The organism is Polaromonas sp. Polasp52 (assembly GCF_059491565.1).
In genome coordinates, this window is record NZ_CP168513.1 from 57,672 (window position 1) to 167,491 (window position 109,820).

The following is a 109,820-nucleotide window of genomic DNA, read 5'->3' on the forward strand; positions in this document are numbered from 1 at the left end:
TTTCGCCGGCGGCTTTTTTGGTGAAGGTGATGGCCAGGATTTCATGCGGCAAGACCTGCTGGCCGGGCGCGGCCGTGGCACCGTCCAGCAAGGCACGCACGATGCGCGAGACCAGCATCCAGGTCTTGCCGGCGCCGGCGCAGGCCTCGACCGCGACGCTGCGCCGCGGGTCGCAGGCAATCGCATAAAAAGCCTCGGCCGAGACCGGCTCGCCGTTGCATTCGTAGGCGGCGGTGTGGGCGACCAGGGTGTTGGCCGGTGGTGTCATGCGCCCTCCTCCCCGGCGGTAGCGTCCTCGTCCAGACTCCAGAAATCTTTGCGGCATAAACCACGCGCGGCGCAGTAGTCGCAGGCTTTGCCTTCACCCAGCGCCGGCAGGGCCGCGCCTCGTGCGATGCGGGCCATGTCGGTGAGGATGCTGTCTATCAGTTCGTCGCGCAGGCCGACGATCTCGGGTTGTTCGTAAGTTTTGGTCGGCTCTTTTTCGCCGAGGTTGACATAGGCCGCGGCCAGGGTGTCGTCGCTCATTAGCGCGGCGTAAAAGGCCAGCTGGGTGTCTTCCTGGCCGCCCTTGATGCGTTCGGCGGTGGTGGCGCGCGGCTCGGTCTTGTAGTCGATCAGCAGCGCGTGGCCGTCGGCCTGGCGGTCTATGCGGTCCAGCTTGCCGAGCAAGGTCAGCTCGCCCAGCGGCATTTCGCGCCAGACCTCGGCTTCGTCAAAGCTGGCGCCGCTAGCTTCGTGCCCGGCCAGCCATTCGAGGTAGCCTTCGCGCACGCCGGGCCAGGCGGCGGCAAAAGGCAGGAATTCGCTTTCAGTGAGTGCCAGTTCCTGGGCGGCGCGGTCCGCCGCCGCATCCATCATGCTGACGCGGACGGCCGGGTCGCCGGTGGGCTGCGCTTTCAGCGCTTCATGGAAATGCCGCAGCAGGCCGTGCAGCCAGTTGCCGAAGTCGCGCTTGCCGAGTTCGCTTTCCAGCTCCTCGGGCTCCTGCAGCTTGAGCTGGCGCAGGGCAAAAAAGCGGTAGGGGCAGCGGCGCAGGTCTTCATAGGCGCTGGCCGACAGCCGCGTGAGGGGCAAGGCCTCGCCGGTCGGGAAGGGGTGCGGTGTGGGCTGGATGTCCACGGCGCGCAGGCTGCGCGGGTCGGCGGCGGCTTGCGTTTCTTGGGGGGCGTCGTCCTGCGCCAGCAGCAGTTCCTGCACAAAACCGCTGGGGATCAGGTGTTCGCCGGCCTCGCTGCTGCGCCACAGCACGTCAACCCGCGGCGCCTGCAAGGCGTAATGCCAGGCCTGGCGGGCCGCGGCGGCCAGGGTCTCGCGCGAGGGCAGGCCCAGCAGCTCGCGCTGGGTGGGCGTCCAGGGGCCGGCGGGCTCGGGCGAGACCGGCAGGCGGATCTCGTCGCAGCCGGGCAGCACCACGGCGCGCATGGGCCGGCCCAGCAGCTGCGGCAGCGGCAGGATCACGACCTGCTCGGCCGCCGGATGCGGCGGCGCGAACTTGCCCCCTTCGAGTGCCTGGTTGGCCCATTGGGTGAAATCATGCAGGCGCATGACCGGCGAGGCCTGGAATTCAATCTCGGCGCCCTCGTACAAGCGCAGCACCTCGAGCACGGCCTGGCCGGCTTCGTCTTCGGCCAGCGCCTCCCACTGGCCGGCCGATTGCAGCGCGGCACGCAGGTCGCGCAGCCACACAGCCAGCGGGCGGGCGCGGGCCAGGGGCGCGCGCAACGCATTGGCCTGCAGGGCCAGCGGCTGGGTGGCCATAAAGGCCGGTGGCACGATGTCTTCGGCGGCAAATTCCGGCAGGTCGCGCCAGGCGCGCACGCCGACGCGGCGCAGCTCGGTTTCGGCGGCGGTCACCAGCATGGGCTCAAAGGCGGGCGCATTCTTGAGCCAGTCGAGCACGGCGTCTGTCGAAGCATCCCAGGGCAAGGCGCGCAGCAGGCTCATGAGGCCGGCGGCGGCGCGCGTGGTGGACAGCTTCCAGCCGGTTTCATCGCGCATGGCGATGCCGCGCTCGGCCAGCATGGCGCCCACGCGGCGCGTGAGCTGGCGGTCCTGCGCGATCAGCGCGACCGGGCTGTGGCCTTGCGCCAGGTGGGCCAGCACGCAGGCGGCGGCGCGGCCGGCTTCGTCTTCGGCGTCCTGGGCGGCATGCAAGGCGGGCGGCGGGCCGGCTTCCAGGGGAATGCACAAGGGAATGGACAGGGACAGCTTGCCGAAATGGGCTTTGAGCGCCTCGGTCAGCGGGTCGGCCTGGAAGCCTTCGAGCACGGCGAACAGCAGGGGCCGGGCCTGGAACAGGCGGTCGGTCGGGTAGGCCGAGGCCGCGGCCCAGGCCAGCGCAATGCGGCCCACGGCGGCTTCGAGCGCCAGCACCGGGGAATCCAGGCCCGCGCCCAGGGTCTGCGCCAGCCCTTCGCTCCAGGCGCGGCGCCTGGCCGTCATGACGGCGGCGGCCACGCCGGCCAGGCTCCAGGCGGCCTCGACCAGGCGGCTGGCCAGCGCATCCTGCTGGCTGCCCAGGCCGGCGCGCTCCAGCAGCGAGGCGGCGGTCAGCATGTCGACGGCCACGTCCATGCGCAAATCGTCGCCCGAGGGCGTGAACAGGCCCAGCGTGCCGCCCAGGCCGCCGGCCCAGTTCATGGTGGTTTCAAAGCGCGGGACAAAAAAGGTGTCGCCGGCCTGCGCGGCCCAGGCCTGGCGCGCCTGCTGGATCAGCTGCGCATAGGGCAGCAGCACGACGCATTCGGCCGGGTGCACGCCGCGCGCCTCGATGGCCGCGGCCAGCGCGGCCATGGCCTGGCGCCAGCACCGCGCATCAGGCGGGGCGGCGGTGTCGGCAAGGTCGGCGATGGAGGCTGGTGGCATGAGTAGGGTTTGCGACGGGCGACAGGGGGCAACTTGGGACGGGCCGCGGGCGGATTGAGCGGATGGCTATCAGGGTGATAGCCCCTGCCTGCCCGACCCGGCCACTTGCTTTCTGCCACAATGACTGCAACTTTAGCCCTACGTATCGTAACCATCCTAACCAAGACAAAGGAGCCGCCATGGCGAGCGAACTGATCAAACATACCACCGATGCCACCTTCGAAGCCGATGTGCTGCAATCCACCAAACCCGTGCTGGTGGATTACTGGGCCGAATGGTGCGGTCCGTGCAAGATGATCGCTCCCATCCTGGATGAAGTGGCGACCGGCTACGACGGCAAGCTGCAGATCGCCAAGATGAACGTGGACGAAAACCGCGACATCCCCGCCAAGTTCGGCATACGCGGCATCCCCACGCTGATGCTGTTCAAGGACGGCCAGCTGGCCGCCACCAAGGTCGGCGCCATGAGCAAGGCCCAATTGACCGCCTTCATCGACCAGCAACTGGCCTGAAGCTTCGCGCCGGAAAAGGAAGCACGGCGCCCCGCCGCTTCCTGACCGGCGCCCCTCCCCCCGGGCACCCGCCCCGCGCGCATGAAATTAGCCCCCGTTTCCCGCCTGAATTTCCTGTCATAATGTGCCTTATTCACCGGTACGGCCCGCGCCGCCCGGTTCGAGTTGCCGGTTTGTAAGCCACCTTCTGCGGCTTCTTTTCAAACCTCCCCCGTTTTCCATCAATGAACTCCGCAAGGAGTAATTCCATGCACTTAAACGAACTCAAGGCACTGCACGTGTCTGAAGTCCTCAAGCAGGCCGAAGCCCTTGAGATCGAAAACGTCGGCCGCATGCGCAAGCAGGAGCTGATGTTCGCCATCATCAAAAAACGTGCAAAAACCGGCGAGACCATCGTGGCCGACGGCGTGCTGGAAGTGCTGCCCGACGGTTTCGGCTTCCTGCGAGCCCCTGACTCAAGCTACACCGCGTCCACCGACGACATCTACATCAGCCCCAGCCAGATCCGCCGCTTCAACCTGCATACCGGCGACATGATCGAAGGCGAAGTGCGCACCCCCAAGGACGGCGAACGCTACTTCGCGCTGAACAAGCTCGACAAGGTCAACGACGGCCTGCCCGAAGACAACAAGCACAAGGTCATGTTCGAGAACTTGACCCCGCTGTTCCCGCGCGAGCAGTTCAAGCTCGAGCGCGACATCAAGGGCGAAGAAAACCTGACCAGCCGCATCATCGACATCGTCTCGCCCATCGGCAAAGGCCAGCGCGCGCTGCTGGTGGCGCCGCCCAAGTCCGGCAAGACCGTGATGATGCAGAACATCGCCCACGCCATCACCGCCAACTACCCCGAAGTGGTCATGATGGTGCTGCTGGTGGACGAACGCCCCGAGGAAGTGACCGAAATGCAGCGCAGCGTGCGCGGCGAGGTGATTTCTTCCACCTTCGACGAACCCGCCGCGCGCCACGTACATGTGGCCGAAATGGTGATCGAACGCGCCAAGCGCCTGGTCGAGCTCGGCAAGGACGTGGTCATCCTGCTGGACTCCATCACCCGCCTGGCCCGCGCCTACAACAACGTGCTGCCCTCCTCCGGCAAGGTGCTGACCGGCGGCGTCGACGCCAACGCGCTGCAGCGCCCCAAGCGCTTTTTCGGCGCGGCCCGCAATATTGAAGAAGGCGGCAGCCTGACCATCATCGGCACAGCCCTGGTCGACACCGGCAGCCGCATGGACGAGGTGATCTTTGAGGAATTCAAGGGCACCGGCAACTGCGAAATCCACCTGGATCGCCGCCTCTACGAAAAACGCGTGTTCCCGGCCATCCACCTCAACCGCAGCGGCACCCGCAAGGAAGAACTGCTGCTTGCACCCGAAATCCTCCAAAAATCGCGGATTTTGCGCCAATTCATGTACAACATGGATGAAATCGAGTCCATGGAGCTCATGCTCAAGAACATGAAGGCCACCAAGAACAACCACGAATTCTTCGACATGATGAGGCGAGGCGGCTAACGCCGCCTCGCCAAATATGGCCCCCACGGTCGCTCACTGCGTGTAGCTCCCTGCCCCCCGAGGGGGCGGCCCGGCAAAGCCGGTTCCGCGCGCTCATGCTGGCTTGAAGAATCCTCTGGGTGCGACCAGCGACGAAGATATCCCGCCAGTGGGGGCCGCGGGTCCGGCTTCGCCGGCCCCAGGCGCCGTCCCCTTGAGGGGAGAACAAGCTACACGCAGTAAGCTTGGACAGGGGTGCTATAATGTGTGGCTTAGCGGAAAGTGCCCAGGACTGGCTTGTGTGGCTCCCGCATCGAACAAGGAAAGATCATGAAAGAAGGCATTCACCCCAACTACCGCGAAGTTTGTTTCCTGGACCTGTCCAACAACTTCAAGTTCGTCACCCGCTCCTGCGTCAACACCAAAGAAATGGTGACCATGGAAGACGGCCGCGAACTGCCCCTGTACAAGCTCGATACGTCCAGCGAATCGCACCCCTTCTACACCGGCACGCAAAAATCCGTCGACAACATGGGCGGCCGCGTCGAGAAATTCCGCAACCGTTTCGGCAAAACCACCGCCGCCGCCAAAGAGGCCGCGCCCGAAGCTGCGAAGTAAGCTGCGAATCCTTTCGCCAGCCTGCAAAAAGCAGCCTGAATTTCAGGCTGCTTTTTTTTCGGCAAAATTTGCCGGCAGCCGCAAAACCTCGCGGCCCGGTTTGACGCAAAATCACCGATGGCCCGGGATGGCGGCCCGGCAGTCTTGCCGCCCCTCCCGCGCCCTCTCGTATTCCCCCGACTCCAACCGTTTTGAACAAACCTTCACCCGCCATCATTGCCCAGTCCGCCGTGCGCCGCCTGCCGCGGCTTGCGCTGCTGCTGTTCTGCGCGGCCTATGTGCTGCCGGGCTTCCTGGGGCGCGGGCCCTGGAAGAACGAGGACATCGCGGCCTTTGGCGTGATGCGCGAACTGGCCTCCACGGTGGCCAACTGGCTGCAGCCGCAGCTGCTGGGCCGGGCCACCGAATTTGACGCACTGGCGCCCTACTGGCTGGGCGCGATCGCGATCAAATGGCTGCCTTTCCTGGACCCGGCCCTGGCGGTGCGAGTGCCCTTTGTGGGGCTGCTGGTGCTGACCCTGCTGGCCACCTGGTACGCCGTTTATTACCTGGCGCGCAGCCCGCTGGCCCAGCCGGTCGCCTTCGCCTTTGGCGGCGAAGCCAGCCCGGTGGACTATGCCCGGGCCATCGCCGACGCCGGCCTGCTGGCGCTGATCGCCAGCCTGGGCCTGGCGCAGCTCTCCCACGAAACCACGCCGGCGCTGGCGCAGCTGGGCTTTACGGCGCTGGCTTTTTACGCCATGGCGGCCAGCCCTTACCGCCGAGCCACCAAAATCCTGGGGCCGGCCTTCGGCCTGCTGATCGGCCTGGCCGGGCTCACCCTGAGCGGTGCACCCACGCTGGCCCTGCTGCTGGGCGCGGGCGGCGCGCTGGTGGAATGGATGCACATGCACTGGGGCGCCGACCAGACGGACCCGGCAGCCAGGCAGCAGTCCTGGCACTGGGTGCTGCTGATCACCGGCATCACGCTGGGGGTCGCGCTGCTGGCCTACAGCCTGGACCTCTGGCGCTGGCGCATCCACCTGCCAGGCAGCGACGACACTTCCGCCTGGAAGGACTGGCGCAGCCTGGGGCGCCTGCTGCTGTGGTTCACCTGGCCGGCCTGGCCGCTGGCAATGTGGACGCTTTACCGCTGGCGCCGCCAGCTGGCCAGCCGCCACGTCGCCCTGCCGCTGTGGTTTGCCGCCATGGCTGTGGCCGCCACGCTGACCACCACGGCCTCGGACCGCAGCCTGCTGCTGAGCCTGCCGCCGCTGGCCGCGCTGGCCGCCTTCGCGCTGCCCACGCTCAAGCGCAGCGTGGCTTCGCTGATCGACTGGTTCACGCTGCTGTTTTTCACCGGCTGCGGCATCATCATCTGGGTGGTCTGGATCGCCATGCAGACCGGCGTGCCGCGCCAGCCCGCCGCCAACGTGGCCAAGCTTGCGCCCGGCTTCGAGCCCAGCTTTTCCTGGCTGGCCTTTGTGTTTGCGCTGGCCGCCACCCTGGCCTGGACCTGGCTCGTCAAATGGCGGGCCGGCGCGCAGCGCGCGGCCGTCTGGAAATCGCTGGTGCTGCCGGCCGGCGGCGCCACCTTGTGCTGGCTGCTGCTGATGACGCTGTGGCTGCCGCTGCTCGACTACGCGCGCAGCTTCGCGCCCATGTCGCGCCAGATCGCCAGCCTGGTGGACAAAAACGCCTGCGTCGAGATCTACGGCATAGGCAGCGCCCAGGCCGCCGCCCTGCAGTACCACGGCCGGCTTGAGCTGCGCCAGGCCGGCGCGCAGGCCAGCTGCCCCTACCTGATCGTCGACGTCGAAGCCCAGCCCACACTCAGCAGCAGGGTCAACCTGCCCGACTGGGCCTTCCAGGCCACGGTGCGCCGCCCCACGGACAAGACCGAAAACGTGCTGCTCTACAAGCGGGTCAGCCAGGACGGCCCGGCCAAACCACCCGCCCCGTCCCGCCGCACCAACGGCAAAGCCAAGCCTTGAGCGAGCTCAAGGTCATCAGCCGGCACGCGGGCACGGTGCTGGTCGGGCAGCTGGCCGTCATGGCCTTCGGCGTGGCCGACACCGTGATCGCGGGCCGCTACAGCGACGAGGCGCTGGCCGCGCTGTCGGTCGGCTCGGCCCTCTACGTCAGCGTGTATGTGGGGCTGATCGGCATCGTGCAGGCGCTGTTGCCCATCTGGTCCGAGATGCTGGGCGCGCGGCGCCATGAGGCGGTGGGTGCCTCGCTGCGGCAAAGCATGTACCTGTGCGGCTTCATCGTGGCGGTGGGCATGGCCGCCATGCTGTTTCCCGGCCCGCTGCTGCGCTGGGCCCAGGTGCCCGAGCTGATGCGGGACGAGGTGCAGCATTACCTCGCGGTGCTGGCTTTTGCCTTCGCGCCCTCGCTGCTGTTTCGCATCTACAGCACCTTCAACCAGTCGCTGGGCAAACCGCTGCTGGTCACCTGGCTGCAGGTCGGTGCCCTGCTGGTGAAGATTCCGCTGTCGATCTGGCTGGTGGCCGGCGGCGCCGGCGTGGAGCCCATGGGCGCCGTGGGCTGCGCCTGGGCCACGCTGGTCGTGAACTACCTGCTGCTGGCGCTGGCCCTGCTGATGCTGCGCACCCGGCCCATGTACCTCCCTTACCGCATCTGGGAGCGCATGGAGCGGCCCGACTGGTCGCAGATCGGCAACTTCGCGCGCCTGGGCATCCCGGGCGGCCTGGCCTACCTGGTGGAGGTGACCTCGTTCACGCTGATGGCCCTTTTTATCGCCCGCCTGGGCACGGTCGCCTCGGCCAGCCACCAGATCGCCTCCAGCGTGGCGGCGGTGCTGTACATGATGCCGCTGTCGATGGCAATTGCCTGCAGCGCGCGGGTGTCCTTCTGGATGGGCGCCGGCCGGCCGGACCATGCCAGGCGCGTGGTGCTGCTGGGGCTCAAGCTGACCGGGCTGGCGGCGCTCACGCTGGGGGGTTTTGTGGCCATGGCCGGGCCTTTGCTGGCGCGCTGGTATTCGGGCAGCCCGGAAATCATCGCGCTGGCTTCCTCGTTGCTGGTGTGGGTGGCCTTCTACCATGTGGCCGACGCGACCCAGGCCCTGACCGCGTTTTTGCTGCGCTGCTACCGCATCACCATCATGCCGCTGGCGCTGTACGGCGTGCTGCTGTGGGGCCTGGGTTTGCTGGGCGGCTACCGCCTGGCCTACGGGGGCATCGCGGGCCATGCGGCCACCCAGTCGGCCGCCAGCTTCTGGGCCGCCAGCACGGTGGCCATCGCGCTGGTGGCGGCCTGTTTCCTGGGTTTGCTGTGGCACGCCGTGAGGCGCAGCCTGCGGGTGGCGCCGGCCGCTCAGGCGGCCTGAGCCAGCTGCACCCGGCGCACACGCGCGGCCGGAAAGACGATCGAAAAACAGGAACCCTGCCCCGGCTCGCTTTCGATGTGCAGTTCGGCCCCATGGCGCTGCGCTACGTGCTTGACGATGGCCAGGCCCAGGCCGGTGCCGCCGGTCTCGCGTGAGCGGCTGCGGTCTATGCGGTAAAAGCGCTCGGTCAGCCGCGGCAGGTGTTCGGGCGCGATACCGGGGCCGGTGTCCCTGACCTTGAACTCGCCGCGGCCGTCTTCCAGCAGCGTCCAGCTCACGCGCACCAGGCCGCCCTCGGGCGTATAGCGCACCGCGTTGGTCACGAGGTTGGACATGGCGCTGTACAGCTCGGTCTGCACGCCGGCGATTTCCGAGACCGGGCCGGACTCGAACTCCAGGCGATGCCCCTGCGGCCCGATCACCGCCGACAAGGCCCTGGCCTCCTGCTCGCACTGGGCCAGCAGCGCGCCCAGCGTCATCCAGTCATTGGCGCCCGGGAAGGGGCTGCCTTCCAGGCGCGACAGGGTCAGCAAATCGCTGACCAGGGTCTGCATGCGCTGCGATTGCTGCGACATCAAGGCCAGGTAACGGGCACGCTCGGGCTCCTTGAGCGGCAGGGTCTGCAGGGTCTCGATAAAGCCGGACAGCACCGTCAGCGGCGTGCGGATCTCATGCGACACATTGGCCACAAAGTCACGGCGCATGGCTTCGGCCAGTTCCACGGCCGTGATGTCGCGCGACAGCAGCAGCTTGCGGTCCTTGCCGTAGGAATGCACATGGACCGACAGCTTCACGGGCCGCGCCGGCGTGCTGGCGCTGCCCGGGATGACCACGTCGTGCGTGAAGTTGCCGGTCGCCATATAGGCTTTGAAGGCCGGGTCGCGCACCAGGTTGGCGATGTGCTGCATCACGTCGCGCTGGGCGTCGAAGCCGAAATGCTGGCTGGCCATCTGGTTGCACCATTCGATGCGGCCCTGCGCGTCCAGCAGCACCACGCCGCTGGGCGAGGCCTGCATGGCCGCCAGGAACTCGTCGAGGCGGGCCTGGCTTTCCTGGTACTGCTGGTCGCGGTTCTTGAGCAGCCGGCGGGTCCGGTCGGCGACCTCGCCCCAGACGCCGGGCAGGCTGGGCGCGCTGCCGGCCATCACGGCGGGCGTGTCGTTGTTTTGCTCGGCACGCAGCCAGCGCAGCAGCCGGTTGATGAAGAAGCTGTCTATCACCAGCCAGACCATGGCCGCCACCGCCAGCCCTATGCCCAGGCCGAAACTCAGGCCATTGACGGTGCGCGCCCAAAAGCCCAAACCGCCGCCCACAAGCATGCAGGCGGCGAAAACAATCCACCGGTTGATCATGCGCTGGATTGTGCAGCAGCCACCGGGCTGTTGGCGGCTACCGCGGCCATCGCGGTCAGCCGGTAACCGGCGCCGCGCACGGTTTCCACCATGGTGCCCGCCGAGCCCAGGGCCTCGCGCAGGCGTTTGACGTGGACGTCGACGGTGCGCTCTTCAATGAAGACGTGGTCGCCCCAGACCTTGTCGAGCAGGGAGCTGCGGCTGTGCACGCGCTCGGCATGCTTCATCAGGTAATGCAGTAGCTTGAACTCGGTCGGGCCCAGCTTGAGCTCCTGGCCCAGGTAGGCAATGCGGTGCGTCGCGGCGTCCAGCACCAGCCCGCCCACGGTCACGCTGTCGTTCACCGACTCGGGCGCGCGGCGGCGCAGCACGGCGCGTATGCGCGCCAGCAGCTCCTGGGTGGAAAAAGGCTTGGTGATGTAGTCGTCGGCGCCGGCGTCCAGCCCGGCGACCTTGTCGGGTTCGTCGCCGCGCGCCGTCAGCATCAGGATGGGAATGCTTTTGGTGCGTGCCTGCTTGCGCCAGTGGCGCGCCAGCGCCAGGCCGCTTTGCCCCGGCAGCATCCAGTCCAGCAGGATGGCGTCGGGCAGCACGGCGTCGAGTTCGCGCTGGGCCGACACACTGTCTTCCGCCACCACGGGGTCAAAGCCGCCATGCCGCAGGTTGACGGCAATCAACTCGGCAATGGCCGGCTCGTCTTCAACTATCAGTATGCGTGGCAGGTGTTTCATTCCGTCTTTACTTTACTGCAGACTCGATCTGTTCCATAGGGGTGTGCCGCACGTCCGCACCCTTGACGATGTAAATGATGAATTCCGCGATGTTCTTGGCGTGGTCGCCCACGCGCTCTATGGCCTTGGCCACGAACAGCAGGTCCAGGCTGGGCGAAATCGTGCGCGGGTCTTCCATCATGTAAGTGATGAGCTTGCGCACAAAGCCGTCGAATTCCTGGTCGATCTGGTCGTCTTCCTTGAGGATGGAGACCGCCACCGAGGTGTCCAGCCGGGCAAAAGCGTCCAGCGCCTTGCGCAGCAGGCCGGAGGCAAGCTCCGCGGCGATGCGCAGGTCGGACGAAGGCAGGGCCCGGGCCGAGCCGCTCTCGATGATGGACTTGACCATGCGCGCGATCTTCTCGGCTTCGTCGCCGGCGCGCTCCAGGTTGGCCGTGGTCTTGGAAATCGCGATCAGCAGGCGCAGGTCGCGGGCCGTGGGCTGGCGCCGCGCGATGATGGACGACAGCTCGCGGTCGATGTCGATTTCCATCGCGTTGACGCGCGCTTCGGTTTCGATGACCTGGTTGGCGCTTTCGGCGCTGAACTGGGACAAGGCGTAGATCGCCAGGCGAATCTGCGATTCGACCAGGCCGCCGAGCTCCATGACACGCGAAGACACGCCGTTGAGTTCGCTGTCAAACTGGGTCGAGAGGTGTTTATCAGGCATGTTTTTCCCTTTGGTTTATTCGCCGCTGCGATCAGTACCGCGGCGCATGAGGCACTCAGAGCCAAGCCGGCGGGCGTCGCGGAACCGGCTTTGCCGGGCCGCAGGCGCCGTCCCCTTGAGGGGGATTCCGGCTACACGCAGTGAGCCGAGGCAGGGGGCTGGGTGGTTCATCCGAAACGGCCGGTGATGTAGTCTTCGGTTTCTTTGCGTTTCGGCTTGAAGAACAGGTCTTCCGTCGCACCGAATTCAACGAGGTCGCCCAGGTACATATAGGCCGTGTAATCGCTGCAGCGGGCAGCCTGCTGCATGTTGTGCGTCACGATGACCACCGTGTAATCGTTCTTCAGCTCGGCGATCAGCTCTTCCACCTTGGCGGTGGAGATAGGGTCCAGTGCCGAGCAGGGTTCGTCCAGCAGCAGCACTTCAGGCTTGATGGCAATGCCGCGGGCGATGCACAGGCGCTGCTGCTGGCCGCCCGAGAGGCTGGAGCCGCTCTGGTTGAGCTTGTCCTTGACTTCGGTCCACAGCGCGGCCTTGCGCAGCGCCCATTCCACGCGCTCGTCCATGTCGGAGGCGTTCAGGCTTTCGAACAGCTTCACGCCGAAAGCGATGTTGTCGTAGATCGACATCGGGAAAGGCGTCGGTTTCTGGAACACCATGCCGACCTTGGCGCGGATCAGGGCGACGTCCTGCTTGCTGGTCAGCAGGTTCTCGCCATCGAGTGCGATCGTGCCCTCGGCGCGCTGCTCGGGATAGAGTTCGAACATGCGATTGAAGGTGCGCAGCAGCGTCGACTTGCCGCAGCCCGAGGGCCCGATAAAGGCCGTGACCTTGTTCTCGGGGATGTCGAGGTTGATGCTCTTGAGGGCGTGGAACTTGCCGTAGTAGAAGTTCAGGTCCTTCACCGCAATCTTGGCGCGGGGCGCCTGGGTAGCAACTGTTGCAACCATTTGATTTCCCTTTAATTCTTGCTCCGCGTCAAAATGCGCGCGAAGATGTTAAGCGCCAACACGGCGACAGTGATCAGGAACACACCAGCCCAGGCGAGCTTCTGCAGGTTTGGATCGATGTTCATCGCGAACTTGAAAATCGTGACGGGCAGGCTGGCCATGGGAGACGTCAGGTCGGAGGACCAGAACTGGTTGTTCAAGGCCGTGAAAAGCAGTGGAGCGGTTTCACCGGCAATGCGGGCGACCGCCAGCAGCACGCCTGTCACCACACCGGCACGCGCCGCACGCAAGGTGATCGCCAGAATGACTTTCCACTTGGGCGTGCCCAGCGCGTAAGCCGCTTCCCGCAAACCAGGAGGCACCAGTTGCAACATGTTCTCGGTGGTGCGAATGACGACGGGGATGGTAATCAGCGACAAAGCCAGCGCACCGGCAAGGCCGGAGTAACTCTGGAACCGCGCGACCACAAGGGCATAGACGAACAGGCCGATCACAATCGATGGCGCCGACAGCAGGATGTCGTTCACAAACCGGACCACGGACGACAGCCAGCCGCGCGGGTTGTATTCCGCCAGGTAAATGCCGGCCATGATGCCGATCGGTGTCCCGATAAAGGTGGCAATGCCCACCATCACCAGCGAACCCGCGATGGCATTGAGCAAGCCGCCCTCATCGCCAGGTGCGGGCGTCATTTGCGTGAAGATGGACAGCGACAGCCCGCTCACGCCAAGGCGCAGCGTTTCCCAGAGAATCCAGACAAGCCAGAACACACCGAATGCCATCGCAGCAAATGACAGCGCCAGGGCGATCTTGTTAACGCGGTCGCGGGCCGCAAACCTGGCCTGGCGCGTTTCGGCCAGCGTCTTGGCGTCCAGCAGGGCTTTGCCAGTACTCATGATTTTTTCCCTTCACTTTTCTTCATGCGGCTAAGCAGCAGCTTGGACAGCGTGAGCACCACAAAGGTAATGAAAAACAGCACCAGTGCGAGGTACAAAAGCGCCGCCCTGTGCATGTCGCTGCTGGCCTCGGCGAACTCGTTTGCAAGGACGGACGTGATGCTGTTGGCCGCCTCGAACACCGATAGCGAGGCAAGCTGGTTGGCGTTGCCGATCACAAAAGTGACAGCCATCGTCTCGCCCAGCGCGCGGCCCAGACCCAGCATGATCCCGCCGATAACGCCGGCCTTGGTATAGGGCAGCACGACCTTGCCGACCACTTCCCAGGTCGTCGCACCCAGCCCATAGGCGGACTCTTTCAACAGCGGCGGCGTCACTTCGAACACGTCCCGCATCACCGAGGCGATGAAGGGAATGATCATGATCGCCAGGATGATGCCGGCAGACAGAATGCCGATGCCCACCGGCGGGCCGGAGACCAGGGCGCCCAGGTAAGGCACACCCTTGAGCATGCCCTGCAGCGGCTGCTGCACATAGGTGGCCAGAATCGGACCGAAAACCAGCAGGCCCCACATGCCGTAGACGATGGAAGGCACCGCCGCCAGCAGTTCGATGGCCGTGCCCAGCGGGCGCTTGAGCCAGGCCGGCGACAACTCGGTCAGGAACAGGGCGATCCCAAAACTCACCGGAACGGCGATCACCAGCGCAATGAGAGAGGTTGCCAGCGTCCCGTAGATCATCACCAGGCCGCCGTACTCGTTCTTGACCGGATCCCATACGCTGCTGGTCAGGAAGCCAAGCCCGTATTTGCTGATCGCCGGCCATGCGCCGATGAGCAGCGAGATCAGGATGCCAAACAGCAGACCCAGGGTCAGGAGCGCCGCTCCCTGGGCAGCCCAGCCGAAGAGCCGGTCTGCCAGCGGGCTTCTGCGCACTGGGTTGTTGGGGGGTGGTGTAGCCATATCGCGTCCGGACGATTTGACCGGGTGGTCAAAATCGGCCCGGCTCGCGGGAAGTGTAGAGGACACGTTGGAAAACCCCTATGTTCTGGACAATATGGGCAGCAATGGAATTGCCGTCTTATTTGTACGCAACGGCCTTGCCGGAGGTGTCCTTGATATCAGCCCAGGACTTTTCGATCAGCGTCTTGACGCTCGCAGGCATGGGCACATAGTCCAGGTCGGTTGCGGTCTTGTCGCCACCCTTGTAGACCCACTCGAAGAACTTCAGGGCGGCAGCGGCCTGGGCAGGCTTGTCCTGGCTCTTTTGCATCATGATGTAGGTGGCGGTCGTGATGGGCCACGAATCCTTGCCTGGCTTGTTGTTCAGGATCTGGTAGAAGGTCTTGGTCCAGTCGGCTCCGGCGGCTGCAGCCTTGAAGGTTTCGTCGTCGGGAGAGACGAAGCTGCCGCTCTGGTTTTGCATCTGCACATAGGTCATCTTGTTCTGCTTGACGTAGGCGTACTCGAGATAACCGATCGAGTTGGGCAGGCGGCCGACGAACGCGGCGACGCCTTCATTGCCCTTGCCACCTGCGCCCACCGGCCAGTTCACCGCGGTGCCTTCACCGACCTTGGCCTTCCATTCGGCGTTGACCTGGCTCAGGTAGTTGGTGAATGCAAAGCTGGTGCCGGAACCATCGGCGCGGCGAACCGGTGCGATGGCGGCGTCAGGCAGGGCCAGGCCGGGGTTCAGCGCCTTGATGGCCGCATCGTTCCAGTTGGTGATCTTGCCCAGGTAGATATCGCCCAGCAGCTGGCCGTTGAGCTTCATCTGGCCGGGGGCGATGCCCTTGATGTTGACCACGGGCACCACGCCACCAATCACGGTAGGGAACTGCACCAGGTTTTTGGCCTTGAGTTCTTCGTCCTTCAGGGGCGCATCCGAAGCACCGAAGTCCACGGTCTTGGCTTCGATCTGCTTGATGCCGGCGCCGGAGCCGACGGACTGGTAATTGATCTTGACGCCGGTGGCCTTGTTGTAGTCGGCAGCCCATTTGGAATACAGGGGAGCCGGGAAGCTGGCGCCGGCGCCGGTCACGTCCTGGGCGGTGGCCAGGGTTGCAAAAGAGGCGAAGGCGAGGCCCATCGCGGCCGTCAGGGATGCTTTGTAAGTCAGGTTCATCAGAATACCTCTGGTTGGGAATAGTTGGGAACAGTTAGAGCAGTTAGAAGCGGTCAGAAAACGGTTAGAAACAGTTAAAGCACAAGTCAGGGAACAGTCTGGGTGGATCCGGGCTGCACCAGGTGATGCGTCGACTGTAGGAATCTTGTGTGACAAGCTTGTGACAAATATGACAGTGCCCTGAGCCACCTCCACCCCTCTCGGTGTCACAAAACCTTTAAATTTCCGTCACGAATCTGTCACCGGCGGCTCCTACGCTTGGCCCTGTTCTTAATCAGGAGAAATTCCATGCTGAACCGCCGTTTTCTGGCCATTGCCGCCGCCGTCGCCGCCCTCACCGGCTGCGCCACCTCCTCTACCCCGGTTTCCGTGGCCGACACCATCGCTTCCCAGTCCCAACTGAGCACGCTCAACGACCTGGTGGCCAAGGCCGGCCTGACGGACACGCTCAAGGGTGCCGGCCCCTACACCGTGTTCGCCCCCACCAACGACGCCTTTGCCAAAGTGCCCGCCAAGACCATGGACGAACTGGCCAAGGACCCCGCCAAACTCAAGGCCGTGCTGAATTACCACCTGATCCCCGGCAAGCTCATGGCCGCCGACGTGAAGAACGGCAACAGCAAAACCGTCAACGGCGCCAATGTGGCCCTGTCCAAGGCCGGCGAATTCGTCATCGTCGAGGACGCCATGGTGCAGACCGCGGACATCTCCGCCACCAACGGCGTGGTGCATCTCGTGGACGCCGTCCTGATCCCGCCAGTCCGCAAATAACCCTTCCGCCAAGGCCGTGCGCCTTGCCTCGGCTTTTGCCCACTTCAGGCCCCTGTTTTCCCCGGAAAGCAGGGGCCTTCACAGTTTTGCCATACCTCGTCTGACATCTGACGGCGACAAACACCAGGAATTCACCATGCTCCCGCCCAATCCCCTCCTCCCCCGCCGCCGCCTGTTGCAGCACGCCGGCCTGCTGGCGGCCGGCGTTGCCGCGCCCGCATGGGCGCAGCCCGGAAAATCCGCATCGCGCAGCCTCACCGTGGCACAGGTGGTGGATTTTTCCCAGTCGCAACAGGATGTCTCCAAGGACTTCCTGATCGGCTCGCGCGCCGCCTGGCAAGACATCAATGCCAAAGGCGGCATTCGCGGGCGCCGCATCGAGCACCTGACGCTGGAAACCGACGGCACGCCGGCCGGCCTCAAGGTCGCACTCGATTCCGTCAGGGACAACCCCGCCTGCGTGGCCCTGTCCGGCAGCGTCGGTGACCTTGTCGCCGGCCAGCTCGTGGATCTCTCCCACAAGGGTGGGTTGCCGATGGCGCACGTGGCGCCCTGGCTGCAGAACTCCAGTGTCGAGATTGACGACAAGACCTTCCCGATCTTTGCGGCGCGCCAGGAACAGATGGCCTACGCGCTCAAAAGCCTCTCCACCATGGGCCTCAAGGAACTGGGCGCGATCTACGCCACGGCACAGGATTACAGCGCCTACCACGCCGACGTGGAACGCATCGCCGCAGCCCTGCAGCTCAAGTTGCTGCCGTTCAAGGGCGCGGGCGACCTGCGCGCCCTGGGCCAGAAGCTCACGCCGCGCACGCCCGCCGTGCTGCTGTTCGTGGGCGGAACGCCCGAACTGGCCGAATTCACGCAGGGCCTGGAAAAGCAGTCCCGCCAGCGCTACATCGTGGCCCTGGCGGACGTCAACCTGACGACCATGCTGCAGATGGGCGCGGCGCGCAACACCCCCGTAATCGCCACCCAGCCCGTGCCCCTGGTCAACGCCAGCCTGCCGATTGTCAGGAGCTACCGCGAAACCCTGGCGCGCCTGTTTGACGAGCCGCCCGCGGCCCTGAGCCTGGCCGGATTTATCGCCGCGCGCTACACCTATGAAGTGCTCAGCGAGGTGGACGGCCCGCTGAACCGCCAGAATGTGCTGGCCGCCTTCCAGCGCCGCGGTGCCATGAACATGGGCGGCTTCAGCGTGAGCTTCAACCCCCAGCGCCGCAGCAGCACCTACGTGACCCAGAGCATGATGACGGTCGACGGCCGGCTCATCGGTTAGGCCGAAATGCTCATGCGGGTCCCGCGCGATAGCTATGCACAGCCCTTAAACTCAGGCATGCAAAATGGAACGCTGCTCGCGGCTGTGGACCTGGGATCCAACAGCTTTCGCCTCGAAATCGGCCGCTTTGACCACGGCCGCATACACCGCACCGAATACATCAAGGAAACCGTCCGCCAGGGCAACGGGCTGGACGCCGACCGCAACCTGACGCCGGAAGCCATGCAGCGCGGCTGGGACTGCCTGGCGCGTTTCGGCGAACGGCTGGCGGGCTTCAAGAAACACCAGGTCCGCGCCGTCGCCACCCAGACCCTGCGCGAGGCGCGCAACCGGGAGGAGTTCCTCGCACGCGCCCACAAAATCCTGGGTTTTCCCATCGACGTCATCCCCGGCCGCGAGGAAGCCCGCCTGATTTACCAGGGCGTGGCGCATTTGCTGCCGCAATCCAACGAGCGCCGGCTGGTGGTCGACATTGGCGGCCGCTCCACCGAAATGATCCTTGGCAGGGGCCTGGATGCGCGCACCATGGAGTCCTACCGCGTCGGCAGCGTGGCTTGGTCCATGAAGTATTTCCCCGAGGGACAGTTCACCGCGCGCGCCTTCACGACTGCCGAGGTGGCCGCCAAGGCGGTGCTCGATGAGGCCGTCAATGCCTACCGCGCCGATACCTGGGACACGGCCTACGGCTCCTCGGGCACCATAGGCGCCGTCAGCGACGTGCTCACGGCCGCGGGCTGGCCCGCGGGCCAGGTCACGCGCGAGGGCCTCGATTGGCTGCTGGACCGCCTGCTCAAGGCGCAAAGCGCCGACCGCCTGAAACTCGACGGCATGAAGGACGACAGGCGCGCCGTCATAGGCGGCGGCGTCAGCGTGCTGCGCGCGGTCTTCGAGCTGCTGGGCATTTCGCACATGGAAGCCGCCCAGGGCGCCCTGCGCCACGGCGTGCTTTACGACCTGCTGGACCGCGAACACGACCTGACGGACCTGCGCTCCACCACGGTGCAGCGCCTGGCCAACAAATTCAGCGCCGACCCGGTGCAGGCCCAGCGCGTGAGCAAGGTGGCGCGCCACCTGTTCGCGATGGCCGGCGCCGGCCTGGCCCCAGCCGATTCCGCGCGTTTCCAGCGCAAGCTCGAATGGGCCGCGCAATTGCATGAAATCGGCAGCCAGATCTCGCACAGCGACTACCACAAGCACGGCGCCTATATCCTGGACAACGCCGACGCGCCGGGTTTTGCCCTGCCCGAGCTGCACCGCATCAGCCTGCTGGTGCTGGGCCACCGCGGCAAGCTGCGCAAGCTCGAAATCGACTTCGAGGACCGGGTGTTCATCCAGCAGTTGCTGTGCCTGCGCCTGGCCGTCATCCTGTGCCATGCGCGGCGCGACCCCGACCTCAAAGGCCTGCAGCTCGAATGCGGCGAGCAGCCCGGCCGGATTTTTGTGCTGAACTGCCGCACCGGCTGGGCGCAGGCCTTCCCGCAATCGGCCCACCTGCTGCAGGAAGAAGTGCTGGCCTGGCAGAAGACGCCGTGGACGCTGGTCGTCCCGAATCCCTGATCCATTCCTTGCCGCCCCGCCCTTCAAGCGCATGGGCACCACCCGGCGCGGCTTGACCGTTTTTGAATAAACCGTATAAACTGTATATACGGTTTATTCGACCGCACCCAAAAAGGATCAATCCATGGCTACCAGCAAAAAAGCAACTGCGAAACCCGCCGCACCGGCAAAGCCCAAGGCTCCCGTGAAACCCGCGGCCAAACCCGCCCCGAAAAAAGCGACCACCACCAAGGCGCCTGCCGGCAAAGGCACGGTCAAGAAAGCCATCGTGAAAAAGGCCGGCGCCAAGAAGCCTGCCGCCAAGCCCCAGGCAAGCGCCAAACCTGTGAAGGCCGCCAAGCCAGAGAAAACCAAAAAGCCAAAACTGGTGCGCGACAGCTTCACGATTCCCAAGGCCGAATACGTGGTGCTCGACGAGCTCAAGCAGCGCGCCGCCAGGCTGACCCGCCCCGCGAAGAAAAGCGAACTGCTGCGCGCCGGCATCAAGCTGCTGGCCGGCATCTCCGATGCTGCTTTCCTGACGGCGCTGGAGCAGGTCCCCGCGATCAAGACCGGCCGGCCTACGCTGGGCAGCTAAAACTGCACAGAGGCAAGCTCCGGCACTCGCAAGCGTGCCGGATTACCCAGCCAATCTACCAGTCAGATCCTTGCCCTTGAGGGGGAGTCCACCCATGAAGAGTCAGGCCTCAGCTCATCTTCAAGCATGGATGCTCAGCAACTTCATCAATGGTTCGTTCTTCAATCTTGCGCGACTTGCCCATGCCCAACTTTGTTCCAGTCGAATTCACAACACAATCAACTTTCCACGTGTTGTCCTCGAGCCGCATCAGGTAGCCAAAGAAGTCGACCATTTCTTCACCATTGGACTTCCAGCGCTTTTGGTAGAAGAGCCGCCCGACGCTTGCCCGTCCTTCGGCCCTCACAAAATCAAAGCCATCCAGGCTCGTGGAGTACTTTGATACCCGCTGCAACGCGGCGCCAGCCTCGCTCTCGGGAGTCCCGGTTTTGCGCAGATTCCCAAGGGTCTCATCAAGAGCAGCCTTTGATCTGAACTTTCTATAGGACGTGAGGTTTCCAGCCCGTTCCGCTTCGAGCATGCCTTTGTAGGCGGCCTCGGCTTGAACCACGAACTGGTTTGACTTTTGGGCCGTATTTGCAGCGGCTGCGGGCTGGCCAAACGCATTGCCCAGTGCACAGCCAAGGACTGCAAGCGTCAGAACCTGTCGAATATCGTTTTTCATGTCACTCCATTGAGGCCTAAGGTTAAAGACCAGTTTAACCATCACTTCGTTTCAGACGCAACTCGGCGTCGAGAAGATGAAGCAGGAGCTCTCAGCTTTCATTCCAGTTAACGTTTGACATGAGCGGTTGCCGCTAGCATGCGAAGCTTGCTTGTGAACGTCCCCTCGATAAAAGAGTCAGGCCGCAGCGGGCTACACATGGCGACTGGGAATCTGGTTTACGCCTGCGCTGCTGACGGCCAGCCGATTTGGGCAGCACGACGAAGACTGGATTGAACGACCAGGCGGTGGAACGGGGCGATGACAAAAATATAGAGACGGCCCAAGCGGTTGTGGCAATGGACCACGGTTGATAAAGTCAGGTGGCGTCTGCCTCCCGGCAAGGGCTGACCGGAGCAGAGGACAGAAAGCCTGAAGTCCAGGTGCTTGTCGTCTTCTCCAAAGACAATTTCGGTCGGACTTGTGCCGTAGATCTTGAAGATGCTAAGGCGGCCTGGCTTGCCCTGCGCGTCAAGTGACGCGAGTTGCCTCGCAGTTTTGAGGCCGACCCCGCCGACGACCGCATCCCGGACCGCCATGAGGGTGCCAACCCACGGTGCCTGATGGGAGAAGATGAACCTTGCCAACTGCTCGGGATTGGTCGACGCTCCGGGTGGAAGCTCGATTGAGTAGGCATCTGCGAGATTCGTCGATGCGTAGGCTCTGGTAACTGCCGACTCCGGAGGAAGCGATACAGGCCTTACGCGGTGCTGTTGGGTTGACATGTGTTCGAGCCAGTAGTTGGGTTCTGAGATCTAACGTTGAAGACGGCCGGCGGGCAATTCATGCCACACTCTTGACCAAGCCAAGACTGCGCAGATTCGCCTCCAACTCGGCGATGGTGCTCCAAGGCAAGATGGGGGAGTTTTCCCGCTCGTCGGGAGGATGAGACGGCAGTTCATCAGACCACCCGCCGCAGCCGACCAGCGGAAGCAAAGGCCGTTTGTGGAGCCACGCCAGATGCACCTCGGATTTGGTACCCGCGCGGCCACCGATGACGATGCAGGCATCGCCCGCAAGCGCCATCAGGAGGTTACGGGCATCTCCCATCCCGCAGGGCAATACAACCGTGGCGGGCCAATCCGGCGCGGGCATCTGGTCTGGCGGCACGATGCTGAGCACCAGGCCTTTTGCCTCAATGGCGCGCTCGGCAGCAACCCTGGTTGCGGGACTGCCGCATCCGCTCACAACCGTGATACCCAGTCTGGCCAGCGCCTCACCCGCCTCACCGGCGAGTTCATAGGCGCGGGAACCGGGCTCGGCGCTGCCGAGTACGCAAACCTGGGGTTTTCGACGAGAAATAGTCATGGGAGGATTGAGTCTACGGTGGTGCAGCTTTTGCGCACGCAAACGCCGGATAGGGCAAATGCGTCCGTTCGGAACGCCTTGTCATTCCGCATTTTGTTTCATCACTTTAATACTCGCTTTCACCAGTTTCTTTATCAACGCCTTTGGTATTGGCTCATCAACCGGGAAACTGACAATCGCCTTGGTCTTGGCATAGACACCAATTTCTTTGCTGTGGTCTTCGAGCACCGGTGGGCGCACATGGAGACGGACAAATGGCTTCTTATAGCTAAACCAGGCAAACATCCCGTTGTAGTCATAGCCTTCATAGTAGTAGCCCGGCATCTGAAAATAGCTGACCGTTTCTGAGCTGCCGGGAGAAGCGCTTTGAATAGCATCGCGCATGTCCTCCAGTTGGGGGCGTACCTCTTGCGGGCTGGCTTTGATGTACTCGTCAACGCCACCAGGTACGACGATCTTCGTTGCGCTGCTGGATTTCTTCGCCATAACTCGTCTCCACGTGTGGTTGTGCGGCATAACGTTTGACATGAGGGGCCGCTGGACGCAAGCAAAGCTCGCTGGAAGACGCCCGCTCGATGGAAGGATTAAACGCCGTTCTCACAGCTACGCCGACTTCTCAAGCTCGAGGTTGCCCTCGATGAACTTGAGCTTGAAGACCAGCCGGGAGATGCGCCATCTGTCCGGGAAGAGCTGCAACTGCAGTTCGTACGTTCCCACAAAGATGCGGGTCTTGAGGCCGATTGCATTGCCCCGGTGGTGGAAGGCCACGCCGTGGCATCTGACAAGCGCTTGATTACCACTGATCTCAGTTCGAAGGTTGCCAACCTGATGGTGAACGCGGTCGAGCGGTTTGAATCCGGCAGCCCACGCCTGAGCCACCTGGTTTGGAGTCATTTCGGTCGGCGTTCCACCGACCATGGAGGTCATGTCGAGCGTAAAGGGACTGGTAAAACAACTCTCCAGCACTGGCCAGTCTCGTTCATCGGTGGCAACGAACATCTGAACGACGGCGTCCTCGACCGCCAGGCGTGTAGCCAAGTCAGATGGAGAAAAAGTGAGAGACATTTAAAACCCCCGAATGAATGCGCCGTATCTTGCGACGCCTAATGTAAAAATGACCGGCTCACAACAACTCGCGGCAAAGCCGCCTCCTGGGGTTGTGGGTCCATGTCGATCAACTCGTTAGATCGTTCAGTCATTTTTTCTGCCGGCATGACGCATCCACCTCCGGAATTCCTGATTGAGCAGCAGCTATGGCGACATGGGCCGCAGAGAACAGGGCGACCGCGAGTGACCTGGAGATGTGCATACGAATCCAATGCGGGTGTGACATAACGACTGGAATCTTCTCTTGGGGCATAGAGGCTCGCGATAGAAACTACTGAGGTCTAACGTGATGTATGCCGCAAAACCTGCAGCATAACGTGGCGGTTGCGATCTAATTGATCGTCATCGTGCTTGATCTTGATTGCCACGGCGGCGACTCCTTGCAGGTGTCCTTTCGATGCCCAAAGTTGAAGGTACGCGGTTGCCGGATAACGCACGCTCATGGATGAATCACTTGTTTTCCAGCGCTTGCTCCAGGCGTTCCACGTACCGCTCAGCCCAACCCTGGAGCATCTCATCTTCCTCTTCGCTGTTGAATATACGAATGACCTCATTGAAGAGTTCATTGCGCAAAGCGCTGCTCTCATCGACGTAGAGCCCGACCACTTGAATGGCCTCAACCCGCGCCAGATCAAACTCCAGGGGTTCCCGGAGCACATCAAGAAGTAACCGGGAAACATCGTTCTGGTTCGCCTCAGAATCAAGCGCTCGAATGATTTCGCATTTGCGATGATTCAAGCCGGAATCCGGCAAATGGTCCGTAGCCCACGGCATGGCTCGATACTCGGCAACAAGGTCATTCATTTGTAAGGCCTCGCGATGAATGGGCTGGAATGCATTTCACTGCTTCGCCGCCTGGCTCTTGACCAGCGCCAGTGTTTGCGAACAAACCACGTCGCGATTCGGCGCGGCCTTGATGCTCGCATAAAAGGAGTCGCCCTCTTTGCGCCCTTGAAGAAAGACTTGCTCGATGTTGACTCCGAGGCTGGCGTAGAGTTGCTCTCCGCCCCTGGTATCAGCGTCAAACCGCGCCTTGTAGGCCTTGAGCGTCTCCGCGGATGCGCCGCAATGTTCGGCGACCTGGTAAGTCTTTCCGCTGGAAAGCCCTCCGGTCACGATCATCTCCTTGATTCCGGCGGGCGCGGGCTGCGCATGGATTCCGAACGAAAGACCGGCAAGAAACACACAAACAGCCAGACGCATCTCTATATCCCCCTGTGCTTAAAGGTCGTGAATGCCGCAAAGCCCGCAGCATAACCCAAGGAGCTGCCAGCTATTTCAGAGCACTTCGGGCGACTGCACCGTCACCACCACGGTCTGGTTGTGGCCTTCGCGGTCCCGGCTGCGCAGCCACCAGAGCGCGCCCTTCTTGACAGGGCAATCGGTGGCCTGCAGGCCCAGCAGATGGGCGATGGTTTCACCGAGTATGGGCTGGTGGCCCACCACCAGGATGGGCGACTTGGCCGAAGGCCACTGCACCAGTTCCAGCAGCTGCGCGGCCGTGGCGTCGGGCGCCAGTTCGTTCCTGATCTTGTACTTGCGGCCCAGCGCGAGCGCGGTCTGCTCGCAGCGGCGTGCCGGGCTCACAAAAATGCGCGCGCCCTCGGGCAGCTGGCGGTCCAGCCAGTTGGCCATGCGGGCCGCCTGCTTCTCGCCGCGGGCCGTGAGTGAGCGCTCCAGGTCGCTGCATCCTTGGGGATCACCTTCTGGCCAGTCTTCTGCCTCCGCATGACGCCACAAGATGAGGTCCATGTCATTTGTCCTGGTGTTGGGGAGCCGAATAGCGGGCCATCAGGGCCGCCTGCGCGCCATGCCGCGGCAGCTCGCCCTGCGAACTCACACGAAGGTAGCTGCCGTCGGGCTGCAAATCCCAGGCGTCGCGCCCGTCGTGCAGGTAGGCCACCAGGCATTCGTCGATGATGCGCTGGCGAATCACCGGGTCGGTCACCGGCCAGGCCAGCTCGACCCGGCGCAGCATGTTGCGGTTCATCCAGTCGGCACTGGATAGCAGCAGGGTCTCCTCTTCGGCGCAGCGGAAGTAGAAGACGCGCGAATGCTCCAGAAAGCGGCCAATGATGGAGCGCACGCGGATGTTGTCGGTCACGCCCGGCACCTGGGCCGGCAGCATGCAGGCGCCGCGCACGATCAGGTCGATCTTTACGCCGCAGCGCCCTGCCCTCACCAGCGCCAGCATCAGGTCTTCATCGGTCAGCGCATTCATCTTGGCCACCAGGCGCGTGTCCTTGCCCTGCAGGGCGGCCGCGCCCAGCGCATCGATTTTTTCGATCAGCTTGTGGTGCAGCTGGAAAGGCGCGAGCAACAGGTGGTGCAGCTTGGGCAGGCGGCTCTGGCTGGCCAGGTGCACAAACACGTTGTCGATGTCGGCCGTCATCAGCGGATCCGCCGTGAGGTAGCTGATGTCGGTATAAAGCCGCGCCGTGCGCGGGTTGTAGTTGCCGGTGGACAGGTGTGCGTATCGCGCCAGCTGCCGGCCTTCGCGGCGCGTGACCAGCAGCATCTTGGCATGGGTCTTCAGGCCCACCACGCCGTACACCACCTGCGCGCCTATGGATTCCAGCATTTCCGCCCAGTTGATGTTGGCCTCTTCGTCAAAGCGCGCCTTGAGCTCCACCACCACGGTGACTTCCTTGCCGCGCCGCACGGCCTCGCGCAGCAGCACCATCAGCTCCGAATCGGCGCCGGTGCGGTAAATCGTCTGCTTGATCGCCAGCACCTGCGGGTCGTTGACGGCCTCGCGCAGGAAGGCGAGCACGCCGTCAAAACTCTCGAAGGGCTGGTGGATGGACACGTCGCCTTCCTTGAGCCGCTCGAAAAAGGACTGGCCTGGCTGCAGCTGCGTCGGGTAGCAGGGGCGGTAGCTGGGGAACAGCAGCTTGGGATCGTTGACCAGGTCCACCAGCTGCGTGAGGCGCACCAGGTTCACCGGGCCGTGAACGCGGTACAGCGACGGCGCCGGCAGGTTGAACTGCTTGAGCAGGAAGTTGGCCAGGTATTCCGAGCAGCCGGCCGACACCTCCAGCCGCACGGCCTGGCCGTAGTGGCGCTGCTCCAGCCCCTGGCGCAAGGCGGTGCGCAGGTTTTTGACGTCGTCCTCGTCCACCGCGAGGTCCGAATGCCGGGTGACGCGGAACTGCGAAAACTGCCCGACTTCGCGGCCGGGAAACAGCTCGGCCAGGTGGGCGCGTATCACGCTGGAGAGCGAGACGAACAGCCTGTCTTCCTTGTGGTGGCCGCGCGAGGGCATGTGGATCAGCCGCGGCAGCACGCGCGGCACCTTGACGATGGCGATGTCGTTCTCGCGGCCGAAGGCGTCATGGCCGCCTAGCCGCACGATGAAGTTGAGCGACTTGTTGGCCACCTGCGGAAAGGGGTGGGACGGGTCCAGCCCGACCGGTATCAGCAGTGGCCGCACTTCCCGCTCGAAATACTCCTTGACCCAGCGCCGCTGGGCGGTGTTGCGCTCGCCGTGCGAGACGATGCGTATGCCCTGGCGCTCAAAGGCCGGCAGCAGGTCGTCGTTGTAAAGCGAATACTGGCGCGCCACCATGTCGTGCGCGGCGGACGACAAGGCCTTGAAGGACTGCACCGAATACGGCGCCTTTTGCTCATTGGCCTGGGCCGCCGTCAGGTGGGGCGCGGTGCGGACCTCAAAAAACTCGTCCAGGTTGGACGACACAATGCACAAAAACCTCAGCCGTTCCAGCAGCGGCACATCCGGGCGCTTGGCCCAGTCCAGCACCCGCTCATTAAAGGCGAGAATGCTGTGGTCGCGGTCCAGGAACTGGACAGGGGGCGCGGCGGCGGCCACCGAAGCGGGTGAAGTGGGCATCAACAAGGCATTTACGTGTCATTAGTAACAAGTCACAGTGTTGACGTGTTTCATGACAATGGCGTGACAGTACTTTTGACTGATGGTGCACCGGCCTGAAATGGCTGGCAAGTGCTGCCCATGACCTTGTTGTGTCCAGCGGCTACGAGGAAAGACTCAAAAAGCTGGGCCGCATGGCCCCAGCTGAAGTCCAGCGCGCGTTGGCGCGCTTCATGGCGCGGCACGGCCAGCGCACCGTAACAAGCCTGTTGCAAATCTTCATTCATGACACCACCGTGACAGCTTCCGTCGGCTTTGCCGAGCACTTCCAGCGGGCCGTCGACCGGATAAGCCGCCACCGGCGTGCCGGCGGCCATGGCTTCGAGCATCACCAAGCCGAAGGTTTCCGAGCGGCTCGGGAAAACAAAGACGTCGGCCGCGGCATAGACCTTGGCCAGTTCGTCGCGGGCCAGCACGCCCATCCAGCGGACCTGGGGGTAGCGCTGCTGGAGGGACTCTTCCAGCGGCCCCACGCCGCAGACCACCTTGGTGCCGGGGATGTCCAGCTTGAGGAAGGATTCGATGTTTTTTTCGTAGGACACCCGGCCCACAAACAGCGACACCGGGCGCAGCAGCGTGCCCATGGGCGGGTGCGGGCGCGGCTGCGGCTCAAAACCGAAAAGCACGGTGTCCACGCCATGCGTCCAGCCGCGCAGGTTTTTAAAGCCGCGCTGCTCCAGCATGCGCAGCACGCCCTGGGTGGGCACCATCACGCCCGACGAAGGCCTGTGGAAGTGGCGGAACAGCGCGTAACCCCAGGACAGCGGGATTTTGAGCGCCGCATGCAGTATCTCGGGAAATTTGGTGTGAAAGGCCGTGGTAAAGCGCAGGCCGCGCTTGAGGCAATAGCCGCGCGCCGCCCAGCCCAGCGGGCCTTCGGTGGCGATGTGGATGGCTTCGGGCTGGAAGGCGTCCAGCTTATCGGTCAGCCCGCGCTTGGGGCGCACCGCCAGGTCTATGCCGGCATAACCGGGGCAAGGCCGCGTCTTGAAGAGATTCGGGTGGATGACTTCCACCTGGTGGCCCAGTTCCGCGAGTTCGCGCACCAGCTCCACCAGCGTGGTGACGACGCCGTTGACCTGCGGCTGCCAGGCGTCGGTGACCAGGGCGATCCTCATGCGACCACCGTGGAGGCGGCGTGGCCGCGGCCCTGGGTCTCATGGGCCGGCGCCCAGTGCACCAGCTCCAGCGTGCCGTCGAAGTTTTCGACCAGCGCGGTGCGGCTTTCCACCCAGTCGCCGTCATTGCAGTAGAGCACGCCGTTGATCTCGCGCATCTCGGCGCGGTGGATGTGGCCGCAGACCACGCCCTGGTGGCCGCGCCGGCGCGCCTCGTTGGCCACCGCCACCTCGAAGTCGGTGACGTAATTGAGCGCGCTCTTGACCTTTTGTTTCAGGTAGGCCGACAGCGACCAGTAGGGCAGCCCCATGCGGGCGCGCAGGCCATTCAGATAGCGGTTGAGTTTGAGCGTGAATTCATACAGGTTGTCGCCCACATAGGCGAGCCATTTGGCGCACTGCACCACCGCATCGAAGTAGTCGCCGTGGATGATCCACAGCTGGCGGCCGTCGGCGGTGGTATGCACGGCTTCATCGATGACCTCGATGCCGCCGAACTGGTTGCCGATAAATTCACGCGCAAACTCATCGTGGTTGCCTGGTACATACACCACGCGGCAACCCTTGCGGGCGCGGCGCAGCAGTTTTTGCACCACGTCGTTGTGCGACTGCGGCCAGTACCAGCGGCGGCGCAGCTGCCAGCCGTCCACGATGTCGCCGACCAGGTACAAGTTGTCGCTGGGGTGGGCCTTGAGGAAGTCCAGCAGGGCCGCCGCCTGGCAGCCGGGCGTGCCCAGGTGGATGTCGGAAATGAAGATGGTGCGATAGCGCTTGCGCAGCGAATCGTCATCGTCGTGGTCGCCCTCCCCCCCGCCGAAGCCGTTGCCCAGCGCCCCCATGGCGTCAAACATGTTGCGCATCAGGCCTCCGCGGCGTTGCCCGGCACCGGTTTGCCGGAAAAATGCTTGAGGTAACGCGGCGGCAGGTCGGCGATGCGCATCATCATGGGCAGGTCGGCCGAGTTGAAATCCGGGTCCCAGGCCGGCGCACCCAGCACCTTGGCGCCCAGGCGCAAATAACCCTTGATCAGCGCGGGCGGCTCCACGTCCAGCGTGTCGTCGAGCTTTTCGACAGGCAGCGCCAGGCGCGGCGTGACGCGGTACTCGATGGGGGCCAGGTGCGTCTGGCGCACCTGGCGCCAGATGCTGGCGGCCGCGTGGCCGTTGGACACGCCGTTGTGCTGCATCGGGATGCTGGCGCAGCCAATCATGGTGTCGAGCTGGTTGCGCGACATGAATTCGGCCAGCGCACCCCACAGCGCCAGAATGACGCCGCCGTGGCGGTGGTCGGCATGCACGCAGCTGCGGCCCAGCTCGACCATGCGCTCGCGCAGCGCGCGCAGCCGCGTCAGGTCGAACTCGGTGTCGCTGTAAGTGCTGCCCACGCGCTTGGCCTGGGTGGGCGTGAGCACGCGGTAGGTGCCTATCACTTCCTGGCTGTCGGCGTCGCGCACCAGCAGGTGCTCGCAATAATCGTCAAACAGGTCCACGTCGTGGCCGGGCAGCGTCTTGGACAGCGTGGCGCCCATCTCGAGCGCAAAGACCTGGTACCTCAGGCGTTGCGCCTGCCGGACCTCGTCCTGGTGCCGGGCCCAGCTGACCGAGATTTTCCCCACGGAAGCCCTTTGAACAGGGGCTGGACCGACAGCATGACCGCTTTGATGAAGTGACCCCCGTGGCATTGCGACGGGCGACAATGCAAAAGTGGGATTGGGCAGTTCTTTCATGGCTAACTCCTTGTTCCTTGTTTCCTTGTGTCTCAACAACTTCGGCAAGCTCACTGACGCGCGGCATTTCTTCGCCGCCTGTAAAAAAGCCCCATAAAGGGGCTTGGACACTCAATCACCAGCGGACAGCGAAACCGCCTTGCCGGGTCGCCCCAGGCCGGCCATCAGCGCCGGCCGCGCATTCGACAAACCCTCCAGCCAGGGCCGGGTACCGGCCTTGAAGCGCAGGCCGCCGGGACTGTTAGCCAGGGCCTGGGCCGTGCAGCGCAAAATGCGCAGGCACTGCTTGTTCAGGTCCTGTATGCCGGCGCCCAGGCCGCGGGCGGCGCCTGCGTCCTGCCTGTCATGTGAAGGGAGTCCCAACGGGTGCTCAGTCATGCTGGTCATGACGTGATTCTGGGAGTGGGGGGTGACGCGTTCGTGTCAGTTCAATGGCAGTTGTGTGACACGGCGCAGCGGGCCTGCAGGCGTGGCTGGGAAGCCACAGGCCGGGAGAAGGCGGAGTAGAAATCCGCGGGGGAGACCGCGGCGCGCGAGTCCGCGCGCCGGGATAAGGCAAGGCGGCGGGACTTAAGGCTTGGCCACGCGCTCGCCGCGCTCATTGACGACCTGCTCGCCGTCTTCTTTGGCGAAGGCGCCACGCTGCGGCAAGGGCAGGATGTCCAGCACGGCTTCCGACGGCCGGCACAGGCGTGTGGCCAGCGGCGTGACGACGATGGGCCGGTTGATCAGCACCGGATGGGCCAGCATGGCATCCAGCAGCGCCTCATCGCCGAGCGCGCCCAGGCCCAGCTCCTGGTAGATGGATTCCTTTTGCCGTATCACGTCACTCACGGACACGGCCATCTGCGCAACCAGTTCCCGCAGTTTTTCGCGCGTGGGCGGCGTCTTGAGATATTCGATGATTTCGGGCTCTATGCCGGCATTGCGGATCAGCCCCAGCACATTACGCGAAGTGCCGCATTTGGGGTTGTGGTAAATCGTGACCTGGGGGACGGCTGGCATGCGGTTTCGCTCCTGGAAGTGGACGGGTTGAGAAAAGGGGATGAAAAGAGAGGGCTGAGAATACGGCAACTTGCCTCGATTCAATAATTCAATTATATTTGAATTATGGAATCTTTAATACAAAACCAGCCATCGACCGTTCTCGATGAAAGCGCCGCCGTCAAGGCGCTGGCCGCCCTGGCCCAGGCCCAGCGCCTGCGCGCTTTTCGCGCCCTGGTGGTCGCCGGCCCCGAGGGGCTGACGCCGGGCGCCATCGCCGAGCAGTTGGGCATCGCCGCCAGTGCGCTGTCTTTCCACCTCAAAGAACTGTCGCATTCGGGCCTGGCCAGCAGCGAGGCGCGCGGCCGCAACCTGATCTACCGCGCCAATTTCGGCCAGATGAACGCCCTGCTCGGCTATTTGACCGAGCACTGCTGCGAAGGCGGCGCCTGCGAAGTCGGCCCCAAGGCCGGTTGCGCCACCTGCTGATCCCTCCCCCTCACCCCTACCACCCCAGGAGAGCCCCATGAAACGCTTCCATGTACACGTCCACGTGAAGGACCTCGAAAAAAACATCGCCTTTTATTCAGCCATGTTCGACCAGCAACCCGCGCGCACCGAAGCCGACTACGCCAAGTGGATGCTCAGCGACCCGCCGGTCAACTTCGCGATCTCCACGCGCGGTGATGCGCCCGGCGTGGACCACCTGGGCATACAGGTCGACCAGGCCGAGGAACTCGAGGCACTCAAAGCCAACGCGACCCGGGCCGACATGACCCTGCTCGACGAAGGTCCCACCACCTGCTGCTACGCCCGCAGCGACAAATACTGGCTCACCGACCCGCAAGGCATTGCCTGGGAACAGTTCCACACGCTGGGCAGCATCCCGGTATTCAGCGAAGCCAAGCCGGCCGCCGCTTCGGCCTGCTGCGCCGCGGTTGAGAGCAAAACATCGGGCGCGGCTGCGGCGTGCTGTTAAAGCCTGCAGCGGCCGCCCAAGGCCAGGAGCCCCGCCTTACACACCAGCTTGTCGCTGAGTTCGTGGGCACAGCCGCCCTGCTCTGTGCCGTCATAGGCTCGGGCATCATGGCCGAGCGGCTTTCGGCCGGCAACATGGGCGTGGCCCTGCTGGCCAACACGCTGGCCACGGTGTTTGCGCTTTATGTGCTGATTGAATTGCTGGGCCCGGTCAGCGGCGCGCACTTCAACCCGCTGGTGACCTTGGTGCTCGGGCCCAAAACCGCGGCCTCCGGCAAGCGCACGCGAAGAACCCTTCTGTTTATCACCGGCCAGTTGCTGGGCGCGGTCGCGGGCGCCTGGTTGGCCCATGCGATGTTTGACATGAGCCTGCTGCAGCTCAGCGCCAAGATTCGCAGCGGAACCGGCCAGTGGCTGGCCGAAGCCGTCGCGACGGCCGGGCTGATCCTCGTCGTGCTGCGCGCGCCCGCGGCCAGGGCGCCGGCCATGGTCGCCTGCTACATAGGCGCGGCCTACTGGTTCACCGCGAGCACCTCGTTTGCCAACCCGGCGGCCGTGTTGGGCCGCATGCTCTCGGACAGCTTTGCCGGCATCGCACCGGCCAGCGCCCCCGGCTTTGTACTGGCCCAGGCAGCAGGTGCGTTGGCGGGCGTGGTGCTACATCGGGCGCTGGGCGGGTCGCAAGCAAGCGCCGGCAAAGGCTGAGGCCCACGGCCTTTCTTGCTACCCTTGCAGCCGTGAGTCGAACAAGCAGCCGCACCGCCACCATCGTCCAGCTGGGCATTGCCCAAACCCTGGCCTGGGCTTCCAGCTACTACCTGCCCGCCATCCTGGCCGTGCCCATGGCGCGCGAGCTGGGCGTCAGCACACCCACGGTGTTTGCCGCTTTCTCGGCCGCGCTGGTGGTCTCCGCCCTGCTGGGGCCGGCCGCGGGCAAAGCCATAGACCGCCATGGCGGCCGGCCGGTGCTGGCCGCCAACAGCCTGGTGTTTGCCGCCGGCCTCCTTGTGCTGGCACTGGCGCAGGGGCCGGTAGGCCTCATTGCCGGTTGGGTGATCCTGGGCGTGGCCATGGCCGCGGGCCTTTACGAAGCAGGATTTGCCGCGTTGGTGCACTTGTACGGCAAGGATGCACGCGGTGCCATTACCGGCATCACGCTGTTCGCCGGCTTTGCCAGCACCGTGGGCTGGCCGCTGTCGGCCTGGCTGGAGCTTGAGTGGGGCTGGCGCGCCACCTGCCTGGCCTGGGCCGTGTTGCACCTGCTGCTGGGCCTGCCGCTGAACTGGCGGCTGCCGGCCTCGCCTGTGAGAGCCATTGATGCCACACCACATGTGGACGCGACCCCGCCCGAAGCGGCTGCGCCCGCCGCATCCGGCAGTGGCACGCGCACGGCGGTGCTGCTGGCGCTGGTGTTTGCGGTGACCTGGTTCATCAGCACGGCCATGGCCTCGCATTTGCCGCGCCTGCTGCAGGCCCACGGCGTGCCGCTGGCCACCGCGCTGGTGTTTGCCGGCCTGGTCGGCCCCGCTCAGGTGGCCGGCCGGCTGCTGGAATACGGCCTGCTGCGCAACATCCACCCGCTGGTCTCGGCGCGCGTGGCCGGCAGCCTGCACACGCTGGGCGCGGCGGCTTTCCTGTTTTTCGGCGTGCCGGCCGGGGCGGTGTTTACGGTACTGCACGGCGCCGGCAACGGCGTGCTGACGATTGCCAAAGGCACGCTGCCGCTGGTGCTGTTCGGCGTGCGCGACTATGGCGCGCGCCAGGGCCTCTTGATGGTGCCGGCGCGCTTTGCGCAGGCGACGGCGCCCTGGCTGTTCGGCCTGGCGATTGACCGCTTCGGCGCGGGAGCGCTGTGGTTTTCAGCGGCGCTGGGACTGCTGGCTTTCGCGGCCTTGATGCGCTTGCACGATCCGTCCGCGACCGCCCCGCGCCAGGATTGAGCCGCGCGCAAGCGCGCTCAGCTGGAAGCTGGACAGTGTTTTTTGTGATTAAACACTGTTTAGCCAACTTCGCAAGGCGTTAAAGTGTTCCTTAATGATCAAACCCTCCAGAACCGGCAGCCCCGGCAAACCTGGCCGTGCGCGCACGGTGCAGGGTCCTTCCGTGGCCCGGGACGTCCGCCGGCAAGCCCTCACCGACGTGCGGCGCTCGCTGGTGCTCGATGCGGCGCGCGCCGTCTTCTTCGAGCATGGGCTCGAAGGCACCAGCATCCGTGAGATCGCCCAACGCGCGGGCTACACGCCGGGCGCGATCTACAGCTACTTCGCGAGCAAGGAAGAGGTTTACGCGGCCCTGCTCGGCGAATCGCTGGAGCGCCTGAACGAAAAGGTCCAGGCCGCGCGCGCGCAGTCCCATCGCGAAGCGGCGGCGGCGGGCCGTGCCACGGCGACAGCTTTTTTTGATTTCTACCGCGACAACCCGCGCGAGCTGGACCTCGGTTTTTACCTGTTCCAGGGCATGCAGCCGCGAGGACTGGCGCCCGAACTGGACGAGCGCCTGAAGCAGCGGCTGCGCGATGCGCTGCTGCCCACCCAGGAGGCGCTCGAAGCGCTCGGCATGCCGGCCGGCGAGGCGCTTGCCGAAATCACGGCCTTGTTCACGCACATGGTCGGGCTGCTGGTGCTCAGCCACACAGGGCACATACGCATGTTCCAACAGGCGTCCCGGGGCCTGTTTGAAAACTACCTGGAGCGTCTGGTCGCGCGTGCTGGCGGCTCATCTCGCGACACTGGATCAAAACAGCCCAAGGCTTGAACCCGCGAAGGGCTCAAGACTCGTTGGCCGGATCACTCAGTCCAGCCACTTCTGGAAAAACCGCGCCTGCCCCATGGCCGGGTCCAGCTGGTAACCCGCAAAGCCCACGCGCTCGTAAAGCTTGACCGCACCCAGGTTGCCCTGCAGCACTTCCAGCGTCAGCTTGCAGGCGCCGCGCTCGCGCGCGATCTCGTCCACCAGCGCCAGCATTTTTTCGGCGATGCGACGGCCGCGGTGGCCGGGCAGCACGGCCACGTCGTGGATGTTGACCAGCGGGCGGCAGGCAAACGTGGAAAAGCCCTCGATGCAGTTGACCAGGCCCACGGCCTTGTCGCCGTCAAACGCGAGCACGCTGAAAGCCTGCGGGCGGGCCGCGAGTTCCTTCACGAGGTGGGTTTTGGCGAAGTCGCCGAGCGGCTTGCCGCCGCCGGCCGGGTCCTGCGCATAGCTGTCCAGCAGTTGCACCAGGGCACGCGCGTGCGCCGGGTCCGCATAGTCGGCGCGGCAGACGCGCAGGGAAGGAGGAGAAAAAGAAGAGGCAGCGGCTTCGGTCATCCGGCGATTTTAGGGATACCGCTTTTTTGGGGAATGTGAAGCCCATAAAGCCTTATCGCGTTGCCGCCCATCACCGCAGCTTGGCTTTCCATGTCCAGGTCTTCCAGCAATTGCCGCGACACGGCCCACCAGAGCGCATAGGGAGCGGCCAGCTCCAGCACCGGCCAGTCGCTACCCCAGACGACGCGGTCCGTGCCAAAGCTTTGCAGCACATGCTCGGCCCAGCGCCGCACCGCGCCCGGCGCGGGGCGCGGGCCGGCTTCGGTCAGCAGGCCCGAGAGTTTGCACATGGCCGGCGTTTCTTTTGCGATGCGCGCGATGCCCTCGGCCCAGGGCTGCCACTGGCCCGCCGCGATATCGGGCTTGGCGCCGTGGTCTATCACCATGCGCAGCCCGGGGTGGCGGCTGGCCAGGGTCAGGATGTGCGGCAGGTGCACGGGCTTGACCAGCGCGTCGAACACCAGGCCGCAATCAGCCATGGCATGCAGGGCCGGGGCGAGCGCGGGCTGCAATATCCATTCAGGGTCGGCGATGTCCTGCAGCATGGGCCGCAAGCCCTTGAGCCGCGGGTGCCGCGCCAATGCCTCTATGCGGCGCGGCGCGTCGGCCGCCAGCATGTCGACCCAACCGACCACACCCAGTACCGCCGGGTTGGCGTCGGCCTGGTCCAGCAGGAATTGCGTTTCCGCCTCGGTGGGCGCGGCCTGCACCAGCACACCGCCGCGCACGCCGTGCGACCGCGACTGCGCCCGCCAGTCGGCCACGGCCACGTCGCGGTAAAGGGGCGCCAGCGCCGGCGTGAGCCAGCCGTAGTCGCCGCGCGCCAGTTCCCAGCAGTGAAAGTGCGCATCGATGATTTTCATGGTGTCGGTGCCTCCACGGGCAACAGGCCCTGGGCGCGCAGATCCGCCCAGAAGGCCGCGGGAATCGGGTGCTGCATCATGGCCACCGCATCGGCCCACTCGGCGACCCTGCGCGCGCCCAGCATCACGATGTCGATGGCCGGGTGGGCCAGCGGAAACTGCAGGGCCGCCGCGCGCAGCGGCACGCCGTGCGCCGCGCAAACCGACTCGATGCGGGCCGTGCGCTCCAGCCATTCGCGGGCGGCCGGCGCATAGTTGAAGCTGGCCGTGCCGCCGCGCGCGCCGGTCGCTAGGATGCCCGAATTGAACACGCCGCCCAGCGCGATGCGCACGCCGCGCGCCGCGCACTGCGGCAGCAGCGCCGGCAATGCGCTGTGGTCCAGCAGGCTGTAGCGCCCGGCCAGCATCAGCACGTCCAGCCCGGCTTCGCGCAGCACCTGCAGCACCACCGCCACATCATTGGTGCCCAGGCCGATGGCGCGTATCAGCCCTTCATGCTTCATCGCGCGCAGCGTGGGCAGGGTCTCATCCAGCAGCTGGCGCAGCACGGCGGGCGCGCGTTCGCCGTGCGAGGCCGCGTCCGGGTCGTGCACATAGACCACGTCCAGCCGCGGCAGGCCCAGGCGCTGCAGGCTGTCTTCCACGCTGCGGCGGATACCGGCGGCGCTGAAGTCCCACACCTGGTTGAAGGGCAGGATGTCCACATAACCGTGCTGGGCGCGCGCCGCGTTCGCGTCGGGCAACAACAGCCGGCCCACCTTGCTCGACAGCACATAGCTGTCCCGCGGGTGGCCGCGCAGCGCGTCGCCCAGCCGCCGCTCCGACAGGCCGTGGCCGTAGTGCGGCGCGGAGTCGAAAGTGCGGCAGCCGTCAGCCCAGGCCGCGTCGACCAGCGCCCTGGCCTCGGCATCGCTCACGGCGGCAAACAGGTTGCCCAGCGGCGCGCCGCCCAGGCCCAGCCGCAGGCCGCTTTCTTTGCAGGCGGAAAACACAGGGGCCATGTCCAAAGTCGTCATGTCAAAGCCGCATTCAGGGTTAATCCCAATAAAAGTTCAGTTATGTTATGACTAACATGTCAGTCATCGACAGCGGGAAATCCCGAGGTTTTCACAAAAACCGGGCTTCCCTGCCAAGACCGCTTGCTCCCATGCTCAAGAACATTCCACCGCTGCTCACTCCCGACGCCCTGCATGCCCTGGCCAGCATGGGCCATGGCGATGACCTGGCGATTGTGGATGCCAATTTCCCGGCCGCCCAGGTGGCCCGCCAAAGCGGCGCCCGGCTGGTAGCGCTGGCGGGCGTGACCGCGCCGCAGGCGCTGGCCGCCGTGCTGCGTTTGCTGCCGCTGGATGACTTCGTGCCCGAAGCCGCCTGGACCATGCAGGTGGTGGGCGACCCCGAGGCGGTTCCCGCGCCGGTGGCCGAATTTACCACCGTGCTGCACCAGGCCGGCGAGCGCCCGGCCGCCTCGCTGGAGCGTTTTGCGTTTTACGAACGCGCGCAGTCGGCCTTCCTGATCCTGCAGACCGGCGAGCAGCGCAAGTACGGCAACATCCTGCTGCGCAAGGGTGTCATCGCCAGCGACCACGGCTGATCCCATGAGCAGCGCGTCCCCCATCAGCCTTCGGGCCCAGGCCTACGAAAGTTTCCAGCAGCAGATCGTCGACGCCAACATACGGCCCGGGCAGTTCGTCTCGCAGCGCGAACTCATGCAGCTGCTGGGCATGCCGCTGGGCGCGGTGCGCGAGCTGATCCCGCGGCTGGAAGCCGAGGGCCTGGTCAAGACCGTGCCGCAGCGCGGCCTGCAGGTGGCCCATGTGGACCTCAAGCTGATCAACAACGCCTTCCAGCTGCGCGGCCTGCTCGAGCGCGAGGCCGCCAGCCGCTTCGTCACCACGGTGTCCGACGCCGACCTCGCCGCGATTGAGCAGGCGCACCTCAACATCGTGAAGCGCGCGCGCAAAAAGGCCATCGACGACGCGCTGCTCGAAGACGCCACCACGGTGGACTGGGGCCTGCACGACCTCATGATAGACACGCTGGGCAACGAGCTGATTTCCGAGGTCTACCGCATCAACAGCCTGCGGGTGCGCCTGATCAAGCTCGAAGCCTCCTCCCTTTCCCCGGATGTGCTGATTCCCGCGATGGAAGAGCACCTCTGGTTCATCGATGCCCTCAAGCGACGCGACCCACAAGCCGTGGTCGACCGCCTGAGCCATCACATCGAGAGCGCGCACAGACGCGTGCTCGGCCTGCCGCGGCCCGCAATGCCGTGGTCTCTGGAGATCCCTGAATGACGAGTTCCTTTCCCGCCGCCGAAAATTCCTTCCGCGGCATCTGGCCCGCCCTGCTGACGCCGCTGACGGCCGGCCTGGACATAGACCACGCCAAGTTCGCCGCCCATTGCAAGGCGCTGATCGCCAGCGGCTGCCCCGGCGTGACGGCTTTCGGCACCACGGGCGAAGGCCCGTCTTTTTCGCTGGCCGAACGCAAGGAGGCGATAGAGCAGCTCATCAAGAACGGCATTCCCGCCAAGCAGATCATGGTCTCGACCAGCTGCGCCGCCCTGCCCGAAACCCTGGAGCTCACGCGCCACGCCGTGAAAGCCGGCGTGCACGGCTGCCTGATGCTGCCGCCGTTTTTCCTCAAGGGCGTGTCGGACCAGGGCGTCATCGACAGCTACCGCTATGTCATCGACGGCATGGCCGGCACGCCCTTCAAGCTTTACCTGTACCACATCCCCCAGGTCACGGGCGTGCCGCTGTCGCACCACGTGATCGCCACGCTCAAGAAGCAATACCCGGACACCATCGTCGGCATCAAGGACAGCGCCTGCAGCACAGAACATTCGGTGGGCCTGGCCAATGCCTTCATGAAGGACATGACGGTTTACGTAGGTTTTGAACCCGACCTGCCCGAGATGGGCAAGCGCGGCAGCACCGGCGCCATCAGCGGCGTGGCCAACTTCATGCCGCGCCTGGTCAAGCGCCTGGTGACCGAACCCGCGGCGCCGGCAACGCCCGCCGAGCGCGAGCGCGTGATCAAGCTGATAGGCCTGCTGGACGGCTACTCGTTGATGCCCGCGCTCAAGGGCATCATGGCCATGCTGAGCGGCGATGCCGCCTGGCTGCGCGTGCGCGCGCCGCTGGTGGCCTTGACCGCCGACGAATACAAGGCGCTGGAAAAAACCATCAGCGCTTTCGGGATTGATACAAAATCCGAGTGACTGCCGAACGCCGACCCGGGGCCTGAGCCCAACAACGATTGACCTAAAAAAGGAGACAACCATGAAGACTTCCCTCTCGTCCACCCTTCGCCGCACCCTTTTGGCCGCGGCTTCCGCCACCTTGCTGATGGGCGCGCTGCTGCCTGCGGCCCAGGCCCAGAACAAGATGGTGCTGCGCGTATCCACCCCGGCCGTGCCCGACGACTGGCACGCCAAGATGTGGACGGTCTTCAAGGACAACCTCGAAAAAAGCGCGCCCGGCGAATTCGACGTGCAGATCAACCTGAACGCCTCGCTGTTCAAACAGGGCACGGAGCCGACCGCCATGGCGCGCGGCAACCTCGAGCTCTCCTCGATCTCGGCCTTCGACATCGCCAAGCTGGTGCCCGAGTTCTCCATCTTCACCGCCGGCTACATCGTGCGCGACCCGGACCACCAGCAAAAGGTGTTTTCCGGCCCCATAGGCACCGAGATGTTCAAGACCGTCTCGGAGAAGATGGAAGTGACGCCGCTGTCCACCGTCTACCTCGGCACGCGCCAGGTCAACCTGCGCGAGGCCCACAACGTCAAGGTGCCGGCCGACCTCAAGGGCATCAAGCTGCGCATGCCGGGCTCCAAGGAATGGCTGTTCCTCGGCGAAGCGCTGGGCGCCACGCCCACGCCGCTGGCTTTCGGCGAGGTCTACCTGGGCCTGAAGACCGGCACCATAGACGGCCAGGACAACCCCCTGCCCTCGGTGCGCGCCGCCAAGTTTTATGAAGTCACCAAACAGATCGTCATGACCAGCCACCTGGTGGACGGCATCTTCATCTCGATTTCCAACAAGGCCTGGAACGCCATGAGCCCGGCGCAAAAGACCAAGGTCAAGGCGGCGGCCCAAGCGGCGGCGGTCTACAACAACGAAAACCGCATCAAGGAAGAAGGCCAGCTGGTTGACTTCTTCAAGAAGGAAGGCCTGCAGGTCACCACACCGGACGTGGACGCCTTCCGAAAGACCGTGCAGACCACTTACCTGAACTCCGAATACGCCAAGGTCTGGCCCAAGGGCTTGCTTGAGCGCATCAACGCGACCAAATAAGTCCCGCGGCAAACACCACAACGCCCATGAAAAGCTGGCCCCAAAAGGCCGCCAATGTGATTGGCGGCGGACTCTTTCTGACCCTGTTCATCGTGTTCGTGATCCAGATCACGGCGCGTTTTTTCTTCGGCAAGCCCCTGGCCTGGACCGACGAGGCCGCCGTGATCCTTTATGTCTGGGTCATTCTGTGGGCCGCCGCCGTGGTCGTGCCTGAGCGTGAGCACGTGGTGTTCGACCTGCTGTGGAACAACGCGCCCTACCGTGTCCGCCAGGCCATGGCCATTGTCGGCAACCTGCTGGTCGGCGGCCTCGCGGCCTGGGGCATCCCGGGCTGCTGGGACTATGTGCACTTCATGGCTCGCGAGGGAACGCCCGTGCTGGGCGTGTCTTTCCAATGGGTTTTCATGCCTTTTGTGCTGCTGCTCGCCGCCCTGGCGGTGCGCTCGGCCTGGGCGATCTGGAACGCGATCCGTGGCAAGGGTCTTGAAGCGGAGTTGCGCATATGACAAGCGGTATCTGGATATTGGTTGGGGTGCTGGCGGGCGGCATGCTGCTGCGCATGCCCATCGGTTTTTCGATGATCGCGGCCGGCATTGGCTACCTCGTGGCCAAGGGCCAGGACGTGGGCCTGGTGGCCGAGCAGATCGGCAACGGCCTCTACAACAGCTATGTGCTGCTGGCCGTGCCGCTGTTTGTGTTCGCCGCCAACATCATGAACGCGGGCACGGTCAGTGAACGGATCTTCGATTTCTGCCGCATCCTGGTGGGCCGCATGCGCGGCGGGCTGGCACAGGTGGACATCCTGGTCAGCGTGATCTTCTCGGGCATGAGCGGCAGCGCGATCGCCGATGCCGCCGGCCCCGGCCTGGTCACGATTCGCCAGATGCTCAAGAAACCCGAGTACACGCGCGGCTTTGCCGGCGCCGTGGTGGTGGCCAGCGCCACGCTGGGGCCCATCATTCCGCCGTCCATCCCGATGGTGATTTACGCGCTGGTCTCGGGCGCCTCGGTGGGTGCGCTGTTTCTGGGTGGCGTGGTGCCGGGCTTTCTGATGGCCGGCCTCATGATGGGCGTGGTCGCGGTCATTGCCAAGAAGCGCAACATGCCGCGCGACGAGCCCGTGCCGCGCTCGGAATGGGCCGGTCTGATCTTCCGCGGCGCGCTGCCGCTGTCCATGCCCATCGTGCTGCTGGGCGGCATCTACTCGGGCATCTTCACGCCGACCGAAGCGGCCGCCGTGGCGGCGCTGCATGCGCTCATCCTCGCGGCCCTGGTGTTCCGGGCCCTGACCTGGCGCAGTTTCTGGGGCGTGGTGATGGAATCCACGCGCGCCAGCGCGGTGATCACCATGATCCTGGCCGGCTCCTTCATGCTCAACTACGCCTTCACCGCCGAGGGCGTGCCGCAGTCCATGGCCATGTGGGTCGACAGCATGCATTTCTCGCAGATCGGCTTTTTGCTGATGGTGAACGTCATGTTCCTGGTGCTGGGCTGCTTCCTTGACGTTTCGGTGCTGCTGCTGGTCTTTGTGCCCATGCTGCTGCCCGCGGCCAAGCTGCTGGGCGTGGACCTGGTGCACTTCGGCGTGCTGGTGGTGCTCAACATGATGATAGGCCTGATCCACCCGCCCTTCGGCATGCTGCTGTTCGTAACCAAGGCGCTGACCGGCATTCCCATCGGCGAGATGATGAAGGAAGGCTGGCCCTTCCTGGTCATGCTGCTGCTCCTGCTGCTGGCCATGACCTGCTTCCCGCAGATCGTGCTCTGGCTGCCGCAAACCATGGGCTATGGAGCGAAGTGATTCCCCCCCGAAGCGCCCGCGGCGCTCCGTGCAACGGCCAGAGGCCGAAGCTCTTCGTTGCCGTCCAAGCCTGCGCAGGCAGGCTTGGAGCCGCGGCCCTCAGCCCCTCGAGGGGGCGACTCCTGCGGCCCGGCAAAGCCGGTTCCGCGGCGTCTGCTTGCTTGCATCGCGCCAGGCGTGGGCTCCGCTTTTTCACCTGGACGCCGCGATATGAACGCTGATGTCGTCTGCGTCGCGAGCTGGAACGCCGACCTGATCTCCAAGGTGGCGCGGCCGATTGCCCGCGGCGAGACGCTGATGGCCGGCGACTTCAGCATCAGCCCGGGCGGCAAGGGCAGCAATGCCGCGGTGGCCGCCGCGCGCCAGGGCGCGCGCGTGGCGCTGCTGGCCCGCATAGGCGAGGACGACTTCGGCCGCATGGGCATGGATCTCTGGCATGCCGAAGGCATAGACACCTCGCATGTCGAGCAGGTAGCCGGCGAGCGCAGCGGCGTCGCGCAAATCCTGGTCTATGAAGACGGCGACAACAGCATTGCCGTCTACCCCGGCGCCGGCAGCGGCCTGGGCGCGCGCCATGCGCAGGCCGCGGCCGCGCTGCTGGCGGGCTGCCGCGTCGTGATGGCTTCCTGCGAAGTGCCGGCCGAGGCCGCGCTGCAGGCCTTTGCCCTGGCCCGCGCGGCCGGCGCCCTGACCGTGCTCAATCCCGCGCCCGCGCGGCCGCTGAGTGATGAGATGCTTGCGCTGGTCGACGTGCTCACGCCCAACGAGAGCGAACTCCTTTTATTGGCCGGCCAGGCACACGCCGGCTCGACCGACCAGGCCGCCGCGCGCCTGCTGGAGCGCGGCGCCCGCGCCGTGCTGGTCACGCTGGGCGCGGCCGGCTGCCGCCTCTACCAGGCCGGCCAGGCGCCGCATTCGATACCGGGCCGCCCAATGGCCGTGCGCGACACCATAGGCGCGGGCGACACCTTCACCGGCGCGCTCGCGGCCGCGCTGGCCCGCGGCGAAGCGCTGCCCGTAGCCATGCAATGGGCCAACGCGGCGGCCGCGCTCTCGGTGACGCGCCACGGCGCCATAGACGGCATTCCGCGGCTGGCCGATGTGGCCGCGCTGCTGGGCTGAAACCACCACGGCCTTTTTCACGGCCTTTTTGCCCGTCGCGCTGTAGGCCCAAGGCCGCTTTACCGGATATTTACGCGCCTCTTTCGGGCCGTATACCTGCGCCCATGGGCTAGCAGTGATAATTCCTGAGCGCTGTATGAACAGGCCTTCAGGGCTTGGCGAACAGCCTCATCAAACACAAAAAATGCCGCCTCCACCTGGTGGGCGGCGGGCACCCAAGGACAGCCGATGGACCCGAAAGCCGAAACGCCGCAGACCGGCGCCGCAACCCCTCCCCGCAAGCGCATCAGCCGCCGCGCGTCCATCATAGGCAGCGTGATCGCCGTGATCACCCTGGCCGGCATAGGCTGGCTGGCCTGGCATTTGACCCACCCCTCCGCCGACGCCACCGCCGGCGGGTTTGCCGGTGGCCGGCGCGGCGCGCCGGCCACCACGGTCGGCGTGGCCACCGCCGAACGCGCCAGCATCCCGATTGTTCTGGAAGCCCTGGGCACCGTCACGCCGCAGGCCAGCGTCAGGGTCACGCCCCAGGTCTCGGGCGTGATGCAGAAAGTGCTGTTCAAGGAAGGCCAGATGGTCAAGGCCGGCGAGCTGCTGGCCACCATAGACCCGCGCCAGTTTGAAATGGCGCTGATGCAGGCCACCGGCCAGCGCCAGCGCGACGAGGCCCAGCTCGACAGCGCGCGCGTGCAGCTGCAGCGCTACAGGACCCTGCTGGAGCAGGACTCCATCGCCCGCCAGGACGTCGACACCCAGGCCGCGCTGGTCAAGCAGCTCGAAGGCACGGTCGTCGTCGACAAGGCCAATGAGGGCACGGCACGGCTCAACCTCGGCTACACGCGCGTGGTCGCGCCGGTGAGCGGCCGCGTCGGCCTGCGTGCCGTGGACGTGGGCAATGTGGTGAGCAGCGGCGACGCCAACGGCATCGCGCTGATCACCCAGATCACGCCCATAGACGTCGTCTTCGCGATTCCGCAGGACCAGGTCGGCGAGCTGCAGCAAAACGCCGCCAGGGGCATCGCCATGCAGGTCACCGCGCTCGACAGGACGCGCGCCGTCACGCTGGACACCGGCAGTTTCGCCTCGCTCGACAACCAGGTCGACATCACCACCGGCACCGTGAAGGCCAAGGCCCGCTTTGCCAACAGCGAGTTCAAGCTCTACCCCAGCCAGTTCGTCAACGTGCGCCTGCAGGTGCGCACCATAGACAATGCCATCGTGGTGCCGGTGACGGCCGTGCGCATGGGCAGCAGCGGCGAGTATGTCTATGTGGTCAATGCCAAGGAGCGCACCGTCTCGCTCAGGCCCATCAAGCGCGGCCAGGCTACCGTCGACAAGGTCGTGATCGCCTCCGGCCTGGAGGTGGGCGAGCGCGTCATCACCGAAGGCGCGGACCGGCTCAAGGACGGCGCCTCCGTGGTCCTGCCCGGCGATCCTCCCGGCGGCGGGGGACGCGGCCCCGGGGGCGGCGGCGGCAAGCGCCAGCGCGGCGCGGCTTCCGCGCCGGGCGCCGGGGCTTCCGCGCCCGCGGCGGGTGCCTCGGCCCCGGTCGCGGCCGCCGCTGAAGGCCCGACCCCGGAACAGCGCAAACGCATGCTGGACCAGGTCAAGGACGACCCGGAAGCCCTGGAACGCCGCCAGCGCTTTCTCGCGGCCATAGACGCCGGCGACCCCGCCGCGCTCGAACGCTGGCGCAGCATGAGGGAAAAACGCCAGGGCGGCGAACGCTCGCGCAGTGAAAAATAGGGATCTCGCCGCATGAGTCCCTCACGCCCGTTTATCCTGCGCCCGGTCGCCACCTCGCTGCTGATGGTGGCCATCGTGCTGGCCGGCCTCGTGGGTTTCAAGTTCTTGCCGCTCTCGGCCCTGCCGCAGGTCGACTACCCGACCATCCAGGTGCAGACGCTTTACCCCGGCGCCAGCCCCGAGGTCATGGCCCAGACCGTGACCGCACCGCTGGAGCGCCAGTTCGGCCAGATGTCCGGGCTGCAGCGGCTGAGCTCCACCAGCGCGGCGGGCGTTTCCATCGTCACGCTGCAGTTCGGCCTGGGGCTGACGCTGGACGTGGCCGAGCAGGAAGTGCAGGCTGCCATCAACGCCGGCGGCTCGCTGCTGCCCGCCGACCTGCCCGCCCCGCCCGTGTACGCCAAGGTCAACCCGGCCGACGCGCCGGTGCTCACGCTGGCCATCACCTCCGACACGCTGCCGCTCACCGAGGTGCAGAACATCGTCAATACGCGGCTGGCGCTCAAGATCAGCCAGGTCAACGGCGTGGGCCTGGTATCGCTGAGCGGCGGGCAGCGCCCCGCCGTGCGCATACAGGCCGACACGCGCGCCCTGGCCTCCTACGGCCTGGGCCTGGATTCGCTGCGCACCGCCATCAGCGCCGCCAACGCCAACGGCGCCAAGGGCAGCATTGACGGGCCCACGCGCTCCTACTCCATCAATTCCAACGACCAACTGGTCGCCGCCAGCGACTACCAGCGCCTGGTCATCGCCTACCGCAATGGCGCGGCCATCCGCGTGTCGGACGTCGCGCAGGTGGTCGACAGCGCCGAGAACATCAAGCTCGGCGCATGGAGCGGCCTGAAGCCGGCCATCATTCTCAACGTGCAGCGCCAGCCCGGCGCCAATGTGATCGCCACGGTGGACGCCATCAAGGCGCGCCTGCCCGAGCTGCAGGCCGGCCTGCCCACCGCGCTCAATGTCGATGTGCTGAGCGACCGCACCACCGGCATACGCGCCTCGGTGCTGCATGTCGAAATCGAGCTCGTGCTGGCCGTGCTGCTGGTGGTACTGGTGATTTTTGCGTTTTTGCACAGCCTGCGCGCCACCGTGATCGCCAGCCTGGCCGTGCCCATCTCGCTGATCGGCACCTGCGGCGCCATGTACTTGCTGGGCTACAGCCTGAACAACCTGAGCCTGATGGCCTTGACCATCGCCACCGGCTTTGTGGTCGACGACGCCATCGTGATGATAGAAAACATCTCGCGCTACATCGAGGAGGGCGAGGCGCCCATGGCCGCGGCCCTCAAGGGCGCGACGCAGATCGGCTTCACCATCATCTCGCTGACGGTCTCGCTGATCGCCGTGCTGATCCCGCTGCTTTTCATGGGCGACGTGGTGGGCCGGCTGTTCCGCGAGTTCGCCGTCACGCTGGCCATCACCATCCTGATCTCCGCTGTGGTTTCGCTGACCCTGGTGCCCATGATGTCGGCACGCTGGCTCACGCGCCACCCCGAGGGCGAGCCGGAAGGCGGCAAATTCGGCCTGTATATGCAGCGCTTCTTCGACAAGGTCATCCACCACTACGACCGCTGGCTCACCTGGGTGCTCAAGCGCCAGGGCCTGACCCTGCTGGTGGCGCTGGCCACGCTGCTGCTCACGGTGCTGCTCTATGTGCTGATCCCCAAGGGCCTGTTCCCCACGCAGGACACCGGCCAGCTGCAGGCCCGCATCGAGACCGCGCAGTCGGTGTCCTATGCCCGCATGGCCGGGCTGCAGCAAGCGGCGGCCAAAGCCATCCTCGAAGACCCTGACGTTGAAACGCTGAGCTCCTTCATAGGCGTGGACGCGGCCAACAACACCATGCTGCACACCGGCCGCATGCTGATCAACCTCAAGTCCAGCCGCAGCGGCAGCCAGCAGGAGACCATGGACAGGCTCAAGGAGCGCGTCGGCCAGGTGGCCGGCGTGACGCTGTACCTGCAGCCGACGCAGGACTTGACGATTGACGCCGAGACCGGCCCCACGCAGTTCCGCGTCTCGCTCGAGGGCTCGGACAACGCCACGGTGGTGCTCTGGGCCAACAAGCTCGCCGAACGCATGCGCCAGCTGCCCGGCGTGCGCAACGTGGCCTCCGATGCCGGCTCCAGCGGCGCCTCGGCCTACATCAACGTGGACCGCGACACCGCCTCGCGCCTGGCGGTCACCACCTCGGCCATAGACGACGCGCTCTACAGCGCCTTCGGCCAGCGCATCGTCTCCACCATCTTCACCGAGACCAACCAGTACCGCGTGATCCTTGAAGCCATGCCGGACCCGCTGGCCACGCCCGCCTCGCTGGGCGCGCTGCGGCTCAAGACCGGCTCGGGCAGCACCACGCCGCTGTCGGCGATCGCCACCATACGCGAGCAGCCCGCGCCGCTGCAGATCACCCGCGTGGCCCAGTACCCGGCCACGACCCTGGGCTTTGACACCGCGCCCGGCACCTCCCTGGGCCGCGCCGTCGACGAGATCCGCCAGGCCGCCAAGGACGTGGGCCTGCCCGGCAGCGTGACCCTGAGCTTCCTGGGCGCGGCCGGCGCCTACCAGGCCTCGCTGTCCAACCAGCTGTGGCTGATCCTGGCCGCCGTGATTTGCGTTTACATCGTGTTGGGCGTGCTCTATGAAAGTTATATCCACCCGCTGACGATCCTCTCCACCCTGCCCTCGGCCGGCGTGGGCGCGCTGCTGGCCCTCATGCTCAGCGGCTCCGACCTGGGGGTCATAGGCATCATAGGCATCATCCTGCTGATAGGCATCGTGAAGAAAAACGCCATCATGATGATCGACTTCGCCATCGACGCCGAACGCAACGAAGGCAAGTCCCCCCAGGAAGCGATCCACCAGGCGGCCCTGCTGCGCTTCAGGCCCATCCTCATGACCACGCTGGCCGCGCTGTTTGCCGCCGTGCCGCTGATGCTGGGGTTTGGTGAGGGCGCCGAGCTGCGGCAGCCGCTGGGGTTGTCGATTTTTGGCGGGCTGATTGTCAGCCAGATGCTCACGCTGTTTACCACGCCCGTCATCTATCTGGGGTTTGACCGCCTGGGGCGGAGGTTTGGACGCAAGAAAGAGGTTCTTGCATGAGGGCCTTTCCCTCATTCTCCCGTTTTCAAGGTTTTTGTTCTTTGCAAAGGCCTGCTGGCCGGGGGTTGCCCGGCGGCAACTCACTTTTCTTTGCTTCGCCAAAGAAAAGTAAGCAAAAGAAAGGCGACCCTGGTTCCTGCGTCCCCTGCGCTTCGCTCCGGGGCAACCTGCGGTGCTCGGTCCAGACGGGGTCAAAAACAACTCGCTTCGCTCAAACAAGTTTTTGCCCTGATCCGTCTGGCCCTGCGCTCCTCGGCGCATCCACAAGGGGGTGGGGACAAAAATACCAAACAGCCGAATACCAATACCGAATACCTGAAGAAACAAGGACACGCCTTGGCGTGTCCTTGTTTGTCTTTGTCCCCGCTCCCGATTGCCCCGTCCTGGCTGGGCCGAGGAGCGCAGAGACAAGCGGATCAGGGCCGGCGTTGTCTGAGCGAAGCGAGTTTAGCCGGACCCCGCTTGGCTCGAGCACCGCAGGTTGCCCGAAGCGAAGCGTAGGGACCCAGACTGCGGGTCGCCTTTTCTTTGGTGACTTTCTTTTGGCGAAGCAAAAGAAAGTTACTTGCCGCCGGGCAACCCCCGGCCAGCAACACTCAGCAAAGAGAGCACCCGTTAGAACAAACAAAGGCTTGGATACGCTCAGCAAGGGCGGGGGAGGAGCCACCCCATGAACCTCTCCGAACCTTTTGTCCGCCGCCCGGTAGCAACAGTCCTATTAACCATAGGCCTGGCCCTCGCCGGCATAGGCGCCTTCTTCGTATTGCCGGTCTCCCCCCTGCCGCAGGTCGACTTCCCGGTGATCTCGGTCAGCGCCACCTTGCCGGGCGCCAGCCCCTCGACCATGGCCAGCAGTGTGGCCACGCCGCTGGAGCGGCGGCTGGGCATCATCGCGGGGGTCAATGAAATGACCTCCTCGAGCGGCAGCGGCTCGACGCGCATCAGCCTGCAGTTCGACCTCAACCGCAAAATCGATTCAGCCGCGCGCGAGGTGCAGGCCGCCATCAATGCCTCGCGGGCCGACCTGCCGGCCAGCCTGCGCAGCAACCCGACCTACCGCAAGGCCAACCCGGCCTCGGCGCCCGTCATCATCCTGGCGCTGACCTCCAAGACGCGTTCGCCGGGCCAGATCTATGACGAGGTCTCCAACCTGGTGCAGCAAAAAATCGCCCAGGTGCCGGGCGTGGGCGACGTGGAGCTCGGCGGCGGTTCGCTGCCCGCGGTGCGGGTGGAGCTCAACCCCTTCGCGCTGAACCGCTATGGCGTGGCCGCCGAAGACGTGCGCGCGGCGCTGCAGGCCTCCAACGCCAACCGGCCGCGCGGCGCCATCGAGGGCAACGGCCAACGCTTCCAGATTTACACCGGCGCCAACACCGCCAGCGGCGGGCGCCGCGCTGCCGACTACCAGGACCTGGTCGTGGCCTGGCGCAACAACGCGGCCATACGCCTGCGCGATGTGGCCGAGGTGCAGGACGGTGTGGAGAACACCAACACGCTGGGCCTGTTCAACGGCGAGCCGGCCGTGATCGTGCTGGTCACGCGCCAGCCGGCCGCCAACGTGATTGAAACCGTGGACGGCGTGCGCGACCTGCTGCCCGAGCTGCAGGCCCAGCTGCCGCAGGACGTGCGCCTGCAGGTCGCCTCCGACAGCACCAACTCGATACGCTCCTCGCTGCATGAAATCGAGCTCACGCTGATCATCTCCATCGTGCTGGTGGTGCTGGTCGTCAGCGCTTTTTTGCGCAGCGCGCGCGCCACCATCATCCCGGCGGTGGCGACCGTGGCCTCGCTGCTGGGCACCTTCGGCGTGATGTACCTGATGGGTTTTTCCCTCAACAACCTGAGCCTGATGGCGCTCACTGTCGCCACCGGCTTTGTGGTCGACGACGCCATCGTGGTGCTGGAGAACACCAGCCGCCACATCGAAGCCGGCATGGACCGATTCAAGGCCGCGTTGCTGGGCGCGCGCGAGGTGGGCTTTACCGTGCTGTCCATCAGCCTGTCGCTGGTGGCGGTGTTCATCCCCCTGCTCTTCATGGGCGGGCAGATAGGCCGGCTGTTCCGCGAATTCGCCGTCACGCTGTCGGCCGCCGTGCTGATCTCGCTGCTGATCTCGTTGACCACCACACCCATGATGTGCGCCTGGTTGCTCAAACCCGACGCGCACAGCAAGCCGCCGGGCCGTATTGCGCGCTGGTTTGAACGCGCCTTCAACCGTGTGCACCGCAGCTATGAGACCAGCCTGGACTGGGCGCTGCACAGCAAGCTGCTGGTGATGCTGATCCTGGCGGCCGTGGTGGGCCTCAATGTCTACCTGTACGTGAAAGCGCCCAAGGGCTTTTTCCCGCAGCAGGACACCGGCCAGATCAACGGCGGCCTGCGCGCCGACCGCAGCATCTCCTTCCAGGCGCTGCAGGGCAAGCTCAGGCAGCTGGTCGAGATCATCCGCGCCGATCCGGCGGTGGACACCGTGGTCGGCTTTACCGGCGGCTCGCGCGCCGGCGGCGGCTTCATGTTCATCAACCTCAAGCCGGTCGGCCAACGCAAGGAAGGCGGCCAGGCCGTGATCACGCGGCTGCGCCCGCAGCTCGCGCAGGTGACGGGCGTGAGCCTTTTCCTCAACACCGTGCAGGACCTGCGCGGCGGCGGGCGCCAGACCAACTCCACCTACCAGTACACCCTCAAGAGCGACAACGCGGCCGACCTGAGCCTGTGGGCCACGCGCCTGGCCGAGCGCATGAAAACCCAGGAAGCGCTGACCGACGTGGACACCGACCAGCAGGAAAACGGCGTAGAGACCATGGTCACCGTCGACAAGGAAAGCGCCGCGCGCCTGGGCATCAGCTCGCGCGACGTGGACAACGCGCTCTACGACGGCTTCGGCCAGCGCCAGGTCGCCACGATTTACGCCGAGCTCAACCAGTACCACGTGATCATGGAGGTCGCGCCGCGCTACACGCGCAGCCCCGAGTCGCTCAAGGACATTTATGTGCCGGCCAAAAATGCCGGGGGCGGCACGGGCAGCACCACCAGTACCAGCGCGGCAAGCACCACAACAACCGCCACCAGGTCTACCGCGGGCACGGCCGCCAGCACGGGCACATCCAGCACCTCGGCCGCCACCATAAGCGGCGGTACAACAACAACCAGCAGCATGCCCAGCATCAGCGCCAACCCGGGCCTGCGCGACGCCTCCAGCGGCAATGTGCTGAGCACCGCACCCAGCACCATGGTGCCGCTGTCGGCGATCGCGCGTTTCAGCGAGAACCCGACGGCCGCCTCCATCAGCCATGAGGACGGCGAACTCTCGACCACCATCTCCTACAACCTGGCCGAGGGCTTCACGCTGAGCGACGCCGAGGCAGCGGTGCGCCAGTCCGAAGCCGACATACGCCTGCCCACCAATGTGCGCGGCAGCTTTTCCGGCACGGCGCTCAGCGCCCAGCAATCGCAGGGCCAGCAGCCGCTGCTGATCCTGGCCGCGCTGGTGGTGATCTACATCGTGCTGGGCATCCTCTACGAAAGCCTGATCCATCCCATCACCGTGCTCTCCACCCTGCCCTCGGCCGGCGTGGGCGCGGTGCTCGCGCTGCTGATGTTCAAGCTGGACTTTTCCATCATCGCGCTGATAGGCATCTTCCTGCTGATAGGCATCGTCAAGAAAAACGCCATCCTGATCATCGACTTCGCGCTCGAGGCCGAACGCGCGCGCGGCATTTCTGCGCTGGAGGCGGTGCGCGAAGCCTGTTTGCTGCGTTTTCGCCCCATCCTGATGACCACGCTGGCCGCCATCCTGGGCGCGCTGCCGCTGGCCATAGGCTTTGGCGAAGGCGCCGAGCTGCGCCGGCCGCTGGGCATCGCCATCATCGGCGGACTGATCGCGAGCCAGCTGCTCACGCTGCTGACCACGCCGGTGGTCTATGTGCTGATGGACAAGCTGCGCCGCCGCAGCCCTCTTGAGCGCCAGCTCAGCCGCCATCCCGGCGAGGCCGATGCCGCGCCGCAGGCGTAATCATGGACAAACCGAGCCCACGGTCTTTCTCTTGCTCCTTCCCCCTTTGGGGGAAGGCAGGGATGGGGGCCGCGCGGCCGCCAATTTACAGCCGGCCATTCCATCAAGCGCAGCAGGCCCCCATCCCAGCCTTCCCCCAAAGGGGGAAGGAGTAAATCCCTCTCTTCGGCATGCAAAACCAAGCCAGCTCTAACGCCAGGATGTTCGCCAGGTCCCTTCGCCGGGAAATGACCGACGGCGAGCGGCTGTTATGGCAGCGCTTGCGCGGAGAACAACTGGGCATCAAGTTCAGGCGCCAGCATCCGGTTGGATCGTACGTGGCTGACTTTGCCTGCCTGGCTCCCCTGCTGATTGTGGAAGTAGACGGATCGCAGCATGCCGACCAGCAGGCCTACGACGTGAAGCGTGATGCTTATTTCAAGTCTCTCGGATTTGACGTGCTGCGCTTCCCAGCCAATCTGCCGTTCTCCGATTTGACAGCCATGGTCCAGGCGATACACAACCGCGTGGCCGAGCTGGCAGCGGCGGCCCCCATCCCAGCCTTCCCCCAAAAGGGCAAGGAGCAAGAGTGACTGAGAAGGTCAAAAAACTATGCATCACACACTGAAATCCCATCGCTACATCCTGGCGGCCGTGCTCACCCTGCTCGCCACCGGCTGCGCCGTCGGCCCAGACTACAAACGGCCCACCACCGCCGAAGTCACAAATTTCAAGGAAGCCGAAGGCTGGGTGCCGGCCGCGCCGGCCGATGCGCTGGAGCGCGGCCCGTGGTGGAGCCTCTTCAAGGACCCGGTGCTGGACCAGCTGCAGTCGCGCGTCGACGTCTCCAACCAGAATGTCGCGCTGGCCGTGGCCGCCTATGCCCAGGCGCGCGCGCTGGTGCGCGAGCAGCGCGCCTCGCTGTTCCCTACAGTCACGCTGGACGCCGGCGCCACGCGTTCGCGCGCCAGCGGCAACGTCACGACAGGCAGCACCGGCCGGGTCGGCAACAACTACCAGCTCAGCATAGGCGGCAGCTGGGAGCCCGATGTCTGGGGCCGGCTGGGCCGCGCGGTGGACAGTGCCACGGCCGGTGAACAGGCCAGCGCCGCCGATCTGGCCTCGGCCAAGCTCTCGGCCCAGGGCGAACTCGCGGCCAATTATTTTTCGCTGCGCCAGACCGACGCGCAGAAAGCCTTGCTGGAAACCACGCTGGCCGGCTACCAGCGCGCGCTCGAAATCACGCAAAACCGCTACAAGGCCGGCATCGCCGCCAAGACCGACGTGCTGCAGGCGCAAACCACGCTGGCCAACGCCCAGGCCGACAATGCCGGCCTGCAGCGTACGCGCGCGCAGCTTGAACACGCGATCGCCGTGCTGGTCGGCGAAGCGCCCGCCAATTTCAGCCTGCCGACGGCCGCCTGGAACCCGCTGGTGCCCGAAGTGCCGCTGGGCGTGCCCTCGGCCCTGCTGCAGCGCCGGCCCGACATCGCCGCGGCAGAGCGCCGCGTGGCTTCGGCCAATGAACAGATAGGCATCGCCAAAAGCGCCTACTTCCCCAGCCTGTCGCTGAACGCCTCGGCCGGCACCGGCGCCAGCCGCGTGGCCGATTTGTTCAAGGCCTCAAGCAGCGTCTGGTCCCTGGGACTGTCGGCCGCGCAACTGATTTTTGACGCCGGCGCCACGGGCGCCCGCGTGGACGGCGCGCGGGCTGGTCATGAACAGGCCGTGGCCCGCTACCGCCAGACCGTGCTGGTCGCCTTCCAGGACGTGGAAGACCAGCTCTCCGCCACCCGCGTGCTGCAAACCCAACAAGAACTGCGCCGCCAGGCTTCAGAGGCCGCCGACCAGGTCGAGCAGCAAGTGCTCAACCGCTACCGCAGCGGCCAGGTCGGCTACACCGAAGTCATCACCGCCCAGGCCACGGCCCTGAGCGCGCGCCGCGCCCTGGTGCAGGCCATGGCCGACCGCCAGACCACGGCTGTCGCGCTGATCCAATCATTGGGGGGCGGCTGGCAGGTCAAACAATAGCCTGCCGCGCGCCAAAGCCGCGTTTATGCGCCGGACACCAACGCCGGGCTCGCGGGGGAACAGCTAAGGCCGCCGCAACCTCGGATGACGTCCGTGGGCAAAGCCTGCGGCATGCCCACCACCCCCGTCACCGGGTCATAACCGATACCGCGCAGGTGCAGGGCCAGAGCGGCATCCATGGTTTGCGCATGCTGCGGAAACCACAGGGCCAGTTCCCGGGCCATATGGCGCACGGACATGAAATCCCCGGCCTGGGCCATCAACAGGCCTTCCCGCATGACCTGCAGCACCACCTTGTGCTGCACGGTATGGCAGTTGGAAGCCGAAAACCGCGTGTCCAGCATCCAGCGGTCTTCGCGGCTGAAGTGCTCGTCGGTGTGCTCCACCAGCGTGCGCCAGTGGCCGGCCAGCGCCTCGTCCGCCGCGTTTTCCACCTGCGCCAGCAGCTCGACAAACTCCCGGTGCGTGTCATCCATCAGGGGTAGTCCGAGCACAAGGGCTTCAGACCATTGAAGATTCGGCATGTGTGTGCTTCCAGCATTGCAATGCCCCAGCGTAAGCCAGGGCATGCCGCAAAGACTTGATCCAGGTCATGGAGCGCGCATTCACGGTGGCAAGCCGTGTTTTGGCGCTAGTGCGGTTTCCCATCACGCATCGGCAGTTTGCTTTGGTGCAGCGCCGACAAGAAAAACCGCGCCGCCTCGCTCAGCGGCCTGTCCTTGCGCGTGATGCTGCCGAAGGCTTCCATCTTGTGGCGGATAAAGCAGGGCAGGATGACCAGCAGGCCGTGGCGCGCATAGGTGTCGGCAATCGACTGCGGCATCACGCCGACCATCTCGGTCTCGGCGATCAGGTTGGTGGTGGTCAGGATGGAGGCCGTCTCTATCAGGCCCTTGGGTGAAGGCGCCTGCAGCATGCGGAACTCCTGCTCCAGCACCTCGCGCATGGGGCTGCCGGTGGGCTGCAGAATCCAGCCGTAGCCCAGCAAGTCGGCGAACTTCACGGCTTTCTTTTTGGCCAGCGGGTGCCGCACACCGACAACCAGGGCCAGGGCCTCGTTCTCCAGCGGCGTGAAACTGTAGTCGGCGCGGTGCTCGTCGCGTATGCGGCCAATGGCGACGTCGAGCACGCCCTCGCGCAGCAATTCAAACAACCGGTCGCTGGTGTCCATCGTGACGTCGACCGACAGCAGCGGATAGGCTTTTTTGAGCGCGATGATGGCCTGCGTGAGCAGATTGGGCGAAGGCGCCATGATGCTGCCGACCGAGACCCGGCCCGTGCCGCCCAGCTCCAGCTCTGCCAGTTCGCGCGTCATCGACTCCACCGAGCCGCGCATGCCGCGGAAGTAGCGCAGCACGCTGGCGCCGGCCGGCGTGAGTTTTTGCCCCCGGCCCACACGCTCGAACAGGCGCTGGCCCAGCGCGGACTCAAGCTCCTGGATCATCTTGGTGGCGGCCGGCTGCGTCATGCCGAGTTCGGCCGAGGCCTTGCGCAGCGTGCCGTGTTCGCCCACGGCCAGGATCAGCGCAACCTGGCGCATGCGCAGGCGATTCAGCAGTTGGGGAATCGATGAGGAGCTACGGGGCGTGGCGAGCATGGCGGGCCTCCAGGGGGCGTTAATTTCAATTGATCACCTTAGGTTATCAAATAATCAGGGATTTTCAATTTACGTTAAGTGTCGCCATCCCTACCATCAGGGCATTCGTTCCAGCTTTCCCGCGCCTTTCCCACAACAATGACCCGGAGACAAAGACAATGCCCCGCCTGAAATCCCTCAAATTCCTCCCCGCCCTGCTGGCGGCCGCCTGCGCTTTGGCGGCCGCCTCCCCCGCCCTGGCACAGGCGCAGGAATGGCCCGCCAAGCCGCTGCGCATCCTGGTGGGCTCGGCCCCGGGCGGCGGCACCGACGCCATGGCCCGCGCCGTGGCCGACCGGCTGGGCCCGCTGCTCAAGCAGCCCGTGGTGGTCGAAAACCGCCCCGGCGCCTCCAACACCCTGGCGGCCGACCTCACGGCCAAGTCCACCGACGGCCACACCCTGTTGATGGGCGTCTCGACCGCGCACGCGATCGCGCCGCATTTGCTCAAGCTGGGCTATGACAACAACAAGGACCTGGTGCCCGTGGTCTTTGTGGGCGCGGTGCCCAATGTGCTGGTGGTCAACAACGCGCTGCCGGTCGACTCCGTCCAGGCGCTGGTCAAGCTGGCCAAAAGCAAACCGGGCCAGCTCAATTACGCAACCAGCGGCTCGGGCAGCACCCAGCACATCGCGGCCGAACTCTTCAAGGACCAGGCCGGCGTCTTCATCACCCACATCCCCTACCGCGGCAGCGGCCCGGCGCTGATAGACCTGGTGGCCGGCCAGGTGCAGCTGAGTTTTGACACCATGCCCTCGGTCATAGGCCAGATCAAAAACGGCCGCATCAAGCCCCTGGCGGTAGCCAGCGCCAAACGCAACCCGCAACTGCCCAATGTGCCCACCATGGCCGAAGCCGGCCTCAAGGGCGTGGAGATGAGTGCCTGGTACGGCATCTACATGCCGGCTTCCACACCCAAGGCGGTGCAGGAGCGTGTCTATACCGAAGTGAGCAAGGTGCTGGCCATGCCCGAAACGCAAACCCGCCTGGGTGCCATAGGCGCGGACCTGACGCCCATGACGCAGGCCCAGTTCGCGCAGTTCCACGCCGATGAAAACAAGCGTTATGGTGAGCTGATCGCCCGGAAAAACATCAAACTCGACTGACGGAATCAAACCATGAGCAACACGCAAACGCCGCCCGCAGCCCTGCCCGTGGTCGCCCTCACACTGGGCGATGCGGCCGGCATAGGCCCGGAACTGGTTGCCCGGCTGCTGGCCCAGCCCGGCATCACGGCCGGCGCCAACATCGTGCTGGTGGGTGACGACTGGCTCTGGCAGCAAGGCCAGGCCACGGCCAAACAGGCTGTGGCGACACAAGCCGTCACCAGCCTGGCCGATGTGCGCGGCCGCGCCGACACCCGCCTGCCGGCTTTCCTGGCCATAGACACGATTCAACCCACCCAGGTGCAGCGCGGCCAGGCGCAGGCCGCCTGCGGCGCGGCCGTGCTGCAGGTGCTCAACCTCTGCATGGACGGCGCCAAACGCGGCGAGGTCGATGCGATCTGCTTCGCGCCGCTCAACAAGCAGGCCATGAAGCTGGGCGGCCTCAAGCATGAAGACGAGCTGCACCACTTCGCCGAATACCTGGGCGTGACCGGCTACTTCTGCGAGTTCAACACCCTGGGCGACTTGTGGACCTCGCGTGTCTCGTCCCACATTCCGCTGAAAGACGCGGCGGCCATGCTGAGCCAGCAGCGCATCGTGGACGCGGCAAAGCTGATTTATGCCTCGCTGCAAGCCAGCGGCAACGCCCATCCCAAAGTCGCGGTGGCGGCTTTTAACCCGCATGGCGGCGACGGCGGTGTCTGCGGGCGTGAAGAGATCGACATCATCGAGCCGGCCGTGGCCGAGCTGCGCGCGGCCGGCGTGCCGGTGGACGGCCCCTTCCCGGCCGACACCATCTTTCTGAAAGCGCGCGACGGGCTCTACCAGGCCATCGTCACCATGTACCACGACCAGGGCCAGATCGCGATCAAGCTCATGGGTTTCAGCAAGGGCGTGACGGTGCAGGGCGGCCTGCCGGTGCCTATCACCACGCCGGCCCACGGCACGGCCTACGACATTGCGGGCCAGGGCGTGGCCGACGTCAACGCCACGCTCAATGCTTTCAAGATTGCCCAGCGCATGGGAGTACGCCTGACGGCGCCTCCCCAAGGGGAGTAAACGGCTCACCCCTCCCCAACCCGCCCCTTCCAGGGGAGGGCTCGAAAGACTCACCTCAAAGGACCTCAAATGAAAATCAAATCCGTACGCGCCCGCGTCTTCGAATGGAAAGGCAAGACCGTTCCACCCCAGGGCAATTTCTGCTCCAACGCCATGGACCTGGTCTACTCCAACACCGAGACCATGAGCACCTTCCGCTTCCATTCCTGGACGGTGGTGGAGATTGAAACCGACGACGGCATCGTCGGCCTGGGCAACGTCGCGCTGGCGCCGCACATCGCCAAAGCCATCATCGACCAGTACCTCACGCCGCTGGTGCTGGGCCAGGACCCCTGGGACTATGAATACCTGTGGCAGCGCATGTACCGCGCCACACATGCCTGGGGCCGCAAGGGTGTGGCCATGGCCGCGATCTCGGCGGTGGACATCGCGATCTGGGACATTCTGGGCAAGTCGGTGGGCAAGCCGGTGTTCAAGCTGCTGGGCGGCCGCACCAAGGAAAAAATTCCCTGCTACTACTCCAAGCTCTACCGCACCGACATCAAGGCCATGCAGGACGAGGCGCAGAAATACCTGGACCAGGGCTTCACCATGTTCAAGTCGCGCTTCGGCTACGGACCGGCGCATGGCACCAAAGGCGTGGCGGAAAATTTGAAGGCCGTCGAGGCGCTGCGCGAAGTGATCGGCTACGACAACGACCTGATGCTCGAGTGCTACATGGGCTGGAACCTCGAATACGCCAAGCGCATGCTGCCCAAGCTCGAGAAATTCCAGCCGCGCTGGGTCGAGGAACCCGTGATCGCCGACGATATCGACGGCTATGCCGAATTGAACCAGCTGACCAGCATCCCGATCTCGGGCGGCGAGCATGAGTTCAGCCTCTACGGCTTCAAGCAGCTGCTCGACAAAAAAGCCGTGTCCGTCGTGCAGTACGACACCAACCGCGTGGGCGGCATCACGGCCGCGCACAAGATCAACGCGCTGTGCGAGGCCTACAGCGTGCCGGTGGTGCCGCATGCCGGCCAGATGCACAACTACCACCTGACCATGAGCACGCTGGCCTCGCCCATGAGCGAATATTTCCCGATGTTCGACGTGGAAGTCGGCAACGAGCTGTTCTATTACATCTTCGATGGCGAGCCCGTGGCCGAGAATGGCTTCCTGCAGCTCGATGACAACAAGCCCGGCCTGGGCCTGACCATGAAGACCGAGTTCCTCAAAGACTTCAACATCGTCGAATGAGCGCCATGGCAGCCAGGTACCAGGGCGTGTTTCCGGTGGTGCCCACCACCTTCACCGACGCGGGCGAACTGGACCTCGCGAGCCAGAAGCGCTGCGTCGATTTCATGATTGACGCGGGATCCACCGGCCTGTGCATACTCGCCAACTTCTCCGAGCAGTTTGTGCTGTCGGACGAGGAGCGCGAGATGCTGACCAGCACCATCCTCCAGCATGTGGCCGGCCGCGTGCCGGTGATTGTGACCACCACCCACTTCGGTACCCGGGTCTGCGCCGAACGCAGCCGCCGCGCGCAGGACCTGGGCGCGGCCATGGTCATGGTGATGCCGCCCTACCATGGCGCGACGATTCGCGTGCCGGAAGAAAAGATCTACGAGTTTTTCGCCACGCTGTCGGCCGCCATCGACATTCCCATCATGATCCAGGACGCGCCCGTCAGCGGCACGCCACTGCCCGCCGCTTTCCTCGCGCGCATGGCCAAGGAAATACGCAACGTCGCCTATTTCAAGATCGAGACACCGGGTGCGGCCTCCAAACTGCGCGAGCTGCTGCGCCTGGGCGACGAGGCGATTGAAGGCCCCTGGGACGGCGAGGAAGCCATCACCCTGCTGCCCGACCTGGAGGCCGGCGCGACCGGTGCGATGACAGGCGGCGGCTACCCCGACGGCATACGCAAGATCATGGACGCCTGGGCGGCCGGCCGGCGCGAAGAGGCCGCGGCCGAGTACACGCGTTGGCTGCCGCTGATCAATTACGAGAACCGCCAGGGCGGCATCCTCACGGCCAAGGCCTTGATGAAGGAAGGCGGTGTGATTGCCTGCGAGGCGCCGCGCCATCCCTTCCCCGCCATGCACCCGGAGGTGCGCAAGGGCTTGCTGGCCACCGCGCGCCGGCTGGACCCGCTGGTGCTACGCTGGGGCAAATAGGCGCTTCAGCCGCCTGCTGTGCAGGCACCGTTTCCTTTCAGGCCCCCATTTTCAGGACATCCATGCCGCTTCGGGAAACACTCTTGCTGGTGCAAAAATGCGCCCATACCTTCAGTTTTTACGACCTCGGCACCGGCCTGGCGCAAAAACACATCGTGCTGCCGAATTTCCCGCATGAGTTCACGGTGGACGCGGCGCGCGGCCTGGCCTATGTGGGCCACTACGGCATAGAGACAGCCAGCCACCTGGGCGACATGGGCGGGCACTCGGTGTTTGTGATCGACCTCGCGCAGCAAAAACACGTGGCCACGCTGAACCTGTGGCCTTACTACCGGCCGCATGGCCTGGCGGTGGATGGCCAGGGGCGGCTGTTCGTGATGTCGGAGGCACACAACGTGTTGCTGCGTTTTTCGAACCCGGCGACAGCCCATGTGCCGGACCTGGCCGTGCCTTCGGGCGGCTACAAGACGCATTTGTTCGCGCTGAGCCGGGACGCGCAGACGGCTTACGCGCTCAACCTGTTGTCCAACACCGTGACCAAGATCAAACCCAATGACCCGACCTTCGCGCCGGTGGCCATGGTGCCGGGCCCGGTGCCCGAGGGCAATGTGCTGTCGGCCGACGAGTCGCTGTTGTATGTGGCCAATCGCGGCGACGACAGCATCGTGGCCGTGGACACGGCGACCATGAAGGTCGTGGCCCGGGGCAAGACGCGGCGCGACCCCAACCGCGTTTACCGCTTCCGCGGCGCACAGGGCGATGAGCTGCTGCTCACCACCAACTCGGGCGAGCATTCGCTCTCGGTCTTCGGCACCGACCTGCAGGAGCAGCGCTGCCTCCCCTTGCCCAGCAACCCGCTGGCCCTGTCCTTCCACCCGGTGGAGCGCGCGGTGTATATCTCTTTCCAGGACGACACGGTGCGCCGGCTGAGCCTGGACAACTTTGAGTTCGGGCAGCAGATCAACACCCTGCGCGAACCCGATTCATCCTACGTCTGGCGGCATTGAGGCCATGATGCCGGCGATGCCCATCGTCGATGCCCACCACCACCTGTGGGACCTGTCGCGCGGCCATTACCCCTGGCTGCAGGAGGCCTACGACCCCGAGGCCTTTTTCCTGGGCGACTACCGCGCCATCTGCCGGGACTTCCTGCCAGCCGACTACCACGCCGCCGCGGGGCCTTGCGAGCTCGTGGCCACCGTACACGTGGAGGCCGAGCGCAGCCGCGACGAGCAGCTGGCCGAAACCGCCTGGCTGCATGAGGTGCATGCACAGCACGGCTTCCCGAATGCCGTGGTTGCCCATGCCTGGTTTGACCGGCCGGACAGCGAGGAACAGCTGCTCGCGCAATCGCGCTTCCCGCTGGTGCGCGGCATACGCAGCAAGCCGGTGACTTCCGCGTCGCCGAACCACAGCGTGAAAGGCCAGGCCGGCAGCATGCAGGACGAGGCCTGGCTGCGCGGTTTCTCGCTGCTGGAGAAATACGGCCTGCGCTGGGACCTGCGCGTGCCGGCCTGGCATTTGCCCGAGGCAGCCGAAGTGGCGGCGCTGTTTCCCAAGGTGCCGATTGTCCTCAACCACCACGGCTTTGCCTGGGACCGCAGCGAAGAAGGCCTCAAGCGCTGGCGCGGCTGGATGCAGACCCTGGCCCGGCAGGAGAATGTGCACGTCAAACTCTCGGAATTCGGCCTGCGCGACCGGCCCTGGGATCTCCAGGAGAACGCGCGAATTGTGTATGAAACGATTGCAATTTTTGGATGGCAGCGCTGCATGTTCGCCAGCAACTTTCCGGTGGCCGGCCTGCGCATAAACTACCCTGACCTGGTGGACAGTGTGGCCGGCATGCTGGCCCAGCTGCCGCCCCACCAGCAGCATGCGATGATGTGCGCCAACGCCCTGCGTTTTTATGCGATTGATGTGACACTGCCTTTGTGACCCTTCTCCCAATCAAGCCCAGCCCCTGGAACCACACCCATGACCACGAAACATGACAACCTCATTGCCGGCCAATGGCTGGCCGGCAACAGCTACAGCCCCAACCTCAACCCCAGCAACCTGGCCGACGTGATCGGCGAGTACACGCAGGCCGACGCGGCCGGCCTGGACGCAGCGGTGAAGGCCGCGCAGGCGGCTTTCCCGGCCTGGTCGACCTCGGGCATACAGGCGCGCTCGGACGCGCTGGACAAGATAGGCACGGAAATCCTCGCGCGCCGCGAAGAGCTGGGCACCCTGCTCTCGCGCGAAGAAGGCAAGACCAAGCCCGAAGGCATAGGCGAGGCTACGCGCGCCGGCCATATCTTCAAGTTTTTCGCGGGTGAATGCCTGCGCCTGTCGGGCGAAACCATTCCCTCGGTGCGCCCCGGCATAGGCGTGGAGATTACGCGCGAGCCCGTGGGTGTGGTCGGCTTGATCACCCCATGGAACTTCCCCATCGCCATCCCGGCCTGGAAGATCGCACCCGCGCTGGCCTTCGGCAATTGCGTGGTGCTTAAGCCCGCCGACCTGGTGCCCGGCAGCGCCTGGGCACTGGCCGAGATCATCTCGCGCTCCGGCATCCCGGCCGGCGTGTTCAACCTGGTCATGGGCCCGGGCCGCGTGATCGGCGATGCGCTGGTCAACCACCCCGGCGTCAACGCCATCAGCTTCACCGGCTCGGTCGGCGTGGGCAGCCGCATCGCCGAGGCCTGCGCGAAGAACCTCAAAAAAGTGCAGCTCGAAATGGGTGGCAAGAACCCGCAAGTCATCCTCGACGACGCCGACCTCACGCAGGCCGTTGAGCTCAGCGCGCAGAGCGCCTTCTATTCCACCGGCCAGCGCTGCACGGCGTCGAGCCGCCTGATCGTGACCGAAGGCATTTACCCGGCTTTTGTCAAAGCCCTGCAGGAACGCATGGCCCGCATCAAGGTCGGTGACGCCCTCACGGCCGGCACCGACGTGGGCCCGGTGTCCTCGCAGGCGCAGCTTGAGCAGGACTTGAGCTATATCGAAATTGGCAAGGCCGAAGGCGCGACCCTGGCCTTTGGCGGCGCGCGCATTCCCTGCCACACCGGCAGCGGCGCCGAAGGTTATTACATGCAGCCGGCCCTCTTCAGCGAGAGCACGGCCGGCATGCGCATCAACCGCGAGGAAATCTTCGGCCCGGTCGCCAGCATCATCCGCGTGAAGGACTACGAAGCGGCTCTCGCCACCGCCAACGACACGCCTTTCGGCCTGTCGGCCGGCATCGCCACCACCAGCCTCAAATACGCGACCCACTTCAAGCGCCACAGCCAGGCCGGCATGGTCATGGTCAACCTGCCCACCGCGGGCGTGGACTACCACGTCCCCTTCGGCGGCCGCAAGGGCTCGAGCTACGGCCCGCGCGAGCAGGGCAAGTACGCGCAAGAGTTTTTCACGACGGTGAAGACGGCCTACACGCTGGCTTGATCCCGCCTCGCGGCCTGCTCGACCAGCGCCAGCAGGTCGGGCAGGCAGCGGGTGGCGAGATCAAAGCGCGCCACCACGGCCTGGCGCGCCGCATGCCCCAGGTGCGCATAGGCGGCCGGGTCGGCAAGGACGTTCACCACGGTTTCGGCCATGGCCCGCACGTCAAAAAAATCAACCAGCAAGCCGTTGACCCCGTGTTCCATGACCTCCTCGACAGGGGCGGTACGGCTGCCAACCACGACACAGCCCGCGCTCATGGCTTCCAGGCAGCTCCATGACAGGACAAAGGGATAGCTCAGGTACACATGACAGCGTGAAACCTGCAGCAGCTGGAGGTAGCGGGCGTAAGGCAGTGTCCCGACAAAATGGACACGCTCCATCGGCAGCTGGCCGCCGACCTCCTTGAGCAGGACTTCGCGCCATGTGCCGCCACCCGCGGGTTTGCGGCCGTAGCTCACCTCGTCGCCCCCCACCAGCACACAATGCGCGCCGGGCCGGGCTTTCAGGATGGCCGGCAAGGCCCGCATGAAGCTGTGGAAACCCCGGTAAGGCTCCAGGTTGCGGTTAATGAATGTCAGGACTTCGTCGCCGGGCTTGAACTGCAAGCCCTTGTCGGGCAATGAAAACAAGGCGCCCGGATCGGGTCGGGCCAGGCCCGTGGCAATGCCGTCGTGAACGACCCGTACCTTGCCGCGGTATTCCTCGGGCACTTGCCGGCGCTGCCATTCGGTGGGCGCATACGCCATGTCCGCAGCGTTCAGCGCGTGCATCAGCGCGGTGTTTTTGAGGCGCAGCACGGCACGCGCCGACAGGCTGGCGGTGTAAAACTCCGGGTCGAAATCACAATCGCTGCCCTGCGCGGAATAGTAGAACTCCGAAAACACCAAAAGCCTGGTGCCCGGCCAGACGTCCTTGCAGAAAAGCGCCTCACCCCAGCCGGGATGCGCCACGATGAGGTCCGGGCTGAAGCCCTGGTCGGCAAGCCCTTGCATGGCCTGCGCGCAGGCCGAGCCGCGCAAGGCCTTGACCTCAAAATCGCGGACCGCCGCGAGCCGGCTGGGCGTTGCCAGGGAGGGCAGCGGGTAGCGCACCACACTAACCCCCTCCACCGGCCGCGGTGTGATACCAAGCCCCACAATCTCGTGTCCCTGGGCCGCGAGGGCCTTGGCCACGTGGACAAACTGCCCCGGAAAGTTCTGGTGGATAAACAGGTAACGGCGCCGCGGTGGTGCTGGCGCTTCACCGGGTTTGGTGCCGGCACCTTCGGAAACGGGAGTCTTGGGCTTCATACATCAATGGCGTGAAAGCTTTCCAGCGGAAAGCCGGGTTGTTGCATGTGGCACGAACCGGGGCACGGGTACCCCGCTCAAGCCTCGAACAACCCACTCTAGGCACCATACATTTAGAAACAACTCCCCTCGTCGGAGCCTGCGCCGGCGGCGCATGGTTAGACTACCTAGCCGGTACAAGGCAGAACGCCTGCGGTATCTCCGTCCTTCCAAGTCCAGGCCTGAACCCCATGCGCCCCCTTCACTCCTCCAAACACCTTCGCACGCTGCTGTTGTCCCTGACCGCGGCTTACTTCCTCACCAGCCTGGGCCACTTCAGCCACAACGCCGAGTTCATCTGCGAGTACCCCAATCTTCCGGCCTGGCTCACCCGCGCCCAGGTCTATGCGGTGTGGGCGGGCATCACCTCCGTGGGTGCGACCGGCCTGCTGCTGATGCGCAAAAAATTCATGGCCACGGGCCTGTTGCTGATAGCCGTTTATGCGGCGCTGGGTTTTGACGGCCTGGGCCACTATGCGGTGGCGCCCATGGAGCTTCATCCCTTGATGGCCAATGTCACGATTCTTTCGGAAGTTGTTGCCGCCGCGCTTTTGTTGCCGGTGGCATTGTGGCTGTTGGCATCACATGTGCTGCGCGACAAAGTGCGGATTCGGCAGCCATGACTTCGCAAGTCATTTTGGTAGACGTCGATGACACTCCGCCCAAACCCACGGCCTATACTGACGATCAGCCCGTGCATGAATGGCGGTTTTTGCCGGCATCTTTATCCGTCGCAGGTTGAAAGTGCTTAAGCGAATAGCCGACCCTGCAAACGCCTCGGCCGAAGAGGCACCTCGCAACAAGCGGCAAGCCGTCCGGCATCGGATCGATGGTGCCCTGCTGGGCTGCGTTTTCCTCCTCCTTGTTCCCGCGGCGCTTTTTGGCCCCATCATCTTTGGCGGTCTTTCCCTGCAAACACTCCCAAGGTGGGCAATACTCACGTCAATCGCCAGCGCCATTCTTGGTGCATGGCACTTGGCAACCTCGGCATTTGCGCTGGAGGAGGACCTGGAATTCATCACCACCTATTTCCAGGCGCAGGATGCAGCACCCGTCGTACTGCCCTTCGCCCTCTACGTTGGCACAAGATCGATATACCGCCGCTTCTTCACGCCTGCGTATGTCGCGCGGCAACGATGGCTGGCCAGGCGCGATGCAAGGAAACGAATTGATATCCCGGTGGATGAAGTGCGGCCGCATGGGAAATCTTTCCCGGACACCATTCCAGACGAGCCCTAGCTCCCTGGCCTTTGTTGCACCGCTCTCCCCGTTTTTCTCGGGATTGCAGCCAGACCGCGTCATTGGTCAAGTGTCACCTTGGCGGTCCGGATATAACTGCCCCACCGGTCATATTCGCTGTTGTAGAAACGCTGGTAGGCCGCGGGTGACATCTGTTCGATCACCATCGTCATTTTTTTCATCACTTCCGCCACTTGCGGCTCGGCAATCGTGGCTGTGATGGCCGCATTCAGCTTGTTCACGATGTCCGTCGGCGTGCCCGAGGGCGCCAGGAATCCCAGCCAGGGGCCCATGTCGATTTCAACGCCAAATTCCTTGAGCAGGGGTGTGTCGGGAAAGCCCGGTAGCCGCTCGCGCGCGGTGATGGCCAGGATTCGAACCGTTCCGGCCTTGACGTGCTGATCGGCCACCAGCACGGGAACAATGGAGCAGTCCACCTGGTTGGCCAATTGCGCCTGCATCAGAGGCGCTGTACTGTTATAGGGTATATGCAGCAGGTTCACTTTGGACTTCTGCTTCAAGGCCTCCATGATGATCTGGCCTGAACTTCCCAGCCCCCAAGGACCCGAATGTCAGCGGCTCTTTCGCCTCCTTGGCCGTCTGCAGAAACTGGGCGAAACTTCGAGCCGGGTTTGAAGCGTGGACAACAAGAGCCAGCGGCGTGAAGCCAATGGGTGCCACCGCCACGAATTCCTTCTTTGCGTCGTAAGGCGGCGTCTTCAGAATGTGGGGTGCAATCGAATGAGAGTCCGCGGTTCCATAGACCAGCGTGTATCCATCGGGGGCGCTCCGGGCGGCGGCAAGGCTGCCTATGGTCCCGATGGCGCCGGGCTTGTTGTCGACAATGACAGGCTGTCCCAGTCGCTGCGCAAGCGAAGGCGCCATCGCCCTCACCAAGGCATCGCCGCCGCCTCCAGCCGCCCACGGCATGATGATCTTGACCGGGCGCGAAGGATAGGCCTGCGCTTGGGCCAGGGCTGCCAGCGGTGTTGCCGCCGCTGCCAAGCCCCCGAGCCCGAACAGGGCTGCCCTGCGATTCATTTCATTCTTCATGATGTCTCCTTGATAGGGCGCTGGTCAGTGCCAGCTGGTTTTTCGTAACGCGATTGATATAGGGCGACGCAGTCCGTGTGCAGACGATCAGCTCACAGTCCTTTGCTCTGCAGCCAGCCAAACAGCACCTGTGCAATGTCATCGCTGTTGTCCTCGATCATGAGCATGTGCCCGTTGCCCTTGATGCCCAGGTCCGGAAGCCAGATGGAATCGGCTGCCAGGTAGTCGGCCAGCTTCTGGTCGATTGACCTGGGATGGCGCGGGTCGTGCTCACCGGTGACGACCAGGAGCGGCCTTTGGGCGACCACCGATGGTTCACGGATGGCCAAGCCTTGGCCGCCGATGTTGAATCGTTCGTTCAGGACATTCGGGCTCTCGGCAACCACTGTCGCCGCATAGGCATCAAAAGCGGCTTGGGGGAAGCGAGGCGCATTGGCCCAAAAATCCCGGATGAAGGCCCGATGAGCCACGACGGGACTGTCCCGTGGTGCATACACCGGGCAGCCAGCCTCTTTGTCCTGCGCCAGCGATCCCACCAGCGCCGGATCGTCAGGCAGTACATCGACCAGATTGGCCGGCGCCCCCGGCGCGACGCCGATCACCGCACCCACTTTGTCCGGCAGTGTTTCGGCCATCCACCACGCGGGCGGACCGCCCGCCGAATGGGCAATGACAATCGCCGGCCCCACCGCTTCAAGCAGTGTCCCGAGGGCCGCGGCGGTGTCCAGCGTTGTCAGTTGAACGATGTTCCCGACACCCGGTGAATACCCGTGGCAAGGCCAATCCGGCACGTAGACCTCATGCCCGCGTGCGGCAAACAGCCAAGCCCAGCCGTCCCTGCCGTCGGGCGTTTGCAGGTAGCCCTCACCGGTGTGGAAGCCTCCGTGAATCATGACAACCGGCAACCGCCTGCACGCATTCGGCACGGCAGGCACATGGGCGACGTGGATAGGATGGCTCGCCGTACCCAGCCGCAGGCTCATGGGTTCCACCCTGGTGTTTCGCGTCTCGGCAATGGTTGGGCAAAAGGACATGTACGCTTTCATCAAACAATTAACCAGGGCACGAAGGCCGCGTTTTGGTTTGATGCGAGTCTAATCCCAATTAGTTCCATATGGAACCAATTGGGACATGGTATTTTCCCTAGCCGGTGTCGATGGTGCCCACCCCGGCTCTCTGGCATCACATGGCTTCGATTGGTACCATTTACAACTTGCGAGGCAAACCAGGCCTTCGTCGCGCCACAGACACATCCATCAAACCAAAAATGACCCGCCACCAACCCTTGAGCGACATCCTTCATGATGTTTCGATCCCCTATGCCTACAAGCTGGGGTACATGATCAACAACTACCGTGAGCCCTCGTTTCGATCCATCGAGGTCAAGTACGGCCTGACCCGTCCGGAGATACTGTCGCTCATCCTTCTCCATTACAGAGACGGTGTCTCGGCATCGGACATCTGCGACTTCTCGGGACACCTCAAGAACAACATCAGCAGGGCCATCACCGCGCTGGAGAACAAGGGACTGGTCCGCCGCGAAACCAGCAAGGAAGACCAGCGCCGCCAGGTGATCTACATCACAGCCAGCGGCCGTCGGATGCACAACAAATTCATGCCGGGCCTGGTGGAGCGGGAAAAGGTCATGATGGAATGCCTGTCCTGCAGCGAGCAAGAGCAACTCAGGCACCTGCTGACCAAGCTCTGTGCGCATGCACCGGCCTGGAGGGATGAGGAACACGTGTGAAACGGCCGGAAAAACCAGGGGCATGTGGCAACACTTCGCACACCTGCTCACAATCCAGCATGCAGTAAGCTCCCGTCATGAACCATCCCCTGCGCTGCCAATGCGGCACCCTACGCGGCCACGTCAGCCACACCGAATCCGTATGCCGCGGCGTTTGCTACTGCAAAGACTGCCAGGCCTATGCGCACTTCCTGGGCAAGGCGGACGAGACTCTCGATGAGATGGGTGGCTCGGACGTGGTCGCCACGCTTCCCCAGCATGTCACTTTCACGCAAGGTGTCGAGAAGCTGAGCTGTATGTCGCTGAGCGACAAAGGCATGCTGCGCTGGTATGCGAGCTGCTGCAACACGCCTGTCGGCAACACCTCGCGCGACTTCAAGGTTTCGCATGTCGGCTTGCTGCACAACTGCCTGCGGGATTCTTCGACCAGCCTGGACAGCGCTTTCGGTCCGGTGCGCATGCGGGTCGGCATGAAGAGTGCCAAGGGCACACCCAAGGCCATGGCGCTCAGCACCACGGTGGCCATCCTCCAGTTCATGGCTAGGCTGCTGCGCGCCAGGCTGGATGGCAGCTACACGAAAACGCCCTTCTTTGACCCGGAGACGGGAACGCCACGGGTATCGCCCAAAGTGCTCACGCCCGATGAGCGCGCCCGCCTGATGACGGCCGTTTAAGACCGCACCGTATCCGCCACGCGCTCGGCGCAGCGTTTCGCCTGGGCCGCGTCGCGGGCCTCGACCATCACGCGCAGCAGCGGCTCGGTGCCGCTGGCGCGTATCAGCAGGCGGCCGGTATCGCCGAGTTCGGCTTCCACGGTTTTGCTCATGTCGGCCAGGGGCTTGCTGCTCTTCCAGTCCTGGCCGGGCTTGAGGCGCACATTGATCAAGGTCTGCGGGAACAACACCACCTCGCTGAGCAGCTGGGCAATGGTCTTGCCGCTGCGCACGCAGGCCTGCAGCACCTGCAGCGCGCTGATCAGGCCGTCGCCGGTGGTGTGCTTGTCGAGCGCGAGCAGATGGCCGGATCCCTCGCCGCCCAGCAGCCAGCCGCGCTTGTCGAGCTCTTCGAGCACATAGCGGTCGCCGACCTTGGCGCGCACGAACTCCACGCCCTTCTTCTTCAGCGCGACCTCGACGGCCATATTGGTCATCAAGGTGCCAACGGTGCCGGGCACTTTTTCGCCGCGCGCCAGGCGCTCGTTGACCATCAGGAAGAGCACTTCGTCGCCGTTGAAGAGGCGGCCCTCGGCGTCCACCATCTGCAGGCGGTCGGCGTCGCCGTCCAGCGCAATGCCGTAGTCGGCCTTGTAGGCCTGCACGGCCTTGATCAGCGCCTCGGGATGCGTGGCGCCGACCTCGTGGTTGATGTTCAGGCCGTCGGGCGCGCAACCTATGGAGATGACCTCGGCGCCCAGTTCATGGAACACCATGGGTGCGATGTGGTACGCCGCGCCGTGGGCGCCATCGACGACGATCTTCAGGCCCTTGAGCGTGAGGTCGTTGGCAAAAGTGCTTTTGCAAAATTCGGTGTAGCGGCCGGCCGCGTCATCCAGGCGGCGCGCCTTGCCCAGGGTGGCCGAGTCGGCCCAGACGGGCGGCTCTTCAAGCGCGGCTTCCACAGCCAGCTCCCAGGCGTCGTCGAGCTTGGTGCCCTGGGCGCTGAAGAACTTGATGCCGTTGTCGGGGTAGGCGTTGTGGCTGGCGCTGATGACCACGCCCAGGCTGGCGCGCTGGGCGCGTGTGAGGTAGGCCACCCCGGGCGTGGGCAGGGGGCCCAGCAGCACCACGTCGACGCCGGCCGAGTTAAAGCCCGATTCGAGCGCGCTTTCGAGCATATAGCCCGAGATGCGCGTGTCCTTGCCGATCAGCACCGTGGGGCGGGTTTCGGTCCTGCGCAGCACGCGGCCCACGGCGTGGGCCAGGCGCAGCACGAAGTCGGGGGTGATGGGCGGCTGGCCCACCGTGCCGCGGATACCGTCGGTGCCGAAGTATTTTCTGGTCATGGCGTTTTGTCCCTGTGGAGCTTGTTGTTCTGCAAATGTGGGGCTATTTTAGGCGGCGCCGCCCTGCCCGGCTGTCAGTCAAAACCTCAACGAGCGGCGGCCCACACTTTGAGTGCCTGAACGGTTTCCTTGACGTCATGCACACGCACGATGCGCGCGCCGCGGTCCACGGCCAGCAGGGCCGCCGCGATGCTGGGCACCATGCGGTCGGCCACGTCGAGCTGGGCCACGGCGGCCAGCGAGGTGCTGGTGACAGCGGCCAGGGACGACTTGCGCGACCAGGCGGCCAGCAGCGGGTAGCCGGCGGCCAGGAATTCCTGCTGGCGCGCCAGCAGCGCGAAGTTCTGCGCCACGGTCTTGCCGAAGCCTATGCCCACGTCGAGCACGATGCGCGACCTGGCGACGCCGGCGGCCAGCAGGCCGGCCGCGGCGGCTTCGAGGAAGCCGCGCACCTGCGGCACCACGTCGCCCTCCATGGGCGCGACCTGCATGGTCTGCGGCTCGCGGTGCATGTGCATGAGGCAGACGCCGCAGTTGGGGTGCGCAGCCACCACCTCGGCCGCGCCGGGTTTGCGCAAGGCCCAGATGTCGTTGATGACGTCGGCGCCCAGGTCCAGCACGGCCTGCATGACCTCGGGCTTGTAGGTGTCCACGGACAGCGGCACACCCAGGGTGGCGGCATGGCGCACCACGGGCAGCACGCGTGCGAGTTCTTCTTCCAGCGGCACGGGCGGCGCGCCGGGCCGCGTGGACTCACCGCCTATGTCCAGCATGTCGGCGCCATTCTTGAGCAGCTTCTCGCAATGGGCGAACACGCTGGCAAAGCCGCTGCCTTCGCTGAAGTACTTGCCGCCGTCCGAAAAAGAATCGGGCGTGACGTTGACGATGCCCATGACCCGCGGCTTGGCGAGGTCGATTTGGAAGCGGGAGGTTTGCCAGATCATGGTTTGTCCTCGGAAATAAAAAACCGGGGACTGGCCCCGGTTGTGGTGACGGCTGCCCGGCAGCCCGTCATGCTGTGTCCGTCGCCGGGCCTCAGGCCACCGTGGGCGCCGGGTCGGCGCTGACGGCCGGCGTGCCGCCCGAGGGGCCGCCGCCACCGCCGACGGAGGAGTTGCGCGGCGTCCAGTCCTTGGGCGGGCGCGGCTCCTTGCCGGCCATGATGTCGTCGAGCTGGTCGCCGTCTATGGTTTCCCATTCGAGCAAGGCCTTGGCCATGGCGTGCATCTTGTCCTGGTTGTCCTCGATCAGCTTGCGCGCCAGGGCGTATTGCTGGTCGATGATGCGGCGCACCTCGCCGTCGACCTTTTGCAGGGTCGACTCGCTCATGTTATTGGTCTTGGTGACCGAGCGGCCCAGGAAGACTTCGCCTTCGTTCTCGGCGTAGACCATGGGGCCCAGGGCCTCGGTCATGCCGTAGCGCGTGACCATGTCGCGCGCCAGCGCGGTGGCGCGCTCAAAGTCGTTGCTGGCGCCGGTCGTCATCTGGTTCATGAAGACTTCCTCGGCGATGCGGCCGCCGAACAGCATGCTGATCTGGCTCAGCATGTACTCGCGGTCGTAGCTGTAGCGGTCCTGCGCGGGCAGGCTCATGGTCACGCCCAGCGCGCGGCCGCGCGGGATGATGGTGACCTTGTGGACCGGGTCGCACTTGGGCAGCATCTTGCCGAGCAGCGCGTGGCCGGACTCGTGGTAGGCCGTGTTGCGGCGCTCTTCCTCGGGCATGACCATGCTCTTGCGCTCCGGGCCCATGAGGATCTTGTCCTTGGCTTTTTCGAAGTCCTGCATCTCGACGGTGCGTGCATTGCGGCGCGCGGCCATCAGGGCGGCTTCGTTGCAGAGGTTGGCGAGGTCGGCGCCGGACATGCCGGGCGTGCCGCGCGCGATCACGCTGGCGTTCACGTCCTGGCCCAGCGGCACCTTGCGCATGTGCACATTGAGGATCTGCTCGCGGCCGCGGATGTCGGGCAGCGTCACATAGACCTGGCGGTCGAAGCGGCCGGGGCGCAGCAAGGCAGCGTCCAGGATGTCGGGGCGGTTGGTGGCGGCCACCACGATCACGCCGACATTGGTTTCGAAGCCGTCCATCTCGACCAGCATCTGGTTCAGGGTCTGCTCGCGTTCGTCGTTGCCGCCGCCCAGGCCGGCGCCGCGCTGGCGGCCGACCGCGTCGATTTCATCGATGAAGATGATGCAGGGGGCGTTTTTCTTGGCGTTCTCGAACATGTCGCGCACGCGGGCCGCGCCCACGCCGACGAACATTTCAACGAAGTCGGAGCCGGAAATCGAGAAGAAAGGCACTTTGGCCTCGCCGGCGATGCCCTTGGCCAGCAGGGTCTTGCCGGTGCCCGGGGGGCCGACCAGCAGCAAGCCGCGCGGAATGCGGCCGCCCAGTTTCTGGAATTTCTGCGGGTCTTTGAGGAAGTCGACGACTTCCTTGACCTCTTCCTTGGCCTCGTCGCAGCCCGCGACGTCGGCGAAGGTGACGGGGTTGGTGGACTCGTCCAGCATGCGCGCCTTGGACTTGCCGAAGCTGAAAGCCCCGCCCTTGCCGCCACCCTGCATCTGCCGCATGAAGTAGATCCACACGCCTATCAGCAGCAGCATGGGCCCCCAGCTGATCAGCAGCGAGGTGAGGAGGGAGGTTTCTTCGCGGGGCTTGACGTCGAACTTGACGTCGTTGGCGATCAGGTCGCCGACCAGGCCGCGGTCCAGGTAGGTGGCCGTGGTGCGGACCTTGCGGTCGTCCACGGTGGTGGCCGAGATCTCGGTGCCGCCCTGGCCTTCGGCGATGGTCGCCTGCTTGATGCGCTTGCCGCGCACTTCTTCCAGGAACTCGGAGTAACCCAGGTAGTTGGAACCGGCGCCGCCACGTGTATCAAATTGCTTGAATACGGTGAACAGCACCATGGCGATCACCAGCCAGATTGCAATTTTGGAAAACCACTGATTGTTCAAGGACTACTCCGGTGTAAGAACAAAAGTCACATGCGCCTGATTTTAGGCCTTTCAAGGGCCAAAACAGCTTAACCCGGTCCCGGCCCCTGGTTTAAAGCGGGATTAAGGGAAAGTCCGTGGCTTTAGGCACGCTTTTTCAGCCCCCGGCCTATCAGAAAGGTTTCCGATGAGCCCGGTCGCGAGGCTTTGGGCTTGAGCGGCTTGACGACCTTGAAGGTGTCGCGAAACAGCTTGACCAGCTGGTCATAGCCGCTGCCGTGGAACAGCTTGACCACCAGCGTGCCGTCCGGCTTCATGCGGTTCTGGGCGAATTCCACAGCCAGCTCGATCAAATGGGCGATGCGGGCCGCATCGGCCGACTCGATGCCCGAGAGGTTGGGCGCCATGTCCGAAATCACCAGGTCCACCTGGACCTGGCCGTCGGGGCCGGCCAGGGTGTCCTCCAGCTGCTGCAGCACCTCGGCCTCGCGGAAATCGCCCTGGATAAAGGTCACGCCCTCAATCGGCTCCATGGGCAGCAGGTCCAGCCCGATGATGCGGCCGTTGAGCGTGCCGGCCGCCGCGCCCGCGGGAGACAGCTTGCGCCGCACGTACTGGCTCCAGGCGCCGGGTGTGCTGCCCAGGTCGACCACACAGTCGCCGGGCTTGACCAGGCCGAAGGTTTCGTCGATTTCCTTCAATTTGTAAGCGGCGCGGGCCCGGTAGCCCTCTTTCTGGGCGAGCTTCACATAGGGATCGTTGATGTGCTCGTGCAGCCAGGCCTTGTTGACTTTTCCCTTGCCGCCGGCCTTCACGGCGGTTTTGCCGGCCGCCTTGGCGGCGGCCTTGGCATCGGTCTGGACGCCGGGCTTGAAACCGGTCTTGGCATTTACTTTCATGGGGCCTATTGTCCTCTCCCGGACTCGCCCGATAATTGGGCCATGGCTCAAATACAACTTACCCCCGCCCAGCGCAAGGACCACCGCGCCGATGCCCACCACCTGAACGCAGTCGTGATGATAGGTTCCGACGGGCTGACCCCCGCCGTCAAGAAGGAAACCGACGCGGCGCTCAAGGCCCATGGGCTCATCAAGGTGCGGGTGCTGTCGGACGACCGCGCCGGCCGCGAGGAGATTTTCCAGACCCTGGCCGACGAACTCAATGCCGCGCCCATCCAGCATATCGGCAAGCTGCTGGTGCTCTGGCGCCCCATGCCGCCCAAGGAAAAAAAGGTCAACGAGGACCGCATGCCCGGCCCGCGCGACGTCAAGGTGCTCAAGAACAGCTCGCGCCACGGCCAGCGGCCCGAGGTCAAAACCCTGCGCGTGCTGGGCAACCAGCGCCTCACGCCGGGCGGCACCGTCAAGCGGGCCAAAAAACCGCAGCTCAAGAGCGTCAAGAAAAGCGCGCAAGGCTGAGCCCCGCCGCAGGCCGCCGACCGGCGGCCCCGGGCCAATCACCCCGATAGCGACATTCTTCTTGCCGGCCGTGCGGAGCGGCCTTTAGATTCGAGACTTCCGCCCACAGCTACAGCCATGACCAATCCCCTCCTCGACTTCTCCGACCTCCCCCTGTTTGACCGTATCCAGCCCGAACACGTGGGCCCCGCCGTCGACGAACTGATGGCCAAGGCCGATACGGCCCTGGAAACCGTCACCGCGGCGGATTTCCCGGCCACCTGGGCCGGCATCGCCCGCGTGCTGGACGTTGCCACCGAGAACCTGGGCCGCGCCTGGGGCGCCGTGAGCCACCTCAACAGCGTGGCCGACACGCCCGAGCTGCGCGCCGCCTACAACGCCGCCCTGCCGCGCGTGACCGAGTTCTGGACCCGCCTGGGCGCCGACGAGCGCCTCTACGCCAAATACAAGGCCATTGACGTGGCCACCCTGAACGCCGAGCAGCGCCAGGCCCACAAGAATGCGATCCGCAATTTCGTGCTCTCGGGCGCCGAACTGCAGGGCGCGGACCGCGAGCGCTTCGCGCAAATCCAGGAGCGCCAGGCCGAGCTGAGCCAGAAGTTCAGCGAAAACGCCCTGGACGCGACCGACGCCTTCGCCTACTACGCCAGCGAAGCCGAGGTCACCGGCATTCCGGCCGACGTGCTGCAGACCGCGCGCGCCCAGGCCGAGGCTGAAGGCAAGGCCGGCTACCGCCTGAGCCTGAAGATGCCGAGCTACCTGCCCGTCATGCAGTTCGCCGCCAGCGGCAAGCTGCGCGAGACCTTGTACAAGGCCTACACCACACGCGCCAGCGACCAGGCCGCGCCCGAGTTCAGCCAATTCGACAACAGCGCCATCATGAAAGAGATCCTGGCGCTGCGCCTGGAGGAAGCCCGGCTGCTGGGCTACCGCAATTTCGGCGAAGTCTCGGTGGTGGCCAAGATGGCCCAATCCCCCGACGAAGTGATCAGCTTTTTGCGCGACCTGGCGCGCCGCGCCCGCCCCTTTGCCGAAAAAGACGTGGCCGACCTGCGCGCCTTCGCCGCCGGCCAGCTCGGCATGGCCGAACTCCAGCCCTGGGACTACGCCTACGTCGGCGAAAAACTCAAGGAAGCGCGCTACGCCTTCAGCGAGCAGGAGGTCAAGCAGTACTTCACCGCGCCCAAGGTGCTGGCGGGCCTGTTCAAGATCGTCGAGACCCTGTTTGAAGTCGCCATCCGCAAGGACTCGGCCCCGGTCTGGAAACCCGGCGTGGAGTTCTACCGCATTGAACGCAATGGCGAACTCGTCGGCCAGTTCTACCTCGACCAGCCGGCCCGTACCGGCAAGCGCGGCGGCGCCTGGATGGACGACGTGCGCGCGCGCTGGCTGCGCCCCGACACCGGCCAGCTGCAAACCCCGGTGGCGCACCTGGTCTGCAACTTCGCCGAGGGCGTGGGCGGCAAACCCGCGCTGCTCACGCACGACGACGTGACCACGCTGTTCCACGAATTCGGCCACGGCCTGCACCACATGCTGACCCAGGTCAACGAACGCGACGTCTCCGGCATCAGCGGCGTCGAGTGGGACGCGGTCGAGCTGCCCAGCCAGTTCATGGAAAACTTCTGCTGGGAATGGGACGTGCTCAAGCACATGACGGCGCATGTCGAGACCGGCGCGCCGCTGCCGCGCGCGCTGTTCGACAAGATGCTGGCCGCCAAGAACTTCCAGAGCGGCATGCAGACGCTGCGCCAGGTCGAGTTCTCGCTGTTCGACATGCTGCTGCACACCTCACACAAGCCGGCCGACGACCTCATGGGCCTGTTGAACGAGGTGCGCCGCGAAGTCGCGGTGATCCCCTCGCCGCCCTACAGCCGCACCGCGCATACTTTCAGCCACATATTTTCGGGTGGTTACGCCGCCGGGTATTACAGCTACAAATGGGCGGAAGTCCTGTCGGCCGACGCCTACGCCGCCTTCGAGGAAACGGCGACAGCCGCGCCCTCGCCGTCGGGCGACGATGGCGGCAAGACCACGGTCACGGTGGAAACCGGCCGCAAATACCGCAAAGCCATCCTGGAGGCCGGCGGAAGCCGCCCGGCCATGGAGTCCTTCAAGGCCTTCCGGGGCCGCGAACCCTCGATTGATGCTTTGCTGCGTCATCAGGGTATGGCCTGACGCCGTCAAAACGCCTAAAACGTTGTGAGACTTCCAGGGCCTGCGTTAAGCTTGCCCTTTGAGTTTGCTCTTTCCGCCACCCCGTACCTGAGACGACTGGAACACCCATGAACACAAATGCCGTGAAATCCCTCGCGCCCCATGCCCTGCTGGCCCTGGCACTCGCCGCGGGCGGTCTTTTTTCGCCCCTGGCGCAAGCCCAGCAGGTCTACCGCATCATCGGGCCCGACGGCAAGGTGACCTTCTCCGACCAGCCGCCACCCGCCGCCGCCGGCGCCAAGGTCAGCGCAGCCACCCCCGGCGCGGGCGCCGGCGGCGCGGCGCCCACCGGCCTTCCGTTTGAACTGCGGCAAATCGCCAGCAAATACCCGGTAACCCTGTATTCCGGCAACGACTGCGGCCCCTGCGCCACCGCCAAGTCCATGCTGGTCAACCGCGGCATTCCCTTTTCCGAGCGCACCGTCATCACCAGCGAGGATTTCAAGGCGCTGCAGCGCCTCAGCGGCGACACCTCCCTGCCCTTCGCCACCATAGGCAGCCAGCAGCTCAAGGGCTTTTCCGATGTGGAATGGACCCAGTTCCTGAACGCCGCCGGCTACCCCGCCGCCTCGGTGCTGCCGTCCAGCTACCGCCCGCCGGCTGCCACACCCCTGGTGGCCGTCACCGCGCCGCCGGCCGCCAGCAGCGGCGCGGCCCGCACCGCCGCGGCCCCCGCGGCCACACCGGTGGCGCCGCCACCTCCCGCAGCGGACAACCCGGCCGGCATCAAGTTCTAGGCAGGCCTGTTCCTTCAAAGCAAAACGCCGGGTTTCCACCCGGCGTTTTGCGTTCCGGACGGGGCCGGAAACTCAGAACACCAGCGTCTTGACGCCGCCCGGCGTGCCCAGCAGGCAGACATGGGCTTTCTGGAAAGCGAACACCCCCACCGTCACCACCCCCGGCCATTGGCTGGTCTGGGACTCAAAAGCCAGCGGGTCGGTGATCTTCAGGCCGGTCACGTCCAGGATGTGCTGGCCGTTGTCGGTCACCAGCGGCTTGCCGTCCTTCAAGCGCAGCGCCGCCGTGCCGCCCAGGGCCGCGAACTGCCGCGCGATGCGTTTGGCGGCCATGGGAATCACCTCGACCGGCAGCGGGAAGCTGCCCAGGGCCGCCACCAGCTTGGACTCGTCGGCGATGCAGACAAACTTGCGCGACTGCGCGGCCACGATTTTTTCGCGCGTGAGCGCCGCGCCGCCTCCCTTGACCATGTAGCCGGCGTGATCGATTTCATCGGCGCCGTCGATGTAGACGCCCAGCTCCTCGACCTCGGTCGCGTCGAAAACCTTGATGCCCAGGGCCTGCAGGCGCTCGGTGGAGGCGACCGAGCTGGACACCGCGCCCACGATGCGGTCCTTCATGGTGGCCAGCGCATCTATGAATTTGTTGACCGTGGAGCCGGTGCCGACGCCGACAATGCTGCCTTCTTCCACGTAGTGCAGGGCTGCCTGGCCGACCAGGGTTTTGAGTTCGTCTTGGGTCATGGGAGTGTTGGGAGGGATGAATCGGGAGGGTGAAACGGGTTTTGCGACAATCGGGGCTCTTGCCCGGGCATACCGGGCCATTCACAGCCATCCGCACCGAATTATCCAATGTCCCTGCTCCCCTACGCCCTGGCCCGCCCCTTTTTATTTGGGCTGGATCCCGAAACCGCCCACGAGCTGACCATGGCCTCGCTGGCGCGCACCCAGGGCACGCCGCTGGCCCTGGCCTACCTGTCCAGCCGCGTCAGCGACCCGATAGAACTGGCCGGCCTCAAATTTCCCAACCGCGTCGGCCTGGCCGCGGGCCTGGACAAAAACGCCCGCTGCATAGACGGCCTGGCCGCCATGGGCTTTGGTTTTGTCGAAGTCGGCACCGTCACGCCCAAGGGCCAGCCCGGCAATCCCAAGCCGCGCATGTTCCGCCTGCCCGAGGCCAACGCGCTGATCAACCGCCTGGGTTTCAACAACGAGGGGCTGGACGCCTTTTTGGCCAATGTCCAGCGCTCCAGCGTGCGCAAGCCCGGCGCACAGGGCGGCCTGCTGCTGGGCCTGAACATCGGCAAGAACGCCGCCACGCCGATCGAGAACGCGGTCGACGACTACCTCATCTGCCTGGACGGCGTCTACCCGCATGCCGACTACGTCACCGTCAACATCTCCAGCCCCAACACCAAAAACCTGCGTGCGCTGCAAAGCGACGAGGCGCTGGACGCCCTGCTGGGCCGCATCGCCGAACGCCGCGAAACACTCGCCAAACAGCACGGCAAACGTGTGCCCATCTTCGTGAAAATCGCGCCCGACCTCGACGAAGCCCAGGTGGCCGTCATCGCCGCCACGCTCAAGCGCCACGCCATGGACGGCGTGGTCGCCACCAACACCACGCTCAGCCGCGATGCCGTCAAGGGCCTGCGCCATGCCGAGGAAGCCGGCGGCCTGAGCGGCGCGCCCGTGCTCGAAGCCAGCAACCGCGTCATCAGCCAGCTGCGCGCGGCGCTGGGCAAGGGCTTTCCCATCATCGGCGTGGGCGGCATTTTGAGCGGCGCCGACGCCGTCTCCAAGATCCAGGCCGGCGCCGACGTGGTGCAGATCTACACCGGGCTGATCTATAAAGGCCCGGAACTGGTCACCAGCGCGGCACTGGCGATCAAAAAAAGCCGCTAACCATCAGACACCACCGGTAGGACGCCAGAAAAAGCGATGTGAAGCGAGCCGGCCAGGCCAGCATGAGCCGCGGAACCGGCTTTGCCGGGCCGCAGGCGGGCGGCCCCCTCGGGGGGCAGGAAGCTACACGAAGTGAGCGACCGTGGGGGCCAAGTCCCGGTAGAGCCTGTCCCCTAGAGTACCCGGCGGGCTTTGTCGCGCCCCGCGTTGCGACTACGATGCAGGCAGTTTTGACAGGAGACCTGCTTGTGGCCGTGCCCCCCTCTTCCCCTTCCTCCCCCTATCCCCACCTGCTCGCCCCGCTGGACCTGGGTTTCACCACGCTGAAAAACCGCGTGCTCATGGGCAGCATGCACACCGGCCTGGAAGACGGGCGCAAGCATTTCCCCGCCATGGCCGCCTACTTCGCCGAACGCGCGCGCGGCGGCGTGGGCCTGATGGTCACCGGCGGTTTTTCACCCAACATCGCCGGCTGGACCAAACCCTTCGCCGGCATGCTGGCGAGTTCGGGCGCGGCGCGGCGCCACAAACAGGTCACCGATGCCGTGCATGCCGAAGGCGGCAAGATCGCGCTGCAAATCCTGCACACCGGCCGCTACGGCTACCACCCGCTGTGCGTCGCGCCCTCGCGCATCCAGAGCCCGATCTCGCCCTTCGCCCCGCGCGAACTGAGCGCCGGCGGCATAGAGCGGCAAATACGCGCCTTCATACGCTGCGCGCTGCTGGCGCGCGAGGCCGGCTACGACGGCGTCGAGATCATGGGCAGCGAAGGCTATTTCATCAACCAGTTCCTCGTCACCCACACCAACCAGCGCACTGACGACTGGGGCGGCAGCTACGAAAACCGCATGCGCCTGGCCGTGGAGATCGTGCGCCGCACCCGCGAAGCCGTGGGCCGCGACTTCATCATCATCTACCGCCTCTCCATGATCGACCTGATCCCCGGCGGCAGCAGCTGGGAGGAAGTCGTGCTGCTGGCCAAGGCCGTGGAGGCCGCCGGCGCCACGATCATCAACAGCGGCATAGGCTGGCACGAAGCCCGCGTGCCGACGATCGCCACCTCGGTGCCGCGCGGCGCCTTCACCTGGGTCACCAAAAAACTGCGCACCGACCTGCGCGCCGCGGGCCTGACCATCCCGCTGGTCACCAGCAACCGCCTGAACATGCCCGAAGTCGCCGAGCAGGTGCTGGCCGAGGGCTGCGCCGACATGGTCAGCATGGCCCGGCCCTTCCTGGCCGACCCGGAATTCGTCAACAAGGCCGCCCAGGGCCGGGCCGATGAGATCAACACCTGCATCGCCTGCAACCAGGCCTGCCTGGACCACGCCTTCAAGGCCCAGCTCGCGAGCTGCCTGGTCAACCCGCGCGCCGGCCATGAGACCGAACTCGTCATCCGCATCGCCCCCGCCAAAAAACGCGTCGCCGTCATAGGCGCGGGCCCGGCGGGCCTGGCCGCCGCCACCACGTTGGCCCTGCGCGGCCACAGCGTGGACCTGTACGACGCGGCCGACAAAATCGGCGGCCAGTTCAACCTGGCCAAGCGCGTGCCCGGCAAGGAAGAGTTCGAGGAAACCCTGCGCTACTTCGGCAACCGCATCAGCGGCACCGGCGTGCGCCTGCACCTGAACACCCGCGTCAGCGCCCAGGACCTGATCGCGCAGAAGTTCGACGAAGTCATACTCGCCACCGGCGTCACGCCGCGCAACCCGCGCATTCCGGGCCAGGAGCATCCCAAGGTGCTCAGCTATATCGACGTGCTGCTGGGCCGCCAGCCCGTGGGAAAACGCGTGGCCCTGATAGGCGCGGGCGGCATAGGCTTTGACGTGGCCGAATTCCTGGTCACGCCCGCCGGCCATTCCACCGCACTCGACTTGCCGGCCTGGCTGGCCGAATGGGGCGTGGCCGATCCCGGCGAGGTGCGCGGCGGCGTGGTGCGCCCGCAGGTGGCGCCACCCGCGCGCCAGGTCACGCTGCTGCAGCGCAAGCCCGGCAAGCTGGGCGCCGGCCTGGGCAAGACCACCGGCTGGATACACCGCGCCGCGCTCAAGATGAGGAATGTGGAAATGCTCTCGGGCGTCAACTACGAACGCATAGGCGAGCAGGGCTCAGACCTGGGCCTGTTCATCACCTTCGGCGAAAAGCGCCTGGACGGCACCGTGCTCGCCGTCGACAACATCGTGCTGTGCGCCGGCCAGGAGCCGCTGCGCGAGCTACTGGAGCCGCTGCGCGCGGCCGGCGTCAAGACCCATCTGATAGGCGGCGCCCACGAAGCCGGCGAGCTGGACGCCAAGCGGGCGATCAATCAGGGAACAAGGGTCGCGGCAGCGCTTTGAGAGCCGTTCAAAAACCCTCCTGGCGTTGTTGCGCCGCCTTGCCGTGCTGGTGCACTGTCTGCGGCGGCGCGCCTAGCCAGGACCGCTTCGCTGGGTTTGTGAACGGCTCTTTCGGGTGCGGCCCTAAACCCGCACAAGGCTGAACACCAGCAGCCCCAGCGCCATCCCGAAACTCAGCGCATGCACATTGGCCGCCATGGCGATGCGTTTCATGAGCCGCAGGCCCTGCTGGTCCTGCGAGCCCAGCAGGAACAGCAGGCACATCTCGCGCCGCCGCTGCGGGTCGACGGCGCTGTGCTGCTTGAGCGCCTTGTGCATGGACACCGACAGGTAAATCGCGGCCACCGAGGCCAGCACGATGATGGGGAAAAACCAGCCGCGCACCATCCACACCGGAAGCTGCGGCGCCCACCAGGCGCGCAGCAGGTCGGCAGCGGCAAAAATCAGGAAGCCCGCGGCCAGGCCCAGCCACTCGTGGGTGCGGAACCTTGCCATCATTTTCCTGGCCCTGGTTTCCAGGGGCAGTTCGTATTCCATTCGGGTCACCTCGTGCGGGCGTTGCGGCGCGGGGTGCGGCCTGGGCCGGCATGCTGCCGGCCAACGCGAGTGCAAGGATTCTGCGCAGTAATGCACCAGGGGGCAATACTGCAAATGTAGGAGGCCACGCGCGGCAGGGCCGCGGTGCTCAACGGCGCAAGGGATCCAGCAGCGGCTTCAGGCCGTTGTGGTCGATTTCCTGCATCAGCGCCAGCAGGCGGCCGATCTCCCCTTTGGGAAATCCTTCGCGTGCGAACCAATTGAGGTAATTGCCCGGCAGGTCGGCGATCAGCGTGCCCTTGTGCTTGCCGAAAGGCATTTCACGGGTCACCAGCAGCAGCAGGTCTTCGGGGTTCATCTATATATATCTAGAGGAAGGCGCGCCTAGCCGCCGGCCCGCTTGGGCGCATAGCCCTGCTTTTGCAGCGCCGCCATTACGGTGTCGCAATGGTCGCCCTGGACCTCGATCACGCCGTCCTTGGCCGTGCCGCCCGATCCGCAGGCCGTGCGCAGCTGCTTGCCCAGCAGCGCCAGGGCCATGGCGTCCAGCGGCAGGCCCTTGACCACGGTCACCGTCTTGCCGCCCCGGCCCTTGCTCTCGCGGCTCACACGTACCGGGCCGCCCGCCGCGGGCGACGCCGCCTGCTTGCAGCTGCAGGCCGCCACCGGCCGGCGGCAGGCCGGGCACATTCTTCCGGCCTCGGTGGAATACACCAGGCCGCCTGCGGGAGTTTGTTTCATGAAAGAGGAACCAGGAAGAAGGGATGGCCGCCGGACAGCGCGCCAGGTTTTAGAACGATCGTTCGTAAAAAATTGTGAAGTAGTTCACAGAAAAACAAAAATGTACCTGATATCCCTTATAAACAGGGCCGGGATAGGCGCGACGCCCTTCTTCTTCAGCATGACCTCCGGGCGATTTCAGGGCGCGAACATGACGGGCAGCAGTTTTCTGATCGGGTTTTTCCTCTTTGTCGGCAGTGTGGCCCTGGGCGCCCTGGCTTATGAACGCTGGTTGTCCCATGTGGTGGCCACCCGCAAAAAAGTGGCGCGCAACCACACCCTGCGCGCCAAGCCCCTGGCCAGCCGCGACGAGCTCCAGGTCTGGCGCTGGCTGGAGGATGTGTTCCCCGAACACCGCATCCTGCCCAAAGTCCCCTTCACCGGTTTTATCGAACCCAACCAGCGCGGCGGCGACGCCCACTGGCAGGCGCTGCTGAGCACCGTCAATTTTTCCTGCGCCCTGGCCGACCAGAAAGGCACGGTGCTGGGCTGCATCGACGTGCTGGGCCGCGGCGAGGTCACCGGCCGCAACCATGGCTTCAAACGCGAACTGCTGGCCCGCGCCGGCCTGCCCTACTGGATTGTTGAAAGCCAGCGCCGGCCCAGCGCCGCGCTGCTGCGCGAAAAATTCCTGGGCGCCGCCACCAGCGAAGCCGCCAAACTCGCCCCGGCCGAACGCGCCCGCCGCCCGGCTCGCGCCAAGCTCGAGCAGCCGCAGCTCTCGCGCGTGTCCAGCAATGCCTCGGACCTCACCAAGGCCGGCATGACGCCGCTGCACCTGAAGTCCACCCTCAAACTGCAGGCCCTGGCCCGCGCCTTCGCGCTGCGCCTGGCCGGCGAAGGCCCGCCGCGCAGGCCTGTCAATTACTCGAGCACCAACCCGAGCAGTTCCCTCATCTAGGTTCTTGCGGTTCTGGGCGGTCGTCAAACGGCTCTGGCCGTTTGGGTTTCTGGCCAAACAGCAGGCCCAGCACCAGGCCGGCCGCGATGAGCACGCCCCCCATGGCCATGGCGCCGGTTTTCCAAAGCACGCCGGCCCGCGCCCGCTGCGGCACGGCCCGCAGTTCGCCACGGAAAGCGGCGTCGCCAAACTCACCGAGGTCGCGGCCTTGCGCGTCGACCCGGTTCAGCCTGATGAAGCTGTAGTCGCCGACCAGCGCGGTGTCGCCCAGCGCGTCGATCAGCAGGGGGTCGGAATCATCGGCCAATGCCGCCCGTGCCACGGGCCGCCGCTGGGCGTCGAACACCAGCACGTCCCCATCCTTCTGGCCCTGCTTCACGGCCAGCATCCACAGCGTGCCGTCCGGGCCCAGGGCCACGTCGGTGACCTTGCCGCGGCCCTGGCGGGCCTGGCCGTGCGCGGCCGAGCCCAGGCTGCGCAGCAGCTCGGTGGGCTGGCCGGGAGCGACGCGCAGCCAGATCAGCCGGCGGTGGTCGTTGTCGGCCACCACCAGGGTGTCATTGCCCAGGTAGCGCAGGCGGTTGGGAAACAGCAACGGCGCCACCTGCGGATCGGTGCCGGCCAGGGCCTTGCCGTCCAGGCCAAACGACTGTACGCGGCTGCCCTTGCCATCAGCGATGAAGACGCGCTCACCGGTGCGGTCCACGGCCAGGTGCACGGTCAGGGACAGTGCATTGTTCTTGAGCTGCGGGCCTTCCATCGCCGTGCGGCAGTCCACCAGCTGCACCTGCGCATCGCTCCAGGCGCAACGCAGCACGCGGGGCACGGCGGCGCCGTCAAAAAACCAGGCCTCGACCCGCTGCCGGGCATCCACCGTCCAGTCCATGTCGCCGGGGCTCTCGCCCAGGCCCAGCGCCTTCAGGTCCTGGCGCGCGATGCGCTGCCCCTGCGCATCAAGCACATGCAAGGCCTTGTTGGCAACGACGGCGACACGCTCACCCTGCGGCGCCTTGAACACCCGCAGCGCCACCATGCCCCCATCCGGGTTGGCCATGCCCTGGCCATGCACAAAGGCCGCCACGCACAGCGCAAGGCCGATCAGGATGGGGATGGCCAATTGCCATTCGCGTCTGGTCATGATGAGTGCGCCCTCGCCGCCGATGTTGTTATGAATGGGGCCCAAGCGCCGCCAAGCGGCGGCGCATCTTCCCAGTCCCCCCAGTGCCCTCTCCCCTGGGAGACGGAGTCAGTCTTACTTCAGCAAGAACTCCATCTCCGTCCCCGCCAGGTTCAGCACGTCCTGGTGTGACAGCGGAGTGGCCTTGGGGCCTATGGCCTTGCCGTTGAGGGTGGACGGCGTCTCCCCGTCCATATGGGCCACGTAGTAGCCGTCGCGCCGGTGCGAGATCGACACCACCGCCACGCCCGGCTGGCCGAAGGTGGTGACCGCCTTGACCACCGGCACTTCCAGCCCCGCCGACGAGCCCGACAGCACACGCAGGCTGGCCTGCCGCGCCCCCGCGGTGCCTGGCAGCCCTATCGCGTCCAGCGACATCGCCGTGGTTTCCTGGCTCTCGGCGGGCTCGTCGTGCGCGGACGTCGCCAGGTACTGGATCTTGAAGTGGCCGATGTTGATGATGTCGTTGTCGTGCAGCAGCTCGCGCGCCTTGACCATGTGGCCGTTGAGGTAGGTGCCGTTGGTGCTGCCCAGGTCGCGCAGGTAGACGTCGGCGATGCCCTTGAGTTCAAACACGCAGTGCTCGCCGCTGACCACCAGGTTGTCGAACACGATGTCGTTGTACGGCCGGCGGCCCAGCGTCGTGCGGTCGTTCTTCAGGTAGACATGCTTGATTTCGACGCCTTCGACCGATGCAATGAGTTGCGGCATGAGGAGAAGCCTTTCTTCTGGGAGTATCGCCGCCACTCCCAACATGGCGGCGTCCCCATCGTAGCGCCGGCCCCGCGAAGGCACAAGGGCGGCGCCGCCGCTAGTTTTTCTCCGCCGGGCGGCAGGCCGCGCGTATCAGCCGCTGCGTCGGGTTGGGTGTCACGTCGCGAAACGCCATGTGCCGCACCACCCCTTCGGGATAGCTCGAGGTCTGGTGCGGCTCGCCCTGCCACAGCGGCTCCTTGTAAAACTCCAGCGAGAGGTAGCGCGCGTTTTTGTGCGCGCAATCGAACTGCACGGTGGAGGTGTAGGAGCGGTAAGGCACGCCGTCCCAGCTGGTGCGTGGCTGGGAGCGGCTCACGCGTATCTTCATGGTGCGCAGCCCGCCCTGCACGCTCACCGGAACCGGATCGACCTCTATGGTGTTGAGCGCCGGGTCCTGCGGGTCGCCGAGCACGGTGAACCACGCGGCCTGCGCGTGCAGCACGGAGGCGCCTCCCAGCAAGCCCCAAAACAGCATGTTCTTTTTCATGGCAGCTCTTCGATGTTGTCCATCCTCAGGCGGCGCCGCAGCCGATGATGCGGGACCTAAGAATGTTTCCCCCACTTGCAGCATTTGCACAATGTCGCATTCAAAACCAGTCTAACCGGGGGCAAGCGGCCTTGTCACATGAAAAGACATATTCCTACAGGTGAAACTGAGGGTGCAACAACACCTTGTAGTCCGCAGCCGACATCCGGCCGCGCCCCCTCCCTGCGTGCGCCGCCCCAGCCAGCCCTTAACTTGAAGGCATGGAGTTTTTCCATGTCCCCTCCCAACCACCCGAAAGGTATCCCCATGAACAAAGACCAGGTCAAAGGCAAGATCAAGGAAGTCGCCGGCGAAGTGCAGGAGCACACCGGCAAGATGGTCGGCAACACCGAGCAGCAGGCCAAGGGCCATGCCCGCGAGTTTGAAGGCAAGGCCCAGAAGGCCTACGGCGATGTGAAGGAAGACATCAAGGACACCGCCAAGGAAATCAAAAAGGACCTGGAGCGCGATCCGCTCAAGCCTTGATCGCGCTTTCCCGTTCCAATGAAAAACGGCCGCTTTCGAGCGGCCGTTTTTTTGGGGGTGCCAGAAGCTAGCGCGGCGCGATTGGCGGCCCCACCACCACACCCGGAAACACCGGCAACTTCTCGGCCGCCACCGGCGCCGGCGGCGGCAGCACCACACCGGGCATGCCGCCCGAATCCCCACCCTGCACGGCCGGCACCTGGTTTTCGGCCGGCGCCTGGATGGTCACGTACTTGATCACAGGCGCGGGCTGCCAGCGCGGCGCGCCGCCCTGCCCGCCCGTTGACGCGCCCACCATGCCCACGCCGGCCGGCAGCTCGCCCGGCTGGCCTTCCTGCGGCGGCTCGGCGCCGTTGAGCAAGGCTTCTACGCGCTGCTGCTCCTGGTCCGTCACGCCGCCGCCCTGCGGCGCCGCAAAGCGCTGCTCGGCGTCCACCACCTTGGCCTTGATCGCCTGCTGGAAAAACTCGCCCACGATGGGCAGCGCGCTGCGCGCGCCCTGGCCCCAGCTGTCGCCCATGGTCACGCGGTTGTCGTTAAAGCCCACCCAGGCGCCCGCCACCAGCTGCGGGTGCATCATCACAAACCAGCCGTCGGTATTGCCCTGCGTCGTGCCGGTCTTGCCGGCCAGGTCGGCGCGCAGGCCGTAGCGGCTGCGTATCGCCGCACCCGTGCCCTGGTCGATCACGCCGCGCATCACGTCCAGCAGCGTCTGCGCCACCGTGGCCGACATCACCGTCTCCGGCGCCTTGGCTTCAAACTGTTCCAGCACCTTGCCGTTGCGGTCTTCCACACGCGTGACGATGATGGGCTCGATATAGCGGCCGTCATTGGCCAGCGTGCCGTAAGCCGTGACCATTTCCTTCAGCGTCACCGGGCTGGTGCCCAGCGCGAGCGAGGGCACTTCCTCGAGCTTGCTTTGCCGCACGCCCATGGCTTTCGCCAGCTTGGCCACATGGGCCGGGCCCACCACCTGCATCACCTGCGCGGTGATGGTGTTCTTGGAGAACATCAAACCCTGGCGCAGGCTCATGAACTCGCCGCTGGGCCCGCCGCCGTCGGTGGGCCGCCAGAAGGCGCCGTTGCCCAGCGGGATCTCCACCACGCCGTCCACAAAACCGTCGCTCTGCCGGGCGCCCTCCTCAAAGGCCGCGCCATACACAAAAGGCTTGAAGGTCGAGCCCGGCTGGCGGCGCGCCTGCTGCACATGGTCGAACTGGTCGTCCGAAAAATCCCGGCTGCCCACCCAGGCCCGCACCTGGCCGTTCGTCGGGTCCAGCGCCATAAAGCCGGCCTGCAGCCGCGTCTTCTCGTCCTTGAGGGCCTGCATGAAATTGGCATTGGCCGTCAGGGTTTTGAGCGCCTGCTCGTCGGTCTGGCCCGCGGCGCGCGCGGCCTTGTACTCGGGGGTGTCGCGCACAAAGGCCAGGGCCAGTTCGCGCTGCGCACCGCTCTTGGCCTTCCAGCCCGAGTTAAAGCGCCAGTCGCCCGCGACGATTTTTTGCAGCCGCTCGCCCTGCGCCACCAGCGCCTTGTTGGCCATGGCCTGCAGGCGCGAATCAATCGTGGTGCGCACCACAAGGCCGTCGGCGTAAATGTTGTAGTCGTTGCGGTCCGCCCAGTCGATCAGCCAGCGGCGCAGCTGCTGCGCCAGGTGCGGCATCTCGCCGAGTTCCGGGTCCAGGCGCTCAAAGTCGATCTTCAGCGGTTTTTTCTTGAGCGCCGCGAGTTTGTCTTCCGGCAGCTTGCCGTGCTTGACCATCTGCATCAGCACGATGTTGCGGCGCTGCAGCGCGCGGTCGGGGTTGACCACCGGGTTGTAATAACTCGCGCCCTTGAGCATGCCCACCAGCGTCGCGCTTTGCAGCACGTCCAGCTCGCTGGCCGATTTGTCGAAATAGGTGCGCGCCGCCATCTCTATGCCGTAGGCGTTGTAGAGAAAGGGCACGGTGTTCAGGTAGCTCTCGAGGATCTCGTCCTTGCTGTACACCGCCTCTATCTTGAAGGCCGTGATCGCCTCCTTGAGCTTGCGCGTCAGCGTCGCCGAGCGGCCGATTTCCTCGGGGTACATATTGCGCGCCAGCTGCTGCGTCAGCGTGGAGCCGCCCTGCTTGCGGCCCACAAGCGTCAGCAGCACCGAGGACACCGTGCGCCGGAAGTCCATGCCGTGGTGATCGTAAAAGCGGTGGTCCTCGGTCGCGATCAGCGCGGCCACCACATTCGGCGAAATCGCGTCGAGCTTCACCCAGTCGCGGTTGGCGCGCTGGAAGCTCGCCAGCTCCTGGCCGTCCACCGACATCAGCACCGAGGGCTTGGCCGTCTTGGCCTTGAGCAAATCGCTGATGCTGGGCGTGAACGGCAGCAGCAGCACCGTATACAGCAGCAGCAGCACCGGGACCATGGCCAGCGCCAGGGCCACATCACGTTTGGTCAGGTTGCGCAGCCGGCCGGGAATCGAGGCCGCGAATGCGCGCAGGCGCGGGCCCAGGGGGGCCTGGAAAAGGGTCTGGAAGGGGTTCTTCATTGCCTGCAAGTTTACTGGGGCGCTGTAAACCCCTTTTGTAGGACGGCGGCGCGGTGGCGCAAGGGTGACGCAAGGATGGTGAAAAGCCGGCAAAGCCGGGGAAAACACATGTGTTCAGGGCCGCTGCCCCTGCCGCCACCCCGCCCAAATATCGGCGGCGGCCTACAAAGGCCAGGCCCGCTTGGCGCTAAGGTAGTTCTATAGACATACAGACGCCACATACAGACGCCAAGGAGACTTCCATCCATGAGCTTTCTCCCGCACCGCCCCCTTGCGCATGCTGTGCAACCCGACCGCATCAACCTCCACAACCCCCAGGCCGCCGCCGTGTGGGAACAAAAGCTGCACGCCGACCGCGAACAGCTCAGGCGCGCCATCGCCGCCGTCGGCGACAAGGCCAGCAAGGTCGAGAAATACCTCCAGGACGGCAGCAAAGAGGACAGGGACAAGCCCCATTGATGGCCGCCGCTGTTGCCGCCACAATGGGCTGAGCACCCCGCTCTCTCCGTTTCGCCCGTCCATCCACCGTGTTCCGCGCAGCGGCCAAGCCGCCCTGCGCCGCAGGAGGTATTGCCATGGCAATGCAGCAGCTCGCCTTTAGCTTCGACCTCAAGCGCCGCACCACGCTGGCGGCCCTGCCGGCCCTGGGCGCCGCCCTGCTCTCGCCCCGCGGCGCGCAAGCCCAGGCGCCCAGCGCAACGGCGCATACACAGCGATTGCAATCCTGGCCGCTAGGCACCCGCTCCGCCACCGGCATCCACGACATCGCGCCCGCACCCGACGGCGGCGTGTGGTTTTCAGCCCAGCGCAGCGGCCACCTGGGCTGGTTTGACCCGCGCAGCGGCAAGACCGAACTGGTTGCCCTGGGTGGCGGCTCATCACCCCACGGCGTCATTGCCGGCCCCGACGGCGCGGCCTGGCTGACCGACGGCGGGCAAAACGCGATTGCCCGCGTCGCCTGGCCCTCGCGCCAGGTCAAAGTCTTCCCCCTGCCCACCGGCACACCGTACGCCAACCTCAACACCTGCGCCTTCGACGGCGAGGGCAATTTGTGGTTCACCGGCCAGAGCGGCTACGTCGGCAAGGTCGATGTGCGCAGCGGCACCGTCACCGTCAAGGACTCCCCGCGCGGCCGCGGCCCCTACGGCATCTGCGCCACACCCAAGGGCGATATCTGGTGGTGCTCCTTGGCCGGCTCCTTTATCGCCCATATGGATACCAAGACCGGCGAATCCCGCATCGTCGAACCGCCCACGCCGCGCCAGGGCGCAAGACGGGTGTGGTCAGACAGCAAGGGCCGCATCTGGGTTTCGGAATGGAGCAGCGGAAATTTGTCGATGCACGACCCCGCACTGGGCACAGGCCCCAGCAGCTGGAAAACCTGGAAGGCCCCAGGCGCCGACCCGCATGTCTATGCCGTCTATGTCGACAACAAGGACATCATCTGGGCCTCGGAATGGAGCAACAACGCCATGCTGCGTTTTGACCCGGCCAGCGAGAAGTTTGACGTCATCCCCCTGCCCCGCGCCAATGCCGCGGTGCGGCAGATCCTGGGCCGGCCTGGGGAAGTCTGGTTGCCTGAGAGCGGGACGGAGTTTGTCACGGTGATCAGGACGGGGTGAGCATCCGGCAGCACCCGACAGCACCCGGCAGTGGCAAGCCCCCAGCGCGCTGCGCATGACGGCGATCTTCAGGCTGTCGCCGCCGCCCTGCTTCGCGTCGCGCCCGTTTCCCGCACCGGCGGCAAGCCGAACATGCGGCCGTACTCCCTCGTGAACTGCGGCACGCTTTCATAGCCCACCGCAAACGCCGCGCTGCTCGCGCTCAAGCCTTCCGACAGCATCAAACGCCGCGCCTCGATCAGCCGCAATTGTTTCTGGAACTGCAGCGGCGACAGCGAGGTCACGCTGCGAAAGTGCTGGTGAAATGAAGACGGGCTCATGCCCGCCACGCCCGCGAGTCGCTCCACCGGCAAAGGCCGCGCAAAATCCGCCCGCAGCACAGACACCGCGCGCGCCACACGCTGCGCATGGCCGTCAGGCCAGCCCAGTCGCCGTATCGCGGCGCCCAGCCGGCCCGCCAGCAGCCAGTAGTGCATCTCGCGCACCAGTTGCGCCCGCAGCACCGGCAAGGCCGCCGGGCGATCGAGCAATTGCATCAAGCGCAACGCCGCCTCGGCCACCTCGGCTTCGGTGGCGCCCACCCGCACAGCCGCCGTGTCGGGCACGGGCCCGTCCTTCATCTGCAGCACCAGGTCCGCGATCACCGCCAGGTCCAGCTCCAGCACCAGCGAGAGGTAAGGCCGGGCGAGGCTTGCGCGCGTGATCTGGTTGACCGTCGGCACGTCCGCCGTGATCAGCAGGGTTTCACCCGCGCTGAACGCGAAGGATTGTGTGCCCATGGCCACCTGCTTGCTGCCCTGCAACAGGAGGCAGACCAGCGGCTGCGATATGGCATGGACCAGGCCGCTGGGCGAAGTCGCGCGCACCAGGCTGAGGCCCGGGATGGCCGTCTGCGCCAGACCCGCCTTGTCGGCATGGGCTTCGGCATAACGGCCGACAACATCCAGGAGAAAAGGCAGCGTGCTCATGCCGCAAGCCTAACCGCTGGCGGCCGGTTGCCACGAGCCCGGCGCCGAAATTTGGAGGATCAGGCAAGAAGCACCGAATTTCCGGCAACCCGCGCCGGCCCACCCGCCGGACACTGGAATCCTCATCAACCAAGCCTGCAGACAAGAAACCCTATCATGAGCAACAGCACCCCAATCACCCCAATCACCCTGATCACCGGCGCCAGCCGCGGCCTGGGCCGCAACACCGCCCTCAGCATTGCCCGCCGCGGCGGCGACCTCGTCCTCACTTACCAGAACCGGGCCGAAGACGCACAAGCCGTTGTCGCCGACATCCAGGCCATGGGCCGCAAGGCTGTGGCCCTGCAGCTGGATACCGGCAAGGTCGCCACCTTCGCGCCCTTCGCCGACCGCCTGCGTGCCGCGCTGCAGGGCAGCTGGCAGCGGGACACTTTCGACCACCTCGTCAACAACGCCGGCCACGGTGACTACGCCCTGATAGGCGACACGACCGAAGCGCAATTCGACGGCCTCGTCAACGTGCACTTCAAGGGCGTCTACTTTCTGACCCAAACCCTGCTGCCCCTGATTGCCGACGGCGGCCGCATCGTCAACCTGTCCTCAGGCCTGACCAGAACCTCCTACCCCGGCTACGCCGCCTACGCGGCGGTCAAGGGCGCCGTGGAAGTGCTGACCCGCTACATGGCCAAGGAACTGGGCGCACGCGGCATCGCCGTCAACACGGTCGCGCCCGGCGCGATAGAAACCGACTTCGGCGGCGGCGCCGTGCGCGACAACCCCGAGATCAACAAAATCTTCGCGGGCATCACGGCTCTGGGCCGCGCCGGCCTGCCCGACGACATAGGCCCCATGATCGCGAGCCTGTTGACCGAAGACAACCGTTGGGTGAATGCCCAGCGGATTGAGGTATCCGGGGGCCAGGGGATTTGAGGGATTCTGGACCGGCCCGGTGAGGTCTGGTTACCTGAGAGTGGGACGGAGTTTGTGACGGTGATCAGGACGGGGTGAGCGCAAATTGACCGCTTGAAAAAAACAGGCGGTGCAGACGATTGTCTTGGCCCCGCAGGTTAAATCCAGCCCTAAAGACTCAAGCTCAAGAACTCCAATTAGAGGATGACAAGCTCAGCGGCAGATACCATACTCGCCATCGGGGCTAATTTTGCTCCCCAATAAAAACGACCAGCAAACCGAGGGATCCAATGCTGCCAGCCACCACCAAAACCACATCGACGCTTCTCCGGGGATCACTTGCGGCGCTACTTCTTTTCTCGCTTCAGTTCACGTACGCACAAGAGCCGGTTGTAACGGCCGGCTCATTGCATGCTGGCGACACCGTCTCAGGCGCGTTCAAGTACGGCCGCCGCGTCATCACTTTGCCAGCGGGAAAGTGGCGCGTCATCTACCATGCCGAGCGCGACGCCAGCACATCTGGCGGTGGTGCGACCATGCTTGATATCACTTTCGACGAAGTTCTGGAAGGAAGACTCAACCGGCTTTTGACGATATCGGCAACCAAGCAATCCAATAACCTCAATTGGGTCGATGAGCCGTGCAAAACGCTGGGCGATTCTTACTGGATTGACGACCGAAAGCGCAGTTTTAACGATCAGTTCTGTATTCGAATAGGCTATCTAAGCGGTATTGTCAATGGATCCAGAGGCGAGGTTTTCCAAGCTTGGGCTCGCGACATCGTATCGGCCGGCATCAAATATTCTTCCGACATGCCTTTCATCATCGTCACCAAATACACGTCTTACGACTGTCTCGTGATGCGAGTCGCCTTTAACCCTCAGCCCTATGGAATACCTAAAAGCAAGAAATCCGCTCGCGCTTTTAACGATTGGAATGTCAAGGTGGTGACGCAGAACTCAGCCCGCGAAAATTTCTATGAAGCTCTGAAAAACTGGGCGCCGGTCTATGCCGCTGCGGTGGCGCGTGCATTCGACGGCGATGTCACGCTGACCCCTCAGGATTTCGCCGAGCCAGTTTTCTCTCAATCGAAGTGAGGAGGCGTGGTTCGTGAAGAAGCTCAGTAGCAGCATTCCAGCCAGCACGGCTTCCGCAAGGGCCAGGCATGTCTGAGGACCTGACATTCACCGAACTGGGCAGCGACATCTACGAGGACTTTGAAGGCTGCACGGAGCCCGTGTGCGTTGCGCACGGCGACATCTACAGGGCGGGCGCTCCACTGGCCACCTACCTCGCCCGCTGGTTTGAGGGCGACCGGCAGCGCGGGCTTGACCTGCAAATCACGGTGGGTGAATGGGGTACGGGCACCACATGGCAAAACCGGCACATCATTGCCTTTCACGCCTCTTTTTCCCAACCGGTCCCCGAGTTCGTCCTGGTGGATTCCGACGCCGTCTGGGGCGCCGAACTGGGCAACACATACTCCGCCGCCGAAGCACAACAATATGCCGTCAGCACCCAGGCGCGCGAGTTGGCGCAGGCCATTCTTCTTCGTGACCCGGCAGTTGTGGAGTTTGCCTCTCGAGGTGTTGGGCTTTGATGGGGATGTCAGGCATTCGCCCCTGACAACGCTCACGAAGGAGCAACAACGCGATGTTGCGTTTTGACCTGGGCAGCGAGAAGTTTGATGTGATCTCCCTGCCGCGCGCCAATGCCGCGGTGCGGCAGATTCTGGGGCGGCCCGGGGAGGTCTGGTTGCCTGAGAGTGGGACGGAGTTTGTGACGGTGATTAGGACGGGGTGAGGATCGCGATGCAGTTCTACGTATTCGACCAATACGCGTGTACTTTTTTCAATTCTTTAATCCAGCATGTCAAAACATCTGAGGTGTTGCGACCAAGCGATTTTGCCAACTCAAAGAAGCCAGGACCTGGCTGCATATCCCCGAACTTATGCACAACGATAACGCTTAGCATTCCTCGACCAGCAGCGTCCTCCTCAGAGGACACTTCACCAAGAAGCTGAAATAGTCGTGGATCGCGCGGTTCAAGCTTTACAGACCGAAGTGTTGCGACAAGTTCCGAGTAAGGAATCATTCCACGCAGTTTTGCACGCTCAGCCAATAGCTGTTGAATTTCAACTTTGGCTTGCTCCCAATGCTCTTGCGAGAATCCATGAACATCCATTTCAATCTCCCTCAAACTTGCACCACCGTCAGGAATTTCATCATTTAGCCCTTTTGCAATTGACGTTGAACATCTTTATATGTTTTTCCCTTTTCATCAATCCAGGAGACCGGACCCGGCGCTTGCCGTCCCAAAACTACGGAAGAAGCAGCACTAGGAGACGAGAAGACGGCATCTTCGGAGAAGATTAACTGGCCGTCACGCGGCAAAAGAACACCCGCATCCAAAAGTTTTTTCCTAATCTTTAGCCAGCCCGCAGCAATCGAAGGCGAAGTTTTTGCGCTAGCTCGAGAACCTTTTCGCACAACAAATGCCCCATCCAACTCGACCATGGTGGCTTGTAATGTCTTTGAGTTAACTCTGTATTCCTTATCTCCAACCAGCGAAGGCCGAGACGACACCGCATGAGGCGCTGCAGTGACTAACGTATTGATCCCAACAGCAGGAAGAATCAGGCGTATTTGCTCGATGAAATACTCCATATCGGAAACATCAGCCTCCGACAGACGCGGTGTTCGTGGCGTAGCACTGTTTTCTACCAAAGAGCTGTTTGCCTCTCGCGCAATCCCAACGAGCTTGGACTCGAGATATTTGATATGGGCCTTGGTCAGCAATTCATCTTTGCTCAAAAAACACACAACTGATTCGAAGTCCCTATCTGAAATGTGCTGTTTAAGTCGCGCTCGAAGCTCCTCCGCCTCACCGATATATACGTTCCCATCAAATTCATACGACTCACTTTGACTTTGAAGAAAGTAAACACCAGGCGAGTCAAATTCACCTCTTGTCAGTAAATTCTTCAAAAATGCCCTGGGAGAATAAATTGCTTTACCTGACCAGTTGCCAATTTCGATAGTTTTAGGACCGGTAACTGTTCCGTCCAACATAAAAATCGTGAGTTTTCGTCCCATCCCTTTTTTACCTTCTGAATATTCACTATCGAATTTCCCTTTATCGATCTTCCCATACGCAATCAAGTAGCCCTAGTTAAGGAAGCAATCTAATGATTGGGTTCTGGGATTTCAGACGACTTTACGGCCAACCGTTCCACTTCAACGTCTGAAGTTTGAATCACCTTTTCCATCCATCCAATCAGATCAATCATATTTTCCCAAGACGACCCGGAGACCAAATCATGCTGACTGTGCGCCAGTGTGTCGCGCAATGCTTCTGCCTCCTTCAGAAAGTGGGATGAATGTTTCTTCTTACCGAGCAGAAGTTTGTCTCGAATTACGTCACTACGACTAGCGATATCTCTTCGATCACAGAATTGGAGACAGTCCACTAAAAAGGGATCTTGCCTCCTTTCTTTACGTGCAATTTGAATTTTCTTGGCGGCCGCCAATCTGTTCTCGGACAATTCCGCGACCCAAGAGTCTCTAGGGAATTCTGCTTTTATCCAGAAGCTTAGGTGCATTTCCAATAAAGACACTAGGCTAAATAAATACATTCGTACCGGTGGTTTATTTAAGTCAGCTCGCGTAACTATGCCTGCGACATCCGATCCAACAATTACGAATGCATACTGCCGCTCTTTAAGGGACTTAAAAACAAGTGCAAGAGGAGTGCTATCAGCCAACAGTTGATCAACACTAATTGCTTGCGCATGATCTCGTGCCAGACCGCTCTTTAGCGATGTAGCCAAGACCCACTTCTTTGGCCAGCTCTCACCCACTTCAGCAACTCCAGCCACGTCAAAACTTCGCCGCCTTAAGGCCTGCGCCACTTCGGCACTTGGTGTATCCGCATTGCACGACAGAAGTGGTTCCTGGATTGCACGTGCCGTTATTCCGGCATCAATAAGCGCTCTCAAGTCATTGAACCGAGTACCTTTTCGCCGATATCCAGTTGTCGGCGATGCCCAAAGCTCATATCCCATAGACCGCTCCGATTGTGTGCCACTCCTTTCTGGTCATCGACCAGAATAGGCTTGTCTAGTGGACCTTAGACTTACTGAAGTGCTGATGAGCTCTGCTGGGGTTGGACCAACGGGCGTCCCTGTCCGAAACCTACCTAAATTGGCATCAAAATATAGATCACGCCGTCCAACCTTGCATTGCAGAAAATCCGAACCTAGCATATGCCCTAGTGAACTCATTCTGCCCGCGGCTTCCAATGCCCGTCTGTCTCCCTGATGAGTGAGTACGTCGCCGATAGAACATGCTTTATAGCCGTTTGGAGAGAAATCAATTGCGATCCCAGTTTTACCGAACGTTTTTAGCTTTTTCGCTTGTTTAAACAGATTCGTGTCTCGTCCGGTCCATTCCTTCTTTGCCTGAAACGGCAACCCCTTTCCTTCCAAGTATTCGCCAATTTCGCTAAATACAGCTATTTGAAAAATACCATCGCCCCCCGTTACTTGCTCTCCAGCGCCCGGGCCTCGGCCGCGAATTTTTTCATACCTGATTTGCACGTGGTATTCAGCTTCACCCTCTCGAACGATCCAGATACCTTTTGATGAGAGTGCTTGTCCCAATGCACCTGTCAATGAATCTTCGTCTGCGCGATTTTCAAAGTAAGTTGCTTCCGCGTCTGCCACACCACCCGCGTAACGATCATGAAGATGAGTCAATACTGAGCTTGGAAGAAGGTTTGAAATCATCTAACTACCATTAGCTATTTTTTTAGTCATCGCGAGATTTAGGTAGTCTTTTAACGTGCACAAAAAACTTTCTAAATGAGCTGGTCCAAGCTCTTTTCCAAGTGCCCCGAACGTGTAAAGAGGAACGTGATCAGTACTAATAGGACCCAGCAATTTCTTAGCTCCCTTGCGGCATCCAGCATGGAGATAGATATCTTTAGGCTCACAATCAAAAAAGATACTGAGACGAAATGCTGTATCAAATGACCACATCTCACCCAACCCAGGGATCGACTTTGCAACGCTTTTAGTTTTTATCAGTAGTTCTTCAAACGTGAGATCACTGAGCAAATCGAGGCGAAGCTTTTTTAACTCCAGGTAACCTTGTTTGAGATCTGCTGCTTTCAAGCGCCACTGATGAGGCTCTCTTAAAAATCCCGATACCCGATCAGGTGCGGGGATGAGTGCTTTAGCAGCCAGTTCAAGCGCTCTCGAAAACTGAATATCCTTTTTATATCTAGTCAGCTCAGCGGCTCGCCCTTGGGAGAAATGCGTTCGGTAGACATCGATTAGGTCATCAAGGCTCCTAGCATTTCTTGCTGCGGCGTGTCCGGCGGCATTTCGACGCCGGCGGAGCCTTTCTGGCGGTTCAAATTCCTTGTCTTTTCGAGTTGCCATAAATGCCCCCTAGTGATGCGATTAACGCCCACACAATTTATGACAGAAGTTAATTAATTTCCTCCTTTGATTGGAGGAGAAAGCGCCGAAATCACGTTCGACACCGCCTGCGTGCCTAGTGAATGAAAAAGCCACAAGGCCGCAGAGCTCAATTTCGCCGCCTCAACACCCAAGCAAAATAAGCCCCCTCCACCGCCATCACCCCACCCCCCAGTGCCACCACGGCGCTGCTGCCGATGCGGCCTATCAAGGCCGCGGCCAGCACCACGCCCAGGGACTGGCCCAGGAATAAAAAAGACGCAAACAGTGAGACGGCCGTGCCGCGCGCCTCGGGCGCCATTTGCGTGGCGTTGGCCTGCATGACGTTGTGGAACATAAAGAAGCCAAAGCCGCCCACCAGGCTGGCCGGGATGGCCGGGCCCCAGTGCGGTATGTAGGCCAGCACCAGCGCGCTGATGCCCAGCAGCGCGCCGCCCAGCAACACCAGGCCGTGCTGGCCCAGGCGGGGAATCAGCGCGCGGCCGGCGGCCATATAGCCCACGCCGCCCAGGCCGAACAGCGCGACGATGGCGCCCGCGGCCGAGAGCGACAAGCCCAAAGCATGGTGCAGATGCGAGGCCCACATGGCCAGCACACCAAAACCCATGGCGCCTTCAATCACGGCCAGCAGCAGAATGGTGCGCGGCCAGGGGCGGCTGGCGATCACCAATGCTTGCTTGAGGAAATGCGGGTGCACCACGGGCGCTTGCGGTGTTGGCGCTGCTTCCGCTTTTGGCAGTGCCTGCTGCCGGCGCAAATCGCCCCACAGCAGCGAGCCGACAGCGCCAAACAGCAGCACAAGGAAAGCAAACGCCCAGCGCCAGCCCAGCGCATCGGTCAGCAGCCCGCCCAGCAGCTGGCCGCAGACGATGCCCAGGGTGCTGCCCAGGCCGGTGCGCGTGAGCATTTCCTGCAGCTCGTGGGCCGGCACGGTGTCGCCTATCCAGGCCATGGCCAGCGGGATCAGCGCGGCCGCGCCCAGGGCCATCATGATGCGGGCCAGCAGCAGCATGTCCAGGCTGCCCGCGAACACGGCCACCGCGCTGCCCACGCTGCAGCCCAACGCGGCAAAGGTCACGATGCGAAACTTGCCCAGCCTGTCGCCCAGCGGGCCGTAAAAAAGTTGTGAGATGCCGTAGGTCACGGCAAACACCGACACCACTTGCGCCGCCTGCGCCAGGCTGACGGCGAACACGCGCGAGAGCTCAGGCAACATGGCGTCGCAAATGCGCTGCGCCACCATGCTCGAGAAAGTGGCGCAGGACAGCAGCAGGATGGAGCGGCGGGTGGCGGAGGATATCGGCGAAGAGGCGGAACGGGTGGCGCTGTGCGCGGCGGCGGAAGTCATGAAGGTGAACAGGCCCGAATCAAGTGCCGCGGGCGACACACCCACGCTGTATCGGATTGTAGGCAAACACCCGCGAAACGTATGGGCAAGGGGCATGGCACCCTGCCCCCTGTGCAAAATGGCAGGTCGATTGAGAACCAACCCCTGGAGACACCATGCCCGCCACACCCGAGAACTGCCGCATCAATTATGTGGAGCTCAACGTCAGCGACATCGCCAAAGCCAAAGCCTTTTACGGCAAGGCTTTTGGCTGGACGTTTACCGACTACGGCCCGCAGTACACCGAGTTCTCTGACGGCGCGATGAAGGGCGGCTTCACGACGCAGGCGGCGCCTTCGCCAGCCGGCGGCCCGCTGGTGATTTTGTATGCCGACAAGCTGGAGGCCGCGCGCGACAGCGTGCTGGCTGCGGGCGGCACCATCAAGCTGGAGATTTTTGCCTTCCCCGGCGGGCGGCGCTTTCATTTCCTGGACGCGGATGGGTATGAGCTTGCGGTCTGGTCCCGGGAATGAAGCGGGACCGGACAGAAAATATTCAAGATTTTTCAAACACCATGTCGATTCCGCCACGGGCCGTTCGTCGTACAGGTAGAGGGCCGTCCCCGCCTTCTCTCTTTTGTCTCTGTCACTAACCAAGGAAACACGCCATGACTACCAATACCGTCAAGCTTCACCGGGTTCTGCAATCCACCCCTGACCGGGTGTACCGCGCCTTCCTCAGCCCCGCTGCCATGAGCAAATGGCTGCCGCCCAACGGTTTTACCGGCACCGTCCACGAAATGGACGCCAAGGTCGGCGGCAGCTACAAGATGTCATTCACCAACCACACCAACGGCCACAGCCACTCCTTTGGCGGCACCTACCTGGAGCTCAAGCCCGGCGAGCGCCTGCGCTACACCGCCAAGTTCGACGACCCCAACCTGCCGGGCGAGATGACCACCACCATCACGCTGGCCAAAGTCTCGGCCGGCGTGGAAATGCAGGTGGTGCAGGAAGGTATTCCCGCGGTGATCCCCGCGGACCAGTGTTATGTGGGCTGGCAGCAGTCGCTGGTGCTGCTGGGCAAGCTGGTGGAGGTGGAGATCAACGAGTAAGCCCCCAACTGTGGCTGGTCATCAAGCCAGCATCAGGGCGTGGCGGCGGCCGGCGCACGCTGTGCGGGCCGCTGGGTACGCACGTAATTAAGTTCGTTCTGGGCGCGCCTGTCGTTCTTGTCGAGTTCCAGGCACTGCAGGTAGACCTTTTCGGCATCGTCCCAGCGGCCTTGCTCGACATACACATAAGCGATGCCGCGCCAGGCGCGGGACAGCTCCTTGTTCTTCACCTCGGGCGGGGAAAACTCCTTGGCGGCGGCTTCGGCCTGTTCAAAAATCTTCAGGGCCTGGGGCCAGTTGCGCTGGCCCAGGTACCAGGTGCCCAGCTCGCCCAGGTACTGGGAGTTGCGCGGCGCCAGGGCCAGGGCGGCTTCAAGCGCGCTGCGCGCTTCGGCCGCGCGCCTGAGCTCTATCAGCGCGTAGGCCTTGAGGTACCAGGCGTCGGACCAGGTCTGCGGCACGATGATGGCGCCCTGTTTGGGCTCTTGTTTGGACGCCGCCGCTTCCAGGAGGTACATCAGGCCCTCCATCTGTGAGCGGCCGGTGTAGGGCCTGGATGCCTGGCCCTGGTAGCGCAGCTCATAGGCAGCGATGATTTTGTCGAGGTGCTCGGTGATCGCGCGCTCGGGCTGGCGGAGTTGCAGCAATTGGGCAGCGGCCATCAGTTGCTGGCCCAGCGCGGCGTCTTCGGGATTGGGCGCTGCGGTGGCTTGCGGCGGCGCAGCCGGCTGTGTGCTTCCCGACTGACTGAACCCGGGCGCGGCCGCCATGCTGAAGAAGGCGGCGCAGGATAGCAGCAGGAAAGAGCGGCGGGTGGCCCGGGATATCCGGGAAGGGATGGAGTTCACAAAGTCGACATCGCCGTTTTTCCGGCTTGCATCAGCTTTGACCGCACATCCGATGGCAATGCCTTGACCAACCCCATATCGACTGAAATGCTGAAAACTTTCAAGCCCTTGTTGCCAATCACCATCGCCACGTTTCGATCCGAGTCCTGAAAGAACACCCCCTCAGGCCCGAACTCCGGAATTTTCTCCAGTTTGATCTTGGGTCCCGTGGGCCAAGGAAGTATTGCTTGTTTGAGCGAAATCGCCGACGCATGCTGGGTAATTTGCAGGTCCAACTGAGCGTAAATCTCCGGTGCACCCGGCACATGAGGCGGGAATTTGGCACCCCAATGGCAAAAAAGGCTTTCCTGATCCTTTTCCCTGGAATATTGCCCATCCTTGTCCGCCGTCGTTGCTGCCTTGCCAAGAAGGCCCGCCGAAGCGGAATCACTGAGGTACTGGGAGCAAGGTCGCTTGACCTGACCAAACGCCGCGCTGCCGCAGAGCACCAACCCGCAGAGCAGCGTCAGGGTGGCTAGCGAGCTTTTGTTGTGAGTCATCCGATTTATTTCCTGAACTGAAAATGTGGACTTAAGACGCCTGCCTGCACGAGGCTTTCACCCTTTATTTACAGAGCCTTCCCAAGCCGCCCCACACCCTCTTCAATCTTCGCCACATCGGCCGTGGCAAAGCTCAGGCGCAAGGTGGCGAGGTCTGGGTTGGCCGCATAGAAAGGCGCGCCGGGGACAAAGGCCACGAGTTGTTCAATGGCCTTTTTGGCGAACTCGCCGGCGTCCTTGCTTTTGCCGCCCGCGCCCGTGAGGCGGGCCCAGAAGAACAAACCGCCTTGCGGCTGCGTGAATTCAATCGCGTCGCCGAGTTCGCGTTTCAAGGCATTGCCCATGGCGGTGGCGCGCTCGCCGTACACCTTGCGCACGCGCTTGAGGGTGTCGGGCATGCGGCCGGCTTTCAGGTATTGGGCGGCGGTGGCCTGGGCGAAGGTGCTGGTGTGGGCGTCGCTGAACTGCTTGCACATGGTGGCCTTGGCCAGCAGCTCGGCGGGGGCGACCATCCAGCCCACGCGCAGGCCGGGGCTCAGCACCTTGCTGAGGGAGCCGCAGTGGGCAAGCAGCTCGCGGCTGCCGGGCACGCTGGGGCTGAGCGCCAGCAGCGAAGGGGGCGGCGCTTCGCCGAAGTAGAGGTCGCCGTAGGGGTCGTCCTCGACGACCAGGGTCTGGTGCTTGACGGCCATTTCCAGCACCTGCTTGCGGCGCTCCAGGCTCAGCAGCGCGCCGCTGGGATTGCCGAAGGTGGGGATCAGGTAGACAAACTTGGGCTTGTGCTGGGCGATGAGCTTTTCGAGCTCGTCGGTCTTGACGCCGTGGGCGTCGATGGGTGCGCTGATGAGTTCAGCGCCGTAGAGGCGGAAACACTGGATGGTGGCCAGGAAGGTCGGACCTTCGACGATGACCTTGTCGCCGGGCGAGATCATGGTCTTGCCGAGCAAGTCGAGCGCCTGCTGGCTGCCGGTGGTGACGATGAGGTTCTCGGGCGCGACGTCTTTGGCGCCCTTGGTGGCCATAAAGGCGCTGAGCTGTTCGCGCAGCGGGCCGTAGCCTTCGGTGGCGCCGTATTGCAGCGCGCCGCCGGGTTCTTCCGCAAGGGCCTTGTTGCTGGCTTCCTGGATGCCGGCCACGTCGAACATGGCGGGGTCGGGAAAGCCGCCGGCAAAACTGACAATGCCGGGCTTGCCCAGCAGCTTGAAGAGTTCGCGGATGGCGGAGGTTTCAACGTTGTTGAGGCGGTCGGCAAAGTGCAGGGGCATGTTCGGTTTCTCGCTTTCTGGGCTGCATTGTCGCCAATTTGGGCGCGGCCTGCCCGCGGCAAGGCGGGCCAAGGGGTGATTGACAGAGTACTGGTCTAGAGTAATACTCTAGTCATGGATTCCAGCGCTCCCCCCTCCTCCGCCTCCTCCACGCCTTCCACCCCCCTCTCTACCCGGGATCGCCTGCTCGAGGCCGCCACCAGGGTGTTCCTGGCCCAGGGCTTCACGGCCGCCTCCATGGACATGGTGCGCCAGGAGGCCGGCGTGAGCAACGGCAGCCTGTACCACCACTTCCCGACCAAGGCGCTGCTGGCCGATGCGCTGTATGCCCACATGCTGCGCGACTTCCACACGGCGCTGATGCAGCCGATTGCCGGCAAGGCCTCGGCCCAGGCCGGCGTCAAGGGCCTGGTGCGCGCCTATATCCAGTGGGTGCTGCAGCACCCGGACCAGGCGCGGCTGCTGCACACGCTGCGCCGCGGCGGCGACATGACGGACGGTGCCGAGACCAGCACGGCCAATGAGCACGCCTTAGCCGCGCTGAAGCTGTGGATGGAGCAGCGCATTGAAGCCGGCGAGATACGGGCCATGCCTTTTCATGTGTGGATGGCGCTGGTGTTTTCGCCGTCCATGTCGCTGACGCAGCGCTGGGTCAGCCAGCCTGAGCCGGCTGTCGCGCCCAAGCTGCGGGCCGCGCTGGAGCACGGCGCCTGGATGGCCGTGGCGGCCTGAGCCGACTACCCAAGAGAAATTCAACAAGGAGTGTCTGTATGAAAGTCGTGAACGTTCATCAACGCCTGCTGCATGCGAGCCCCGAACGCGTGGGTACGCTGATTGACTCGCTGGGTTCTCCGGCGGATGCGCTATGGCCGGGGTGGGACTGGCCGCGCATGAAGTTCGACAGGCCGCTGGCCGTAGGCGCCATCGGCGGCCATGGCCCGATACGCTATACGGTGGAGGCCTACACACCGGGCCAGTCGGTGCGTTTCCGGTTCACCAGGCCCAAGGGGTTTGACGGCTGGCACGGCTTTGAGGTATTGGACGCTACGCCCGCGCATTGCGTGCTCGAGCATCGCATCGAGATGCGAACGCGCGGCGCTGCCCTGCTCTACTGGCTGTTGGTCATAAGGCCGCTGCACGACGTGTGCGTGGAGGACGTGCTGTCGCAGACCCAGGTCTCGCTGGGCATTGAGCCCCGGCCTGTAGCGCGGACGGCGGGTGTACGGCTGCTGCGCTGGCTGGCCTCGGGCGGCCGCCGGCGGCCGGCACCGCCTTTTGCGGGGAGCCGGCATGCCCGCTGAGCAACCGGATGAGCTGCTGCGCTTCGGCCGCGAGGTATTGAGCCGGCAGCCTTTCAGCGCACTGCTGGATGCGAGGCTCGACGCCTTTACGCCCGGCAGCGCGGAACTGTCGGTGCCGGTGGTGCCCGGCCTGCTGCAGCAGCATGGCTTTGTGCACGGTGGTGTGCTGTCTTATTTAGCGGACAACGCGCTCACCTTCGCGGGCGGTTCGGTGCTGGGCGATTCGGTAACGGCCGAGTTCAAGATCAACTACCTGCGGCCGGCCAGGGATGCCGAACGCCTGCTGGCCGTGGCCACGGTGGTGGGCAGCGGCAAGACGCAGGCCGTGTGCCGCTGCGACATCTTTGTGCTGCGCGGTGGGGAGCGCACGCTGTGCGCCGCGGCGCAGGGCACGATTCGTAAAGCGGCCTAGGGACTGTTAACAGGCTCCAGGCCTCGCAAAACGCGGTGCCGGCGGGACAGCACAAGCCGGGCCATTTGATCGCCTTTGAACGATATATTGACAATATTGTATAAAAACGATATTGTGCAAATATCACTCAAAGGTGGTATTAATGAGCACACTTCAAACCTTTCCTGTTCAGACATCAGCACAGCTGTCAGTGCATTTGAAATCGCTGCGAAAAGCACGCGGGCTGACGCAGACCGCGTTGGGTCAGCGCATAGGCGTCAAACAAGTCCGCATGGCCGATATTGAAAAAAACCCCGGCGCGGTAAGCCTCGACCAGTTGCTTCAGGTGTTGCACGCGCTGGATGCGCGAGTGCTGCTGGCAGACTTGCGGCGCTATGCCGAGACCGACGCACCACCCGCCCCCACCGCGAACAGCCCCACGGCCGATTGGTAGCCGGGGAAAACGCTTGAGAAAATCATGACGAGGCAGTTTCAAAAGGTGGCCCATGGCATTCGCCGATCTTGATGTGTGGATGAACGGCCAGCACGTGGGCCTGTGGTTCTGGACGCGCACCGGCACCCCGGGCTTTCGCTACGACGAGAGCTGGCTGCGCTCGCCCCAGGCGCGCCCGCTGTCGGTCTCGCTTCCCATGCCGGCCGGCGGCGGCGACGTGATGGGCGCCAAGGTCGAGCATTACTTCGACAACCTGCTGCCCGACAGCGGCCGCATTCGCGAACGGCTGCGGCGGCGCTTTGGGACCTCTTCCATTCGCGCGGCCGACCTGCTGGCCGCCGTGGGCCGGGACTGCGTGGGCGCGCTGCAGCTGATGCCGCAAGGTCTGCAACCACCGCCGCACGACCGCATCGACAGCACGCCGCTGAGCGACAGCCAGGTGGAGGCGCTGCTGGGCGAGGTGACAGGCGATGACGCGGAAGGCGCCTCGCTCGCGGATGATTTCAGGATTTCCATTGCCGGTGCCCAGGAAAAAACCGCGCTGCTGCGCATAGGCCAGCGTTGGCACCTGCCTTCGGGCTCTACGCCGACCACGCACATCTTCAAACTGCCCTTGGGCCTGGTGGGCAATATGCGCGCCGACATGACGGACTCAGTGGAAAACGAATGGCTCTGCGCCACCCTGCTGGGGGAACTGGGGTTTGAGGTCGCGCCCACACAGATGGGCCGCTTCGGCGATCGAAAAGTGCTGATCGTGGAGCGCTTCGACAGGCGTTGGATGGACGGCGGCGCATGGATTGCGAGGTTGCCGCAAGAGGATTTCTGCCAGGCCACCGGGACGCCCGGCGACCTCAAGTATGAAAGCGATGGCGGCCCCGGCATACGCGCGGGCCTGGACTTGCTGGGCGGTGGCAGCAATGCACGCGCGGACGCACTGCATTTCGCGCAGGTCCAGCTGGCTTTCTGGATCATGGGGGCCACCGACGGCCATGCCAAAAACTTCTCCATCTTCCTGGAGCGCGGCGGCAGCTTTCGCATGACGCCGCTGTACGACGTGCTGTCGGCCTGGCCCATCATCGGCAGCGGGCCCAACCAGGTCAGCCCGCGCCGCGCCAAACTGGCCATGGCCTTGCGCAACAAGAATACGCACTACCACCTGCACGAGATCCGCACCCGCCACTGGGAGGCCCTGGCGCGGCAAAGCGGCGTGCCGGGCGCCTTCGACCAGATGGTGGCGCTGGTGCTGCAGGTGCCCGACGCGCTGGAGCGCGTGGCGGCGCAGTTGCCGCCGGATTTCCCCATGCCCGTATTCACGGCCATACGCGAAGGCATGCTGGCGCAGGCCGAAAAATTCGTGGCTGAGCTGAACTGACATCCATGACAGAACTTCTTTCCAGCCCCGCGGCCCGTAGCACCTATATCGCCCGCATCAACCGCGTGGTGGACCACATCAGCGCCAACCTGGCCGGCACGCTGGATTTGCAGGCGCTGGCCGGTGTGGCGTATTTTTCGCCCTGGCACTTCCACCGCGTGTTCCAGGCGGTGACGGGCGAAACCCTGGCCGACTGCGTGCGCCGCCTGCGGCTGGAGGCCGCCGCCCAGCGCCTGATTTTTACGCCGCAGACCGCGCTGCAAATAGCGCTCGACACGGGCTTTGCTTCAGCGGAAGTCTTCAGCCGTGCCTTTCGCACCCACTTCGGCACGACGCCCACAGCGTGGCGGCGCGGGGGCTGGCGCGAGTGGGCGACGCACCGGCAGATTGAACTTAGCAAGATTCATCAAGGCAATCACAAGCCGAATCAAGAATCCATCATGGCGTTGTTTAAAGATAGAACCCTCTGGCCCGCCGGGCTGGTCCCTTCATCCGAAAGAACCCTTGCCATGCACATTGAACTCAAAACCCTTCCCCCCATGCGCCTGGCCTATCTGCGCAACACCGGGCCTTACGGCGACGGCGTGGCACAGCTGTGGCAACGCTTTGTTGCCTGGTGCGGCCAGAACGGCTACATGAACCCGCGCCCCAAGATGTACGGCATCAGCCAGGACAACCCCGAGATCACGCCGGCGGACAAGTGCCGCTACGACGCCTGCATAGAAGTGGACGAGTCCTTCAAACCCCAGGGCGAAATCGGTGTGCAAAACTTTGGCGGCGGGCGCTATGCCTGCGGCCGCTTCACCGGCAAGCCGGGCAACGATGTGCACGAAGCCTGGACGCACATGTTCGCCGAGTGGCTGCCGCAAAGCGGCTACCAGCCGGACAACAACCCGGCGCTGGAACTGTATGACGAAGACTTTGTGATGGACCCGAAAACAGGAAACTTCAGCTGCTGGCTGTGCGTGCCCGTCAGAGCCCTGTAGTGCTATTGCCTGGCGGCGCGTGCCATACTCCCGCAAAACCACGGGGGGGCGCCGCCATGCACAAGCTTGTTTTTTCCCTGCATAAATTCTTTTTCGCCGGCCTGCTGCTGGCGGCAGGCCATTCCAGTGCCTGGGCGCAGCGCGGCAATCCCGAGGTAGCCTATGCCGGGCAATCGATAGACCAGATGATCTCCACCTTCATGGCCGAACAGGGGATTTCGGGCATGGCGGTGGCGATTGTGCAGGCGCCTTACATCACGCGGGTGACGGGTTACGGGCTCAGCGATGTCGCGTCGCGCCGGCTCTCGGCGTCGAACACGATGTTCGACATCGGCCAGATGGCGAATGCCTACCTTGCGGTGGCGGTGCTGCAACTGGTGGAGGCCAACAAGCTCGGCCTCGACGACGCGGTCTCGCGCTTTGTGCCGGGCGCGCCCGCGGGCCTCACCGTGGGCCAGGCCATACGCGGTGGCAACACGACATCGCAGTGGCTGGCGCCCCTGGTCGCGCAGGCCAGCGGCCTGCCGGCCGAAGACCACATCCGCGTGAACCAGATCGAGCGCCTGGGCCTGAAGCACACCACCTTCGGCAGCACCCTTGCCTCGCTGGCCTGGGAAAAAGACGTGAGGAACGCCCGGCCGCACAGCGCCTTTCTGAAAACCCCGGCCCTGATCAATCCCAGCGAACCGGCCACGGGTTATGCCGCAGGCGGCGCCATCGCCGTGCCCACGGGCCTGCGCATCTATGCCTCGGCGCTCGATGTGTCGCTGTGGGACGTGGGCCTGGCCGGCGAAATTTTGATCGCGTCGCCGGCGCTGCGCAGATGGATTTATTCCGCACCCGAAGGCGGGGTGTCTTCGGGGCCCTGGTATTTCCCGGGGCACAAGGGCTTGATGGTGACGACGGGTGACGGCGCCGGTTTCTCTTCGCTGTTGAGCCGTTTCACCGATGCATCCGAGCTGCTGTGCGTGACGCTGCTGGCCAACAAGGAAGGCGTGGACCTCACGCAGCTGGCGCGCCGCATTGCCGGGGCCTATGACGCGCGCCTGGGCCCGCCGCTGGCGACCGCCAGGCTACGGGTGCAGCAAAGCCCTTTCACGGTGAAGGAGACCATGGCCAGGCTTGAAAAAATCCTGCGCGCGCGGGGCAACGCCATCATCGCGCACATCAACCACGCCCGTGCCGCGCAAGACGCCGGCCTGCAGCTCGCGTCGACCGAAGAACTCATCTTCGGCAACCCCGCCGCCGGCACCCCGCTGATGCAGTCCAACCCGGCCGCGGTAATGGCCCTGCCGCTGCGTGCCGCCGCCTGGGAGAAAGACGGCGCCGTCTGGCTGACCGCCGTGGACCCGGTGGCCATCGCCTCGGAGCACGGTATCAAGGACCAGGGCTCCTT

Annotated in this window: 113 protein-coding genes (2 of these 113 cut by a window edge); 59 read left to right on the forward strand and 54 right to left on the reverse strand. The window is 64.4% G+C overall.

What is annotated here, in order from left to right:
• A protein-coding gene (locus tag ACEN9P_RS00275) for a UvrD-helicase domain-containing protein (protein WP_495620762.1) crosses the window boundary here: on the reverse strand, positions 1-268 show its 5' end (the start). 3,035 nt of this gene lie to the left of the window's left edge; 268 of the gene's 3,303 nt are visible here — the first part of the coding sequence; the start codon lies at positions 266-268; its stop codon lies off the left edge, out of view.
• Positions 265-2,868: a PD-(D/E)XK nuclease family protein gene (locus tag ACEN9P_RS00280; protein ID WP_495620763.1), complete on the reverse strand. Its 2,604-nt coding sequence runs from the start codon at positions 2,866-2,868 to the stop codon at positions 265-267. Before ACEN9P_RS00280 ends, ACEN9P_RS00275 begins: the two co-directional genes overlap by 4 nt.
• 179 nt (positions 2,869-3,047) lie before the next feature.
• On the opposite strand from ACEN9P_RS00280, the gene trxA reads away from it, so the two are divergent.
• The 5 genes from trxA to ACEN9P_RS00305 all read left to right on the forward strand — a co-directional run bounded on the left by trxA (position 3,048) and on the right by ACEN9P_RS00305 (position 8,822).
• Positions 3,048-3,380 carry a thioredoxin TrxA gene (gene trxA / locus ACEN9P_RS00285; protein WP_477664432.1) on the forward strand — a complete coding sequence of 111 codons (333 nt, stop codon included), beginning with the start codon at positions 3,048-3,050 and terminating at the stop codon, positions 3,378-3,380.
• 248 nt (positions 3,381-3,628) lie between these two features.
• Positions 3,629-4,891 (forward strand): transcription termination factor Rho, encoded by a 1,263-nt coding sequence (rho, locus tag ACEN9P_RS00290; RefSeq protein ID WP_007875125.1) that lies wholly within the window; start codon positions 3,629-3,631, stop codon positions 4,889-4,891.
• Between the two features lie 309 nt (positions 4,892-5,200).
• Positions 5,201-5,488, forward strand: coding sequence for a type B 50S ribosomal protein L31 (locus tag ACEN9P_RS00295; RefSeq protein ID WP_074574709.1), 288 nt, complete (start codon positions 5,201-5,203; stop codon positions 5,486-5,488).
• Between the two features lie 191 nt (positions 5,489-5,679).
• Entirely contained in the window at positions 5,680-7,461 is a 1,782-nt protein-coding gene (locus tag ACEN9P_RS00300) for a glycosyltransferase family protein (protein WP_477664433.1), read from the forward strand.
• Positions 7,458-8,822 (forward strand): MATE family efflux transporter, encoded by a 1,365-nt coding sequence (locus tag ACEN9P_RS00305; protein ID WP_495620764.1) that lies wholly within the window; start codon positions 7,458-7,460, stop codon positions 8,820-8,822. The genes ACEN9P_RS00300 and ACEN9P_RS00305 overlap by 4 nt, the downstream gene beginning before the upstream one ends.
• Here ACEN9P_RS00305 and phoR read toward each other — a convergent pair.
• The 7 genes from phoR to pstS all read right to left on the reverse strand — a co-directional run bounded on the left by phoR (position 8,810) and on the right by pstS (position 15,548).
• The gene (gene phoR / locus ACEN9P_RS00310) at positions 8,810-10,174 is read right to left on the reverse strand and encodes a phosphate regulon sensor histidine kinase PhoR (protein ID WP_477713251.1); all 1,365 of its coding nucleotides are present in this window, start codon (positions 10,172-10,174) and stop codon (positions 8,810-8,812) included. The two genes, ACEN9P_RS00305 and phoR, sit on opposite strands and share 13 nt — an antisense overlap.
• The gene (phoB, locus tag ACEN9P_RS00315; protein WP_477664436.1) at positions 10,171-10,905 is read right to left on the reverse strand and encodes a phosphate regulon transcriptional regulator PhoB; all 735 of its coding nucleotides are present in this window, start codon (positions 10,903-10,905) and stop codon (positions 10,171-10,173) included. The genes phoR and phoB overlap by 4 nt, the downstream gene beginning before the upstream one ends.
• Positions 10,906-10,912: 7 nt before the next feature.
• Positions 10,913-11,614 carry a phosphate signaling complex protein PhoU gene (gene phoU, locus ACEN9P_RS00320; RefSeq protein WP_074574716.1) on the reverse strand — a complete coding sequence of 234 codons (702 nt, stop codon included), beginning with the start codon at positions 11,612-11,614 and terminating at the stop codon, positions 10,913-10,915.
• Positions 11,615-11,781: 167 nt separating this feature from the next.
• A complete protein-coding gene (gene pstB, locus ACEN9P_RS00325) occupies positions 11,782-12,564 on the reverse strand; it encodes a phosphate ABC transporter ATP-binding protein PstB (RefSeq protein ID WP_074574717.1) in 783 nt (260 codons plus the stop codon).
• An 11-nt stretch (positions 12,565-12,575) separates the two neighbouring features.
• On the reverse strand, positions 12,576-13,460 hold the full coding sequence (pstA, locus tag ACEN9P_RS00330; protein ID WP_074574719.1) for a phosphate ABC transporter permease PstA: 885 nt from the start codon (positions 13,458-13,460) through the stop codon (positions 12,576-12,578).
• On the reverse strand, positions 13,457-14,422 hold the full coding sequence (gene pstC / locus ACEN9P_RS00335) for a phosphate ABC transporter permease subunit PstC (protein WP_074574721.1): 966 nt from the start codon (positions 14,420-14,422) through the stop codon (positions 13,457-13,459). The genes pstA and pstC overlap by 4 nt, the downstream gene beginning before the upstream one ends.
• 118 nt (positions 14,423-14,540) lie before the next feature.
• Positions 14,541-15,548 (reverse strand): phosphate ABC transporter substrate-binding protein PstS, encoded by a 1,008-nt coding sequence (gene pstS / locus ACEN9P_RS00340; protein ID WP_139200890.1) that lies wholly within the window; start codon positions 15,546-15,548, stop codon positions 14,541-14,543.
• Between the two features lie 324 nt (positions 15,549-15,872).
• Here pstS and ACEN9P_RS00345 point away from each other — a divergent pair, with 324 nt between their 5' ends.
• The 4 genes from ACEN9P_RS00345 to ACEN9P_RS00360 all read left to right on the forward strand — a co-directional run bounded on the left by ACEN9P_RS00345 (position 15,873) and on the right by ACEN9P_RS00360 (position 19,768).
• Positions 15,873-16,355 (forward strand): fasciclin domain-containing protein, encoded by a 483-nt coding sequence (locus ACEN9P_RS00345; protein ID WP_074574724.1) that lies wholly within the window; start codon positions 15,873-15,875, stop codon positions 16,353-16,355.
• A gap of 136 nt (positions 16,356-16,491) precedes the next feature.
• A complete protein-coding gene (locus ACEN9P_RS00350; protein ID WP_495620765.1) occupies positions 16,492-17,634 on the forward strand; it encodes an ABC transporter substrate-binding protein in 1,143 nt (380 codons plus the stop codon).
• A 57-nt stretch (positions 17,635-17,691) separates the two neighbouring features.
• Positions 17,692-19,191: an exopolyphosphatase gene (gene ppx, locus ACEN9P_RS00355; RefSeq protein ID WP_074574726.1), complete on the forward strand. Its 1,500-nt coding sequence runs from the start codon at positions 17,692-17,694 to the stop codon at positions 19,189-19,191.
• Between the two features lie 124 nt (positions 19,192-19,315).
• Positions 19,316-19,768 (forward strand): hypothetical protein, encoded by a 453-nt coding sequence (locus ACEN9P_RS00360; protein WP_495620766.1) that lies wholly within the window; start codon positions 19,316-19,318, stop codon positions 19,766-19,768.
• A 109-nt stretch (positions 19,769-19,877) separates the two neighbouring features.
• Here ACEN9P_RS00360 and ACEN9P_RS00365 read toward each other — a convergent pair whose 3' ends face one another.
• From ACEN9P_RS00365 to arsC, 14 genes are all read right to left on the reverse strand, one after another.
• Positions 19,878-20,432, reverse strand: coding sequence for a hypothetical protein (locus tag ACEN9P_RS00365; RefSeq protein ID WP_495620767.1), 555 nt, complete (start codon positions 20,430-20,432; stop codon positions 19,878-19,880).
• Positions 20,433-20,650: 218 nt separating this feature from the next.
• The gene (locus ACEN9P_RS00370; protein WP_495620768.1) at positions 20,651-21,196 is read right to left on the reverse strand and encodes a DUF2867 domain-containing protein; all 546 of its coding nucleotides are present in this window, start codon (positions 21,194-21,196) and stop codon (positions 20,651-20,653) included.
• 58 nt (positions 21,197-21,254) lie between these two features.
• Positions 21,255-21,779, reverse strand: coding sequence for an SLOG cluster 4 domain-containing protein (locus tag ACEN9P_RS00375; RefSeq protein WP_495620769.1), 525 nt, complete (start codon positions 21,777-21,779; stop codon positions 21,255-21,257).
• Between the two features lie 81 nt (positions 21,780-21,860).
• Positions 21,861-22,265: an iron chaperone gene (locus ACEN9P_RS00380; RefSeq protein ID WP_495620770.1), complete on the reverse strand. Its 405-nt coding sequence runs from the start codon at positions 22,263-22,265 to the stop codon at positions 21,861-21,863.
• Positions 22,266-22,382: 117 nt separating this feature from the next.
• The gene (locus ACEN9P_RS00385) at positions 22,383-22,817 is read right to left on the reverse strand and encodes a nuclear transport factor 2 family protein (protein WP_495620771.1); all 435 of its coding nucleotides are present in this window, start codon (positions 22,815-22,817) and stop codon (positions 22,383-22,385) included.
• A gap of 519 nt (positions 22,818-23,336) precedes the next feature.
• Complete coding sequence (locus tag ACEN9P_RS00390) at positions 23,337-23,690, reverse strand: hypothetical protein (RefSeq protein WP_495620772.1); 354 nt, start codon at positions 23,688-23,690, stop codon at positions 23,337-23,339.
• A 36-nt stretch (positions 23,691-23,726) separates the two neighbouring features.
• Positions 23,727-24,089: a hypothetical protein gene (locus ACEN9P_RS00395; RefSeq protein WP_495620773.1), complete on the reverse strand. Its 363-nt coding sequence runs from the start codon at positions 24,087-24,089 to the stop codon at positions 23,727-23,729.
• Positions 24,090-24,164: 75 nt separating this feature from the next.
• Positions 24,165-24,638, reverse strand: a complete 474-nt coding sequence (locus ACEN9P_RS00400; protein WP_495620774.1) for a SixA phosphatase family protein — start codon at positions 24,636-24,638, stop codon at positions 24,165-24,167.
• Between the two features lies 1 nt (position 24,639).
• Positions 24,640-26,736: a polyphosphate kinase 1 gene (ppk1, locus tag ACEN9P_RS00405; protein ID WP_495620775.1), complete on the reverse strand. Its 2,097-nt coding sequence runs from the start codon at positions 26,734-26,736 to the stop codon at positions 24,640-24,642.
• 50 nt (positions 26,737-26,786) lie between these two features.
• Positions 26,787-27,893, reverse strand: a complete 1,107-nt coding sequence (locus ACEN9P_RS00410; protein WP_495620776.1) for a glycosyltransferase family 4 protein — start codon at positions 27,891-27,893, stop codon at positions 26,787-26,789.
• Positions 27,890-28,753 (reverse strand): UDP-2,3-diacylglucosamine diphosphatase, encoded by an 864-nt coding sequence (locus ACEN9P_RS00415; protein ID WP_477664795.1) that lies wholly within the window; start codon positions 28,751-28,753, stop codon positions 27,890-27,892. Before ACEN9P_RS00415 ends, ACEN9P_RS00410 begins: the two co-directional genes overlap by 4 nt.
• Complete coding sequence (locus ACEN9P_RS00420; RefSeq protein ID WP_495620777.1) at positions 28,753-29,619, reverse strand: GNAT family N-acetyltransferase; 867 nt, start codon at positions 29,617-29,619, stop codon at positions 28,753-28,755. Before ACEN9P_RS00420 ends, ACEN9P_RS00415 begins: the two co-directional genes overlap by 1 nt.
• 111 nt (positions 29,620-29,730) lie before the next feature.
• Positions 29,731-30,006 carry a hypothetical protein gene (locus tag ACEN9P_RS00425; RefSeq protein WP_477664778.1) on the reverse strand — a complete coding sequence of 92 codons (276 nt, stop codon included), beginning with the start codon at positions 30,004-30,006 and terminating at the stop codon, positions 29,731-29,733.
• Positions 30,007-30,189: 183 nt separating this feature from the next.
• A complete protein-coding gene (gene arsC, locus ACEN9P_RS00430) occupies positions 30,190-30,624 on the reverse strand; it encodes an arsenate reductase (glutaredoxin) (RefSeq protein WP_477664777.1) in 435 nt (144 codons plus the stop codon).
• A 105-nt stretch (positions 30,625-30,729) separates the two neighbouring features.
• On the opposite strand from arsC, the gene ACEN9P_RS00435 reads away from it, so the two are divergent.
• From ACEN9P_RS00435 to ACEN9P_RS00455, 5 genes are all read left to right on the forward strand, one after another.
• Entirely contained in the window at positions 30,730-31,092 is a 363-nt protein-coding gene (locus ACEN9P_RS00435) for an ArsR/SmtB family transcription factor (protein WP_477701062.1), read from the forward strand.
• A gap of 37 nt (positions 31,093-31,129) precedes the next feature.
• Positions 31,130-31,582, forward strand: a complete 453-nt coding sequence (locus ACEN9P_RS00440) for an ArsI/CadI family heavy metal resistance metalloenzyme (protein WP_495620778.1) — start codon at positions 31,130-31,132, stop codon at positions 31,580-31,582.
• Positions 31,583-31,644: 62 nt separating this feature from the next.
• Positions 31,645-32,286 carry an aquaporin gene (locus ACEN9P_RS00445; protein WP_495620779.1) on the forward strand — a complete coding sequence of 214 codons (642 nt, stop codon included), beginning with the start codon at positions 31,645-31,647 and terminating at the stop codon, positions 32,284-32,286.
• 32 nt (positions 32,287-32,318) lie between these two features.
• On the forward strand, positions 32,319-33,521 hold the full coding sequence (locus ACEN9P_RS00450) for an MFS transporter (protein ID WP_495620780.1): 1,203 nt from the start codon (positions 32,319-32,321) through the stop codon (positions 33,519-33,521).
• Between the two features lie 94 nt (positions 33,522-33,615).
• Positions 33,616-34,335 carry a TetR/AcrR family transcriptional regulator gene (locus ACEN9P_RS00455; RefSeq protein WP_495620781.1) on the forward strand — a complete coding sequence of 240 codons (720 nt, stop codon included), beginning with the start codon at positions 33,616-33,618 and terminating at the stop codon, positions 34,333-34,335.
• 36 nt (positions 34,336-34,371) lie between these two features.
• On the opposite strand, the gene ACEN9P_RS00460 is transcribed toward ACEN9P_RS00455, so the two are convergent.
• Genes ACEN9P_RS00460 through ACEN9P_RS00470 form a run of 3 tightly spaced genes read right to left on the reverse strand, consistent with a single transcriptional unit; the run spans position 34,372 to position 36,769 of the window.
• Positions 34,372-34,890 (reverse strand): GNAT family N-acetyltransferase, encoded by a 519-nt coding sequence (locus ACEN9P_RS00460; protein WP_495620782.1) that lies wholly within the window; start codon positions 34,888-34,890, stop codon positions 34,372-34,374.
• Positions 34,887-35,753 carry an amidohydrolase family protein gene (locus ACEN9P_RS00465; protein WP_495620783.1) on the reverse strand — a complete coding sequence of 289 codons (867 nt, stop codon included), beginning with the start codon at positions 35,751-35,753 and terminating at the stop codon, positions 34,887-34,889. The genes ACEN9P_RS00460 and ACEN9P_RS00465 overlap by 4 nt, the downstream gene beginning before the upstream one ends.
• Positions 35,750-36,769 (reverse strand): aldo/keto reductase, encoded by a 1,020-nt coding sequence (locus tag ACEN9P_RS00470; protein WP_477664769.1) that lies wholly within the window; start codon positions 36,767-36,769, stop codon positions 35,750-35,752. The genes ACEN9P_RS00465 and ACEN9P_RS00470 overlap by 4 nt, the downstream gene beginning before the upstream one ends.
• A 131-nt stretch (positions 36,770-36,900) precedes the next feature.
• On the opposite strand from ACEN9P_RS00470, the gene ACEN9P_RS00475 reads away from it, so the two are divergent.
• From ACEN9P_RS00475 to ACEN9P_RS00530, 12 genes are all read left to right on the forward strand, one after another.
• Positions 36,901-37,347 carry an RbsD/FucU family protein gene (locus ACEN9P_RS00475; protein WP_495620784.1) on the forward strand — a complete coding sequence of 149 codons (447 nt, stop codon included), beginning with the start codon at positions 36,901-36,903 and terminating at the stop codon, positions 37,345-37,347.
• Positions 37,348-37,351: 4 nt separating this feature from the next.
• Positions 37,352-38,050: a GntR family transcriptional regulator gene (locus tag ACEN9P_RS00480; RefSeq protein WP_495620785.1), complete on the forward strand. Its 699-nt coding sequence runs from the start codon at positions 37,352-37,354 to the stop codon at positions 38,048-38,050.
• On the forward strand, positions 38,047-38,979 hold the full coding sequence (locus ACEN9P_RS00485; RefSeq protein WP_495620786.1) for a dihydrodipicolinate synthase family protein: 933 nt from the start codon (positions 38,047-38,049) through the stop codon (positions 38,977-38,979). Before ACEN9P_RS00480 ends, ACEN9P_RS00485 begins: the two co-directional genes overlap by 4 nt.
• Before the next feature lie 61 nt (positions 38,980-39,040).
• On the forward strand, positions 39,041-40,057 hold the full coding sequence (locus tag ACEN9P_RS00490) for a sialic acid TRAP transporter substrate-binding protein SiaP (protein WP_495620787.1): 1,017 nt from the start codon (positions 39,041-39,043) through the stop codon (positions 40,055-40,057).
• A gap of 26 nt (positions 40,058-40,083) precedes the next feature.
• Complete coding sequence (locus tag ACEN9P_RS00495) at positions 40,084-40,563, forward strand: TRAP transporter small permease (protein ID WP_495620788.1); 480 nt, start codon at positions 40,084-40,086, stop codon at positions 40,561-40,563.
• Entirely contained in the window at positions 40,560-41,858 is a 1,299-nt protein-coding gene (locus tag ACEN9P_RS00500; protein WP_413330753.1) for a TRAP transporter large permease, read from the forward strand. Before ACEN9P_RS00495 ends, ACEN9P_RS00500 begins: the two co-directional genes overlap by 4 nt.
• Positions 41,859-42,068: 210 nt before the next feature.
• Entirely contained in the window at positions 42,069-42,980 is a 912-nt protein-coding gene (locus ACEN9P_RS00505; protein WP_495620789.1) for a ribokinase, read from the forward strand.
• A gap of 228 nt (positions 42,981-43,208) precedes the next feature.
• Positions 43,209-44,726: an efflux RND transporter periplasmic adaptor subunit gene (locus tag ACEN9P_RS00510; RefSeq protein WP_495620790.1), complete on the forward strand. Its 1,518-nt coding sequence runs from the start codon at positions 43,209-43,211 to the stop codon at positions 44,724-44,726.
• A 12-nt stretch (positions 44,727-44,738) separates the two neighbouring features.
• A complete protein-coding gene (locus ACEN9P_RS00515) occupies positions 44,739-47,828 on the forward strand; it encodes an efflux RND transporter permease subunit (RefSeq protein WP_477662063.1) in 3,090 nt (1,029 codons plus the stop codon).
• Positions 47,829-48,498: 670 nt separating this feature from the next.
• Positions 48,499-51,840 (forward strand): efflux RND transporter permease subunit, encoded by a 3,342-nt coding sequence (locus ACEN9P_RS00520; protein ID WP_495620791.1) that lies wholly within the window; start codon positions 48,499-48,501, stop codon positions 51,838-51,840.
• 170 nt (positions 51,841-52,010) lie between these two features.
• On the forward strand, positions 52,011-52,412 hold the full coding sequence (locus tag ACEN9P_RS00525; protein WP_495620792.1) for an endonuclease domain-containing protein: 402 nt from the start codon (positions 52,011-52,013) through the stop codon (positions 52,410-52,412).
• A gap of 19 nt (positions 52,413-52,431) precedes the next feature.
• Complete coding sequence (locus tag ACEN9P_RS00530; RefSeq protein WP_495620793.1) at positions 52,432-53,850, forward strand: efflux transporter outer membrane subunit; 1,419 nt, start codon at positions 52,432-52,434, stop codon at positions 53,848-53,850.
• A gap of 23 nt (positions 53,851-53,873) precedes the next feature.
• On the opposite strand, the gene ACEN9P_RS00535 is transcribed toward ACEN9P_RS00530, so the two are convergent.
• Together ACEN9P_RS00535 and ACEN9P_RS00540 are read right to left on the reverse strand one after the other, a co-directional pair.
• On the reverse strand, positions 53,874-54,374 hold the full coding sequence (locus ACEN9P_RS00535; RefSeq protein ID WP_495620794.1) for a hemerythrin domain-containing protein: 501 nt from the start codon (positions 54,372-54,374) through the stop codon (positions 53,874-53,876).
• A gap of 107 nt (positions 54,375-54,481) precedes the next feature.
• Positions 54,482-55,447 carry a LysR family transcriptional regulator gene (locus ACEN9P_RS00540; protein ID WP_477662059.1) on the reverse strand — a complete coding sequence of 322 codons (966 nt, stop codon included), beginning with the start codon at positions 55,445-55,447 and terminating at the stop codon, positions 54,482-54,484.
• Positions 55,448-55,605: 158 nt separating this feature from the next.
• Here ACEN9P_RS00540 and ACEN9P_RS00545 point away from each other — a divergent pair, with 158 nt between their 5' ends.
• From ACEN9P_RS00545 to ACEN9P_RS00575, 7 genes are all read left to right on the forward strand, one after another.
• A complete protein-coding gene (locus ACEN9P_RS00545; RefSeq protein ID WP_495620795.1) occupies positions 55,606-56,592 on the forward strand; it encodes a Bug family tripartite tricarboxylate transporter substrate binding protein in 987 nt (328 codons plus the stop codon).
• A gap of 12 nt (positions 56,593-56,604) precedes the next feature.
• A complete protein-coding gene (locus ACEN9P_RS00550; protein ID WP_495620796.1) occupies positions 56,605-57,651 on the forward strand; it encodes a 4-hydroxythreonine-4-phosphate dehydrogenase PdxA in 1,047 nt (348 codons plus the stop codon).
• A 69-nt stretch (positions 57,652-57,720) separates the two neighbouring features.
• Positions 57,721-58,893: an L-rhamnonate dehydratase gene (locus tag ACEN9P_RS00555; protein WP_477662056.1), complete on the forward strand. Its 1,173-nt coding sequence runs from the start codon at positions 57,721-57,723 to the stop codon at positions 58,891-58,893.
• A gap of 5 nt (positions 58,894-58,898) precedes the next feature.
• Complete coding sequence (locus ACEN9P_RS00560; RefSeq protein WP_495622113.1) at positions 58,899-59,816, forward strand: dihydrodipicolinate synthase family protein; 918 nt, start codon at positions 58,899-58,901, stop codon at positions 59,814-59,816.
• 62 nt (positions 59,817-59,878) lie between these two features.
• The gene (locus ACEN9P_RS00565) at positions 59,879-60,823 is read left to right on the forward strand and encodes a YncE family protein (protein WP_495620797.1); all 945 of its coding nucleotides are present in this window, start codon (positions 59,879-59,881) and stop codon (positions 60,821-60,823) included.
• A 4-nt stretch (positions 60,824-60,827) separates the two neighbouring features.
• Positions 60,828-61,751: an amidohydrolase family protein gene (locus ACEN9P_RS00570; protein ID WP_495620798.1), complete on the forward strand. Its 924-nt coding sequence runs from the start codon at positions 60,828-60,830 to the stop codon at positions 61,749-61,751.
• A 39-nt stretch (positions 61,752-61,790) separates the two neighbouring features.
• Entirely contained in the window at positions 61,791-63,242 is a 1,452-nt protein-coding gene (locus ACEN9P_RS00575) for an aldehyde dehydrogenase family protein (RefSeq protein WP_477701209.1), read from the forward strand.
• Here the strand turns inward: ACEN9P_RS00575 and ACEN9P_RS00580 are convergent.
• Positions 63,227-64,531 (reverse strand): glycosyltransferase family 4 protein, encoded by a 1,305-nt coding sequence (locus tag ACEN9P_RS00580; protein ID WP_495620799.1) that lies wholly within the window; start codon positions 64,529-64,531, stop codon positions 63,227-63,229. The two genes, ACEN9P_RS00575 and ACEN9P_RS00580, sit on opposite strands and share 16 nt — an antisense overlap.
• A 230-nt stretch (positions 64,532-64,761) precedes the next feature.
• Between ACEN9P_RS00580 and ACEN9P_RS00585 the strand changes: the two genes are divergently transcribed.
• Complete coding sequence (locus ACEN9P_RS00585; RefSeq protein ID WP_495620800.1) at positions 64,762-65,193, forward strand: hypothetical protein; 432 nt, start codon at positions 64,762-64,764, stop codon at positions 65,191-65,193.
• A 79-nt stretch (positions 65,194-65,272) separates the two neighbouring features.
• Entirely contained in the window at positions 65,273-65,809 is a 537-nt protein-coding gene (locus tag ACEN9P_RS00590) for a hypothetical protein (protein WP_495620801.1), read from the forward strand.
• 59 nt (positions 65,810-65,868) lie between these two features.
• Here the strand turns inward: ACEN9P_RS00590 and ACEN9P_RS00595 are convergent, their stop codons facing one another.
• The 3 genes from ACEN9P_RS00595 to ACEN9P_RS00605 form a co-directional block, all read right to left on the reverse strand.
• Positions 65,869-66,339, reverse strand: a complete 471-nt coding sequence (locus tag ACEN9P_RS00595) for a Bug family tripartite tricarboxylate transporter substrate binding protein (protein WP_495620802.1) — start codon at positions 66,337-66,339, stop codon at positions 65,869-65,871.
• Positions 66,287-66,862, reverse strand: a complete 576-nt coding sequence (locus ACEN9P_RS00600; RefSeq protein ID WP_495620803.1) for a Bug family tripartite tricarboxylate transporter substrate binding protein — start codon at positions 66,860-66,862, stop codon at positions 66,287-66,289. Before ACEN9P_RS00600 ends, ACEN9P_RS00595 begins: the two co-directional genes overlap by 53 nt.
• Before the next feature lie 92 nt (positions 66,863-66,954).
• Positions 66,955-67,845, reverse strand: coding sequence for an alpha/beta fold hydrolase (locus ACEN9P_RS00605; protein ID WP_495620804.1), 891 nt, complete (start codon positions 67,843-67,845; stop codon positions 66,955-66,957).
• 284 nt (positions 67,846-68,129) lie between these two features.
• On the opposite strand from ACEN9P_RS00605, the gene ACEN9P_RS00610 reads away from it, so the two are divergent.
• Positions 68,130-68,609 (forward strand): MarR family winged helix-turn-helix transcriptional regulator, encoded by a 480-nt coding sequence (locus ACEN9P_RS00610; protein WP_495620805.1) that lies wholly within the window; start codon positions 68,130-68,132, stop codon positions 68,607-68,609.
• A 77-nt stretch (positions 68,610-68,686) separates the two neighbouring features.
• Entirely contained in the window at positions 68,687-69,283 is a 597-nt protein-coding gene (locus ACEN9P_RS00615; protein WP_495620806.1) for a DUF6151 family protein, read from the forward strand.
• On the opposite strand, the gene glmM is transcribed toward ACEN9P_RS00615, so the two are convergent.
• The 4 genes from glmM to ACEN9P_RS00635 all read right to left on the reverse strand — a co-directional run bounded on the left by glmM (position 69,280) and on the right by ACEN9P_RS00635 (position 74,447).
• Positions 69,280-70,611, reverse strand: coding sequence for a phosphoglucosamine mutase (glmM, locus tag ACEN9P_RS00620; RefSeq protein ID WP_495620807.1), 1,332 nt, complete (start codon positions 70,609-70,611; stop codon positions 69,280-69,282). The genes ACEN9P_RS00615 and glmM overlap by 4 nt on opposite strands.
• Positions 70,612-70,697: 86 nt before the next feature.
• Positions 70,698-71,555, reverse strand: a complete 858-nt coding sequence (folP, locus tag ACEN9P_RS00625; protein ID WP_495620808.1) for a dihydropteroate synthase — start codon at positions 71,553-71,555, stop codon at positions 70,698-70,700.
• A 91-nt stretch (positions 71,556-71,646) separates the two neighbouring features.
• Positions 71,647-73,569: an ATP-dependent zinc metalloprotease FtsH gene (gene ftsH / locus ACEN9P_RS00630; protein WP_477662046.1), complete on the reverse strand. Its 1,923-nt coding sequence runs from the start codon at positions 73,567-73,569 to the stop codon at positions 71,647-71,649.
• Positions 73,570-73,691: 122 nt separating this feature from the next.
• Positions 73,692-74,447, reverse strand: coding sequence for an RlmE family RNA methyltransferase (locus tag ACEN9P_RS00635; protein ID WP_007873984.1), 756 nt, complete (start codon positions 74,445-74,447; stop codon positions 73,692-73,694).
• Positions 74,448-74,489: 42 nt separating this feature from the next.
• Here ACEN9P_RS00635 and ACEN9P_RS00640 point away from each other — a divergent pair, with 42 nt between their 5' ends.
• The 3 genes from ACEN9P_RS00640 to ACEN9P_RS00650 all read left to right on the forward strand — a co-directional run bounded on the left by ACEN9P_RS00640 (position 74,490) and on the right by ACEN9P_RS00650 (position 77,920).
• Positions 74,490-74,966, forward strand: coding sequence for a YhbY family RNA-binding protein (locus ACEN9P_RS00640; RefSeq protein ID WP_007873983.1), 477 nt, complete (start codon positions 74,490-74,492; stop codon positions 74,964-74,966).
• Positions 74,967-75,083: 117 nt separating this feature from the next.
• A complete protein-coding gene (locus tag ACEN9P_RS00645) occupies positions 75,084-77,144 on the forward strand; it encodes a M3 family metallopeptidase (RefSeq protein WP_495620809.1) in 2,061 nt (686 codons plus the stop codon).
• A gap of 107 nt (positions 77,145-77,251) precedes the next feature.
• Positions 77,252-77,920 carry a glutaredoxin family protein gene (locus ACEN9P_RS00650; protein ID WP_495620810.1) on the forward strand — a complete coding sequence of 223 codons (669 nt, stop codon included), beginning with the start codon at positions 77,252-77,254 and terminating at the stop codon, positions 77,918-77,920.
• 72 nt (positions 77,921-77,992) lie between these two features.
• On the opposite strand, the gene rpiA is transcribed toward ACEN9P_RS00650, so the two are convergent.
• Positions 77,993-78,664, reverse strand: a complete 672-nt coding sequence (gene rpiA, locus ACEN9P_RS00655) for a ribose-5-phosphate isomerase RpiA (protein ID WP_477701207.1) — start codon at positions 78,662-78,664, stop codon at positions 77,993-77,995.
• A 108-nt stretch (positions 78,665-78,772) separates the two neighbouring features.
• Here rpiA and ACEN9P_RS00660 point away from each other — a divergent pair, with 108 nt between their 5' ends.
• Both ACEN9P_RS00660 and ACEN9P_RS00665 read left to right on the forward strand, forming a co-directional pair.
• Positions 78,773-79,825 (forward strand): quinone-dependent dihydroorotate dehydrogenase, encoded by a 1,053-nt coding sequence (locus ACEN9P_RS00660; RefSeq protein WP_495620811.1) that lies wholly within the window; start codon positions 78,773-78,775, stop codon positions 79,823-79,825.
• A gap of 218 nt (positions 79,826-80,043) precedes the next feature.
• Complete coding sequence (locus ACEN9P_RS00665; protein WP_495620812.1) at positions 80,044-82,158, forward strand: oxidoreductase; 2,115 nt, start codon at positions 80,044-80,046, stop codon at positions 82,156-82,158.
• A 123-nt stretch (positions 82,159-82,281) separates the two neighbouring features.
• On the opposite strand, the gene ACEN9P_RS00670 is transcribed toward ACEN9P_RS00665, so the two are convergent.
• The 3 genes from ACEN9P_RS00670 to ACEN9P_RS00680 form a co-directional block, all read right to left on the reverse strand.
• Positions 82,282-82,695 carry a hypothetical protein gene (locus ACEN9P_RS00670; RefSeq protein ID WP_477662040.1) on the reverse strand — a complete coding sequence of 138 codons (414 nt, stop codon included), beginning with the start codon at positions 82,693-82,695 and terminating at the stop codon, positions 82,282-82,284.
• A 148-nt stretch (positions 82,696-82,843) separates the two neighbouring features.
• Positions 82,844-83,053 carry a DUF3820 family protein gene (locus tag ACEN9P_RS00675; RefSeq protein ID WP_007873974.1) on the reverse strand — a complete coding sequence of 70 codons (210 nt, stop codon included), beginning with the start codon at positions 83,051-83,053 and terminating at the stop codon, positions 82,844-82,846.
• Between the two features lie 26 nt (positions 83,054-83,079).
• Entirely contained in the window at positions 83,080-83,436 is a 357-nt protein-coding gene (locus tag ACEN9P_RS00680) for a translation initiation factor Sui1 (protein WP_477662039.1), read from the reverse strand.
• 100 nt (positions 83,437-83,536) lie between these two features.
• On the opposite strand from ACEN9P_RS00680, the gene ACEN9P_RS00685 reads away from it, so the two are divergent.
• On the forward strand, positions 83,537-84,376 hold the full coding sequence (locus ACEN9P_RS00685; protein ID WP_495620813.1) for a DUF2726 domain-containing protein: 840 nt from the start codon (positions 83,537-83,539) through the stop codon (positions 84,374-84,376).
• On the opposite strand, the gene ACEN9P_RS00690 is transcribed toward ACEN9P_RS00685, so the two are convergent.
• The 3 genes from ACEN9P_RS00690 to ACEN9P_RS00700 all read right to left on the reverse strand — a co-directional run bounded on the left by ACEN9P_RS00690 (position 84,369) and on the right by ACEN9P_RS00700 (position 86,796).
• Positions 84,369-85,514, reverse strand: a complete 1,146-nt coding sequence (locus ACEN9P_RS00690) for an NHL repeat-containing protein (protein ID WP_495620814.1) — start codon at positions 85,512-85,514, stop codon at positions 84,369-84,371. The two genes, ACEN9P_RS00685 and ACEN9P_RS00690, sit on opposite strands and share 8 nt — an antisense overlap.
• Before the next feature lie 114 nt (positions 85,515-85,628).
• A complete protein-coding gene (locus tag ACEN9P_RS00695; RefSeq protein ID WP_477662036.1) occupies positions 85,629-86,264 on the reverse strand; it encodes an FHA domain-containing protein in 636 nt (211 codons plus the stop codon).
• Positions 86,265-86,364: 100 nt separating this feature from the next.
• On the reverse strand, positions 86,365-86,796 hold the full coding sequence (locus ACEN9P_RS00700) for a surface-adhesin E family protein (RefSeq protein WP_477662035.1): 432 nt from the start codon (positions 86,794-86,796) through the stop codon (positions 86,365-86,367).
• 306 nt (positions 86,797-87,102) lie between these two features.
• Between ACEN9P_RS00700 and ACEN9P_RS00705 the strand changes: the two genes are divergently transcribed.
• Positions 87,103-87,321 carry a CsbD family protein gene (locus ACEN9P_RS00705; protein WP_477662034.1) on the forward strand — a complete coding sequence of 73 codons (219 nt, stop codon included), beginning with the start codon at positions 87,103-87,105 and terminating at the stop codon, positions 87,319-87,321.
• A 67-nt stretch (positions 87,322-87,388) separates the two neighbouring features.
• On the opposite strand, the gene ACEN9P_RS00710 is transcribed toward ACEN9P_RS00705, so the two are convergent.
• Positions 87,389-89,845, reverse strand: coding sequence for a penicillin-binding protein 1A (locus ACEN9P_RS00710; RefSeq protein WP_477662033.1), 2,457 nt, complete (start codon positions 89,843-89,845; stop codon positions 87,389-87,391).
• Positions 89,846-90,091: 246 nt separating this feature from the next.
• On the opposite strand from ACEN9P_RS00710, the gene ACEN9P_RS00715 reads away from it, so the two are divergent.
• On the forward strand, positions 90,092-90,304 hold the full coding sequence (locus ACEN9P_RS00715) for a DUF3606 domain-containing protein (protein ID WP_495620815.1): 213 nt from the start codon (positions 90,092-90,094) through the stop codon (positions 90,302-90,304).
• A 116-nt stretch (positions 90,305-90,420) separates the two neighbouring features.
• The gene (locus tag ACEN9P_RS00720; RefSeq protein WP_477662031.1) at positions 90,421-91,467 is read left to right on the forward strand and encodes a Vgb family protein; all 1,047 of its coding nucleotides are present in this window, start codon (positions 90,421-90,423) and stop codon (positions 91,465-91,467) included.
• 68 nt (positions 91,468-91,535) lie between these two features.
• Here the strand turns inward: ACEN9P_RS00720 and ACEN9P_RS00725 are convergent, their stop codons facing one another.
• Positions 91,536-92,435, reverse strand: a complete 900-nt coding sequence (locus ACEN9P_RS00725) for an AraC family transcriptional regulator (RefSeq protein WP_495620816.1) — start codon at positions 92,433-92,435, stop codon at positions 91,536-91,538.
• 156 nt (positions 92,436-92,591) lie between these two features.
• Between ACEN9P_RS00725 and ACEN9P_RS00730 the strand changes: the two genes are divergently transcribed.
• From ACEN9P_RS00730 to ACEN9P_RS00745, 4 genes are all read left to right on the forward strand, one after another.
• Positions 92,592-93,365 carry an SDR family NAD(P)-dependent oxidoreductase gene (locus ACEN9P_RS00730; RefSeq protein ID WP_495620817.1) on the forward strand — a complete coding sequence of 258 codons (774 nt, stop codon included), beginning with the start codon at positions 92,592-92,594 and terminating at the stop codon, positions 93,363-93,365.
• Positions 93,366-93,634: 269 nt separating this feature from the next.
• Positions 93,635-94,441, forward strand: coding sequence for a hypothetical protein (locus ACEN9P_RS00735; RefSeq protein ID WP_495620818.1), 807 nt, complete (start codon positions 93,635-93,637; stop codon positions 94,439-94,441).
• A 68-nt stretch (positions 94,442-94,509) separates the two neighbouring features.
• A complete protein-coding gene (locus ACEN9P_RS00740) occupies positions 94,510-94,944 on the forward strand; it encodes a hypothetical protein (RefSeq protein ID WP_495620819.1) in 435 nt (144 codons plus the stop codon).
• Positions 94,945-94,997: 53 nt separating this feature from the next.
• Positions 94,998-95,147, forward strand: a complete 150-nt coding sequence (locus ACEN9P_RS00745; RefSeq protein ID WP_495620820.1) for a hypothetical protein — start codon at positions 94,998-95,000, stop codon at positions 95,145-95,147.
• Positions 95,148-95,163: 16 nt separating this feature from the next.
• On the opposite strand, the gene ACEN9P_RS00750 is transcribed toward ACEN9P_RS00745, so the two are convergent.
• The 6 genes from ACEN9P_RS00750 to ACEN9P_RS00775 form a co-directional block, all read right to left on the reverse strand.
• Positions 95,164-95,529, reverse strand: coding sequence for a hypothetical protein (locus ACEN9P_RS00750; protein WP_495620821.1), 366 nt, complete (start codon positions 95,527-95,529; stop codon positions 95,164-95,166).
• Between the two features lie 44 nt (positions 95,530-95,573).
• Positions 95,574-96,440, reverse strand: a complete 867-nt coding sequence (locus ACEN9P_RS00755; protein WP_495620822.1) for a GIY-YIG nuclease family protein — start codon at positions 96,438-96,440, stop codon at positions 95,574-95,576.
• 89 nt (positions 96,441-96,529) lie between these two features.
• The gene (locus ACEN9P_RS00760) at positions 96,530-97,342 is read right to left on the reverse strand and encodes a hypothetical protein (protein WP_495620823.1); all 813 of its coding nucleotides are present in this window, start codon (positions 97,340-97,342) and stop codon (positions 96,530-96,532) included.
• Positions 97,343-97,441: 99 nt separating this feature from the next.
• Entirely contained in the window at positions 97,442-98,131 is a 690-nt protein-coding gene (locus ACEN9P_RS00765) for a hypothetical protein (RefSeq protein WP_495620824.1), read from the reverse strand.
• Entirely contained in the window at positions 98,132-98,788 is a 657-nt protein-coding gene (locus ACEN9P_RS00770; RefSeq protein ID WP_495620825.1) for a hypothetical protein, read from the reverse strand.
• A gap of 148 nt (positions 98,789-98,936) precedes the next feature.
• Positions 98,937-100,175: an MFS transporter gene (locus ACEN9P_RS00775; RefSeq protein ID WP_495620826.1), complete on the reverse strand. Its 1,239-nt coding sequence runs from the start codon at positions 100,173-100,175 to the stop codon at positions 98,937-98,939.
• 155 nt (positions 100,176-100,330) lie between these two features.
• Between ACEN9P_RS00775 and ACEN9P_RS00780 the strand changes: the two genes are divergently transcribed.
• Together ACEN9P_RS00780 and ACEN9P_RS00785 are read left to right on the forward strand one after the other, a co-directional pair.
• On the forward strand, positions 100,331-100,687 hold the full coding sequence (locus tag ACEN9P_RS00780; protein ID WP_495620827.1) for a VOC family protein: 357 nt from the start codon (positions 100,331-100,333) through the stop codon (positions 100,685-100,687).
• 134 nt (positions 100,688-100,821) lie between these two features.
• Positions 100,822-101,268: an SRPBCC family protein gene (locus ACEN9P_RS00785; RefSeq protein ID WP_495620828.1), complete on the forward strand. Its 447-nt coding sequence runs from the start codon at positions 100,822-100,824 to the stop codon at positions 101,266-101,268.
• Positions 101,269-101,300: 32 nt separating this feature from the next.
• Here ACEN9P_RS00785 and ACEN9P_RS00790 read toward each other — a convergent pair whose 3' ends face one another.
• From ACEN9P_RS00790 to ACEN9P_RS00800, 3 genes are all read right to left on the reverse strand, one after another.
• Positions 101,301-102,116 (reverse strand): tetratricopeptide repeat protein, encoded by an 816-nt coding sequence (locus ACEN9P_RS00790; protein WP_495620829.1) that lies wholly within the window; start codon positions 102,114-102,116, stop codon positions 101,301-101,303.
• Positions 102,113-102,655: a hypothetical protein gene (locus ACEN9P_RS00795; RefSeq protein WP_477662018.1), complete on the reverse strand. Its 543-nt coding sequence runs from the start codon at positions 102,653-102,655 to the stop codon at positions 102,113-102,115. Before ACEN9P_RS00795 ends, ACEN9P_RS00790 begins: the two co-directional genes overlap by 4 nt.
• Before the next feature lie 68 nt (positions 102,656-102,723).
• Positions 102,724-103,914, reverse strand: coding sequence for an aminotransferase-like domain-containing protein (locus ACEN9P_RS00800; RefSeq protein WP_495622114.1), 1,191 nt, complete (start codon positions 103,912-103,914; stop codon positions 102,724-102,726).
• A gap of 120 nt (positions 103,915-104,034) precedes the next feature.
• Between ACEN9P_RS00800 and ACEN9P_RS00805 the strand changes: the two genes are divergently transcribed.
• The 7 genes from ACEN9P_RS00805 to ACEN9P_RS00835 all read left to right on the forward strand — a co-directional run.
• Complete coding sequence (locus tag ACEN9P_RS00805; protein ID WP_495620830.1) at positions 104,035-104,652, forward strand: TetR/AcrR family transcriptional regulator; 618 nt, start codon at positions 104,035-104,037, stop codon at positions 104,650-104,652.
• Positions 104,653-104,690: 38 nt separating this feature from the next.
• The gene (locus ACEN9P_RS00810) at positions 104,691-105,221 is read left to right on the forward strand and encodes an SRPBCC family protein (RefSeq protein ID WP_413328329.1); all 531 of its coding nucleotides are present in this window, start codon (positions 104,691-104,693) and stop codon (positions 105,219-105,221) included.
• The gene (locus tag ACEN9P_RS00815) at positions 105,211-105,633 is read left to right on the forward strand and encodes a PaaI family thioesterase (RefSeq protein WP_477662016.1); all 423 of its coding nucleotides are present in this window, start codon (positions 105,211-105,213) and stop codon (positions 105,631-105,633) included. Before ACEN9P_RS00810 ends, ACEN9P_RS00815 begins: the two co-directional genes overlap by 11 nt.
• A 142-nt stretch (positions 105,634-105,775) precedes the next feature.
• Entirely contained in the window at positions 105,776-106,066 is a 291-nt protein-coding gene (locus ACEN9P_RS00820) for a helix-turn-helix domain-containing protein (protein ID WP_007873948.1), read from the forward strand.
• 52 nt (positions 106,067-106,118) lie between these two features.
• Entirely contained in the window at positions 106,119-107,438 is a 1,320-nt protein-coding gene (locus tag ACEN9P_RS00825) for a type II toxin-antitoxin system HipA family toxin (protein ID WP_495620831.1), read from the forward strand.
• Positions 107,439-107,443: 5 nt separating this feature from the next.
• On the forward strand, positions 107,444-108,424 hold the full coding sequence (locus ACEN9P_RS00830; protein ID WP_495620832.1) for an AraC family transcriptional regulator: 981 nt from the start codon (positions 107,444-107,446) through the stop codon (positions 108,422-108,424).
• Positions 108,425-108,480: 56 nt separating this feature from the next.
• Positions 108,481-109,820, forward strand: partial view of a DUF302 domain-containing protein gene (locus ACEN9P_RS00835; RefSeq protein WP_477662013.1) — the 5' portion only. It continues 61 nt past the right edge of the window; the window shows 1,340 of its 1,401 coding nt (coding positions 1-1,340); it begins with the start codon at positions 108,481-108,483; the stop codon falls past the right edge of the window.

Bases quoted from the DNA above. Each gene is read 5' to 3' on its own strand.
- ACEN9P_RS00415 (WP_477664795.1), bottom strand. From the start codon at position 28,753: ATGCGCAACATGTTTGACGCCATGGGGGCGCTGGGCAACGGCTTCGGC.
- ACEN9P_RS00605 (WP_495620804.1), bottom strand. From the start codon at position 67,845: ATGAGCCTGCGGCTGGGTACGGCGAGCCATCCTATCCACGTCGCCCAT.
- ACEN9P_RS00755 (WP_495620822.1), bottom strand. From the start codon at position 96,440: ATGGGACGAAAACTCACGATTTTTATGTTGGACGGAACAGTTACCGGT.
- ACEN9P_RS00540 (WP_477662059.1), bottom strand. From the start codon at position 55,447: ATGCTCGCCACGCCCCGTAGCTCCTCATCGATTCCCCAACTGCTGAAT.
- ACEN9P_RS00295 (WP_074574709.1), top strand. From the start codon at position 5,201: ATGAAAGAAGGCATTCACCCCAACTACCGCGAAGTTTGTTTCCTGGAC.
- ACEN9P_RS00820 (WP_007873948.1), top strand. From the start codon at position 105,776: ATGAGCACACTTCAAACCTTTCCTGTTCAGACATCAGCACAGCTGTCA.
- pstA (WP_074574719.1), bottom strand. From the start codon at position 13,460: ATGAGTACTGGCAAAGCCCTGCTGGACGCCAAGACGCTGGCCGAAACG.
- ACEN9P_RS00425 (WP_477664778.1), bottom strand. From the start codon at position 30,006: ATGACCAGCATGACTGAGCACCCGTTGGGACTCCCTTCACATGACAGG.
- trxA (WP_477664432.1), top strand. From the start codon at position 3,048: ATGGCGAGCGAACTGATCAAACATACCACCGATGCCACCTTCGAAGCC.
- ACEN9P_RS00390 (WP_495620772.1), bottom strand. From the start codon at position 23,690: ATGAATGACCTTGTTGCCGAGTATCGAGCCATGCCGTGGGCTACGGAC.
- ACEN9P_RS00570 (WP_495620798.1), top strand. From the start codon at position 60,828: ATGATGCCGGCGATGCCCATCGTCGATGCCCACCACCACCTGTGGGAC.
- ACEN9P_RS00825 (WP_495620831.1), top strand. From the start codon at position 106,119: ATGGCATTCGCCGATCTTGATGTGTGGATGAACGGCCAGCACGTGGGC.
- ACEN9P_RS00780 (WP_495620827.1), top strand. From the start codon at position 100,331: ATGCCCGCCACACCCGAGAACTGCCGCATCAATTATGTGGAGCTCAAC.
- ACEN9P_RS00775 (WP_495620826.1), bottom strand. From the start codon at position 100,175: ATGACTTCCGCCGCCGCGCACAGCGCCACCCGTTCCGCCTCTTCGCCG.
- ACEN9P_RS00745 (WP_495620820.1), top strand. From the start codon at position 94,998: ATGTTGCGTTTTGACCTGGGCAGCGAGAAGTTTGATGTGATCTCCCTG.
- ACEN9P_RS00375 (WP_495620769.1), bottom strand. From the start codon at position 21,779: ATGACTATTTCTCGTCGAAAACCCCAGGTTTGCGTACTCGGCAGCGCC.
- ACEN9P_RS00740 (WP_495620819.1), top strand. From the start codon at position 94,510: ATGTCTGAGGACCTGACATTCACCGAACTGGGCAGCGACATCTACGAG.
- ACEN9P_RS00805 (WP_495620830.1), top strand. From the start codon at position 104,035: ATGGATTCCAGCGCTCCCCCCTCCTCCGCCTCCTCCACGCCTTCCACC.
- ACEN9P_RS00420 (WP_495620777.1), bottom strand. From the start codon at position 29,619: ATGAAAGAACTGCCCAATCCCACTTTTGCATTGTCGCCCGTCGCAATG.
- ACEN9P_RS00485 (WP_495620786.1), top strand. From the start codon at position 38,047: ATGACGAGTTCCTTTCCCGCCGCCGAAAATTCCTTCCGCGGCATCTGG.
- ACEN9P_RS00670 (WP_477662040.1), bottom strand. From the start codon at position 82,695: ATGGAATACGAACTGCCCCTGGAAACCAGGGCCAGGAAAATGATGGCA.
- ACEN9P_RS00695 (WP_477662036.1), bottom strand. From the start codon at position 86,264: ATGCCGCAACTCATTGCATCGGTCGAAGGCGTCGAAATCAAGCATGTC.
- ACEN9P_RS00705 (WP_477662034.1), top strand. From the start codon at position 87,103: ATGAACAAAGACCAGGTCAAAGGCAAGATCAAGGAAGTCGCCGGCGAA.
- ACEN9P_RS00810 (WP_413328329.1), top strand. From the start codon at position 104,691: ATGAAAGTCGTGAACGTTCATCAACGCCTGCTGCATGCGAGCCCCGAA.
- ACEN9P_RS00730 (WP_495620817.1), top strand. From the start codon at position 92,592: ATGAGCAACAGCACCCCAATCACCCCAATCACCCTGATCACCGGCGCC.
- ACEN9P_RS00815 (WP_477662016.1), top strand. From the start codon at position 105,211: ATGCCCGCTGAGCAACCGGATGAGCTGCTGCGCTTCGGCCGCGAGGTA.
- ACEN9P_RS00720 (WP_477662031.1), top strand. From the start codon at position 90,421: ATGGCAATGCAGCAGCTCGCCTTTAGCTTCGACCTCAAGCGCCGCACC.
- ACEN9P_RS00585 (WP_495620800.1), top strand. From the start codon at position 64,762: ATGCGCCCCCTTCACTCCTCCAAACACCTTCGCACGCTGCTGTTGTCC.
- ACEN9P_RS00575 (WP_477701209.1), top strand. From the start codon at position 61,791: ATGACCACGAAACATGACAACCTCATTGCCGGCCAATGGCTGGCCGGC.
- ACEN9P_RS00595 (WP_495620802.1), bottom strand. From the start codon at position 66,339: ATGGAGGCCTTGAAGCAGAAGTCCAAAGTGAACCTGCTGCATATACCC.
- ACEN9P_RS00350 (WP_495620765.1), top strand. From the start codon at position 16,492: ATGCTCCCGCCCAATCCCCTCCTCCCCCGCCGCCGCCTGTTGCAGCAC.
- phoR (WP_477713251.1), bottom strand. From the start codon at position 10,174: ATGATCAACCGGTGGATTGTTTTCGCCGCCTGCATGCTTGTGGGCGGC.
- ACEN9P_RS00675 (WP_007873974.1), bottom strand. From the start codon at position 83,053: ATGAACCCCGAAGACCTGCTGCTGCTGGTGACCCGTGAAATGCCTTTC.
- ACEN9P_RS00590 (WP_495620801.1), top strand. From the start codon at position 65,273: ATGGCGGTTTTTGCCGGCATCTTTATCCGTCGCAGGTTGAAAGTGCTT.
- ACEN9P_RS00640 (WP_007873983.1), top strand. From the start codon at position 74,490: ATGGCTCAAATACAACTTACCCCCGCCCAGCGCAAGGACCACCGCGCC.
- ACEN9P_RS00360 (WP_495620766.1), top strand. From the start codon at position 19,316: ATGGCTACCAGCAAAAAAGCAACTGCGAAACCCGCCGCACCGGCAAAG.
- folP (WP_495620808.1), bottom strand. From the start codon at position 71,555: ATGATCTGGCAAACCTCCCGCTTCCAAATCGACCTCGCCAAGCCGCGG.
- ppk1 (WP_495620775.1), bottom strand. From the start codon at position 26,736: ATGCCCACTTCACCCGCTTCGGTGGCCGCCGCCGCGCCCCCTGTCCAG.
- ACEN9P_RS00530 (WP_495620793.1), top strand. From the start codon at position 52,432: ATGCATCACACACTGAAATCCCATCGCTACATCCTGGCGGCCGTGCTC.
- ACEN9P_RS00380 (WP_495620770.1), bottom strand. From the start codon at position 22,265: ATGGCGAAGAAATCCAGCAGCGCAACGAAGATCGTCGTACCTGGTGGC.
- ACEN9P_RS00785 (WP_495620828.1), top strand. From the start codon at position 100,822: ATGACTACCAATACCGTCAAGCTTCACCGGGTTCTGCAATCCACCCCT.
- ACEN9P_RS00685 (WP_495620813.1), top strand. From the start codon at position 83,537: ATGTACCTGATATCCCTTATAAACAGGGCCGGGATAGGCGCGACGCCC.
- pstB (WP_074574717.1), bottom strand. From the start codon at position 12,564: ATGGTTGCAACAGTTGCTACCCAGGCGCCCCGCGCCAAGATTGCGGTG.
- ACEN9P_RS00700 (WP_477662035.1), bottom strand. From the start codon at position 86,796: ATGAAAAAGAACATGCTGTTTTGGGGCTTGCTGGGAGGCGCCTCCGTG.
- ACEN9P_RS00715 (WP_495620815.1), top strand. From the start codon at position 90,092: ATGAGCTTTCTCCCGCACCGCCCCCTTGCGCATGCTGTGCAACCCGAC.
- ACEN9P_RS00455 (WP_495620781.1), top strand. From the start codon at position 33,616: ATGATCAAACCCTCCAGAACCGGCAGCCCCGGCAAACCTGGCCGTGCG.
- ACEN9P_RS00690 (WP_495620814.1), bottom strand. From the start codon at position 85,514: ATGACCAGACGCGAATGGCAATTGGCCATCCCCATCCTGATCGGCCTT.
- ACEN9P_RS00725 (WP_495620816.1), bottom strand. From the start codon at position 92,435: ATGAGCACGCTGCCTTTTCTCCTGGATGTTGTCGGCCGTTATGCCGAA.
- ACEN9P_RS00665 (WP_495620812.1), top strand. From the start codon at position 80,044: ATGCAGGCAGTTTTGACAGGAGACCTGCTTGTGGCCGTGCCCCCCTCT.
- ACEN9P_RS00490 (WP_495620787.1), top strand. From the start codon at position 39,041: ATGAAGACTTCCCTCTCGTCCACCCTTCGCCGCACCCTTTTGGCCGCG.
- ACEN9P_RS00615 (WP_495620806.1), top strand. From the start codon at position 68,687: ATGAACCATCCCCTGCGCTGCCAATGCGGCACCCTACGCGGCCACGTC.
- ACEN9P_RS00470 (WP_477664769.1), bottom strand. From the start codon at position 36,769: ATGACGACTTTGGACATGGCCCCTGTGTTTTCCGCCTGCAAAGAAAGC.
- rpiA (WP_477701207.1), bottom strand. From the start codon at position 78,664: ATGACCCAAGACGAACTCAAAACCCTGGTCGGCCAGGCAGCCCTGCAC.
- ACEN9P_RS00555 (WP_477662056.1), top strand. From the start codon at position 57,721: ATGAAAATCAAATCCGTACGCGCCCGCGTCTTCGAATGGAAAGGCAAG.
- ACEN9P_RS00475 (WP_495620784.1), top strand. From the start codon at position 36,901: ATGCTCAAGAACATTCCACCGCTGCTCACTCCCGACGCCCTGCATGCC.
- ACEN9P_RS00500 (WP_413330753.1), top strand. From the start codon at position 40,560: ATGACAAGCGGTATCTGGATATTGGTTGGGGTGCTGGCGGGCGGCATG.
- ACEN9P_RS00830 (WP_495620832.1), top strand. From the start codon at position 107,444: ATGACAGAACTTCTTTCCAGCCCCGCGGCCCGTAGCACCTATATCGCC.
- ACEN9P_RS00410 (WP_495620776.1), bottom strand. From the start codon at position 27,893: ATGAGGATCGCCCTGGTCACCGACGCCTGGCAGCCGCAGGTCAACGGC.
- pstC (WP_074574721.1), bottom strand. From the start codon at position 14,422: ATGGCTACACCACCCCCCAACAACCCAGTGCGCAGAAGCCCGCTGGCA.
- ACEN9P_RS00565 (WP_495620797.1), top strand. From the start codon at position 59,879: ATGCCGCTTCGGGAAACACTCTTGCTGGTGCAAAAATGCGCCCATACC.
- ACEN9P_RS00370 (WP_495620768.1), bottom strand. From the start codon at position 21,196: ATGTCAACCCAACAGCACCGCGTAAGGCCTGTATCGCTTCCTCCGGAG.
- ACEN9P_RS00400 (WP_495620774.1), bottom strand. From the start codon at position 24,638: ATGGACCTCATCTTGTGGCGTCATGCGGAGGCAGAAGACTGGCCAGAA.
- ACEN9P_RS00550 (WP_495620796.1), top strand. From the start codon at position 56,605: ATGAGCAACACGCAAACGCCGCCCGCAGCCCTGCCCGTGGTCGCCCTC.
- ACEN9P_RS00280 (WP_495620763.1), bottom strand. From the start codon at position 2,868: ATGCCACCAGCCTCCATCGCCGACCTTGCCGACACCGCCGCCCCGCCT.
- ACEN9P_RS00710 (WP_477662033.1), bottom strand. From the start codon at position 89,845: ATGAAGAACCCCTTCCAGACCCTTTTCCAGGCCCCCCTGGGCCCGCGC.
- arsC (WP_477664777.1), bottom strand. From the start codon at position 30,624: ATGCCAGCCGTCCCCCAGGTCACGATTTACCACAACCCCAAATGCGGC.
- ACEN9P_RS00650 (WP_495620810.1), top strand. From the start codon at position 77,252: ATGAACACAAATGCCGTGAAATCCCTCGCGCCCCATGCCCTGCTGGCC.
- ACEN9P_RS00480 (WP_495620785.1), top strand. From the start codon at position 37,352: ATGAGCAGCGCGTCCCCCATCAGCCTTCGGGCCCAGGCCTACGAAAGT.
- ACEN9P_RS00440 (WP_495620778.1), top strand. From the start codon at position 31,130: ATGAAACGCTTCCATGTACACGTCCACGTGAAGGACCTCGAAAAAAAC.
- ACEN9P_RS00345 (WP_074574724.1), top strand. From the start codon at position 15,873: ATGCTGAACCGCCGTTTTCTGGCCATTGCCGCCGCCGTCGCCGCCCTC.
- ACEN9P_RS00660 (WP_495620811.1), top strand. From the start codon at position 78,773: ATGTCCCTGCTCCCCTACGCCCTGGCCCGCCCCTTTTTATTTGGGCTG.
- ACEN9P_RS00365 (WP_495620767.1), bottom strand. From the start codon at position 20,432: ATGAAAAACGATATTCGACAGGTTCTGACGCTTGCAGTCCTTGGCTGT.
- phoB (WP_477664436.1), bottom strand. From the start codon at position 10,905: ATGAAACACCTGCCACGCATACTGATAGTTGAAGACGAGCCGGCCATT.
- ACEN9P_RS00395 (WP_495620773.1), bottom strand. From the start codon at position 24,089: ATGCGTCTGGCTGTTTGTGTGTTTCTTGCCGGTCTTTCGTTCGGAATC.
- ACEN9P_RS00735 (WP_495620818.1), top strand. From the start codon at position 93,635: ATGCTGCCAGCCACCACCAAAACCACATCGACGCTTCTCCGGGGATCA.
- ACEN9P_RS00600 (WP_495620803.1), bottom strand. From the start codon at position 66,862: ATGAAGAATGAAATGAATCGCAGGGCAGCCCTGTTCGGGCTCGGGGGC.
- ACEN9P_RS00795 (WP_477662018.1), bottom strand. From the start codon at position 102,655: ATGACTCACAACAAAAGCTCGCTAGCCACCCTGACGCTGCTCTGCGGG.
- rho (WP_007875125.1), top strand. From the start codon at position 3,629: ATGCACTTAAACGAACTCAAGGCACTGCACGTGTCTGAAGTCCTCAAG.
- ACEN9P_RS00580 (WP_495620799.1), bottom strand. From the start codon at position 64,531: ATGAAGCCCAAGACTCCCGTTTCCGAAGGTGCCGGCACCAAACCCGGT.
- ACEN9P_RS00515 (WP_477662063.1), top strand. From the start codon at position 44,739: ATGAGTCCCTCACGCCCGTTTATCCTGCGCCCGGTCGCCACCTCGCTG.
- ACEN9P_RS00520 (WP_495620791.1), top strand. From the start codon at position 48,499: ATGAACCTCTCCGAACCTTTTGTCCGCCGCCCGGTAGCAACAGTCCTA.
- ACEN9P_RS00680 (WP_477662039.1), bottom strand. From the start codon at position 83,436: ATGAAACAAACTCCCGCAGGCGGCCTGGTGTATTCCACCGAGGCCGGA.
- ppx (WP_074574726.1), top strand. From the start codon at position 17,692: ATGCAAAATGGAACGCTGCTCGCGGCTGTGGACCTGGGATCCAACAGC.
- ACEN9P_RS00535 (WP_495620794.1), bottom strand. From the start codon at position 54,374: ATGCCGAATCTTCAATGGTCTGAAGCCCTTGTGCTCGGACTACCCCTG.
- ACEN9P_RS00545 (WP_495620795.1), top strand. From the start codon at position 55,606: ATGCCCCGCCTGAAATCCCTCAAATTCCTCCCCGCCCTGCTGGCGGCC.
- ACEN9P_RS00510 (WP_495620790.1), top strand. From the start codon at position 43,209: ATGGACCCGAAAGCCGAAACGCCGCAGACCGGCGCCGCAACCCCTCCC.
- ACEN9P_RS00525 (WP_495620792.1), top strand. From the start codon at position 52,011: ATGCAAAACCAAGCCAGCTCTAACGCCAGGATGTTCGCCAGGTCCCTT.
- ACEN9P_RS00750 (WP_495620821.1), bottom strand. From the start codon at position 95,529: ATGGATGTTCATGGATTCTCGCAAGAGCATTGGGAGCAAGCCAAAGTT.
- ACEN9P_RS00465 (WP_495620783.1), bottom strand. From the start codon at position 35,753: ATGAAAATCATCGATGCGCACTTTCACTGCTGGGAACTGGCGCGCGGC.
- ACEN9P_RS00635 (WP_007873984.1), bottom strand. From the start codon at position 74,447: ATGAAAGTAAATGCCAAGACCGGTTTCAAGCCCGGCGTCCAGACCGAT.
- ACEN9P_RS00495 (WP_495620788.1), top strand. From the start codon at position 40,084: ATGAAAAGCTGGCCCCAAAAGGCCGCCAATGTGATTGGCGGCGGACTC.
- phoU (WP_074574716.1), bottom strand. From the start codon at position 11,614: ATGCCTGATAAACACCTCTCGACCCAGTTTGACAGCGAACTCAACGGC.
- ACEN9P_RS00505 (WP_495620789.1), top strand. From the start codon at position 42,069: ATGAACGCTGATGTCGTCTGCGTCGCGAGCTGGAACGCCGACCTGATC.
- ACEN9P_RS00765 (WP_495620824.1), bottom strand. From the start codon at position 98,131: ATGATTTCAAACCTTCTTCCAAGCTCAGTATTGACTCATCTTCATGAT.
- ACEN9P_RS00560 (WP_495622113.1), top strand. From the start codon at position 58,899: ATGGCAGCCAGGTACCAGGGCGTGTTTCCGGTGGTGCCCACCACCTTC.
- ACEN9P_RS00770 (WP_495620825.1), bottom strand. From the start codon at position 98,788: ATGGCAACTCGAAAAGACAAGGAATTTGAACCGCCAGAAAGGCTCCGC.
- pstS (WP_139200890.1), bottom strand. From the start codon at position 15,548: ATGGGCCTCGCCTTCGCCTCTTTTGCAACCCTGGCCACCGCCCAGGAC.
- ACEN9P_RS00645 (WP_495620809.1), top strand. From the start codon at position 75,084: ATGACCAATCCCCTCCTCGACTTCTCCGACCTCCCCCTGTTTGACCGT.
- ACEN9P_RS00460 (WP_495620782.1), bottom strand. From the start codon at position 34,890: ATGACCGAAGCCGCTGCCTCTTCTTTTTCTCCTCCTTCCCTGCGCGTC.
- glmM (WP_495620807.1), bottom strand. From the start codon at position 70,611: ATGACCAGAAAATACTTCGGCACCGACGGTATCCGCGGCACGGTGGGC.
- ACEN9P_RS00435 (WP_477701062.1), top strand. From the start codon at position 30,730: ATGGAATCTTTAATACAAAACCAGCCATCGACCGTTCTCGATGAAAGC.
- ACEN9P_RS00610 (WP_495620805.1), top strand. From the start codon at position 68,130: ATGACCCGCCACCAACCCTTGAGCGACATCCTTCATGATGTTTCGATC.